At 60.3% G+C, this 114,091-nt stretch carries 97 protein-coding genes and 3 tRNA genes (1 of these 100 only partly in view); 38 read left to right on the top strand and 62 right to left on the bottom strand.

What is annotated here, in order from left to right:
- Window positions 1-1,008, top strand: partial view of an HD-GYP domain-containing protein gene (locus O9X62_RS09310; RefSeq protein WP_269532542.1) — the 3' portion only. Its footprint begins 270 nt before the window's first position; 1,008 of the gene's 1,278 nt are visible here — the last part of the coding sequence; the start codon falls outside the window, past its left edge; it ends in the stop codon at window positions 1,006-1,008.
- A gap of 325 nt (window positions 1,009-1,333) precedes the next feature.
- Here the strand turns inward: O9X62_RS09310 and O9X62_RS09320 are convergent, their stop codons facing one another.
- On the bottom strand, window positions 1,334-1,699 hold the full coding sequence (locus tag O9X62_RS09320) for a hypothetical protein (RefSeq protein WP_269532544.1): 366 nt from the start codon (window positions 1,697-1,699) through the stop codon (window positions 1,334-1,336).
- A gap of 174 nt (window positions 1,700-1,873) precedes the next feature.
- Here O9X62_RS09320 and O9X62_RS09325 point away from each other — a divergent pair, with 174 nt between their 5' ends.
- The 4 genes from O9X62_RS09325 (at window position 1,874) to O9X62_RS09340 (ending at window position 5,931) form a co-directional block, all read left to right on the top strand.
- Window positions 1,874-4,141 (top strand): Ig-like domain-containing protein, encoded by a 2,268-nt coding sequence (locus O9X62_RS09325; RefSeq protein ID WP_269532545.1) that lies wholly within the window; start codon window positions 1,874-1,876, stop codon window positions 4,139-4,141.
- Between the two features lie 160 nt (window positions 4,142-4,301).
- Window positions 4,302-5,018 carry a GTP cyclohydrolase I gene (folE, locus tag O9X62_RS09330; protein ID WP_269532546.1) on the top strand — a complete coding sequence of 239 codons (717 nt, stop codon included), beginning with the start codon at window positions 4,302-4,304 and terminating at the stop codon, window positions 5,016-5,018.
- Window positions 5,019-5,030: 12 nt separating this feature from the next.
- A complete protein-coding gene (locus O9X62_RS09335) occupies window positions 5,031-5,459 on the top strand; it encodes a BLUF domain-containing protein (protein WP_269532547.1) in 429 nt (142 codons plus the stop codon).
- Window positions 5,460-5,580: 121 nt separating this feature from the next.
- Window positions 5,581-5,931, top strand: a complete 351-nt coding sequence (locus O9X62_RS09340) for a hypothetical protein (protein WP_269532548.1) — start codon at window positions 5,581-5,583, stop codon at window positions 5,929-5,931.
- A gap of 84 nt (window positions 5,932-6,015) precedes the next feature.
- Here O9X62_RS09340 and O9X62_RS09345 read toward each other — a convergent pair whose 3' ends face one another.
- From O9X62_RS09345 to O9X62_RS09390, 10 genes are all read right to left on the bottom strand, one after another.
- Window positions 6,016-6,408, bottom strand: coding sequence for a hypothetical protein (locus O9X62_RS09345; protein WP_269532549.1), 393 nt, complete (start codon window positions 6,406-6,408; stop codon window positions 6,016-6,018).
- A 229-nt stretch (window positions 6,409-6,637) separates the two neighbouring features.
- Window positions 6,638-8,467, bottom strand: coding sequence for a peptidylprolyl isomerase (locus tag O9X62_RS09350; RefSeq protein ID WP_269532550.1), 1,830 nt, complete (start codon window positions 8,465-8,467; stop codon window positions 6,638-6,640).
- An 88-nt stretch (window positions 8,468-8,555) separates the two neighbouring features.
- Window positions 8,556-8,632: transfer RNA gene (locus O9X62_RS09355), tRNA-Asp, on the bottom strand.
- Window positions 8,633-8,685: 53 nt separating this feature from the next.
- Window positions 8,686-8,761, bottom strand: a tRNA-Val gene (locus O9X62_RS09360).
- Window positions 8,762-8,809: 48 nt separating this feature from the next.
- Complete coding sequence (locus O9X62_RS09365; protein ID WP_269532551.1) at window positions 8,810-9,082, bottom strand: HU family DNA-binding protein; 273 nt, start codon at window positions 9,080-9,082, stop codon at window positions 8,810-8,812.
- Window positions 9,083-9,238: 156 nt separating this feature from the next.
- A complete protein-coding gene (lon, locus tag O9X62_RS09370; RefSeq protein ID WP_269532552.1) occupies window positions 9,239-11,662 on the bottom strand; it encodes an endopeptidase La in 2,424 nt (807 codons plus the stop codon).
- Between the two features lie 173 nt (window positions 11,663-11,835).
- Complete coding sequence (clpX, locus tag O9X62_RS09375) at window positions 11,836-13,107, bottom strand: ATP-dependent Clp protease ATP-binding subunit ClpX (protein ID WP_269532553.1); 1,272 nt, start codon at window positions 13,105-13,107, stop codon at window positions 11,836-11,838.
- 94 nt (window positions 13,108-13,201) lie between these two features.
- Entirely contained in the window at window positions 13,202-13,849 is a 648-nt protein-coding gene (clpP, locus tag O9X62_RS09380; protein WP_269532554.1) for an ATP-dependent Clp endopeptidase proteolytic subunit ClpP, read from the bottom strand.
- Between the two features lie 145 nt (window positions 13,850-13,994).
- On the bottom strand, window positions 13,995-15,296 hold the full coding sequence (gene tig, locus O9X62_RS09385; protein ID WP_269532555.1) for a trigger factor: 1,302 nt from the start codon (window positions 15,294-15,296) through the stop codon (window positions 13,995-13,997).
- A gap of 75 nt (window positions 15,297-15,371) precedes the next feature.
- Window positions 15,372-15,456, bottom strand: a tRNA-Leu gene (locus tag O9X62_RS09390).
- A 236-nt stretch (window positions 15,457-15,692) separates the two neighbouring features.
- Between O9X62_RS09390 and gspL the strand changes: the two genes are divergently transcribed.
- The 3 genes from gspL to gspN are packed head-to-tail and all read left to right on the top strand — an operon-like array spanning window position 15,693 to window position 18,066.
- Window positions 15,693-16,850 (top strand): type II secretion system protein GspL, encoded by a 1,158-nt coding sequence (gene gspL / locus O9X62_RS09395; RefSeq protein ID WP_269532556.1) that lies wholly within the window; start codon window positions 15,693-15,695, stop codon window positions 16,848-16,850.
- Window positions 16,847-17,329 carry a type II secretion system protein GspM gene (gene gspM, locus O9X62_RS09400; protein ID WP_269532557.1) on the top strand — a complete coding sequence of 161 codons (483 nt, stop codon included), beginning with the start codon at window positions 16,847-16,849 and terminating at the stop codon, window positions 17,327-17,329. The genes gspL and gspM overlap by 4 nt, the downstream gene beginning before the upstream one ends.
- Window positions 17,326-18,066, top strand: a complete 741-nt coding sequence (gene gspN, locus O9X62_RS09405; protein ID WP_269532558.1) for a type II secretion system protein N — start codon at window positions 17,326-17,328, stop codon at window positions 18,064-18,066. The genes gspM and gspN overlap by 4 nt, the downstream gene beginning before the upstream one ends.
- On the opposite strand, the gene O9X62_RS09410 is transcribed toward gspN, so the two are convergent.
- The gene (locus O9X62_RS09410; RefSeq protein WP_269532559.1) at window positions 18,063-18,836 is read right to left on the bottom strand and encodes a glycosyltransferase; all 774 of its coding nucleotides are present in this window, start codon (window positions 18,834-18,836) and stop codon (window positions 18,063-18,065) included. The two genes, gspN and O9X62_RS09410, sit on opposite strands and share 4 nt — an antisense overlap.
- 160 nt (window positions 18,837-18,996) lie before the next feature.
- Between O9X62_RS09410 and gltX the strand changes: the two genes are divergently transcribed.
- Window positions 18,997-20,391 (top strand): glutamate--tRNA ligase, encoded by a 1,395-nt coding sequence (gene gltX, locus O9X62_RS09415; RefSeq protein ID WP_269532560.1) that lies wholly within the window; start codon window positions 18,997-18,999, stop codon window positions 20,389-20,391.
- A gap of 93 nt (window positions 20,392-20,484) precedes the next feature.
- On the opposite strand, the gene O9X62_RS09420 is transcribed toward gltX, so the two are convergent.
- From O9X62_RS09420 to O9X62_RS09430, 3 genes are all read right to left on the bottom strand, one after another.
- The gene (locus tag O9X62_RS09420) at window positions 20,485-22,218 is read right to left on the bottom strand and encodes a diguanylate cyclase (protein WP_269532561.1); all 1,734 of its coding nucleotides are present in this window, start codon (window positions 22,216-22,218) and stop codon (window positions 20,485-20,487) included.
- 47 nt (window positions 22,219-22,265) lie between these two features.
- The gene (locus O9X62_RS09425; protein ID WP_269532562.1) at window positions 22,266-23,942 is read right to left on the bottom strand and encodes a PAS domain-containing protein; all 1,677 of its coding nucleotides are present in this window, start codon (window positions 23,940-23,942) and stop codon (window positions 22,266-22,268) included.
- Between the two features lie 115 nt (window positions 23,943-24,057).
- On the bottom strand, window positions 24,058-24,855 hold the full coding sequence (locus O9X62_RS09430; protein ID WP_269532563.1) for a D-hexose-6-phosphate mutarotase: 798 nt from the start codon (window positions 24,853-24,855) through the stop codon (window positions 24,058-24,060).
- 298 nt (window positions 24,856-25,153) lie between these two features.
- Between O9X62_RS09430 and O9X62_RS09435 the strand changes: the two genes are divergently transcribed.
- Window positions 25,154-26,329, top strand: a complete 1,176-nt coding sequence (locus O9X62_RS09435; protein ID WP_269532564.1) for a hypothetical protein — start codon at window positions 25,154-25,156, stop codon at window positions 26,327-26,329.
- 117 nt (window positions 26,330-26,446) lie between these two features.
- Here O9X62_RS09435 and O9X62_RS09440 read toward each other — a convergent pair whose 3' ends face one another.
- A complete protein-coding gene (locus tag O9X62_RS09440) occupies window positions 26,447-27,331 on the bottom strand; it encodes a DMT family transporter (RefSeq protein ID WP_269532565.1) in 885 nt (294 codons plus the stop codon).
- Window positions 27,332-27,500: 169 nt separating this feature from the next.
- The gene (locus O9X62_RS09445) at window positions 27,501-28,529 is read right to left on the bottom strand and encodes an MBL fold metallo-hydrolase (protein WP_269532566.1); all 1,029 of its coding nucleotides are present in this window, start codon (window positions 28,527-28,529) and stop codon (window positions 27,501-27,503) included.
- A gap of 92 nt (window positions 28,530-28,621) precedes the next feature.
- Here O9X62_RS09445 and O9X62_RS09450 point away from each other — a divergent pair, with 92 nt between their 5' ends.
- The 15 genes from O9X62_RS09450 (at window position 28,622) to O9X62_RS09520 (ending at window position 42,638) form a co-directional block, all read left to right on the top strand.
- Window positions 28,622-29,014: a MerR family DNA-binding transcriptional regulator gene (locus O9X62_RS09450; RefSeq protein WP_269532568.1), complete on the top strand. Its 393-nt coding sequence runs from the start codon at window positions 28,622-28,624 to the stop codon at window positions 29,012-29,014.
- A gap of 168 nt (window positions 29,015-29,182) precedes the next feature.
- Window positions 29,183-30,349, top strand: coding sequence for an isovaleryl-CoA dehydrogenase (locus O9X62_RS09455; protein WP_269532569.1), 1,167 nt, complete (start codon window positions 29,183-29,185; stop codon window positions 30,347-30,349).
- Window positions 30,350-30,417: 68 nt separating this feature from the next.
- Window positions 30,418-31,188 (top strand): ABC transporter substrate-binding protein, encoded by a 771-nt coding sequence (locus O9X62_RS09460; RefSeq protein ID WP_269532570.1) that lies wholly within the window; start codon window positions 30,418-30,420, stop codon window positions 31,186-31,188.
- Between the two features lie 26 nt (window positions 31,189-31,214).
- Window positions 31,215-32,396 (top strand): acetyl-CoA C-acyltransferase, encoded by a 1,182-nt coding sequence (locus O9X62_RS09465; protein WP_269532572.1) that lies wholly within the window; start codon window positions 31,215-31,217, stop codon window positions 32,394-32,396.
- A 34-nt stretch (window positions 32,397-32,430) separates the two neighbouring features.
- Window positions 32,431-33,195, top strand: coding sequence for an ABC transporter substrate-binding protein (locus O9X62_RS09470; RefSeq protein WP_269532573.1), 765 nt, complete (start codon window positions 32,431-32,433; stop codon window positions 33,193-33,195).
- Window positions 33,192-33,653, top strand: coding sequence for a MaoC family dehydratase (locus tag O9X62_RS09475; RefSeq protein ID WP_269532574.1), 462 nt, complete (start codon window positions 33,192-33,194; stop codon window positions 33,651-33,653). The genes O9X62_RS09470 and O9X62_RS09475 overlap by 4 nt, the downstream gene beginning before the upstream one ends.
- Before the next feature lie 57 nt (window positions 33,654-33,710).
- Window positions 33,711-34,850, top strand: a complete 1,140-nt coding sequence (locus O9X62_RS09480; protein ID WP_269532575.1) for an acyl-CoA dehydrogenase family protein — start codon at window positions 33,711-33,713, stop codon at window positions 34,848-34,850.
- Between the two features lie 206 nt (window positions 34,851-35,056).
- Window positions 35,057-35,566, top strand: a complete 510-nt coding sequence (locus tag O9X62_RS09485) for a GNAT family N-acetyltransferase (protein ID WP_269532576.1) — start codon at window positions 35,057-35,059, stop codon at window positions 35,564-35,566.
- The gene (locus O9X62_RS09490; RefSeq protein ID WP_269532577.1) at window positions 35,566-35,901 is read left to right on the top strand and encodes an antibiotic biosynthesis monooxygenase; all 336 of its coding nucleotides are present in this window, start codon (window positions 35,566-35,568) and stop codon (window positions 35,899-35,901) included. The genes O9X62_RS09485 and O9X62_RS09490 overlap by 1 nt, the downstream gene beginning before the upstream one ends.
- Before the next feature lie 69 nt (window positions 35,902-35,970).
- Entirely contained in the window at window positions 35,971-36,321 is a 351-nt protein-coding gene (locus tag O9X62_RS09495; protein WP_269532578.1) for a cupin domain-containing protein, read from the top strand.
- A gap of 229 nt (window positions 36,322-36,550) precedes the next feature.
- Window positions 36,551-38,158, top strand: a complete 1,608-nt coding sequence (locus tag O9X62_RS09500) for a carboxyl transferase domain-containing protein (RefSeq protein ID WP_269532579.1) — start codon at window positions 36,551-36,553, stop codon at window positions 38,156-38,158.
- Window positions 38,159-38,166: 8 nt separating this feature from the next.
- Window positions 38,167-38,841, top strand: a complete 675-nt coding sequence (locus O9X62_RS09505; RefSeq protein WP_269532580.1) for a fused MFS/spermidine synthase — start codon at window positions 38,167-38,169, stop codon at window positions 38,839-38,841.
- Window positions 38,834-39,712, top strand: a complete 879-nt coding sequence (locus O9X62_RS09510) for a spermidine synthase (protein WP_269532581.1) — start codon at window positions 38,834-38,836, stop codon at window positions 39,710-39,712. The genes O9X62_RS09505 and O9X62_RS09510 overlap by 8 nt, the downstream gene beginning before the upstream one ends.
- A gap of 19 nt (window positions 39,713-39,731) precedes the next feature.
- Entirely contained in the window at window positions 39,732-40,520 is a 789-nt protein-coding gene (locus tag O9X62_RS09515; protein ID WP_269532582.1) for an enoyl-CoA hydratase-related protein, read from the top strand.
- A gap of 108 nt (window positions 40,521-40,628) precedes the next feature.
- Window positions 40,629-42,638 carry an acetyl/propionyl/methylcrotonyl-CoA carboxylase subunit alpha gene (locus O9X62_RS09520; protein WP_269532583.1) on the top strand — a complete coding sequence of 670 codons (2,010 nt, stop codon included), beginning with the start codon at window positions 40,629-40,631 and terminating at the stop codon, window positions 42,636-42,638.
- An 80-nt stretch (window positions 42,639-42,718) separates the two neighbouring features.
- On the opposite strand, the gene O9X62_RS09525 is transcribed toward O9X62_RS09520, so the two are convergent.
- Together O9X62_RS09525 and O9X62_RS09530 are read right to left on the bottom strand one after the other, a co-directional pair.
- A complete protein-coding gene (locus O9X62_RS09525; protein ID WP_269532584.1) occupies window positions 42,719-43,237 on the bottom strand; it encodes a DUF3015 family protein in 519 nt (172 codons plus the stop codon).
- A 154-nt stretch (window positions 43,238-43,391) separates the two neighbouring features.
- Window positions 43,392-45,197: a DUF4105 domain-containing protein gene (locus O9X62_RS09530; protein ID WP_269532585.1), complete on the bottom strand. Its 1,806-nt coding sequence runs from the start codon at window positions 45,195-45,197 to the stop codon at window positions 43,392-43,394.
- Between the two features lie 200 nt (window positions 45,198-45,397).
- Here O9X62_RS09530 and recQ point away from each other — a divergent pair, with 200 nt between their 5' ends.
- From recQ to O9X62_RS09545, 3 genes are all read left to right on the top strand, one after another.
- Window positions 45,398-47,203, top strand: coding sequence for a DNA helicase RecQ (gene recQ / locus O9X62_RS09535; RefSeq protein ID WP_269532587.1), 1,806 nt, complete (start codon window positions 45,398-45,400; stop codon window positions 47,201-47,203).
- Between the two features lie 94 nt (window positions 47,204-47,297).
- Window positions 47,298-47,720 (top strand): hypothetical protein, encoded by a 423-nt coding sequence (locus O9X62_RS09540; RefSeq protein ID WP_269532588.1) that lies wholly within the window; start codon window positions 47,298-47,300, stop codon window positions 47,718-47,720.
- Window positions 47,717-49,057: a GAF domain-containing protein gene (locus tag O9X62_RS09545; RefSeq protein ID WP_269532589.1), complete on the top strand. Its 1,341-nt coding sequence runs from the start codon at window positions 47,717-47,719 to the stop codon at window positions 49,055-49,057. The genes O9X62_RS09540 and O9X62_RS09545 overlap by 4 nt, the downstream gene beginning before the upstream one ends.
- Before the next feature lie 193 nt (window positions 49,058-49,250).
- Here the strand turns inward: O9X62_RS09545 and O9X62_RS09550 are convergent, their stop codons facing one another.
- On the bottom strand, window positions 49,251-49,958 hold the full coding sequence (locus tag O9X62_RS09550; RefSeq protein ID WP_269532590.1) for a hypothetical protein: 708 nt from the start codon (window positions 49,956-49,958) through the stop codon (window positions 49,251-49,253).
- A gap of 143 nt (window positions 49,959-50,101) precedes the next feature.
- A complete protein-coding gene (locus O9X62_RS09555; protein ID WP_269532592.1) occupies window positions 50,102-51,007 on the bottom strand; it encodes a LysR family transcriptional regulator in 906 nt (301 codons plus the stop codon).
- 143 nt (window positions 51,008-51,150) lie between these two features.
- Here O9X62_RS09555 and O9X62_RS09560 point away from each other — a divergent pair, with 143 nt between their 5' ends.
- Window positions 51,151-51,795 carry an NAD(P)-dependent oxidoreductase gene (locus tag O9X62_RS09560; RefSeq protein WP_269532594.1) on the top strand — a complete coding sequence of 215 codons (645 nt, stop codon included), beginning with the start codon at window positions 51,151-51,153 and terminating at the stop codon, window positions 51,793-51,795.
- Window positions 51,796-51,956: 161 nt separating this feature from the next.
- Complete coding sequence (locus O9X62_RS09565) at window positions 51,957-52,718, top strand: ABC transporter substrate-binding protein (protein ID WP_269532595.1); 762 nt, start codon at window positions 51,957-51,959, stop codon at window positions 52,716-52,718.
- Between the two features lie 26 nt (window positions 52,719-52,744).
- Here the strand turns inward: O9X62_RS09565 and O9X62_RS09570 are convergent, their stop codons facing one another.
- The 3 genes from O9X62_RS09570 to O9X62_RS09580 form a co-directional block, all read right to left on the bottom strand.
- Window positions 52,745-53,431 (bottom strand): hypothetical protein, encoded by a 687-nt coding sequence (locus O9X62_RS09570; protein WP_269532596.1) that lies wholly within the window; start codon window positions 53,429-53,431, stop codon window positions 52,745-52,747.
- A 160-nt stretch (window positions 53,432-53,591) separates the two neighbouring features.
- Complete coding sequence (locus O9X62_RS09575) at window positions 53,592-54,272, bottom strand: Fe2+-dependent dioxygenase (protein WP_269532597.1); 681 nt, start codon at window positions 54,270-54,272, stop codon at window positions 53,592-53,594.
- Between the two features lie 73 nt (window positions 54,273-54,345).
- A complete protein-coding gene (locus tag O9X62_RS09580; RefSeq protein WP_269532598.1) occupies window positions 54,346-56,586 on the bottom strand; it encodes a TonB-dependent siderophore receptor in 2,241 nt (746 codons plus the stop codon).
- Window positions 56,587-56,874: 288 nt separating this feature from the next.
- Here O9X62_RS09580 and O9X62_RS09585 point away from each other — a divergent pair, with 288 nt between their 5' ends.
- On the top strand, window positions 56,875-59,079 hold the full coding sequence (locus O9X62_RS09585) for a bifunctional (p)ppGpp synthetase/guanosine-3',5'-bis(diphosphate) 3'-pyrophosphohydrolase (protein WP_269532600.1): 2,205 nt from the start codon (window positions 56,875-56,877) through the stop codon (window positions 59,077-59,079).
- A gap of 86 nt (window positions 59,080-59,165) precedes the next feature.
- Here O9X62_RS09585 and O9X62_RS09590 read toward each other — a convergent pair whose 3' ends face one another.
- The 9 genes from O9X62_RS09590 to O9X62_RS09630 form a co-directional block, all read right to left on the bottom strand.
- Window positions 59,166-60,386: an EAL domain-containing protein gene (locus tag O9X62_RS09590; protein ID WP_269532601.1), complete on the bottom strand. Its 1,221-nt coding sequence runs from the start codon at window positions 60,384-60,386 to the stop codon at window positions 59,166-59,168.
- Between the two features lie 74 nt (window positions 60,387-60,460).
- On the bottom strand, window positions 60,461-61,621 hold the full coding sequence (locus tag O9X62_RS09595) for a chemotaxis response regulator protein-glutamate methylesterase (RefSeq protein WP_269532602.1): 1,161 nt from the start codon (window positions 61,619-61,621) through the stop codon (window positions 60,461-60,463).
- A 17-nt stretch (window positions 61,622-61,638) separates the two neighbouring features.
- A complete protein-coding gene (locus tag O9X62_RS09600) occupies window positions 61,639-62,151 on the bottom strand; it encodes a chemotaxis protein CheD (protein WP_269532603.1) in 513 nt (170 codons plus the stop codon).
- The gene (locus O9X62_RS09605) at window positions 62,148-62,993 is read right to left on the bottom strand and encodes a protein-glutamate O-methyltransferase CheR (protein ID WP_269532604.1); all 846 of its coding nucleotides are present in this window, start codon (window positions 62,991-62,993) and stop codon (window positions 62,148-62,150) included. Before O9X62_RS09605 ends, O9X62_RS09600 begins: the two co-directional genes overlap by 4 nt.
- On the bottom strand, window positions 62,993-63,535 hold the full coding sequence (locus tag O9X62_RS09610) for a chemotaxis protein CheW (protein ID WP_269532605.1): 543 nt from the start codon (window positions 63,533-63,535) through the stop codon (window positions 62,993-62,995). Before O9X62_RS09610 ends, O9X62_RS09605 begins: the two co-directional genes overlap by 1 nt.
- Window positions 63,536-63,553: 18 nt before the next feature.
- On the bottom strand, window positions 63,554-65,308 hold the full coding sequence (locus tag O9X62_RS09615) for a methyl-accepting chemotaxis protein (RefSeq protein WP_269532606.1): 1,755 nt from the start codon (window positions 65,306-65,308) through the stop codon (window positions 63,554-63,556).
- 5 nt (window positions 65,309-65,313) lie between these two features.
- Entirely contained in the window at window positions 65,314-67,527 is a 2,214-nt protein-coding gene (locus tag O9X62_RS09620) for a chemotaxis protein CheA (RefSeq protein WP_269532607.1), read from the bottom strand.
- A complete protein-coding gene (locus tag O9X62_RS09625) occupies window positions 67,524-67,850 on the bottom strand; it encodes a lipid asymmetry maintenance protein MlaB (protein WP_269532608.1) in 327 nt (108 codons plus the stop codon). Before O9X62_RS09625 ends, O9X62_RS09620 begins: the two co-directional genes overlap by 4 nt.
- Before the next feature lie 83 nt (window positions 67,851-67,933).
- The gene (locus O9X62_RS09630; protein ID WP_269532609.1) at window positions 67,934-68,320 is read right to left on the bottom strand and encodes a response regulator; all 387 of its coding nucleotides are present in this window, start codon (window positions 68,318-68,320) and stop codon (window positions 67,934-67,936) included.
- 154 nt (window positions 68,321-68,474) lie between these two features.
- Here O9X62_RS09630 and O9X62_RS09635 point away from each other — a divergent pair, with 154 nt between their 5' ends.
- Window positions 68,475-70,016: a thioredoxin family protein gene (locus tag O9X62_RS09635; RefSeq protein WP_269532610.1), complete on the top strand. Its 1,542-nt coding sequence runs from the start codon at window positions 68,475-68,477 to the stop codon at window positions 70,014-70,016.
- Window positions 70,017-70,100: 84 nt separating this feature from the next.
- Here the strand turns inward: O9X62_RS09635 and O9X62_RS09640 are convergent, their stop codons facing one another.
- The 12 genes from O9X62_RS09640 to O9X62_RS09695 form a co-directional block, all read right to left on the bottom strand.
- Entirely contained in the window at window positions 70,101-70,373 is a 273-nt protein-coding gene (locus tag O9X62_RS09640; RefSeq protein WP_269532612.1) for a hypothetical protein, read from the bottom strand.
- Window positions 70,358-71,191, bottom strand: coding sequence for an aminodeoxychorismate lyase (pabC, locus tag O9X62_RS09645; RefSeq protein WP_269532613.1), 834 nt, complete (start codon window positions 71,189-71,191; stop codon window positions 70,358-70,360). The genes O9X62_RS09640 and pabC overlap by 16 nt, the downstream gene beginning before the upstream one ends.
- Window positions 71,192-71,233: 42 nt before the next feature.
- On the bottom strand, window positions 71,234-73,750 hold the full coding sequence (locus O9X62_RS09650; protein WP_269532614.1) for a DUF3857 domain-containing protein: 2,517 nt from the start codon (window positions 73,748-73,750) through the stop codon (window positions 71,234-71,236).
- A 340-nt stretch (window positions 73,751-74,090) separates the two neighbouring features.
- Window positions 74,091-75,389, bottom strand: coding sequence for an aminodeoxychorismate synthase component I (locus O9X62_RS09655; RefSeq protein ID WP_269532615.1), 1,299 nt, complete (start codon window positions 75,387-75,389; stop codon window positions 74,091-74,093).
- A gap of 145 nt (window positions 75,390-75,534) precedes the next feature.
- Window positions 75,535-76,776 (bottom strand): beta-ketoacyl-ACP synthase II, encoded by a 1,242-nt coding sequence (gene fabF / locus O9X62_RS09660; protein WP_269532616.1) that lies wholly within the window; start codon window positions 76,774-76,776, stop codon window positions 75,535-75,537.
- 191 nt (window positions 76,777-76,967) lie between these two features.
- Window positions 76,968-77,207, bottom strand: coding sequence for an acyl carrier protein (gene acpP, locus O9X62_RS09665; RefSeq protein WP_269532617.1), 240 nt, complete (start codon window positions 77,205-77,207; stop codon window positions 76,968-76,970).
- Between the two features lie 92 nt (window positions 77,208-77,299).
- Entirely contained in the window at window positions 77,300-78,043 is a 744-nt protein-coding gene (gene fabG, locus O9X62_RS09670; RefSeq protein WP_269532618.1) for a 3-oxoacyl-ACP reductase FabG, read from the bottom strand.
- Window positions 78,044-78,059: 16 nt separating this feature from the next.
- Window positions 78,060-78,992, bottom strand: a complete 933-nt coding sequence (gene fabD, locus O9X62_RS09675) for an ACP S-malonyltransferase (protein WP_269532619.1) — start codon at window positions 78,990-78,992, stop codon at window positions 78,060-78,062.
- A 126-nt stretch (window positions 78,993-79,118) separates the two neighbouring features.
- Window positions 79,119-80,078, bottom strand: a complete 960-nt coding sequence (locus O9X62_RS09680) for a beta-ketoacyl-ACP synthase III (protein WP_308446459.1) — start codon at window positions 80,076-80,078, stop codon at window positions 79,119-79,121.
- A 92-nt stretch (window positions 80,079-80,170) separates the two neighbouring features.
- Complete coding sequence (plsX, locus tag O9X62_RS09685) at window positions 80,171-81,202, bottom strand: phosphate acyltransferase PlsX (protein ID WP_269532621.1); 1,032 nt, start codon at window positions 81,200-81,202, stop codon at window positions 80,171-80,173.
- A gap of 108 nt (window positions 81,203-81,310) precedes the next feature.
- The gene (gene rpmF / locus O9X62_RS09690; RefSeq protein WP_099405109.1) at window positions 81,311-81,490 is read right to left on the bottom strand and encodes a 50S ribosomal protein L32; all 180 of its coding nucleotides are present in this window, start codon (window positions 81,488-81,490) and stop codon (window positions 81,311-81,313) included.
- Window positions 81,491-81,527: 37 nt separating this feature from the next.
- A complete protein-coding gene (locus O9X62_RS09695; protein WP_269532623.1) occupies window positions 81,528-82,043 on the bottom strand; it encodes a DUF177 domain-containing protein in 516 nt (171 codons plus the stop codon).
- Window positions 82,044-82,141: 98 nt separating this feature from the next.
- On the opposite strand from O9X62_RS09695, the gene O9X62_RS09700 reads away from it, so the two are divergent.
- From O9X62_RS09700 to O9X62_RS09725, 6 genes are all read left to right on the top strand, one after another.
- Window positions 82,142-82,720 carry a nucleoside triphosphate pyrophosphatase gene (locus tag O9X62_RS09700; protein WP_269532624.1) on the top strand — a complete coding sequence of 193 codons (579 nt, stop codon included), beginning with the start codon at window positions 82,142-82,144 and terminating at the stop codon, window positions 82,718-82,720.
- Complete coding sequence (locus O9X62_RS09705) at window positions 82,717-83,433, top strand: SAM-dependent methyltransferase (RefSeq protein WP_269532625.1); 717 nt, start codon at window positions 82,717-82,719, stop codon at window positions 83,431-83,433. The genes O9X62_RS09700 and O9X62_RS09705 overlap by 4 nt, the downstream gene beginning before the upstream one ends.
- Before the next feature lie 62 nt (window positions 83,434-83,495).
- Window positions 83,496-85,109, top strand: coding sequence for an NAD+ synthase (locus O9X62_RS09710; protein ID WP_269532626.1), 1,614 nt, complete (start codon window positions 83,496-83,498; stop codon window positions 85,107-85,109).
- A gap of 9 nt (window positions 85,110-85,118) precedes the next feature.
- Window positions 85,119-85,886 (top strand): 2-keto-4-pentenoate hydratase, encoded by a 768-nt coding sequence (locus tag O9X62_RS09715; RefSeq protein ID WP_269532627.1) that lies wholly within the window; start codon window positions 85,119-85,121, stop codon window positions 85,884-85,886.
- A 148-nt stretch (window positions 85,887-86,034) separates the two neighbouring features.
- A complete protein-coding gene (locus O9X62_RS09720) occupies window positions 86,035-87,462 on the top strand; it encodes a site-specific integrase (RefSeq protein ID WP_269532628.1) in 1,428 nt (475 codons plus the stop codon).
- A 52-nt stretch (window positions 87,463-87,514) separates the two neighbouring features.
- Window positions 87,515-87,997 carry a DUF488 family protein gene (locus O9X62_RS09725; protein WP_269532629.1) on the top strand — a complete coding sequence of 161 codons (483 nt, stop codon included), beginning with the start codon at window positions 87,515-87,517 and terminating at the stop codon, window positions 87,995-87,997.
- On the opposite strand, the gene O9X62_RS09730 is transcribed toward O9X62_RS09725, so the two are convergent.
- The 17 genes from O9X62_RS09730 to O9X62_RS09810 form a co-directional block, all read right to left on the bottom strand.
- Complete coding sequence (locus tag O9X62_RS09730; protein ID WP_269532630.1) at window positions 87,954-88,673, bottom strand: hypothetical protein; 720 nt, start codon at window positions 88,671-88,673, stop codon at window positions 87,954-87,956. The two genes, O9X62_RS09725 and O9X62_RS09730, sit on opposite strands and share 44 nt — an antisense overlap.
- 405 nt (window positions 88,674-89,078) lie before the next feature.
- A complete protein-coding gene (locus O9X62_RS09735) occupies window positions 89,079-89,594 on the bottom strand; it encodes a hypothetical protein (protein WP_269532631.1) in 516 nt (171 codons plus the stop codon).
- Between the two features lie 3 nt (window positions 89,595-89,597).
- Complete coding sequence (locus tag O9X62_RS09740) at window positions 89,598-90,386, bottom strand: hypothetical protein (protein ID WP_269532632.1); 789 nt, start codon at window positions 90,384-90,386, stop codon at window positions 89,598-89,600.
- On the bottom strand, window positions 90,367-92,019 hold the full coding sequence (locus O9X62_RS09745; RefSeq protein ID WP_269532633.1) for a GspE/PulE family protein: 1,653 nt from the start codon (window positions 92,017-92,019) through the stop codon (window positions 90,367-90,369). The genes O9X62_RS09740 and O9X62_RS09745 overlap by 20 nt, the downstream gene beginning before the upstream one ends.
- An 83-nt stretch (window positions 92,020-92,102) precedes the next feature.
- Window positions 92,103-93,290, bottom strand: a complete 1,188-nt coding sequence (locus tag O9X62_RS09750) for a type II secretion system F family protein (protein WP_269532635.1) — start codon at window positions 93,288-93,290, stop codon at window positions 92,103-92,105.
- Window positions 93,291-93,501: 211 nt separating this feature from the next.
- The gene (gspG, locus tag O9X62_RS09755) at window positions 93,502-93,930 is read right to left on the bottom strand and encodes a type II secretion system major pseudopilin GspG (RefSeq protein WP_269531865.1); all 429 of its coding nucleotides are present in this window, start codon (window positions 93,928-93,930) and stop codon (window positions 93,502-93,504) included.
- A 25-nt stretch (window positions 93,931-93,955) separates the two neighbouring features.
- Complete coding sequence (locus tag O9X62_RS09760) at window positions 93,956-94,411, bottom strand: type II secretion system protein (RefSeq protein ID WP_269532636.1); 456 nt, start codon at window positions 94,409-94,411, stop codon at window positions 93,956-93,958.
- A 2-nt stretch (window positions 94,412-94,413) separates the two neighbouring features.
- The gene (locus tag O9X62_RS09765; protein ID WP_269532637.1) at window positions 94,414-94,809 is read right to left on the bottom strand and encodes a type II secretion system protein; all 396 of its coding nucleotides are present in this window, start codon (window positions 94,807-94,809) and stop codon (window positions 94,414-94,416) included.
- A 2-nt stretch (window positions 94,810-94,811) separates the two neighbouring features.
- A complete protein-coding gene (locus O9X62_RS09770) occupies window positions 94,812-95,315 on the bottom strand; it encodes a type II secretion system protein (RefSeq protein ID WP_269532638.1) in 504 nt (167 codons plus the stop codon).
- A complete protein-coding gene (locus O9X62_RS09775; RefSeq protein WP_269532639.1) occupies window positions 95,312-97,720 on the bottom strand; it encodes a cohesin domain-containing protein in 2,409 nt (802 codons plus the stop codon). The genes O9X62_RS09770 and O9X62_RS09775 overlap by 4 nt, the downstream gene beginning before the upstream one ends.
- 8 nt (window positions 97,721-97,728) lie before the next feature.
- Window positions 97,729-98,271, bottom strand: coding sequence for a hypothetical protein (locus tag O9X62_RS09780; protein ID WP_269532640.1), 543 nt, complete (start codon window positions 98,269-98,271; stop codon window positions 97,729-97,731).
- A complete protein-coding gene (locus O9X62_RS09785; protein WP_269532641.1) occupies window positions 98,264-98,797 on the bottom strand; it encodes a GspMb/PilO family protein in 534 nt (177 codons plus the stop codon). The genes O9X62_RS09780 and O9X62_RS09785 overlap by 8 nt, the downstream gene beginning before the upstream one ends.
- A 260-nt stretch (window positions 98,798-99,057) precedes the next feature.
- Window positions 99,058-99,489: a hypothetical protein gene (locus tag O9X62_RS09790; RefSeq protein WP_269532642.1), complete on the bottom strand. Its 432-nt coding sequence runs from the start codon at window positions 99,487-99,489 to the stop codon at window positions 99,058-99,060.
- Window positions 99,490-99,495: 6 nt separating this feature from the next.
- Window positions 99,496-110,670, bottom strand: coding sequence for an Ig-like domain-containing protein (locus O9X62_RS09795; protein WP_269532643.1), 11,175 nt, complete (start codon window positions 110,668-110,670; stop codon window positions 99,496-99,498).
- A 1,120-nt stretch (window positions 110,671-111,790) separates the two neighbouring features.
- The gene (locus tag O9X62_RS09800) at window positions 111,791-112,108 is read right to left on the bottom strand and encodes an H-NS histone family protein (protein ID WP_269532644.1); all 318 of its coding nucleotides are present in this window, start codon (window positions 112,106-112,108) and stop codon (window positions 111,791-111,793) included.
- Between the two features lie 388 nt (window positions 112,109-112,496).
- Window positions 112,497-113,393, bottom strand: coding sequence for a GTPase family protein (locus O9X62_RS09805; RefSeq protein ID WP_269532645.1), 897 nt, complete (start codon window positions 113,391-113,393; stop codon window positions 112,497-112,499).
- 139 nt (window positions 113,394-113,532) lie between these two features.
- Window positions 113,533-114,091, bottom strand: a 559-nt coding sequence (locus O9X62_RS09810; RefSeq protein ID WP_308446455.1) for a hypothetical protein, incomplete at its 5' end; no start/stop codon positions are given.

Here is a 114,091-nt window from a genome sequence, read left to right on the forward strand (position 1 = left end):
GTTGCCAAGCGCGTACGGATTGAGCGTCTGGCCCAGCATCGCTCGGCACTGAACGAATGCGAGCGCAAGTTCCAAGGGGCAGCCAGAGCGCTCAAGGCCATTACCCGCAATCTGTTCGCGCGACCGGGCGAATCCATGGAAGAAGCCGCTGCCCTGATCGGTGGGCTGGTCGACTCGATGCTGACCGAGCGCGACATTGCCATCCATCTGATGAACGACAAGGCCGCCAATGAGGAAATGTATTTCCACCAGCTGAACGTTGCCGTGCTGGCGCTGATGCTGGGTCGGCAACTCAATATGGACAGGGAGCAACTGACCGAGCTGGGTATGGGCGCACTGTTCCACGATATCGGCAAGGTGGAGTTGCCAAGTCAGCTGATCAACAAGACCGAGCCACTAAGCCCCAGTGAGCAGGATCTGATGATGCGGCATACCAATTTCGGACTGGATATCGGCAAGAAACTGGGATTGACTCCCGAAGCGCTGGCCATCGTGTTCCAGCACCACGAGTATGTCGATGGCAGCGGCTACCCGCATGCCTTGTCGGGGGATGGCATCCTGCCGCTGTCCAAACTCGTCAGCATCGTCAATGAGTACGACAACCTCTGCAACCGGCCCAATCCCAGGGATTCGCTCACCCCTTACGAGGCGCTGGCTACCATGTTCGGGCAGCAACGCAAGCGGTTTGATCCGCAGGCACTGGGCATTTTCATTCGCTGCATGGGCGTTTATCCACCCGGGACACTCGTGCAGCTTTCCAATAACGCCTTGGGGCTGGTGATGTCGGTGAACGCGAGCAAACCGCTCAAGCCCACCGTGCTGATCTACGATCCCTCCGTCCCCAAGCACGAGGCCATCATTCTGGATTTGGAAACCGAACCAGACCTCACCATCATCAAAAGCATCCGCCCTGGCCTGCTGCCTGCTCCCGTTTTCGCCTATCTGAATCCACGCAAGCGGATGACTTACTACTGCGATGCCCTGCCGGGCAATCCGCCCCCGAACTGATCATCCACCTCCGCATCCGAATCGCACCCAGAGCCAGCGGCAATGCCCCGGGCCAGCCAGCGGCGTGCAACTGGCGCCAGGGCCGCAGGCAGCCAGCGCAAATAATGCTGAGGATGCTGCAGCAGGCCGCAGCGATAGACTTCCCCGGCGGTCTGCCACTCAAGCGCGGGACACGATCCGGTGCGCGCACCGAGCCATGTATGCGCGGCCGGGCATGGCTCAGCCAGACAACACACACCACATCCGTTGCAGACCGCACCGTAAGCCGGCTTGGCCGGGGCATCGGGGTGAATATGAATGATCTGCAGGTTCATGCCATACGTGCTCAATACCGCCAATGACACAAAAAAAGGTAAGCGACGGTGATCTGCACCATCACCACCATCGCGCCGCTCGCGAACATGCCGGTCGCACCGGCCAGCAAGCGAGATGCGGCCGGAAGCATGATGCCCGCCTGCTCCAGCGCCTCAAACATCATGATGCCCCCCAGCAACAGGGCAAAGATCAAGGTCCATCGCAACAGGTAACCCGGCAGATAGACGCGACGCTCGCGATTGTGGCGATAAGCCGCAGCCTGCTCCAACAGATTGCCGCGATTCACATCCTTGAACATCCAGAACGGCCAGATATAGAGATAAAGCAGGCTGGCGAGTGATGCCTCGCCGTCTGGCTCGAGCGTGCGCGTCATCATGGAAGTCACTCCTTGCGCCGGTCTCGGCGGCGCTTTACTCCAACATGGTCCAAGCGCGGCAAATTTGCATAACCGTCTGGCGGAAAGACCTTTTTTGCCTTCAGATATGCCAATGTCACCCCGGTTGCTGATACCATGCGCGGCTTTGAAAAACTACTCAGACCGCGCTGCATCATGCCCGCTCGCACACCGCTGCAAACTGCTTCCCTGCTCCTGATCACCCTGCTTGCGCCGACGCTGGTCCAGGCTGCCGACAAACCCGCCGAGAACGAGGGCAGCCTCCAGTTCACCGGGGATACCGCGCGTGCCTCCATCGGCATTCGCAAGGGTGGCGACTTTCAGGGTGAACTACTGGGCGTGCTGAGTGAAGATGCCCGCTCGGCCTGGCTGGGCCAGATCTGGTTAGGTGGCTCGGCCGGCGGGGTGCAGCTGGACTACCACGTGCTGGGCGACGGCGCCGTCGAGAAGTATTTTGTTGCCCTCGACCAGAATCGCCAGCGCGACCACAAGCTCAGCGCCGGCTATGGCCGGGAATATGCGAACTGGTTCGGCAATGCCTACTTGAGCCATGGACTCACGGGCAAGCGGCTGGTCGGCGAGCAGACCACGCAGGTGCAGACGCAGACCAGCGGTAATGACGCCGGCCGCCCGTTTGTCGATACCCTGACCGTGAGCACGTTATCGCGCACCTTTGAAAAGGCTTACGACTTGGGCGTGGGCTTGCGCCTTGGGCGCTATTTCGATGAAACGTCCGTGCGCCTGACGGGCGGCTTGGATCATGAGTGGGGCAAGGCCGGTGCCCGGCAAACCAGCGTATCTGCACTGCTGGAAAAATTCTTCGTCGGCACACCTCATAGTCTCGCGCTGGATCTCGAACACTATCGCAAGCAAGGCTCAGCCGAGGTGCGCCGTAACGACAGCCGCTTTGTCCTGAGCTACCGCTATAACTTCGGCAAGCCGAACAGCCAGCACGAGCGTAGCTATCGCATCACGGCAGAGCAAAGCGCGGGAACACCGCCAACCGTGATTCCCGAGCGCACCGAGCGCAAGCTGGTGAAGACCACAGCGAGCATGAATGCCGATGCGTTCTTCGATTTCAGCAGCAGCAAGCTGACGCCACTGGCGCGTACCGAGCTGGACCGCATCAGTGATGTGCTCAAGCAGAATCCGCGGGAAGGCAATATCCGTATCGTTGGCCACACCTGCGATATCGGTGGCCACGCCATCAATGACAAGCTATCGCTCAAGCGCGCTCAGGCGGTGCTGGACTACCTGATCAGCAAGGGTGGCTTGAGCGCTGATGCCGCCGTCGTGGAAGGCAAAGGCAAGCGCGAGCCGCGTTTCGGCGCCACGGAAGAAGGTCGTGCCAAGAACCGCCGCGTGGAACTCGAATTCATCACCGTGACCGAGAAGGAAGAGCTGGTCACGATTGCTGCACAAACCACACCGGGCACCCCGGCCACGGTGAGCTATCGCCGCGAACTGATCGAGCAAGAGCCTGCATGGATGCGTGCAGCGCTGAGGAATCCCAGCACGCACAAGCGCGCTGTGGATGTTTACCGCACGGTCGAACAGACGCAATCGACTTCCACCACGCGCCAGTGGCTGAACCGTGCGCCCAGCGCGGGTAACGACAGCTTCCAGGCAGTCGCCGGCGTCGCCACCCTGCTGGCGCTGACCAGCAACGATAACGATCCCGATACGGACGATGGCATTACCCTGCTGTCGGTCGGCGCTGCCAACCATGGGCAGCTCACCATCGTCGGTAATCAGGTCCGTTATCTGGCCCCGGCTGATTTCACCGGCGAGGACAGCTTCAGCTACCAGATCCAGGACAAACAGGGTGCCAAGGCAGAGGCCCGTGTCACGGTAACCGTCAGCCGCCCCAATGTGGCCCCCGTTGCCGCAGATGATACTTACACGGTCGCAGCAGGTAGCAGCAGCTTGCTGGCCGTCACCAGCAATGACACTGATGCCGATGCCGGCGATGTGATCTCGATTGCTTCGCTTGGCACGCCGGCGCATGGCCAGGTCACCATCGAGGGTAACCAGATTCGCTATGTTGCGCCGGTCGGTTATGCCGGCGCAGACAGCTTTAGCTACAAGATCAAGGATGCCCAAGGAGCCATCTCCGAAGCGCAGGTCAGCATCGCGGTGATTTCACCTAATCGCGCACCTACTGCCGTGGATGATCGCTTCTGGGTCAGTGGCTCCGTACCCAGCACGGTGGATGTGTTGCGCAATGACAGTGATCCGGATGGCGACACCCTTACCATCATCAGTGTCACCCAGCCGCAGAACGGCAATGGTACGGTCAGCATCGAAGGGAACAAGGTGGTGTTCAAGCCATTCAATCTGTTTCTTTATGATTACTTCACCTACACCGTCAGCGATGGCCGCGGTGGTGTCGCCACCGCGAACGTAACGCTGATCGACCCCTGACATACCATGCGGCGATAGCTGCACGGCCGGTCAACACAGGCCGTGCAGCCCTTGATGCCTCTCTTCTTGCCCGCACCCGGACAAAACAGGGGTATGCAACGGTATCGGGGCGCTCGGGTACAATCGATGCATTACCCTAATGCCCGTTCAGGATATCGCCGTGAGCAAATCACCCAACCGGGACACGACAACGGCCGACCAGCCCGTCTCCTTCCGGATTCGCAGCCGTATTCAGCAAGCACAGCGGCGTTTTCACGCCAATGACAACATCGCAGAGTTCATCGAGCCCGGTGAGCTGGACGAATTGCTGAATGAAGTCGAAGGCAAGCTCAAGGGCGTGCTGGACAGTCTGGTGATCGATACGGAAAGCGATCACAACACCCAGGACACAGCGCGCCGTGTAGCCAAGATGTATATCAAGGAGGTTTTCCAGGGTCGCTACGTGCCTGAACCGGCCGTCACCGAATTCCCCAATGTCGAGCACCTCAATGAACTGATGATCGTTGGGCCGATCACGGTACGCAGCGCCTGCTCACACCATTTTTGCCCCATCATCGGCAAGCTGTGGATCGGCATCATGCCGAACCAGCACTCGAACCTGATCGGCCTCTCCAAATACGCTCGGCTGGCCGAGTGGATCATGACCCGCCCCCAGATCCAGGAAGAAGCTGTGATCCAGGTGGCGGATCTTCTGCAAGACAAGATGAATCCCGACGGTCTTGCCCTGGTAATGGAAGCCGATCACTTCTGCATGAACTGGCGCGGCGTGAAAGACATGAACGCCCGCATGATCAACAGCGTGATGCGCGGCGTGTTCCTCAAGGATGCCAGCCTGCGCCGCGAATTCCTGTCCCTGCTCGATAACAAGCGCTCCTGAGGAACTCCTGCCATGCTCGTTCGCCTGCTTTATGCCAGCCGCGCCGCCCAGCCTCTCAGCAGCGAGGTGGTAGATACCATCCTCTCCCAGTCACGCAAACACAATACCGATCACGGCGTCACGGGCATTCTCTGCTACAGCGGCGATATCTTCATGCAGGTACTGGAGGGTGGGCGCAAGGAAGTCTCCTCGCTCTACAACACCATCGTGCGCGATGGTCGCCATCGCAATGTGGAGCTGCTGCACTTTGAAGAGATCACCGAGCGCCGCTTCTCAGGCTGGACCATGGGTCAGGTCAACCTCGCCAAGGTCAACCCTTCCACCTTGCTAAAATACTCGGCACGTCCCGTGCTTGATCCATTCCTCGTCAGTGGTGCTGCCTCCATGGCCCTGCTTGATGAGCTGATTGCCACGGCTGCCATTGTTGGTCGCCCTCTCTGATAAGTCCTGACAACGGCTGACCGACACGGCCAGCCGAGCGGCCCCTCAAGTTTCACGTCGCCGTACCGATAAGTACTTCATCTAGGCAGGCATTTCTGCCCAGCAAGGTGCGAGTACGGCAATGTGGTCGGGCAATAAACTCATCGATAGCGGTGTTTCCATGCAGGAGCGTGTGCGACGTCACTACGCCCCGCTGGAAGTCGCCCCGGTGCAGCCCCTGCATAGTTTGCCGGCCGGAACCACACCGCAAGCAGAAACCACGGCCGCAGCTGGTTGGCAGGCCGTTTGGTCAGACGCCCTTGCTCGTACCGGCGTGCTGGCCGAAGCCGAAGCGGCAATCTACCGTCGCGAGGCAGCACTGGCACAGCGTGAGCTGGCCCTTCGGCAACGCGAGCGTGCCTTGCAGGACAAGGCGCGGGAACAGGCCGAGTCACTGCTGTGGCAACCAACCATCCGGGCGCTGAGCCGCTGACCCAGCCTCACCCCCACAAAAGCAACGCCGGACTCAAAGTCCGGCGTTCTTCATTGGATGGCCGCCGCCTCCTGCCTGCGCATCCTAAAGCTTGCGCACCAGCCAGAACAATACCGCCACAGCCAACAGCACGGGCAGCCAGATCGGGGTAAGCGCCAGGAAGACCACCCCCAGCACGCCCACCACAATCATGACCACCAGCAGCGATGCCCCGATCAGCACGAGCACAAATGCGAGCAGTGCGAACACGACGGCGACCACCGCAAAAACCGCCCCCACCACCGAACCGATCAGGTCGCCATCCCAATCTATTGCCGGCTGCGCACCATTGGACAGGCCGACTAGCAAGAGAATGGCCGTCAACACCAGCAGGAAGAACACCGTCCAGCGCCACGACGGCACCTTGCTGGCACGGCTGCTGCCGGTTTGAGGATGGATGCTGTCGATGTCGTAACGCGCGTCGAGCTGGCCTTGCATGATGATCTCCCTGAATGTCTGTCACCCCGACCAGAGCCATCGCCCTGATCCATGAGTGCAGATTAACGGGTGAGACATGCCGTCTCGACAAGCCGCCGACAGATCACCGCAAGCTCGGGATGAGATGCAGATTCTCGGTGTGGCACGCAGCCGGACCATGCCGTTACCCCGCGTCATGGCATGAAAAAAGCCACCCTGGCGGGTGGCTTTGGGAGGATACGTCAGTGAATCAGGGCTGAGGGGCGGCCTGGGTACGCACTTCCACCTTCTGCTGTTTACGCAAGGAAGCCATATACGCGGCAAAGTCCTGCTGACCGGACAGCTCGCCAAGACGACTGGCCAGATTGGCTTGCTCTGCTGCCGCCAGCGGCTGGGCCTGTGCCGCAGCGACCTTGAGCACGGTGTAGGTCTCGCCTTCCACAAACCCTGCAAAACCAGGTAGTTTGGTCTTGGGCACCGAGAACATCGCCTCAACAGCCGCCTTGCCAAAGCCTTGGGAATCCAGGCGGCTGGACTGACGCTCCGGAGACCAAGCCAATGCCGGCTGTTGGCCTGCCTGCAGGCTAGCCAGCGTCTTCTTGCCCTCCGCTTGTGCCAACTTGACGGCCTTCTCACGCTTGAGCTTCTCGGCAATCGCGGCACTGACCTCACCAATCGCCTGCATGCGGCCAGGCTCATGGGCAGTAATCCGCGCAGAAATCCAGCGACCGGGCGCGACCTCTACGGCCTCGCTATTGTGCTTCTTGTTCAGCACATCATCCGCGAATACGGCTTCGCGCAGCTTGGGATGATTCAGCAGCGGGTCGGCGCTCGCCTCACGGGTCATCCAGTCACTCTCGCGCAGGCTGATCTTGAATGCGGCAGCCGCTGGCTGGAGGCTGTCTGCCTGCTGGTAAACCAGATCGGTAAACTTGTCGACCTCTGCCTGGAAGCGCTTCTGGACCGTTTCCTGTCGTAACCGTTGTTCAATGACTGGTTTGAGTTCTTCGAGCGACTTGGTACGGCTATCGACCATCTGGAGGATATGGAAGCCAAAATCCGTCTCGACCAGGTCGCTCAGCTCATCCTTGGCGAGCTTGAAGGCCACCTCATCAAACGCCTTCACCATCACACCACGACCAAAGTAGCCCAGATCCCCGCCTTGGGCCGCAGAACCCGTATCATCCGAATGCTGCTTGGCCAGATCTGCAAAGCTCGCAGGGCTCTGCTTGATCTTGGCAAGCAATTGCGCGGCCTTCTGCTTGGCGGCGGCTTTCTCCGCTGCCGGAGCCTTGGCATCTGCCTTGATCAGGATGTGGCGCACATTACGCTCTTCAGGCGCAAGCTCAGCGCGCTTGGCATCGTAATACGCCTTGATTTCCTCAGCCGTGACGGTCACGTTCTGGGCCAGATCGTCTTGCGACAGCAGGGCGTAGCTGAGCTTGACGCGCTCAGCCAGGCGATAGTCAGCCTGATGACCATCGTAGTATTGCTTGATCTCAGCCTCGCTGACGCTGACCTTGGGCAGATACTGATCGGGCGAGAACACGAACGACTGCACGGTACGCGGCTCAGCCAGTGCCTGAATCAGACGATCATTGACCTGGCGCGACCCAAAGCTGGTATTGGCGAGTACGAAAGCAAGCTGACGCAGACGCAAGGTCTCGGCAACGCGCGCCTCGAACTGAGCCACGCTTTGCTGCTGGGCAGCGAGTGCAGTTTCATAACGTGCATGATCAAACTGGCCTTTGTCGTCCTTGAACGCAGCAATGCCCAGAATGTAATCGCGCAGCAGTGCATCACTGGCACGGACAGCCTGGCGATCACTTTCGTTGAGCAGCACCTGACGCTGGATCAGTTGCTCAACGGCTTGCGGCTTCATGGCATCGGCAACAGGACGGCCACCATTAGCCTCGGCCAGCTCACGCTCACCTAGCTTGACGCCATCGACCTTGGCCAGGAAATCATCGCCACCGGAAGCGCTATAGCCTGCCATGCCGCCACCGATCATCAGACCCAGCGCAACCAGGCCAAGGGCAACAGCAACCACACCGCGATTGTTGTGTACGAAATCAAACATCGAGACTCGACTCCCGGCCCATCGGGCAGAAGGTTGAAGGCATAGACAACAAAAAAGGGCGAACGCCTGAGCGTTCACCCTTTTGACTTGGCGGAGCGGACGGGACTCGAACCCGCGACCCCCGGCGTGACAGGCCGGTATTCTAACCAACTGAACTACCGCTCCATTCCCGCTTGGCTGGCCACCTTGTGAACAGGATAACCAACAACGGGTTTGACTGGTGGGTGGTGACGGGATCGAACCGCCGACATTCTGCGTGTAAGGCAGACGCTCTACCAACTGAGCTAACCACCCCTACCCACCCGAGCATCGTTTCCTGAAAGGGCGGGTCAGGAAAGTCGACTATTGTACGGCATCTTTCAGCGACTTGCCAGCACGGAACTTGGGTTGCTTGGCAGATTTGATCTTGATAGTGGCGCCGGTACGCGGATTGCGACCGTTGCGGGCACTGCGTTCACCTACGTAAAACGTGCCAAAGCCAACCAGGGTCACCATCTCGCCGCCTTTGAGCGCGGTCGTTACGGCAGCGATGGTTGCATCGAGGGCTTTACCGGCGGCGGCCTTGGAAATCTGGGCTTCGGCGGCGATGGCATCAATCAGTTCCGACTTATTCACTTATGTCCCCTTTCGGTTGATGGGATAGGCAATGAAGGTCAAGCACAAGGATGATCAAACGCACGGACGTTATAGCAAGGCGTTTTTTTGCGTGTCAAGCGCAAAGCCGCGCCATTGCTGGATTTCAAGGCACCCAGACCATTAGCGACACAAACTTCAGTGTTTGGTGGGTGTGGTAGTGCCAGCCGGGGCTGGTGCCGCGCCTGCTGCTGCCGTATCCGCCGCCTCGGCCTCCGGCGCACGCGGCACCGGCTGACGCTCCAGCGACAGGGTCAACACCTGGTCAATCCACTTGACTGGATGAATCTCCAGCTTCTGTTTGATGTTGTCGGGAATCTCGACCAGATCCTTGGTGTTGCCCTCGGGAATCAGCACATGCTTGATGCCGCCACGGTGGGCTGCCAGCAGTTTTTCCTTGAGGCCACCAATCGGCAGGACCTCACCACGCAGGGTGATTTCGCCCGTCATGGCGACATCGGCCCGCACCGGAATACCGGTGAGGATGGACACCATGGCCGTGGTAATGGCGATACCGGCCGAGGGGCCATCCTTGGGCGTAGCTCCCTCGGGCAAGTGAATATGGATATCGTGCTTCTGGTAGAAGTCCGGATCAATCCCGAGACTGTCGGCGCGTGAACGCACCACCGATAGCGCTGCCTGGATCGACTCCTGCATCACCTCGCCCAGCGTGCCGGTGGTAATCATCTTGCCCTTGCCGGCCAGCGACACAGCCTCGATGGTCAGCAACTCGCCGCCCACCTCGGTCCAGGCCAAGCCAGTGACTTGACCAATCTGGTTGTTCTCTTCAGCCAGACCATAGGTGAACTTACGCACGCCCAGATACTTTTCCAGATTCTTGGCGTTGACGATCACCTTCTTGTCCGAAGGCTTGAGCAGCAAGGCCTTGACGACCTTGCGGCAGATGCGCGCGACTTCGCGATCCAGGCTACGCACACCGGCTTCACGCGTGTAGTAACGGACGATGTCGCGCAGGGCCGACTCATGCACCACCAGCTCGTTTTCCTTGAGTCCGTTGGCAGTCATCTGCTTAGGCACCAGATACTTCTCGGCGATATTGACCTTCTCGTCCTCGGTGTAGCCGGCAAGGCGGATGATTTCCATCCGGTCCAGCAGCGGTGCCGGAATATTCAGCGAGTTTGCCGTGGCCACGAACATCACGTCCGAGAGGTCGTAATCGACCTCCAGATAATGGTCGTTGAACGCATGGTTCTGCGCCGGATCCAGCACCTCCAGCAGCGCCGACGATGGATCGCCACGGAAGTCCGCACCCATCTTGTCGACTTCGTCGAGCAAGAACAGCGGGTTCTTCACGCCAGCCTTGTTCATGGACTGGAGAATCTTGCCCGGCATTGAGCCGATATAGGTACGACGGTGACCGCGAATCTCGGCTTCATCACGGACGCCGCCAAGGGCCATGCGCACGAACTTGCGGTTGGTCGCGCGGGCAATGCTCTCGCCGAGGCTGGTCTTACCCACGCCGGGCGGGCCGACCAGACACAGGATCGGGGCCTTGAGCTTGTCCACACGCTGCTGCACGGCGAGATACTCGACGATGCGTTCTTTGACCTTGTCGAGGCCGTAATGGTCGCTATCGAGCACCTTGTCGGCAGCGGCCAGATCCTTGCTGATCTTGGTTTTTTTCTTCCAGGGCAGGCCGATCAGCGTGTCGATATAGTTGCGCACCACGGTGGCCTCGGCCGACATGGGCGACATCATCTTCAGCTTCTTCAGCTCGGCATCGGCCTTGGCCTTGGCATCCTTGGGCAGGCCGGCAGCCTTGATCCGCTTCTCCAGCTCATCGAGCTCCGCACCCTCTTCGACTTCGCCAAGCTCTTTCTGGATCGCCTTGACCTGCTCGTTGAGATAGTACTCGCGCTGGCTCTTCTCCATCTGCCGCTTCACACGGCCACGGATGCGCTTTTCGACCTGGAGGATGTCGATCTCGGCCTCAAGCTGCTTGAGCAGGTGCTCAAGACGCTCGTTGACCTTGAACATTTCGAGGATTTCCTGCTTTTGTTCAAGCTTGAGGGGCAGATGGGCAGCGACGGTATCGGCAAGACGACCGGCACGCTCGATGCCAGACAGCGAGGTCAGCACCTCGGGCGGAATCTTCTTGTTAAGTTTGACGAACTGATCGAACTGGGCCAGCAGCGCACGGCGCATGGCTTCGATCTCGTTGTCGTCGGTGGCATCCATGGGCACGGGGCGGGCGGTAACGGTGAAGTAACCCTCCTCCTCGCTGATGTCCTGCACCAGCGCGCGCTGGCTGCCTTCCACCAGCACCTTGACCGTGCCATCGGGCAGTTTGAGCATCTGCAGGATGGTCGCCACTGTGCCGATATCGTACATATCGGTAGCGACAGGCTCATCCTTGGCGGCATTTTTCTGGGCAAGCAGCAGAATCTGCTTGCCGGCTTCCATGGCGGCTTCAAGCGCGCGGATCGACTTGGGTCGCCCCACGAACAGCGGGATCACCATAAAGGGAAACACCACCACGTCGCGCAGCGGCAGCAGGGGCATCTCGATGGGTTTGGCGGGCAGTTCGGTATGCTGGGACATGATGGTATCCAGTACGGAGTCGATGGCTGGAAGATGGGATACAAAGCCGCTAATTCAAGGCTTGCAAGCCCATCATGACCGAATAAACCAGCGCTTCGCAACCGGCACACCAAAAAAACAAGCCACCGCTGGGGGTGGCTTGTTTTCAATCAAGGAGATACGGCTAGCGCAACTCAAGCAGCCTGTGCGCGATCCGCATCAGCGTGCACCAAGACCGGTTGGCTGGCGCTCTCGATCACCTTGTCATCAATCACCACCTTGACCACATCGCGATGGGAAGGCAGGTCGTACATGGTATCGAGCAGCGCACCTTCCAGAATAGACCGCAGGCCGCGCGCGCCGGTCTTGCGGGCCAATGCCTTGCGGGCAATCGCCGTCAGCGCCTCGGGGCGGACTTCCAGCTCAGCGCCCTCCATCTCGAACAGCTTCTGGTACTGCTTGATCAGCGCATTCTTGGGTTCGGTCAGGATAGTGATCATCGCAGCCTCATCCAGCTCATCCAGCGTCGCTACGACTGGCAGACGGCCAACGAACTCGGGAATCAGGCCGAACTTGATCAAGTCTTCCGGCTCGGTCTCGCGCAGGGTCTTGCCCACATCCTTGCCGTCGTCCTTGGAATGCACGCTGGCACCAAAGCCGATACCGCCCTTCTGCGAGCGCTGGCGGATGATGGTGGCGAGGCCATCGAATGCGCCGCCGCAAATGAACAGGATATTGGTCGTATCGACCTGGAGGAATTCCTGGTTTGGATGCTTGCGGCCACCGGCCGGCGGAATCGAGGCCACCGTGCCTTCGACCAGCTTGAGCAGCGCCTGCTGCACACCTTCGCCCGATACATCGCGGGTGATCGACGGGTTATCGGATTTACGCGAGATCTTGTCGATCTCGTCGATATAGACGATACCGCGCTGGGCCTTCTCGATATCCCAATCACACTTCTGCAGCAGCTTGGCGATGATGTTCTCCACATCCTCGCCCACATAACCGGCTTCAGTCAGGGTAGTGGCATCGGCAATCACGAAAGGCACATCGAGCAGGCGAGCCAGCGTCTGTGCCAGCAGCGTCTTGCCCGAGCCTGTCGGGCCGATCAGCAGGATATTGGACTTGGCCAGCTCAACCTCGCCCTTGGCGGCGGGATTGTTGAGACGCTTGTAATGGTTGTATACCGCGACAGCCAGCGATTTCTTGGCCTTGTCCTGGCCGATCACATAGTTGTCTAGCGAACCCCGGATTTCGGCGGGCGATGGCAGCTTGCCTGCCGAACCGGCCTTGCCGCCCGCCAGCGCCGTCGCACCGCCACTTTGCAGCTCTTCGCGGATGATGTCGTTGCACAGCTCAATACATTCGTCGCAGATGAAAACCTGCGGCCCGGCGATCAGCTTGCGAACCTCATGCTGACTCTTTCCGCAGAAAGAACAGTAGAGGAGTTTTTCCTTGTCGGTCATGGCTACCTCGCCATTGAAGACAGCACGGCCAGACCAACCGTGTGCCACAGAAAATCAGTGGGCCGACATCAGGCCGGCCCGTATTACCCAGCGATCAGCCCAGCGCAGCGCGCGAGGTGATGACCTGGTCCACGAGGCCGTAGGCTTGCGCCTCGGTGGCCGTCATGAAATTGTCGCGGTCGCTATCGCGGGAAATCTCTTCCAGCGAGCGACCAGTGTGCTGAGCCATCAGCGTATTGAGCCGCTCGCGCAGGCTCAGAATGTACTTGGCGTGGATTTCGATATCGGTGGCCTGCCCCTGGAAACCACCCAGCGGCTGGTGAATCATCACCGTGGAATTCGGTAGCGCAAAGCGCTTGCCCTTGGCACCGGCCTGGAGCAGGAAGGCACCCATGCTGGCAGCCATGCCCACGCACAGGGTCGAGACGTCGGGCTTGATGAACTGCATGGTGTCGTAGATCGACATGCCCGCCGAGATCGAACCACCGGGGCTGTTGATGTAGAGGAAGATATCCTTTTCAGGGTTCTCCGACTCCAGGAACAACATCTGCGCAACGACCAGATTGGCGGTGGCATCATTGACCGGGCCGACGAGGAAAATCACCCGCTCCTTGAGCAGGCGCGAGTAGATGTCGTAAGCGCGCTCGCCGCGACCACTCTGCTCGATCACCATGGGCACATAGCCCAGTGCCTGCGGTTCGGTTTGGGTATTGCGCCAGTCGGCGGGATTCCAGTTGCTCATGATGTCCTTTGGCTGAGATGTCAGCAGCGGCTAGTCATTGGGGCGGGCCACGAAGGCCTGCCTGAACGGGACCGGGAATGAAAAAGGCCCGGCCGACCCATACCTGTACAAGGTGAGGCGGACGGGCCCGATTTCAAGCCGGGACTCAGGCGCGCTGGCCCATCAGCTCATCAAAATTCAGTTCCTTGTCCACCGTCTTGGCCTTGGCATAGACAAACTCGACGACATTGTCTTCCAGTGCCAGCGACTCAGGGCCTTCGAGGCGGTCAGGGCTGGAATAGTACCACTTGACCACTTCTTCGGGATGCTCGTAGCTCTCGGCGAACTCGTCAACAATGGTCTTGATCTGTTCGGGCTTGGCTTGCAGATTATTGGCACGTACGACTTCGGCCAAAATCAGGCCGAGTGCCACACGCTGCTTGGCCTGCGCTTCGAACAGCTCGGCCGGGAAAGGCATTTCCTTGGGGTCGAAACCGCGCTGTTGCATTTCCTGGCGCGCGTTTTCGATCAGGCGGCCGATTTCCTGACCGACCAGAGACTTCGGCAGCTCCAGCGGCGTGGCGGCGATCAGTGCCTGCATCACGCTTTCCTTGGCGCGTGCGGCCAGACGGCGCTTCACTTCACGCTCGACGTTCTTGCGCACTTCAGCGCGCAGGGCGTCCACGTCGCCGCTTTCCACACCCAGCAGCTTGGCGAATTCGGCGTCCAGTGCCGGCAGTTGGGCGCCAGCCACATTCTTGACGCTGACTTCAAACTGGGCGGTCTTGCCAGCCACGTCAGCACCCTGATAATCCGCCGGGAAAGCCAGATCAAAGGTCTTGCTCTCGCCTTCCTTCATGCCCAGCACGGCATTGTCGAACTCGGGCAGCATCTGGCCTTCACCGACCAGGAAAGCATAGTTGTCGGCAGAACCGCCGGCAAAGGCTACGCCATCAATCGTGCCTTTGAAATCGACGATCACGCGGTCACCCTTTTCGGCGGCGCGCTCAACGCGGTCAAAGCGGGTGCGCTGCTTGCGCAGGATCTCCAGCGTCTTGTCGACTTCTGCATCGGTCACGGTCAATACAGGGCGCTCGACTTCAACGCCGCTGAGGTCACCCACCACGACTTCGGGGTACACCTCGAAGGTGGCGCTGAACTCAAAGGCGTCACCTTGGGCAGGTTTGCCTTCGAAGCGCGGATAACCTGCCACGCGCAGCTTGTTGTCTTCTACGGCGCGGGAGAATGCCGTCTGCACTTGTTCGTTGAGGGCCTCTTCACGCGCTTGCATGCCATAGTTGGCAGCCACGATCTTCATCGGCGCCTTGCCGGGGCGGAAGCCCTGGATGCGGGCGGTACGAGCCACGCGCTTGAGGCGTGCATCGACAGCAAGCTCGATATCAGCCGACGGGATCGAGAAGTCGAGGCGGCGCTCCAGTTGGCCCAGCGTTTCCAGTTGTGCTTGCATGGTCAATCTATCCTGTATTGCAACGAAGCTTGAACGCCGGCCACGGCCAGCGCGATCACGTTAATTTTAAAATTCTGGTGCGAGCGAAGAGACTCGAACTCTTACACCTTGCGGCGCTGGAACCTAAATCCAGTGCGTCTACCAATTCCGCCACGCTCGCCTTGCCCTACCCGCTCCGACCCACAAGGTGACATGAGACGCGTAAAGAATCGCCGATTATAGGCGAGAGCCTTCCAAAAAAACAAACCCATCCAGCAACTTGGATCAAGCACCGTCGTGACCCGTCCACAGCCCGGCTCACGGGGGCGCTGTGTATCCCGCACAGAGACTGGCACGGGCCGGATCGCACTGTCATACTGGCGCCCGTTTACCAAGACCGAGTGTGCCCCAGTCACCGTGACCGTCCTGCGCCTGCTGTTCACCGAAGCCGACCTGCCCGCCACCACCGAGACGGTGGTCAGCTGGTTCCAGTTCAATGGCAGTCGCTGGCAACGCGGCCGCAGCACGATTGCCGCGCTGCCCGCCGGCGATCGCCTGGAGGTGTTGCTGCCTCCCGCGCGCGTCCTGCGCACCGAGGTGACGTTGCCCAAGGGCGCGGCCCGGCAGGTGCGCAAGCTCCTGCCGCATGCCTTGGACCAGATGCTGCTCAGTGATGCCGATACCCTGCACCTGGCGCACCAGACCGAAGGGGAATCTTGCCGCGTAGCTGCCGTGGATAAAACACTGCTGGCCGAATTGCTCGGCACGCTCGCTAGCGTAGGCCGCCGCCCCCAGCATGTCTGGGCCGCCGACGCCCTCATCGGTAACGATGGCAGCACCCTGCTCTGGCTCGGCAATGGCTGGGCACGCCGTCGCGGCGCGCTGGCCGAATGGTTCGATGCCGATACGCCCGCATCCCCCCCGGCGCTACTGGCCAGCACCCCCAGCGATGATCCACTCACCCTGTATCTCGACCCCGACAGTCCGAGCCGCCCTGCAGCCGAGTTCTGGACCACACAGCTTGGTCGCCCGGTCGAAATCGCCAATGCCGATCCCATGATCGCTCCCGCAGCACCCGATGCGATCGATCTGCTGCAAGGCGAGTTGGCCGCCGGCCCGCAACTCGATCTGGACTGGTCGCGTTTGCGACCCACCGGACTGCTGATTGTCGCCGCACTCGCGCTGCTGCTACTGAGCTGGGGTAGCGAGTGGTGGCGTGGACGCAGCGAGGAGCGTGCCTTGCAAGCCCAGATGCGCGATGCCTTCACCCGGGCCTTCCCCGGCACTCCCTTGATCGACCCGCAGTTACAACTCGAATCGATGCGCAAGTCGCCTACACCGTCCAATGCGGCGAATGGCACGCTGGGCCCCTTGCTGGAATTGGCCGCCCTGCTGCGCAGTGCGCCTTATCCGCTGGAAAGCCTGGATTACCGGGGAAATACGCTAGAAGCGGTATTCCGCGCCAAGCCTGAGCAACTGAGCGAACTGGCACAGCAGCTTGCCAGCCGTGGCCAACCCGGCCTGCGCCCTGAGGGCGCAGACCGCACCGTGATTACCGTGACGCTCAAACCATGATCTCGTCCCTGCCCCAACCACTGGCCGATCTCCATGCACGCTGCCTGCAGTTCTGGCGCGCGCGCAACGGTCGCGAACGCCTTGTGCTGAGCGTGGGCGGTGCCTTGCTGGCATTGCTCATGCTTGACCTCGCCGTGATCGAACCTCTGGTGCGCGAGCGGGCACGCCTCGAGCGCAGCTTGCCCGCCTTGCGCATGGATGCCGCCAACTTCGCACGCGACATTGCCGCCATAAAGGGACAAACCGGCGGCGGCACCGCCGACCTCGCGCAAATCGCTGGGTCGATGGGCTTGAACGCGCCAGCGGTAAAGATTGACAGTACACCCAGACAAGCTCGCCTGCAGGCCGGCAATGTGGCGTGGGTCACGCTGACCGAACTGATCGCCCAAGCCCAGGCGCAAGGTTGGCAGCTGCAGCGTCTCTCCGCCAAGCTGGCCGACGACAACAAGGTCAACGCCGAGCTGGAGTGGACGCGATGAGACGTCTGAGCTGGCGCTGGTGGCTGGGTTTGGCTTTCTTGCTGGTGGGCTTCGCGCTGGTACGCCTGCCTGCGGGCATGCTCGCCATGGTGGTCAGCAGTCAGACCGAGGGGCAACTCACTCTGGTCAATGCGGCTGGGTCCCTCTGGCACGGCAGCGCCCAGCCTGTCATCAAAGGACAGGCGCTGGCTGACCGCCTCAGCTGGTCCTGGCAACCCAAGGCCTTGTTACGCGGGCAGCTGGTCTACCTGGTGCGTCTGGGGACAGGCCAGGGCATGCTGACACTGGGCTGGCGACGGCTTGCACTCCAGGATGCCCATCTTGGCATTGCCGCCTCCCCCGTGTTCCAGCTGGACCAACGCTTGGCAGGGTTTGGTCTGGGCGGACAGCTCTGGCTCAACACCACAGCATTTGAATGGCAGGCCGGCCAGCCCAATGGCAGCCTGCAGATCGAGTGGCGTGACGCCGCATCCAGTCTCACGCCCAACTTGCAAGCACTGGGCAGCTATCAACTGGCCCTGGTCCCGGCCGGCAAGGCTTGGCAATTGAGTCTGGGCACTACCGCCGGCAGGCTGCTGCTGAATGGTCAGGGAAGCTGGCAACCTGCAGAAGGACTGACAGCCGAAGTGGGATTGCGCGCGGCGCCAGGCGCAGAGGCGGCATTAGCGCCATTTCTGTCCCAAGTCGGCCAAGGCGAACCGGGAACCGAACGGCGCCTGCGTTTCAACTTTCGCTAGCTCGCATCGGCGGCTTCAAATGACTGGCGCAAGGCATTGATATCGATAGCCCGCGCACCCGGATCCAGCATCTGGTAATTCTGCCCGGTCAGCCATTTGCGGCCAAAGTAAACGTAGTCCGTCGACTTGATCAGTTCAAACGCCTCGTTTTCCTTGCCCGATACGCCACCACGCTCATGCAGGCAAATGGCCTGCGGTACCATGTAAAGCTGCCAGCCGCGGGTACGTGCGGTAAAGCAGATATCCGCATCCGAAAACAGCAAGCGCATATTGGCGTCCATCACACCCGTATCGATCAGCGTCTCCCGACGGATCAGCATGGCCGCGCCGTTTACCCACGGGGTCGCGGTGGGCACTAGCCCGCCTGTATAGGTGCCACCAATGTGACGCCCTGCCGGGAACGCCTCCAGCGAACCTGCCCAACGGATACGCGCGGGGTCATCTGCGTCCAGCTGGAGCGGGCCGACGATGCCCGCATGGGGATTGGCCTCCATAAACAGCAACATCTGCTCGATGGCGTCCGGGTTCAGATAGCAATCCTGATTCAGCGGCAAAAAGAAGCGGAACGGCTGCCCAATGCCAAGTCCATGGCGCAAACCCTGATTAATGGCCGCGGTGTAATAGATATTGTCTTCGGAGTTGTCCTTGATGAAGACGGCGAGACGGTGCGCCACCGTCTGCTGCTTCAGGCATTCGATGCAACGATCCAGTTGTCGCTGGTTGCGGAAGGCCGGGATGATGACGAGTACGTCTTGAATCGGGTTGGTCATGGTGTCGCGCGAGGCTGCAAGAGGATTGGGGGAATGGTCGCAGCATCATAGCGTCAGGCCCTAGCAGCCTGCCATGCCAAGCCCACCCGCATGATGCGCTGGGTGTCCAAGACATAGGCAGGTAAAATGCCTGTTTTGGCTCACTGGCTCCCCGCTCACCATGACCGTTCGCACCCGCTTCGCCCCCTCCCCCACCGGCCTGCTGCATATCGGTGGCGTCCGTACCGCCCTGTTCTCCTGGGCTTTTGCCCGCAAGCGTCAGGGCGTTTTCGTGCTGCGGATCGAGGACACGGATCTGGAGCGCTCAACCCCGGAGTCGGTCAAAGCCATTCTGGACGGCATGCAGTGGGTAGGTCTGGCACATGATGAAGGCCCGTTCTATCAAATGCAGCGCATGGATCGTTACAAGGTCGTGGTGCAGCAACTGCTGGATGAAGGCAAGGCCTACCACTGCTATTGCAGCCGCGAAGAACTGGACCAGATGCGTGCCGAGGCCGAGGCGCGCGGTGAGAAGCCCCGTTACGACCGCCGCTGGCGACCGGAGCGCGGCAAGACCCTGCCGGATATCCCGGCCGGGGTACAGCCAGTGGTACGTTTCCGCAATCCGCTGGATGGCGTGGTTGCCTGGGATGATGCCGTCAAGGGTCGCATCGAGATCAGTAACGAGGAGCTCGACGATCTGATCATTGCCCGTCCGGACGGCACGCCCACCTACAACTTCTGTGTCGTGGTCGACGACAGTGATATGGCCATCACCCATGTGATCCGTGGCGATGATCACGTCAACAACACGCCAAGGCAGATCAACATCCTCAAGGCACTGGGTGCCACCCTGCCGGTTTACGCGCATTTGCCGATGATCCTCAACGCCGATGGCCAGAAGATGAGCAAGCGCCGCGATGCCGTCAGCGTCGTCGATTACAGCGAGCAGGGCATCCTGCCTGAGGCGCTGCTGAACTACCTGGCGCGACTCGGCTGGGGGCATGGCGATGCCGAATTCTTTACCCTGGACCAGTTTGTTGCCTGGTTTGAACTGGAAAATGTCAGCCCCAGCCCCTCGAGGTTTGATCGCGACAAAATGTTGTGGATCAACCAGCAGCACATGAAGCTGGCCGACAATGCACGGCTGGCCACGCTCACACGTCCTTTCCTTGAAAAGCTCGGTTGCGATCTGAACCAAGGCCCGGCGCTGGTTGATGTGATCGCACTCCTCAAGGAGCGCGTCACCAATCTGGTGGATCTGGCCGCTCAGGGCACCTATTTCTATCGCCACGATCCCGCACCAGCCGACATGGCCGCCCAGCATCTGGGCGATGAGAGCCGTGCACGGCTGGCGCGCTTTGCTGCCGTCCTGGAAAGCTCCGAATGGACCACTGAAGCCATCGGCGCGGCGATCAAGGCCTTTGTGGTCAGCGAAGGGGTGAAGATGCCGATGGTGGGCATGCCGGTACGCGCCGCGGTTTGCGGCACCACCCAGACCCCCTCGGTGGACCAGGTGCTGGCCTTGCTGGGTAAGGCCGAAGTGCTCAAGCGACTGGCTGCGGCCACTCTCTGACACTCGTGATCCTGCCGGTGGGACAGCCTCGGCAGTCAAACAACCAAAAAGCCACGCTGACAGCGTGGCCTTTTGGTTGGCAAAAACAATGGCCTAGGTCTTGGCCTGCCAAGCCTCCACGCGGTTTCTGCCACCATGCTTGGCCCGATACAGCGCCTCATCTGCCCGCGCAATCAGCTGGGTCACATCCAGCCCGGCCTCCCATTCAGCGACCCCGAAACTGGCGGTCAACATGAACTCGACACTCGGCGTAACCACCGTGAGGCTGGCGATACGGGTGCGTACTCGTTCGGCAACGGTCAGGGCCTCGGCTTCGCCTGCACCGGGCAGCAGGGCTACGAACTCCTCGCCGCCGAATCGGGCAAGCGTGTCGATTTCACGTAGCTCCTCAGACACCGCCTTGGCTACCACCCGGAGTGCTTCATCGCCGGCTTCGTGACCATATTCGTCATTGACGCGCTTGAAGTGATCAATGTCGATGATCAGCACGGACAGGTGGCGCAGATCGCGGGATAAGCGTTGCCACTCCACCGCAGCTCGCTCATGGAATGCACGCCGGTTGTAGAGCCGGGTCAAGCTGTCGCGGGCAGCCAGTTCTTCCAGCTGTTCAACCAGTTTCTGCCGCTCCTCCAGCACCAGCAACATATGCCGGTTGGCCGCATCCAGCGACTCGGTCCGGTCGCTGACCTGCTGCTCCAGCGAGGCATTCAGGCTGGCCAGCTTGGCTTCCTCGGCCTTGAGGGCACCAACCAGATGCTGTAACGAACTCGACAGCCCCAGCACCTCACGGAATCCCGAGCTCACGGGGATCAGTGCCTCGACGCCACCAGCGCGCAAGCGATCAGCCGCCACACTCAGATCGGTGATGGGGCGGGTAATGCGTTTGGCAAGCCAGCGTCCGAACAGGGCAAACACGGCGGCGAGGCCGACACCGATCATCAACACCAGCCATTGCAGTGCGCGCACCGGGGAATAAGCAGCCTCCACCGACTGACGCACCAGCACGCTCCAGCCCAATGCACCGTACTCGGATTCACCGCGCATGCGAATCAATGCGGTCAGGTATCGCTTGCCATCCGCCCACTGCATCACTTCGCCTATCGGCACGTCGGCTTTCCCGAGCTGCGCGGGCAAGCCCGCTTCTTGCATGCCTTGGGGCGCGAGCAGGACACCGTGATCACGATTGAGCAAGAAGGCCTCTACACCCATTTCCCGGCTTGCCGTGGAGAACACCAGCTGCTCCACGGAACGGGCCCACTCCCAAGAGAGATGCACACCGAGCACCCCACGACGCTGGCCATCCAGGCCATAGACAGGTGTGGCCAGATCCACGAATCGCAGCGGCTCACCACTGGACGGCGCAGGCAGCAGCTTGGCCAGCAGCTTGGCTTCATGCACATCGCCCACGAAGCTGCCGCGCAAGCCTTCCGCAAACCAGGGGCGCGCCTTGACATTCACGCCCTCGAGCAAGCCATCAGCGGCGAACAGCACCTTGCCATCGGTATCGGCCACGCCGATCCAGGCGATCTCGGGATCGCTGTCACGCAGCTTTTCGAGTAACTCGCGGTTGTCGGCTTGCGGCGTTGCGGGGTCGCTGATCTGACGCAAGGCACTCAGCAACTCCACGGTGCGCAGGCGCTGTGCCAGGCCCGAATTGAGCTGGTTAGCCATCTGCATGGCCTGATCACCCAGTATCAGGCCGGCGTTCTGGCGTGCCAGATCCGTTGCCAGCGTACCCAGCACCAGCGACAGCAGCGCCGCCATCAGTACGGATACCGCAGAAAACGCGAGGGTCAGGCCAGTGCGCAGTGACAGGTTTATTGCCAATGGGGGCCTCTCATGAAGAATGAACGAAACCGAGCGGCCGGCCAGGCTCAATGGCCATCCGCATCGACCAACGCCATCATCTCACTAGCAGGTGGTAACCAGAATATAAACGCTACGCCGCGATCTGCACGGGACTCGACCGCAATCCCGCCGTGATGACGGTGCATGACCCGCTGCGCCATAGCCAGGCCCGCTCCCTTGGCGGGCGGGTCGATGCCGCTCTGGCCATTGTCTGCCGGCGAGAACCATTGGGTCAGTGCGGCGGTATCCACCTCCAGACCCAGGCCCAACAACACGATCTCCCTGCGACCTGCTTGCTGACGCTCGAACAGTTCAATGCGCAACGGCACACCGGGCACGGCCATCCGCCAGATCGCCCGGAGCAAGGCATCGATCAGGATGCGCATCAACCCGGCATCGGCATGAATGATCAGGTGCGGCGTGATCTCGGTCTGCAGCGCGGGCCGGGGAGCCTCTTCGTTGAGTTCGCGGATGGCCTCGCTGGCCAGATGGTCCAGGTCGACCTTGCCGACATTCAGCGGCCGCAAGGAAATACGTGACAAGCTGACCAGATCATCCAGCAGTCTTCCCATGCGCTCGGCTGCCAGCAAGGTGCGCTCAAGGTAATCCTGCCCTGTCGGGTCCAGTCGCTCTGCGTAGTCTTCGCGCAGTATCTGGCCAAAACCCTGAACTGCCCGCAAGGGCGCGTTGAGATCGTGCGATACGGCAAAATTGAAGGCCTCCAGCTCACGCATCGTCCGTTTCACGTACTCGGTGCGTGCGGCAACGCGGGCTTCGAGTTCGGCGTTGAGACGAGCCAGTTCAGCTTCATGGTGCAGTCTGTCCATCTCGGCTCCCACCCTGCCGGAAAACAAGGCCAGCATGCGCTCAAGCAGGACAGTATCTTCAGGCGACTTGTCGTCGAGTACGGCGAGTAGCCCCAGCAAGACACCATCAGCCCCGCGCAAGGGTGTGAGGTGGTGGTAACGGACATCCAGACCCGGAATGGGCGACGACGCAATCGTCGTATCGGGGGATCCGGGTTTGCGCTGCGTTGGCGGCAAGATGTGCTCAAACACAGTCCCGGCCAGCGCGGTGGCCACCGGCTCGGCCGCCTGGCCATCCAGACTGATGGCAAGCGTCCGCGCGTGGGTGGGCCTTGCCGGCGGGAACACCTCGGCCACCATGACGCAGCGAGCAGGCAAGGCGCGGCACAGACTCTCCGCCAGCGCCTGGAGATAAGCGAGACCCACCACACTGGCGGTGTCCGTCTGGACCTCCTCAACCAGCAGATTGAAGCGGTAGCGCTCGCTGATATCCTGATTGATCCCCGCCATGCGCAGGGGTTTGCCACGGGCATCACGCTCCACCCAGGCCGCCCCATGCACATAGCGCCAGCCACCTTGGCGGCGGCGTACCCGGAAGACGGTATCGTAAGGACGCACGCCGGTAATGGCTGCCGTGACCTCTTCTGCGACCTTGCCGAGATCATCGGGATGCAGCATGGCCAACCAGTCGCTGGCGCGCAGTGCGGTGCCGGGTTCCAGATCGTGGAGCAGGAATTCGGCGTCGTTCCAGATCAGCCGGTTGGTATCCAGCTCCCAGACAAACACGCCGATTTCCGCCGAGGCCACGGCTTGCAGCAGGGCATCGACAAGCTGACCGGGGTGATCAAGCTGCTCCGCATGGCGTATCTGGAGCTGATAGAAGTCGGGCTGGCTCATGGCAGATCGGCAAGTAAGCAACACAGGCAGGCCGGATAGCCTGCCCTTGGATTCCTCCCACCAGTCTAGAGCGTGTTACCCGGCTTGGCACGATGACATCGCCAATCGGCGCAGATCAGGTCTGCCGGAGCGGCTCGACCGACAGCCACATCTCGCCGCGATACCAGGCACCAGGTGCCAATGTCACCGCCGCGCTGCCCACATTGCCGCGCTCGACACACAGATAGCCAGGCCAGCTGGTGCCAATATCGGGAATCTGTTCGCCGCCCTTGCCGGGGTTCCAGATCACGGCACTGGGCATATTGCGGGTCTCGATCAGGATGGTGTGCGTCGGCGTCTTCAGGCTGAGTCGCGGTTCGGCCTGGTCGAACAACGCATCGATGGGTCGATCGGTCCTCACCGCACCCGACTGCACCTGGTCGGCATGACCGACTTCGCGGCGCAGGTGGCCATCCAGCCCCGTCACCTCGCATGCCCGGCAATCCCCCACCGGAAAATAGGTATGCAGGGCATGGGTGAAGGTAAGCGGATGATCATCGCGGTTACCTACCTCGAACACAAACCGCAGGGCCTGATCCAGTTCGATGCGCAGCCTTGCCAAAAAGGCATGGGGCCACAGCGCTCTGCCCGCCTCATCGTCTTGCAGCGTGAATACCGCATGGCTGGCAGACTGTTCGATCAGATCCCAGTGCCGATTGCGCGCAAAGCCGTGTGAGGGCAAGCCATCGGGATGCTTGCCGAACCAGGGAAAACACAGCGGCACCCCACCCCGTATCACCTGGTCCGTTTCGGGCCGCGCAAATGGCGACAACCAGAGCAACGGCACGCCGTCGATCACGGCATCCAGCGCCTGGGCGCCATGACGGGTGAGGGTGGCGTGGCCGTGCGGCGAGGTCAGGCGGACAGAATCCATGAGCGGGCCACTTCGGATTGGATGAAATGAACCCGATTCTCGCATGCTTGCCGGCCGTAATCCCGCGCCCGGGATTACAAGCCAGATAGAGACCAGTTGGCCCGCCTTGACGACACCAGGCAACGACTTGCGTTTCCTGTGACGCCATCAGAGACTGGCGTCGCCCATCCATCGCCGCCCTTAGCGACTGCCCGACTGAGGCCCTTGACACCCCGGCGGCTACGCACCGCAAACGGTGCCTTCCTCATGGCATCCATAACTGCCTTTGATGCTTGTACAAGCCCTAGTGAAACCCACCATGAATACGCGCTCGCTCTACATCTACCCTTGGGATATTGCCGGTCGGGACCTCAGTGCCCTCACTAGCGAAGTAAACGCACTGGGCATCAACACCCTGACACTCGCCACGGCCTACCATGCTGGCAAGTTCATCCGCCCGCCACGCGCAGGCCAGGTGGGTGGCCGCGTCGTGTTCCCCGAAGATGGTGCGCTGTATTTCGAGCCTCAGACCAGACGGTATGGCGCCATCGCCGCACACCCGCACAGCGACCCGGCGCTGCGCCGTGTGGCGTACGAACTGGCAGAGCGCGGCGAGCTGGGCCTTTCCGCCTGGACAGTGATGTTCCACAACAGCCGCCTGGGTACTGAGCACCCCGAGTTCGTGACCCGCAATGCTTGGGGCGATGGCTATGTCTATGCGCTTTGCCCGATGCACCCGGCCGTGTACGACTACGGCCTGACCCTCGCGACCGATATCGCCAGTGCCCTGCCCTGGCAAAGCCTCTCGCTCGAAAGCCCCGGCTGGGCGCCGTTCGGTCACGGCTATCACCACGAAGTCGCGCAGGTTCGCAGCAATGTGTGGATGGATACGATGCTGGGCCTATGCTTTTGCAGCGCCTGCCAGAGCGCTGCCAAGACGCAGGGCATCGATGCCCGGGCACTGGCAGCGCGCGTACGCCAGCGGGTCGATGGCTATCTCTCGGCCCATGTGGATGCCGCGCCCGATCAGGCCGGTGCCTGGCTCGCGGCCGATTTGTACGAGGATGCCGATCTGGCCGCCTATCTGCGCATGAGGCAGGCGCACGTAACCCGGCTCGTCGCCACCATCCGCGCCAACGTGGCCAGCAATATCAAGTTGTATGTAATCCCCACGACCCAGCGGCCCACGGCACAGACATGGCTAGAAGGCAGTGATCTGGCTGCCTTGGCGCAGGTGTGCGATGGCGTGGAAGTACCGTTCTATGAACCCAATGCCGAGCGCGTGATCGCCGACGGTGTGGACACGATCCGCCGCGTTGGTGACGTGAAGAAGGTACGCGCGATCCTGCGCCCCGGCGTGCCCGATCTGGGGGATGGTAGCCAGATCGGCGCCGCGCAAGCCGGCTTGCAGCGGCTGGGCGTGCAGGATTTTGGCTATTACAACTACGGCATGCTGCGGCCCACGGCACTGGCGGCGATCAAGTCACTGGCCTGAGCGTAGACAGGTAGGGTGCAATAAGGCCAAAGGCCGAATTGCACCAATACCGGAGATCGTGGTGGCGCAATGCGCTGCGCTTATTGCACCCTACGCTTTCTCTCGCGGGCGGGTGCGTCAACTACGGTTGGTCAGCCAAACCCCGCCCACCACCATCACCCCACCCAGCAAGGCTGGCAAGGTCAGCGACTCGCCCAGCAGCACCACGCTGGCAATCACCGCAAACACCGGCACCAGATTGGTGAACACAATCGTCTTGGCGGCCCCGATGGCCTTGATGCCATCGTTGTACCAGATGAAACCCGCGGCAGTCGCCAAGACCCCCAGGTACAGGACGCCAAGCCACTGAGTCAGATCCAGCGCCAAGGGTGAATTCAGCTCGCCACGCATCAACGCCACGGCACCGAGCATGGCGCAGCCGATCAGCGAGGCCCACGCCGTGGCGGCCAAGCTGCTCAGATGCTGCATGGCCCGCCGACCAAACAGGGTGTAGGCCACCCAGCTGACGCAGCACCCCAGAATCAGCAGCTCGCCATGACCCACACCATGGCGGGCGACGGCCGCGAAATCGCCTTGCGTGATCACGGTGATAGCCCCTACCAGCGATAACCCCACCCCCAGCCAGCGCCGCGGTCCCAGTACCTGTCGCAAAATCAGGGAGGACACGATAGCCACCAGTATCGGGTTCAGTGCCACCAGCAGCGCTGCACGGCTGGCCGTGATTTCGGCCAGACCGGCAAAGAAGAAGATGTTGTAAGCAAACACACCCGTGAGTGCGAGCGCACTGGCCCAGAGCCACTGATGCCGATTCGGCCAGGCAAATTCGTTGCGCTGCCAGAGCAAGACAAACAGGCAGATCGAGGCTGCCACAAAGCGCCAGAACGCCACCGACAAGGGTGGCATGGCCTGCGCCAGCACACGGCCGACAATGAAAGTGCCGCCCCAGATCGCCATGGTGGCGACGAGCTTAAAATAGAAAGTGGCGCTGGTATTCGTAGACATTATTCAGTGCAGATAACGAGCCTAAGCGAGGCTCCCTCGCGGCGGCGAGGGCGGGGGGGAGTGGGATCAAACAGCTAAGCCGTTGCTGGAAACCCAGCGACTGTAGAGCGCCCGGGTTTCCCGGGCGTACCTGCAATGGTTGGGTAGCCTACCATCTCAACACCGGCTACTAGGCTTTGCAGAATCGGTAAACACCCAGCGCATCGCGCTCGCGTACCAGCTCGCCGCGATGCCACAGGTAGTTGAGGTGGGCGATGCACTCGGCCATGGCGAACATGGTCTGGTACAGATCGAACATACGGCCGAACAGCACCGGCATCAGCTCGAAAGCCGACTGCGGCGTGCTGGCCGCGGTCAGCAAGGCATCCAACCGCTCGGTGTGATGCGCCTTGAGCATTTCCACACGCGGATGGATGCCGCGAAAAGGACGACCATGCGAGGGCAGCACCAGCGTGTAGGCTGGCAGTGGCAAGAAGCGGTCCAGCGAGGCCAGAAAATGTCCCAGCGGATCACCATCGGGATCGGCCGCCCAGGCACCCACGTTGGTTGAGATTTTCGGCAACAACATATCACCCGAAATCAGCACGCCCCGCTCCTCGCAGTACAAAGCCATGTGCTCGGGCGAATGGCCGTAACCGGGAATGCAACGCCAGCGCGCACCACCCAGCGTGATCTGATCATCCGCGATCAGGCGATGAAAGCCTGGTGGCAGCTGCTTCACACCCCAGTGATAGGTATTGCCACGCTGGGTGAACTGATCGAGCTTGTCCTGTGGCAGACCATGGCGCGCAAAGTGGGCATTGAACGAGGGCACATCAAAACCCGGCAGGTCATGCCATACCGATTTCGCCAGCAGGTATTCACCCAAGCTGATATGGAACGGCGCCTCGAACTGCTTGCACAGCCAAGCGGCCAGTCCAATATGGTCGGGGTGATAGTGCGTGGCCACATGGCGCAGGATAGGTTTACCTGCCATCGGCCCGGCAAACACCTGCTGCCAGGCGGCACGGGTGTCGTCGCTATCGTAACCCGCATCCACCACCGTCCAGCCGCCATCTTCCTTGATCAGCCACAAATTGATGTGATTGAGCGCGAATGGCAGTGGCATCTTCAGCCAGAAAATACCGTCAGCCACCGGCAAGGCCTCGCCCACGGCAGGCGTTTGCTCAAGCAGCGGATAAGCAAGGCGATGCGGCATGACAACTCCGGATGAACTGAGGGTGTGATTATGACAGTGTGCCTACCCTCTGCTATCTTCCGCGGGCAGATATAAAACCGGTGCCGCTCACGATGACTGACGACCAGACCTACACAATCACCGATCTCGCCCGCGAGTTCGACCTTACCCCGCGTGCGATCCGCCACTACGAGCACGAAGGCCTGCTGGCCCCGGGCCGGCAAGGCCGCAACCGCGTGTTTACGCGTGCCGACCGCACCCGGCTGATGCTGGTCTTGCGCGGCAAGCGTCTGGGCTTTTCGCTGCAGGAGACACGCGAGCTGTTCGAGTTGTATGACGCGGCCCACGACGAGCGCGCCCAGCTGGTCAAGCTGATGGAGTTTCTGCGTCCCAAGCGCGAGGCCATCGAGCAGCAGCGCCGGGATATCGATGCCGTACTCAGCGAAATGGACAAGCTGGAACAAGACTGTGCCAGCATTCTGGCAGAGGCCGGCGCAACATCCTGAATTCTTGGTTGCGGGTTCGATTGACGTTAACGTCAACGTAACTTACAGTATCGAGCAATTGCTCGGCCGTTTGTCGCGCCTGTCGTAACCGTCGTGCCGGGGCACTAAAACACAGAGAGCGCGTCGGCTCATCCGGCTTTCCGCCTTGTCACTTTCAGGAGTTTCGCCATGCACATCCCCTCCCTCAACTTTGGTCTGGGTGAAGACATCGACATGCTGCGCGAGGCAGTGCAAGGCTTCGTGGCTGCCGAGCTGGCACCGATCGCCGCCAAGGTCGATGAGGACAATCTGTTCCCGGCAGACATGTGGCGCAAGTTTGGCGATATGGGCCTGCTGGGCCTGACGGTCGAGGAGGAATACGGCGGCAGCAATATGGGTTACCTGGCCCATATCGTGGCCATGGAAGAAATCTCCCGCGCCTCGGCATCGGTGGGCCTGAGCTACGGCGCGCACTCGAACCTGTGCGTGAATCAGATCCGCAAAAACGGTACCGAAGACCAGAAGCGCCGCTTCCTGCCCAAGCTGATCTCGGGCGAGCATGTGGGCGCGCTGGCCATGAGCGAGCCGAATGCCGGTTCCGATGTGGTGAGCATGAAGCTGCGCGCCGACAAAAAGGGCGACAAGTACATCCTCAACGGCAGCAAGATGTGGATCACCAACGGCGGCGATGCCGATGTGCTGGTTGTCTATGCCAAGACCGATGTCAATGCCGGCAGCAAGGGCATGACCGCCTTCATCATCGAGCCCAAGCTGTCCAAGGGCTTCAGCGCCGGGAGCAAGCTCGACAAGCTGGGCATGCGTGGCTCCAACACCTTCCCGCTGTTCTTTGATGATGTGGAAGTCCCGGCAGAAAACATCCTTGGCGCAGAAGGCCGTGGCGTCAACGTGCTGATGAGCGGTCTCGACTACGAGCGTGCCGTGCTCGCTGGTGGCCCTCTGGGCATCATGGCCGCGGCCATGGACGCCGTGGTGCCCTATGTGCACGAGCGCAAGCAATTCGGCCAGGCCATTGGCGAGTTCCAGCTCATGCAGGGCAAGGTAGCCGACATGTACGCCACCTGGAGCGCCACCCGCGCCTATGTGTATGCCGTAGGCCGCGCACTGGATCGTGGCGAAACCACGCGCAAGGATGCCGCCGGCGCGATTCTGTACGCCGCAGAAAAAGCCACCTGGATGGCTGGCGAAGCGATCCAGACGCTGGGCGGCAATGGCTATATCCGCGAATACCCGGTCGAGCGCCTGTGGCGTGATGCCAAGCTGTATGAGATTGGCGCTGGCACCAGCGAAATCCGCCGCATGCTGATTGGCCGCGAGCTGTTCAACGAAACCCGCTGATCGGCTGCCCCGGTTCGCACACGACCGCCTACACTGCTACAGGCCATATCGCACCGGAGCCCGCCTGCATGCTGACGCGTCGCCAACTCATGTATCGCCTGCCTGCCGTGGGGCTGGGTGCCAGCCTGCTACCAGCACAGGCTGCCATCCTGTTCCGGCTGGCGTACTTCGAGACTTACAGCCCGATCAGTTTTCGGGATGGGAGTCAGATGAGCGGCATCCTGGTCGATATTTTCGACGCTGTGCTCAAGCGCCGGCTGGGCATGACACTGGATCACGAGGGCTACCCTTGGGCTCGCGCACAGACCCTGGTGCAATCCGGCGAGGCCGATGCGATGTGTACCGTGGCCACACAAGCACGGTTGGACTACGCACAAGCCTCCCGCGAATCGGTACTGACCATGCCGATCCGCCTGTTCGCGCCGGTGGACAGCCCCTTGCTCCCCAAGCTGGCGACCATTCGCAGCATGGAGGAATTACGCCAGCTCAACCCCAGCGTGTTGTCCTATATCGGCAATGGCTGGGCCAAGGAAAAGCTCGCCGGCATGCGGGTGGACTGGGGCGGTACCTTTGCCGAATCCGTACGCAAGCTGATTGCCGGCAGAGGGGATGTGATGGTCGAGAACGTCGTATCGATGCAGTACACGCTGCGCAGCATGGACGGCCAGCAGCGCGTCCGCATGCTGAGCCATACGCTGGAAAGCAGTGATTTTCATCTGCTGATCAACCGCGCCTCTCCGCATGTGTCGGCCCTGCCCGCCATCGACGAGGCCCTGCGCAAGTTCAAGCGGGAACCCGCTTACAACAAGATTTTCGAGCGCTACGGCATCAAGCTGTAGCGTGATCTCCACACAGGAAAACCATCATGTCCGACGCCATCGTCATCGTCTCCGCCGCCCGCACCCCCATGGGGGGATTGCAAGGTGATTTCGCCAGCCTCAAGGCCGGCCAGCTCGGCGCCGTCGCCATCAAGGCCGCGCTCGAACGCGCCAGCGTGGCGCCGGATCAGGTCGACGAAGTCATCATGGGCGTGGTGCTGCCTGCCGGCCAAGGCCAGGCACCGGCGCGTCAGGCCTCGATCGGTGCAGGGATTCCGATGTCGGTCGGTTGCACCACCATCAACAAGATGTGCGGCTCCGGCATGAAGGCCATCATGTTCGCGCACGACATGCTCAAGGCCGGCAACAACACGGTGATGGTGGCTGGCGGCATGGAAAGCATGACCAACGCCCCTTACTTGCTGACCAAGGCACGAGGCGGCTACCGCCTTGGCCATGGCGAGATCAAGGACCATATGTTCCTGGATGGCCTTGAAGATGCATACGAAAACGGCAGCCTGATGGGCGTGTTCGCCGAGCGCTGCGCCGAGAAGTACACGTTCACCCGCGAAGCCCAGGACGAATTCGCCCTGCGCTCGCTTACCCGCGCGCAAACCGCCATCAAGGAAGGCTGGTTCCGCGACGAAATCACTCCGGTCACCGTGGCAGGTCGCAAGGGCGATGTGCTGATCGAGATCGATGAGCAGCCCGGCAAAGCCATGCCGGAAAAGATCCCCACGCTCAAGCCCGCCTTCAAGAAAGACGGCTCCGTCACCGCCGCCAACTCCAGTTCGATTTCCGATGGCGCCGCTGCCGTGGTGATGATGCGCGAAGCCGACGCTGCCAAGCGCGGCCTCAAGCCACTGGCCCGCATTGTCGGCCATGCCAGCTTTGCCCAGGAGCCGGGCGGGTTCACCACCGCGCCCGTCGGCGCCATGAAGTCGCTGTTCGAGAAGACCGGCTGGAGCGCCGACTCGGTCGATCTCTACGAAATCAACGAGGCCTTTGCCGTGGTCACCATGGCCGCCATGGTTGAACTGAACCTGCCGGCCGACAAGGTCAACATCCACGGCGGCGCCTGTGCGCTGGGCCACCCGGTGGGGGCGTCTGGCGCACGCATCGTGGCTACCCTGATCCACGCGCTCAAGCGCATCGGCAAGACCCGCGGCGTGGCCAGCCTGTGTATTGGCGGCGGTGAAGCCACGGCCATTGCCATTGAGCTTTGCTGATACCACCCGCACCCGAACCCACCAGGAATCGCCCATGCACAATGCGCTCCGCCTAAGCCTGCTAGGCTGCCTGACCGCTGCCACGGTAGCGGCAGAGGTGCGTATTGTCCTGTGTGAGTGCGATTCCCCCCCCTTGATGGAGTTTGCGGCCCGGCATGAACCCAGCGGCGGGTTGATCAAGGAAATATCGGACCTGATCGTTCATCAGATGCACGACACGCCGCAGTACGAAGTGCTCTCGCGCAAGCGTATTGATCTGGCACTGGCCAAGGGCGAGGCTGACATGGTCTGCTTCTCCAATCCCGCGTGGACCAGTCTGAGCGCCAGATTGCAATGGAGCACCGAGATCATGCCGCAGGTTGAAAAAGTCCTGCTGGATGCACAACGGGCAGCCCAGACGCAATCGGTGAACGACCTGCGCGGCATGCGGATCGGCCTGATCCATGGCTTCCACTATCCCGCGCTGGATCCGTTGATCCAGTCTGGCCAGATCAAGCCGGTCTACGAGCGCGATCCCCAGTCCAACTTCCGACTGCTGGAACATGGACTGGTGGATGGCGTCGTCAGCTCCGATCTGCAGCACAGTCATTACTTGCGGACGCGCACGGGCGGCCGGGCACTCGGCTTGTCCACACTGACGGTCAGCACCACGCCCACGCATTGCGCTGTGCCCAAAGCCAGCGCCCTGCCCATGGACAAAGTCAACACCGCCATCCAGCAACTCAAACAGCAGGGCGCTTTCGACAAGCTGCTGCAGCGCTATCGGGCCCTGCCTACCCCAACCTCAGGCAAGCCATGACCCTGTATTTTGAAGACCTGACCCCCGGCCGCGTATTCAAGGCCGGCCCGGTGTCCGTTGATGCCACCGAAGTCCATGACTTTGCCTTGCGTTACGACCCGCAACCCTTCCACCTGGATGCCGCAGCAGGTGAAGCCAGCGTATTCGGTGGTCTGGTCGCCAGTGGCTGGCAAACCGCCGCCTACAGCATGCGCATGCTGGCGGCGAGCGAGCTGAACACCATTGCGAATGGCTTGGTCGGCTTGCAGATCGACAAAATGATGTGGCATCAACCGGTCAAACCGGGCGACATCCTGACCGCCGAATTCGACGTGATGGGCCGCAAACACTCACGCTCCAAGCCCGGCTTTGGCGTGGTGCAGCTCGCGTGGCGTACCTTCAACCAGCGTGGCGATCTGGTCATGAGCCTGGAAAACGCCATCTGGGTAGCCACGCGCGATAGCGCTGCCGCTGCCTAGCCTGCACACCGATACCTACCAGTCCGTGCCCCAGCACACCCGAACGAGATTCAATCCATGATCCTCAGCGACGAACACCAGATGATCCTCGACAGCGTGCGTGCCTTCGCACGCGAGCGCCTCTGGCCTACCGCCGGCCTGCGCGACGAAACCTACGCGTTTCCGCACGACGAGCTGGCCGAGGCCGCCGAACTGGGCTTGCTGGGCCTGACTGTACCTGCCGACTACAACGGCGCGGGGCTCGATTACCTGGCCGCCGCGATTGCCATTGAGGAACTCGCCGCTGGCGATGGCGCGTTCTCGACCATCGTGTCCGTCCACAACTCCGTCGGCTGCGGGCCAATTCTCGCCTTCGGTACCGATGCGCAGAAGGATCGCTACCTCAAGCAGCTCGCCTCCGGCGCCTGGTTGGGCAGTTTTTGCCTCACCGAACCGCATGTCGGTTCAGATGCCAGCGCCATAAAGACCCGCGCGGTACGCGATGGCGATCACTGGGTACTCAACGGCGCAAAGCAATTCATCACCAACGGCAAGAACAGCCAGCTATCCATCGTGATTGCCGTCACCGATCCGGCCGCTGGCAAGAAAGGCCTCAGCGCCTTCATCGTACCCACCGAGACACCGGGCTACACCGTCGCGCATGTCGAAAAGAAACTGGGGCAGGCCGCATCGGATACCTGCGCCATCGTGTTCGACAACTGCCGAATTCCCGCTGCCGACCTGCTGGGGGCTGAAGGCGAAGGCTACAAGGTCGCGCTATCGAGCCTCGAATCCGGTCGCATCGGCATTGCCGCGCAGGCACTGGGCATGGCACGTTCGGCCTACGAGTGCGCGCTGCGTTACAGCAAGGACCGCATCAGCTTCGGCAAGCCGATTTTCGAGCATCAGGCAGTGAACTTTCGCCTCGCCGACATGGCCACACAGCTGGAGGCCGCCCGCCAATTGATCTGGCACGCCGCCAGCCTCAAGGACGCGGGCAAGCCCTGCCTCAAGGAGGCGAGCATGGCCAAGCTGTTCGCCAGCGAGATGGCCGAACGCGTGTGTTCGGATGCGATCCAGATTCACGGCGGCTATGGTTACCTTACCGACTTCCCGGTCGAGCGCATCTACCGCGATGTGCGCGTCTGCCAGATCTACGAAGGCACCAGCGACATCCAGCGCATCGTGATCGGCCGGGCGATTGGCAGCGAAATGTGAGAGCGCGTGTCGTATCGCGTAGGGCGCAATAAGGCATAGCCGCATTGCACCGGCAGCAGTGGTTCAATGGCAATGACACGGTGCAATGCGCTGCGCTTATTTCACCCTCCTGGGTGCTTGAGCCGCCACAGCACCCAAGCACCCGGCTCGGCCGGGTGAAGCGATACCAGCTGATCAATATCAGCGGGAAGAAAGAGAACAGATCAATGCAAGAGCAAATCCAGCGGATCAAGTCAGACCAGGCCGATGTACTGCGCGGCCTGCGACTTTCCGGTCTGCAAGATGCACCCGATGCCTTCGGTCGCCGCCTGGCCCAGGTCAGCGAACGCCCCATGACCTACTGGGAAGACCATGTCCGCCGCTATGCCGAAAGCGAGCACTCGGCCACCTTTGTGCTCTACCGCGCGGGCAAGCCTGTCGGCATGGCCGGGGCCTATCTGGAAGGCGGCCGACGCGATCACGCCTATATCTGCAATATGTGGGTCGACCCCGCCTTCCGGCGTGGTGGCGCCGGCGCACGGCTGGTAGATACGGCCAACCGCTGGCTCGCCGAGCAAGGTGTGGAACGCATCAACGCCTGGGTCGTGGAAACCAATGAACCCGCCCAGCGTTTCTACGAGAATCTGGGTTTCATCGCCCTCGATCACCGTCGCCTGATGCCGGGCAATCCCGATATCGAGGAAATCCTCATGGTCTTCGATACGGCCCTGCTCTGATGTTCGCAACAACGCCACCTGCGCCCTATTACGCCGTGATCTTTACTTCGCTGCGTACCGATAACAACGATGGTTACGGTGATGCGGCAACGCGCATGGTGGAACTGGCCGCAGGCCAACCGGGCTTTCTGGGCGTGGAATCGGCGCGAGGTGTAGACGGCCTGGGTATTACCGTGTCGTACTGGGCCAGCGAGGAAGCCATTGCCCACTGGAAGCGCGATGCCGAACACACCTTGGCACGCGAGCGTGGGCGCAAGGACTGGTACGCGGCTTATGAAACCCGCGTCGCCAAGGTGGAGCGGGCTTACAGTTTCCGCAAAGCCGATGCCGCATAAGCGCGACTTCCATCGCGCTCTACACAGATCAACGATAACGCAGCACACAAGAACACCCGGAGACACACGATGCAGATTTTCCAGCTCGACAGCCTGAAGCAAGATCGCCAGACCATCGGCTCCCCCTACCGTGAATTCCTGCGCGTGGCCGATATGAGCGCCGGGCTGTATCACCTCGAACCCGGCAATCCCGACCCCCAAGGTGCGCATGCCGAAGACGTGCTGTTCTACGTGATGGCCGGTGCCGCCACCTTGCAGGTGGGCGATGACACGGTCGAAGTCAGCGCCGGCAGCGTGGTCCATATCCCTAAGCGCGTTGCACCACGCTTTACGGCCGTGCATGCCGCGATTGATGTGCTGGTGGTGTTCTCGCCGGCAGAATCGGCCCCCACTTTGCCTGAGCATATGACAGCGGGTTGAGGCATTACTCCCTCTCCCACTGGCGGAGTCCACGTTGGACGGTGCGTGGGGAGAGGGCCGGGGTGAGGGAGCGGTGGTGGCATCAATCGCTAACGCCCTGAACAGGCGACGCTCCCTCATCGGTGCTGTCCCACGGGTCCCGGCAGGCAAAGCCTGCCACCGGTCGGGCACCCCAACCCCTCTCCCACAAGGGGAGGGGCTACTTACTAATTAAGCGTCGATATCAGCGATGAACATCCTCCCAAACACGATCAACCCCAAGTCCGAGCAATTCCAGATCAACCAGGCCGCCATGCAGGCGCTGGTTGATGATCTGCGCACCCAGGCCGCCAAGGTCGAGGCTGGCGGCGGTGAAGTCGCCCGCCAACGCCACACCGCGCGCGGCAAGCTGCTGCCGCGTGATCGCGTCGCACAGTTGCTCGATGTGGGCTCGCCCTTCCTCGAAATCGGCCAGCTCGCCGCCATTGGTCAGTACGACGATCAAGTACCCAGTGCAGGGCTGATTGCCGGCATCGGCCGCGTGTCGGGCGTGGAATGCATGATCATCGCCAACGATGCCACCGTAAAAGGCGGCACCTACTACCCGATCACGGTAAAGAAGCACCTGCGCGCGCAGGAAATCGCCATGAAGAACGGCCTGCCCTGCATTGCGCTGGTCGATAGCGGTGGCGCCAACCTGCCCAATCAGGACGAAGTCTTCCCCGATCGCGATCACTTCGGCCGCATTTTCTACAACCAGGCCAACCTCAGCGCCCAGGGCGTGCCGCAGATTGCCGCGGTGCTCGGTTCGTGCACGGCCGGTGGTGCCTATGTGCCGGCGATGAGCGATTACTCGGTCATCGTCAAAGGCCAGGGCACGATCTTCCTGGCCGGCCCCCCGCTGGTGAAGGCCGCGACCGGTGAGGTAGTGACCGCCGAAGAGCTGGGCGGTGCCGATGTGCACGCCAAGATCAGCGGCGTGGCCGATTACTACGCCCACAACGATGCCCACGCGCTCGACACGGTTCGCCGCATTGTCGCCAACCTCAACTGGCGCAAAGCAATGACGATCCAGACCAAACCGGTCGTCGCACCGCGTTATGACGCCAGCGAGCTGTACGGCATCGTCGGCGCTGATCTGAAAAAGCCCTTCGACATCCGCCAGGTCATTGCCCGCATCGTCGACGATTCGGCCTTCGATGAGTTCAAGGAAACCTACGGCGCCACGCTGGTCACCGGCTTTGCGCATATCTACGGCTACCCGGTCGGCATCATTGCCAACAACGGCGTGCTGTTCAGCGAATCGGCACAGAAGGGTGCGCACTTCATCGAACTGTGCAGCCAGCGCGGCATTCCGCTGATCTTCCTGCAGAACATCACCGGCTTCATGGTCGGCCGCAAGTACGAGGCCGAAGGCATTGCCAAGCACGGCGCCAAGATGGTCACCGCCGTGGCCACCAGCAAGGTGCCCAAGTTCACCGTGGTGGTCGGCGGCAGCTACGGCGCCGGTAACTACGGCATGTGCGGCCGTGCCTACGATCCGAACTTCATGTTCATGTGGCCCAACGCACGCATTGCCGTGATGGGTGGCGAGCAGGCCGCCGGTGTGCTGGCCCAGGTGCGCGAGGAAGCCCTGGCCAAAAAAGGCCAGCAACTGAGCGACGAAGAGCGCGAAGCGATCAAGAAGCCGCTGCGCGACCAGTTCGAAGCGCAGAGCCATCCTTACTACGCCACCAGCCGCCTCTGGGACGACGGTATCATCGACCCGCGCGACACCCGTCGCGTGTTGGGCCTGGCACTGTCGGCCAGCCTCAACCAACCCATCGCCGAAACCAAGTTCGGCGTATTCCGGATGTAATTTGACCCATGCACGCTGAATCGGAGTTCATGCGCCTTGCCCAGGCGCATCCCCTCAAGCATCCCAAGCTACGCCAGGCGCTGGTGTTCCTGCTGGCCGGCTGGTCGGGCTTTTACGTGATGGCCGTCGAGCTGCTGTCCGGCCGACTCATTGCGCCCACATTCGGCAACAGCATCTATGTGTGGGGCGGCATCATCACCGTGTTCATGCTGGCGCTGTCGCTGGGCTATCTGCTCGGCGGCCAGTTCAGCCTGCAACGTCCCAGTCTGCGCCGGTTGGGCGTCATCCTCATCGTCGCCGGCCTCTCCACGCTGCCGGTGGTGGCATTGGGCGACCCTATCCTCAACTGGCTGTTCGACCATATCGCCGACCCGCGCTACGGCACGCTGGCCGCATCGACCGCGCTGTTCTTCGTGCCCACCGTCATCTCGGGCATGGTGTCGCCCTATGCGATCCGCTTGTTGGTGCGCCAGCTGGCTCAGAGCGGCAAGTCGGCCGGGCGGCTGTATTTCGTGTCCACCTTCGGCAGTGCGGCCGGCACGCTGATGACCTCGTTCTACCTGGTGCTGTGGTTCGAGCTCACGCAGATCTATCTGGGCCTGATTGCGGTATCGGTATTGCTGGGCATTGCCGCCCTGCCCTTCGGTGAGGTGGTGCACGACAAGGAGGCGGGTCATGCTTGAACGCCTTATCCTGCTGGCGGGACTGACCTTGCTGACGCTGCCAGCCCAAGCCTCTCAGAAGGTGCTGCACACCGAGAAATCGCTGTATCGCAACATCATCGTTTATGAAGAAAACGGTACGCGCTGCATGCGCTTTGGCCGCGCCAACGGTAGCCGTCAGACCTGCTATGTGCTCAGACGCCCAGAGGAACTGGTGTTCGAATACACCCGCATGATGATGAGCGCGCTGTACCTGCAGCCCGCGCCCAAGAACATCCTCATCGTCGGCCTCGGTGGTGGCACGCTGCCGATGACGCTGCGCAAGCTACTGCCCGATGCCAGGATCGACGCCGTGGAAATCGACCCGGCAGTCAGCAAGATCGCCGTCCGCTTCTTCGGCCTGACGCCAGATGCCAAGCTGCAGGTCTTCGAGGAAGATGGCCGCGTCTTTGTCAAACGGCAGGCGCGAGCAGGGCGGAAGTACGATCTGGTGATGCTGGATGCGTTTGATCACGACTACATCCCCGAACACATGCTGACCCGCGAATTCCTGCAGGAAGTGAAGTCGCTGATGGCGCCGGGTGCCGTGCTGGCATCCAATACCTTCTCCAGCAGCAAGCTCTACAAATACGAATCCGCCACTTACGCCGCCGTGTTTGGCGAGTTCTACAACATCAAGAATGCCAGCCGGGTCGTACTCACTCGCTTGGGTGGCCTGCCCAAGCGATCAGAAATCGAGCGCAACGCGCGCCAGTTTGAAGATGCCTTCTGGCGCATGAAGATTGATTCGGACTGGCTGCTGGAACGCTTCCAGACCCAACGGGACTGGCCTGCAGATACCCGCGTCCTGACCGACCAGTACTCCCCGTCCAACCTGCTGAACGTGTCTTGACCCCACCCGGAGACAGATCATGAGCACACTACTGCACACAGAAACCAGCACCACGGGCATCGCCACACTTACCCTGGCCAATGCCGAACGACATAACGCTTTCGACGACACCCTGATTGTCGACCTGACGCGTGAACTCGAACGCCTCGATGCGGACCCGGCAGTGCGCGTAGTCGTGCTGGCGGCCGCTGGCAAGAGCTTCTCGGCCGGTGCCGACCTGGGCTGGATGAAGCGCATGGCCAGTTACTCCGAAGCCGAGAACCTGGCCGATGCCCAGAAGCTCGCCAAGCTGATGCATACACTCGACACCCTGAGCAAACCCACGGTCGCTGCCGTGCAAGGCCCGGCCTATGGTGGCGGCGTGGGCCTGGTTGCCTGCTGCGACATGGTGTTTGCCGCCCCCGAAGCCTTGTTCGCACTCACCGAGGTCAAACTCGGTCTGATTCCTGCCGTGATCTCGCCCTATGTGGTGCGCAAGATTGGCGCCAGCCATGCGCGCCGCTACTTTGTCTCGGCCGAGCGCTTTGATGTGCAGACCGCTCAGCGCATCGGCTTGGTCCACGACATCGCCCCACGCGACGAGGTGCTACCGCTGGCCCGAAGCTGGGCAGCCCAGTTGCTGATCAACGGTCCCGAATCCATGCGTGAGGCCAAGCGACTGGTCTTCGAGGTAGCCGATCGTCCCATCTGCAGCGAGCTGAACCAGCACTGCGCCGAGCGCATTGCCCGTCAGCGGGTCAGCCGGGAGGGCCAGGAAGGCCTGACCGCCTTCCTGGAAAAGCGCCCGCCCAACTGGGTCCGGCACTGATCCGTGCACTGCTTGTGACGCGTGGTGCCTGGACCTATCAGTCCGTCACTACCTTTTCAGCCCCTTATCCAGGGGTACTTCATCAGCCCAGAACCTGAGCCAGACCACATGTTCAACAAGATCCTCGTCGCCAACCGCGGTGAAATCGCCTGCCGCGTCATCGCCACCGCCCGCAAGCTCGGCATCAAGACCGTTGCTGTCTATTCCGACGCCGATGCCAACGCACGGCACGTGAAGCTGGCCGACGAAGCCATCCGTCTTGGCCCGCCCGCTCCACGCGAGTCGTACCTGAAGGCCGACCTGATTCTGGATATTGCCCGCCGCACCGGTGCGCAGGCCGTACACCCTGGCTACGGATTTCTCAGCGAGAACGAAGCCTTTGCCGACGCCTGCGTCGCAGCCGGCATCGCCTTCATCGGCCCGCCGTCCAGCGCGATTGCCGCCATGGGTTCCAAATCGGCCGCCAAGACGCTGATGGAAAGCGCCGGCGTGCCGCTGGTGCCCGGTTACCACGGCGACAATCAGGATGCCGACTTCCTCAAAGCCCAGGCCGATGCCATGGGCTACCCGGTGCTGATCAAAGCCAGCGCAGGTGGTGGCGGCAAGGGCATGAAGATCGTCGAATCCTCCAGCGACTTCGCCAGCCAGCTGGCTTCGGCCAAGCGTGAAGCCGCCGCCAGCTTTGGCGACGACAAGGTACTGGTCGAAAAGTACCTGACCAAGCCGCGCCATATTGAAATCCAGGTATTTGCCGATCAGATGGGCGAAACCGTCTACCTGTTCGAGCGCGATTGCTCGGTGCAACGCCGCCATCAAAAGGTGCTCGAAGAAGCCCCTGCACCGGGGCTGGACGAGGCAACGCGCAAGCAGATCGGCGAGGCCGCCGTGCGCGCCGCCAAGGCCGTGGGCTATGTGGGTGCCGGCACCGTCGAGTTCATCTTCGATGTGCTCACTGGCGCGTTCTACTTCATGGAAATGAACACGCGCCTGCAAGTGGAACACCCGGTGACCGAGATGATTACCGGCCTCGATCTGGTCGAATGGCAGTTGCGCGTCGCCAGTGGCGAGCCCTTGCCGCTCAAGCAGCACGAACTGCGCATCCACGGCCATGCGTTTGAAGCGCGTGTGTACGCCGAGGACCCGGCACGCGATTTCCTGCCGCAGATCGGCTCGCTGATCCATTTGCAGCAACCCGCCGAATCGCGCCATGTGCGTGTGGATACCGGCGTGGAAGCCGGCGACGAGATTTCGCCCTGGTACGACCCGATGATCGCCAAGCTGATCGTCTGGGATGAAAACCGCGACCGCGCGCTCGACCGTCTGGCCCAGGCACTGACGGAATACGAAGTCGTCGGCCTCAATACCAACCTCGACTTCCTCGGCGAACTCGCGCGCCACCCGGCCTTCCGCGCACAAGAACTCGATACCGGCTTCATCGGCCGCCACCGCGATGCACTGATTCCTGCGGCCAGCGCCGTCGATACCGAAACGCTAGCCCTTGCCGCACTGGCCGAACTGGCCTACGCCGAGCAACAAAGCACGCTGCAACGCCAGCGCTCCAACGACGCCGACTCGCCATGGTGGAGCAGCGATGGCTGGCGCCTGAACCAGGACAACCGTCACGCGCTGCATTTCCGGATTGGCGACACTGAACACGCCGTCATGGCGCACTACCGAGAGGGTGGATATTCGCTCGAAATCACCGATGCAAGCGGCACCCTGCAAACCTTGGACGCCAGCGGCCAGATCAGCCATCACCGCATCAACGCCACGATTGCCGGGCACCGTCTCAGCGCCAGCGTGGTACGCCACGCCGACCAACTCACGCTGATCCGCGACGGCCGCAATACCACGCTGACCCCGTTCAACCCGCTGCTCGCCGGCCTTGAAGCCGCCGACCAAGGTGGTGGCCTGACAGCACCGATGCCGGGCACCGTGGTGGCCGTGCATGTCGCCACCGGCGATGTCGTGGAAAAGGGCACGCCGCTGATGATTCTGGAAGCCATGAAGATGGAACACACCATCCTTGCACCGCACGCTGGCAAGGTTGCCGAGGTGTTCTTCAAGCAGGGTGAACAGGTACGGGAAGGCGCGGCACTGCTGGAAATCACAGCCTGAATGGATTGATGGGCCAGCCCATACCAGAAATGAGAAGGCCCGCACTCGCGGGCCTTCTCATTTCATTGCATCGACGCTACTTAGCCGACATTGGCGTTGCAGCTTGAGGCAAGGTCACCCTCAACGCGGTTCTGAACCGCGTTATAGAGGCCTTCAGCCTGTTGAGCACGAGTCTGGTTGCTGTATTCCGGGGCTGCAACACGGGTTGCCAGATCAGCACGTACACCCTTGATCAGATCTGCGCGAACGCTTTCCTGGCAGCCGGACAGTGCAACCAGTGCATTCAGATGGGCGCCCTGACCTTGGGCCAGATCCTTCTCAAGTTCGGCGTACGACTGCAGGATGAAAGCGGCAGTCTTTTCCTTCTTGCCGCCCTTGCAGCTCTCTGCAGTGCTCAGTTCCGAAGAAATGGCCGTAGTACCCCAGTCCCAAGTGATATTGGTGATGACTGCGGCCCAAGCTGTGTTGGGCGCCATCAGACCACCAAGACCGCAATCGGTATAGATTGCGCCGAAATCACGACCAGCGGCCTGTGCAGGTGCGGCAACCGCAAAAACAGCACCGGCGAACAACGAAGCAACCAAAGTATTGGTTTTCATTTTTTCCTCTCCTGAGAACTTTTATAAGAGTCATCGGACTCCTGCCTGTCCCCTGACGGGCGCACGGAATATATCCGAACTCGGTAATTTCAGGAATGTAGAAAGACTGAAACAATGCGTCGATATGCCGTGCCCCGCAGGCTTTGCATGCTTGTCAGTGATGGAAAAGCACACTGAGAAGCGCTGACTCATGAACATGTTTCTCTAGCTCGAACCGTACCTCCCAGTCACGCGAGATCCGTCTGGAGAAGCGAACCGCCCATTCGGCATGACTGGTTTCGGTATCTGAGCCTACGCGCCGGCCGGCTTCCAACCCCAGTTTGAATCGTGGATCCTGAATGACGATACCCAGCGCAGGGTGCAGGGCGATCGGCGCCCGACCTGAACTGACAGATGCCTCAGTCAGCGCGTAGGCATAACTGTTTCGCCACATTCGCCAAGAGAGTCCTGCGCCGCCTCTCAATTGCCAAGCGCCATTCCCGGCAAAAGCCGTATCCCGATCCCGGTAGCCAAGTGCTACGCGCCATGACCAAGGGCTGGTGTCCGTAAGCACATCGCGGTCCAGCACTGTTTTTCGTACGCGAAACACATCCACGGCAGAGATCGCAGCTCTTTGCTTCCCGCCGATCTTAATGGCTGTGTCCAGCAACACCATCTCATCAGGCTCAATGCCGTTGAAGCCTATATGGTCATAAGCAAAGGGAGACCAGCGGATCACCGTGGTAGCTGGATCACGATGCCGGGTTTGTACGGCCAACCCTAGTTGCATAGGTGGGCTGGCGTCGGCTGGAGAGGAACGCGGCGGCGGCATGGCAGGCAAAGAGGTGCGCGGCGGCAACTGCAGACGCTTCAGCAGAACCCTGTCTTTGGCCACACGTACGGCCGCGTCCAGCACACCGCCGGCTGCGGCTGTCCGGTAGCTGTAGTAAGCGGTCAGGACATCGAGAATCTGCTCGGCGCTATCAGGCGGAATGTCTTCCAAACCGGCTTCCGGCTCAGGCTGCGCCAGAATCTTCCTTACCGTAGTTTTCGCTTCTGACGACAGCACCGAAAATTGCGCGTTCAGCACTTTCTCATTGGACGGCAGATACCGGACATTACGAACCATGCCTGCAGCGCTCGCCTGCTCATGTCGCTGCAGATCGATGAACAACTCAACGGGCACGTACCAACCGTCGGGCTCCGGCGAAATCTCGCTGTCGGTTGCCACTTCCAGCAATTCGGCCAGCCGTAGGGCGCAGTTTCGGGTCAAAAAGTAATAGGTGAACTCACGGCCCATGAGTTCCCATGCGTGCAAGACCAGCCTGTCTTGTTGCTCGGCAGGCAAGACCAACTCGTATTCCCACATGTCCCGGAATTCATTGTGGCCATAGACCAGGTCATAAGCGTAGTAGTCCTTATCGGCAAAACCAGCACGATAGCCCCCGGTCAGCCCCTTGAACACATAGGGCAACATGCCCTCACCTTCGGGGACTACGGCACCGAAATTCAGACTGGTATCCAGCAGACCTGCACTGCCCTCATACGGCGAAGCGTTAAACCTTAGCAAGGCATGACCAAAGGTCGAGGCCGGATTGCCAAAATAGCCACTTACCAGCAACAAACTCACAGAGCGAATCTGGTCCAGCCGACTCCACTGATTGAGGCGCGTACATCGGGGTTCGATACGCTGGTAATCCGGCAATGCAATGTGGCGGGCAAGCCATTGATATCGGGCCGGAAATCGACAGCGCGGGTGGAGGTTGGGATTATCCGGCCATGGCTGCTGGTACGCCTCAAGTGTTGCGCGTAACTCGGCCTCCGCATTCGCGCGGCCCAGAGGAGAAAGAAAGTAGTCCGGGGACAGAATGTCGCTCTCTCCATGAGAGAGTGGCATGTGCAGGAGTCGCCGCCATTGGCTGCTTTGCGCAAGCTTGCCGAGATCAAGCGTATCGGCGCTGGCCGCGATGGCTTGTGTCATCAAGCAGAGCAACAGTAAACATCCACGAAGGGTGCTGCACATAAGTGCTTCTCGACCAGAAAGTATTAAAAGGTCCGCGAGCTTAATCCAAACGGTGATCGTAACGAAGCCGCGTACTGCTCAATCTGACTGGTGATCCGGGCCTGCCAGCACCGAGGGTATAATGTTTGCCGACCGCTTCTTGGTAAAGATGTAACCCGGTGCCCCCACCCAACGCTCTCCAGCTTCTCCAATCCATCTTCGGCTACGAACAATTCCGTGGTCGCCAAGCCGACATCGTCAGCCACGTTGCCAATGGTGGTGATGCGCTGGTGCTGATGCCCACAGGGGGCGGCAAGTCGCTGTGTTACCAGATCCCCGCCCTGATGCGTGACGGCTGCGCTGTCGTTGTGTCACCGCTGATCGCGCTGATGCAGGATCAGGTCGAGGGCTTGCACCAACTCGGCATTGATGCCGCCTTCCTCAACTCCACCCAGACCCTCGACGAGACGCGCGACGTAGAGCGTCGATTCATGTCCGGTTCGCTCAAGCTGCTGTATGTAGCCCCCGAGCGACTACTTACACCGCGCTTCATGGGTTTGATGGAAAGCGGCCCGGTGTCGCTGTTTGCGATTGATGAGGCGCACTGCGTGAGCCAGTGGGGGCATGATTTCCGGCCTGAATACATAGGCTTGTCCGTCCTGCATGAGCGCTTCCCGACGGTGCCGCGCATCGCACTGACGGCCACTGCCGATGCGCTGACGCGCGCCGAGATCGTCAAGCGCTTGGCGCTCGAAAATGCGGCCGAGTTCGTTTCCAGTTTTGACCGGCCGAACATTCGCTACCGGATTGTCGAGAAAGACAACGCACGCAAGCAGCTGCTCGACTTCATTGAGCGCGAGCACGATGGCGATGTGGGTATCGTTTACTGCCTGAGCCGCAAGCGCGTTGAAGATACCGCCCAGTTCCTCTGCGACAACGGCATCACCGCCCTGCCCTATCACGCTGGCCTGAGCAGCGACGTACGGGCACGTAATCAGACCCGTTTTTTGCGCGAAGACGGCATCGTGATGGTGGCCACCATTGCCTTCGGCATGGGTATCGACAAACCCGATGTCCGCTTTGTGGCGCATATCGATCTGCCCAAAAGTCTGGAAGGCTACTACCAGGAAACCGGCCGCGCGGGCCGCGATGGCCTGCCGTCCAATGCCTGGCTGGCTTATGGTCTGAACGACGTAATGCAGCTCAAGGAGATGATCGAGAACGGTCAGGCCCCCGAGGCGCAAAAGCAGGTGGAACGACAGAAGCTCAGTGCCATGCTGGGGCTGGCCGAAACCGTGGCCTGCCGGCGACAGACGATACTGGCCTACTTTGGCGAGACCTCGGCACCCTGCGGTAATTGCGATAACTGCCTGAGCCCACCCAAAACCTGGGATGCCACCGAAGCCGCACGCAAAGCGCTGAGCTGCGTGTTCCGTACCGGTCAGCGATTTGGTGCGGGCCACATCATTGACGTGCTGCTGGGCAAGCGCACCGACAAGGTGGAAATGCATCTGCACGATCAGGTCAGCACCTTCGGAATCGGCAAGGACATGCCCGAAGCCGCCTGGCGCTCCGTACTACGCCAACTGCTGGCGGGCGGCTATCTGCAGACTGAACCCGAATTCGGCGGCCTGCAGCTCACGGATCTGGCACGACCACTGCTCCGCGGTGAACTCAGCGTGCAACTGCGTGGCTTGCCCGAGAAGAAGCGTGAGCGCGCGGAACGAGGGCAGAAACGCTCAGCGGCCAGCCTCGATATTGCACCCGCGGACGACGCGCTGTGGCAGGCCCTGCGCAGCAAGCGGCGCGCGCTGGCCGATGCGCAGGCCGTACCGGCTTATCTGATTTTCAGTGATGCCACACTCAAGGCCATGCTTGATGCCAAGCCGGCCACGCTGGCGGAGATGGCCCATATCTCCGGCGTGGGTGCGCAAAAGCTAGAACGCTACGGCCTCGAATTCCTGGACGTCCTGCACGCGAGCTAGCCCCTGTGCCGGCAAGTCGACACTCAGCATCATGACCACACCCGTCCGTGCTTGAATCTGCAAGCACCGCGCTTACTTCCGTTATCCTTGCCGGATGGAAGACGCCGCCCTGATCGACGATACCGTGCTGGCCGCCCTGCATGAGGCGACGCTCATTGCCGTTGCCTCCCGCAGCGCGGCGCGTCAGCCCTCGATCGGCCCGGCCCTGGCATGCCGGGTATCGGCAGATCGGCGTACGGTGCAGCTATGGTTGCCGCGCGATGCCGTGGGTCTGCTCCTCACGCATATCCTCATCTGCGGACGTATCGCCGTGGCGGTGCCCACGGCCGACAGCCTGTTACAGCTCAAAGGCAGCGATGCGCGTGTTACCGAGCCAGCCGACGATGATCTGGTCTGGCTGGCTGCACGATCCAGCAAGCTGCAGACCGCGGGGGATCTGGTGGCTGTCTGCTTCACCCCGGACGATATCGTCTGGCAAGCCGGGCGAACCGGTTCGATCAGCGGTACGCCGGCATGAAGCTGCACGCCCTGCGCGATCAGCTCGACAGCGCCGAGCAACGCTATCTCGCCAGTTGCGCAGAGGATGGCACACCGCATATTTCATCCGTTTCCGTCACCCAGTATGCCGGCCCTGATCGCCTCGCTCTCAGTTGCGAGGCGTTTGATACCACCTACCGTAATCTGCGGCGCAATCCGCACGCCGCATTGATGCTGCAGGAGACAAGCGAGCACCGCAGCTGCCAGATCAGCCTGCGCTTGCATCATGTGGAAACGGAGGGGCCGCTGTTCGAGCATCTGCGTGCGCGGCTGGACCCCGCTATACAGCCGGCGGCGATAAACGATCAGCCTGCGCTGATCTGTGCCGACATCCATGAGGTGCTCAGCATCGATACGCACACCGCGAGCGATCTGCCAGCGGCCACAGCCCGGCAGGAGCACTTGCTTGCCCTGCGCAATATCAGTCTTGCGCTCGCCAATGCCGAGGAGCTCTCGCAGGCGCTGGACCACGTGCTGGATGGGTTGGCAGCGCAGCTGGAAATCACCAATAGCCTGATCCTGTGCATGGACGAGTCAGGTCAATGGCTCTATACGGTGGCGAGTCGGGGCTATACGAGTTCGGGTGTAGGTTCGGAGGTGGCGCTGGGCGAGGGGCTGATCGGCCTGGCTGCACAGTACCGCACGCCCATGCGTCGGCATCAACAGGCTGCGGCACTACGGCCGGCGGGGCGCCCCGCTGCCACAGAGGACGCATTGGCGGCTTACCCGGCAGATCCGGCGATTCCGCTGCCAACGCTGGCCCACTCCCGTTGCCAGATTGCCGTGCCGATTCTGGCGGGCAACTGGCTCGGTGGCGTGCTGTATGCCGAAAGCGTACACACGCCGCGTTTCAGTGTGGATGACGAAGATGCGTTGACTGCCATCGCGAGCCAGCTCGCCATGGCCATGCGTCTGTTGCTGCGCCAGCCCGAACCGGGCATGGGAACCGATACGGCCAGACCTGTATCGCTGGATACTTCGACCGATGCCGTGTCGGTGCGCTATTACGCGGCCAATCAGAGCCTCTTCTTTGGCGACGACTATCTGATCAAGGGGGTTGCCGGTGCGATCCTGTGGCTGATGCTGGGCGATTATCAGCGCGATGGCCGGCAGGATTTCAGCAACCGCGAGCTGCGCATGGATGCGCGCTTGCGGCTACCTGAGCTCGATGACAATCTGGAAACCCGCTTGTTGCTTTTGCAGCGCCGGCTGGCTGAGCGGTGTGACTGGTTGCGTATAGACCGGCCAGCACGCGGACGCCTGCGGCTGGTGGTAGCGCGGCCCATGCTGCTGCAGCAAGTAGATGCCGCTCACTGATCCCCAGCGCACGACCTGACCGGACGGCGCAGCGACCCCGGGCCGGCGGACCGGTACAGACGGGTCACCGCGATGCAGACACCCTGGTACAGCAACTCCCCCGCGTGTGGGGAAGGCGCAATGCCCTCCCGCGTAATTTGCCAAACCAGCACACCGGGCAGGCTGCCCACCTGCTGCATGATGGTCCGGGCACTCATGCTGCCAGCTCCGCGACCGGGTGGTGCAAAAACCCTCCCAAGGCAAAGACCAGCCGCGTCCAGTCGCGGGTGGTCAGCACGCTACGGGTGAGGTTCATCAATGCCTGTACCGCATCGGCCGGAGCATCACGGCGGATGGTGCGGACCAGATCGAGGCGCTCGTCCGGATTCAGATTGGGGATCATCCAGCGAAGCAGGAACATTTGCCGCTCCGGGCTCATGCTGGCAACGATCTCTGCCTCGATACAGCGCAGCTCGCTATCGCTGAAGTGATGCCACAGGACCTTGTTGTGTTCACGCTCGATCATGCCCATGTGGACAATGAACTCGGCAACAAACATCGCTAGGCGGCCATACAGTGCAACGCCCGCTGTCTCGCGCTCGGGAGGGGAGGCATCGTCCAGCGCCTGAACCAGATCGCTCAGATCGTCCATGGTCGATTCCAGTTGCAGGTGGCACACGCCGGCACGGGCCGCAACACCGGGTTCCAGTGCTTCCAGGCGGGGATGAATGAACTCCCCCTCTTGATCGAGCCGGGTCTGGCAGGCGGCCAGCAGCTGGCGGATATCGGCGAGGCAAGTGTCTCTTTCCTCGCGATCGTCCCAGTCGGCACGGCCACATGCCAGCATGGTCTGGCTCAGATGAGCGCGAAGGGCCTTGTGGATGTGCGCGTGGATATCGTGGCGATGATGAACGAACGGCATGTTTGGCTCCCGAGCGGGCTATGGGCCCGTGCTGTTTTTGAATGACCTCAAGCCTAAGGAGCGCGTGGGATGGCCGTTGCTAAATCTGGGTTAAGGATTTCCTAAATTCTTCCTAACGTGAATATGCCCGGTCTTCCGCCGCCTTAAACATCGACCCTGGATGGCAGATGAAGGCGCAGGTAGTCGATCAGCGCCCTCACCTTGGCAGGCAGGTAGCGTGCGGCGGGATACACCGCGTAGATACCGGCCGCCGGCAGCTGCCAGTCCGGCAGCAAATGGATCAAGCGGCCAGTGGCCAGATCCTCATGCAGCATGTAATCCGGCAGCACCCCGCAACCGACATCCGCGCGGACGCATTCGCGCACCAGGGATGCACTGTTCATACGCATCACGGCGCGCCCCCGAACGGTTTCCGCAGCACCACCTTCGCCATGCCGGAACCCCCAGGTCAAGGGCGAGGGCAGCACGCTCAGTGCCACCCAGGGTTGTCCATTGAGTGCGGCGGGTGTACGCGGGCAGCCCATCTGTGCAAACAGTCCCGGCGTGGCGACCGCCACTTGGGCAAAGTCACCCAGTTTGACGGCATGCAGACTGGAATCGCGCAGGATGCCGGCTCGGATCGCCAGATCCATCCCTTCCGCGACCAGATCCAATGGCGTATCGCTGGCCACCAGCTCCAGTTCCAGTGCGGGGTGCAAACGCGCGAACTGCACCAGCAAGCCACCCAACACGCCTTCGCTGTAGGCCGACCCGGCCGTAATACGTAGCCGCCCTGACAGCGTGCCTTCCTGCCCCAGACGGGAAACCGCCTCATGCAAACCCGCCAGCAAAGGTGCGCAATCGGTGTGGAGGCGTTCTCCGGCTTCGGTCACGCCGACGCGACGCGTGGTGCGGGTCAGCAGCGCCACGCCCAGCTCGGCCTCCAGTCGGGCCACCTGCTGGCTGAGCTGCGACTTGGCCATGCCCAGCTTGTCGGCAGCAGCAGTAAAGCCCCCGGCCTCAACTACGGCTGCAAACAGGGCGAGTCGGTTCAGATCAGGCTGGCGCATATTTTGTTATCAAATCAAGAACGATGATTTCAACTTTACGAGATTTATCAAAACAATGTCGGAGTGCAACATGGCGTCACTGTCCACCCCGGCACTCGGGTTACGGGGCAGACAACTCCTTAACCCCGACAGGAATCACCATCATGAAGATTGCTTTGATTGGCGCCACCGGCTTTGTAGGCAGCGCTCTGCTCGATGAGGCCCTGCAACGCGGCGTCGCGGTCACCGCGCTGGTTCGCGCCCCCGCAAGACTGGTACCGCGACAGGGCCTGACCGTGGTTCAGGCCGATGTGTATCAACGGGATGCGGTAACGGCTGCCGTGGGCGGCGCCGAGGTGGTGATCAGCGCCTTCAATCCCGGCTGGGACAAAATGGACATCCATGATCTGTTTCTCCGGGGCCATGACGCCATCGTGGCCGGAGTCAAGGCCGCGGGCGTGCCCCGCTTCATCACGGTGGGCGGCGCGGGCAGTCTCTATGTGGCACCGGGTTTGCAGCTTGTGGATACCCCGACCTTTCCGGCCGAGTACAAGCAAGGTGCACTTGCCGCACGCGAAGCACTGCAACGCATGCGCAATGAAACCACGCTTGATTGGGTATTTGTCTCACCCCCTGCGCTGCTGGCGCCCGGCGCACGTACCGGCGACTACCGGCTGGGCGCCGATGACTTGCTGATGGCGGGTGAGCAACCCGCCGGCATCAGCACGGCAGACCTTGCGGTCGCCATTCTGGATGAGGCCACTACGCCGCGCCATCACCGCCAGCGCATCACGGTGGCCAGCCGCTGATACGCACGCCGTACGCCCAGGCCGGGATGCGCAACACCGGTGCCGCCGGATCGTCATCGCCGTCCGGCGCATCGTCAGAACACGACCCTGCCGGACGCGCCAGCAGGGTCTATCTTGGAAATGGGAAAACGCCGATACCCGGTTACAGCCGGAAGTACGCCTTGATCAAATCACTGTTCATGCTCTTGCTGGCACTCGCCGCCGGGCTGGCCCATGCCGCTGATCGGGTCCGGCTGGCCAGCGGCGAGTGGCCGCCTTATGCAGGTGCCACCCTGCCGCAGCAAGGGATTGCCGCTCAGATCATCCGCAGCGCCCTGGCCGATGATGAGACTCAGGTCGAGTTCGTGCACCTGTCCTGGAAACGCGGGCTGGAGCTGGCACGGCGGGGGCATCTGGATGGGGCGATCCTCTGGCAACCGTCGCGTCTCAATAGTGACTTTCTGGCAACCGAGCCCCTGCTGTACAGCGAGGTCGTGCTTGCCTACCGCGCGGATCTGCTGTTGGGCGAGGAGCCGCTGACGGTGCCACCCGGCACCCGTATCGGCTTGCCCAATGGTTACAAGTACGAGCAGATACCTGTCATTCAGGCCCTGTTGACCCAGTCCGGGCAAGACGCCGTGATGATTCTGGATGATGCGCAAGGCATCAAAGCCCTGCAGGTGGGCAGGATCGATGTTTTCCCCATTGATCGGGGCGTGGCACGCTGGTTGTTGCGGCACACGCCCAATGGCGCCTCCGGGGTAAAGCTTCGTAGCCAACCCGTTCAGATTGAGGCTTTATCGGTGCTGCTGCATCGTCACACCCCCAAGGCCGAACGCTTGCTGGCCCGGATCAATGCCGGTTTGGCACGCCTGCGCAGTTCGGGGCAACTGGGCAGCCTGTTGCAACTCTATGGGGCGCAAGCCGACACGCCAGTCCCCTGATGCGCCGATGCTTTGCACGGCCAAGCTCAGAAGGGCATCAACTCGGTACGCCGTTCGATGATCCAGCCCATCAGCGCGGCCTTTTCATGACCGTGCACATGCTGTACGCATGACAAGCGCTGCATGGCGGCATGGAACTCGCCATATTCACGCAGGATTTCCGCCGCCATCAGTTGATGAAACTCGTCATGTGGCGACAGGATGGCCAATAGCCGCTCGGTATTGGCATGAAATCGCGGCGCCAGCCGCTCCCAGGGTTCACCGTGGCCATGACGCCGTACGTCATTGTGATGACGCAGGCACTGCAAGCGCAGATCGATCTCGGCATCGGCGCGGGCTGCCGGCAGCGCGGCTTCCACGGCTTCGAGGCTCAGCAAGGTGAGCACCGGTGCAGACAGATAGCGCTCCAGCAATGCCAGCTCGCGGCTCTTGCCAAAGCGCGGCAGCAGATGCCAGCCATCATCTTCAATCCGGAAATCCAGCTCATCGATACTCGATGGCAGCACCCCTGCCCGCTCCGCCTGTGAGCGCAGGAAAGGCTGGTGACAATTGGTGCAGGCCACCATGTCTGCCGGCGTATGCCAGAAGGTGTCGACGACCCTCAGGTCCGACCAGACCTCGGCATCAAAGCGGTTATGCAGATCGATCGCCTGGCAGCGCAACCACTGCCGGCAGTGCGGGCATACCAGAACGTTGGCTGCGCCAGGCCGCATGATTTCCTCAGTACGTTTTTATTGTTTGCCGGATCGGGGGCGTATTGCCCCGGCTGGGTGCATTGTAGCCAAGCCAGCGACACCGTCACTCCTTCTTTGGGATGAATCTGCCGCCAATCAACCGATAAGATCGGCATCTGACGCGCCGGTCAAAAGCGCGCTAAAGCTCGACCCACTGGCGCAGCAGGTTGTGATAGATCCCGGTGATCCGGATGATCTCGTCGGTATCGCCGTGCTTGGCTCGCAGCACCTGGATGGACTGATCCAGATCGAACAGCATGGCCCGGCGCTCTGCGGAGCGCACCATGCTCTGGATCCAGAAAAACGATGCCAGCCGGGCACCGCGGGTGACCGGTTCAACCCGATGCAGGCTGGTGGAGGGGTAAAGGATCATGTCGCCGGCTGCCAGCTTCACGCTGTGCAAGCCATAGGTATCCTCGATCATCAGTTCACCGCCGTCGTATTCGTCCGGCTCGCTGAAGAACAGGGTGGCGGAAAGGTCGGTACGCACCCGGATATCGGTGCCGGGTACACCGCGTACGGCGTTATCGATATGGTTGCCGAAGTCCTGCCCGCCCTCATAACGATTGAACAGCGGGCGGATGATCTCCTTGGGCAAGGCCGCCGAGAAAAACAGCGCATGACCCTGCAGGGCCTGACGAATGATCTGGCCGATATGCGCCGTGGCCGGGTCCTCGGGGGGCAACTGCTGATTACGCTTGACCTGGCTCGACTGATTGCCTGCCGTGAGCTTGCCATCTGCCCAGCCGGCGGCATCCAGACGCTGCCGGCAGTGACGAACGGTGGCGGCATCCAGCACCGCAGGGATATGCAACAACATGATGAGTTCCTGATCTGTCAAAACAAGCCCATCCGCCATGCATGGCGGATGGGCTTGTGGCAATGCGCCGGTCTTACCAGTACTTGTAGCTGACCGTTAGGCGCGCGCTACGGTTGATACCCGGCGTGGCAAAACCCGGATACATGCCTTCAAAGTAGGGTTTGTCGGCCAGGTTGTACAGATTGAGCTGGGCGCTGAGATTACGGTGCGTGTACTCGACCGAAGCATCCCAGCGGGTAAACGCGGGCAGATGCGTGGTGTTGTTCAGGGCCGAACCATTGCTGTACCGATCCGCGAAGCGCAGACCCAGATAGTTGGCACCCAAGCCGACCTTCCAGTCACTGCCGATCTTGTAGGTTGTCCACAGATTGCCCGTGTGGCTCGGGGCATTCGGTGGGCGCTTGCCGATATTGCCCTGCGTGGTGGGACCGGATTTATCGATACGCGGGTTCATGTAGGCGTAGCCGGCAAATACCGCCCAGGCGTCGGTGATCTGCCCCGCCAGCTCCAGTTCGATACCCTTGGTAGAGCGCTGGCCCGAGAGCAGGTAATCCACGGTAGGGGTTGTATCCGTCACATCAGTCTGGCGCTCGTTGGTCTTGATCGTGTCAAAGATGGCCGTGCGCACCGCCAGTTGCTTGTCGAACAGATCCCACTTGGCACCAATTTCGTAGTTCTTGTTCTTCTCGGGCGGGGTATTGCTGCCCGCCACATCCAGCGCATAAGCCTCGGCAGAGGGGTTGAACGAATTGCCGAAGGAGGCGTAGTAACTCTGCATGCTGTCGGGCTGCCAGATCAAGCCGGTACGCAGGCTCCAGATATGCTCGGTGCGGTTACGCACATCAATCACCTTGCCGGCATTCACGCCCACCTGCGGCCGCGTCTCCACCCCCGTCTTGAAGCGGTCGTAACGTGCACCCACCAAGAGCTTGATCTGCGGCGTCAGCGACATGACATCCTGCATGAACAGGGCGCCCGTCTCCGCGCTGACATCCCCCACACTGGTAACCACCAGCGGCGCGCAAACCACCGGTGCGTTCACATTGGGATTGCCTACCGTGCCCGCTGGCGTCGCGCAGGGTTGGGCCTGACCAGCAGCATTTACGCCATGCGCCCGGCTGAGGATCTCCACCGTCTCGCGGGTCAGTTCCAGTCCGGCCACCACCTCGTGGCGGATACCGGCAGTGTCCAGGCGGAACGTCATGTCCGTCAGGTTGGAAAGGATTTCCTGATCCCGTTTGCGCAGTGGGCGGCCGCGGGTAATCACGCTCGCATCCGTGAGCTGGCCACCCGTTACCGTCGTGTTGAGCCTAGGGGCCGAGGCGCGCAGATCCGTATCGTAGTTGCCGGCGCGGGTCACGCTGCGCAGCACCACACCCGGCGCAAAGCGATGCTGGATATCGAAGGTCAGCACGTCGACCTTGTTGTCTTCGCTATCGATAGCGGTCAGACCGAAGAACTTGTCCGTTGTCGGCATGGGCTGACCCTTGAAATACGGGACGCCGTAGTCAGGGACATTGTCTTCTTCGTAGTGCAGATAGCTCAGTGTCACTTCGGTAGGCGTACCGATACCGAACTTGATCGCCGGGGCAATACCCATGCGATTCTGCTCGACGCCTTCGCGGAAACTACCGGCTTCCTGCTTCATCACATTCACGCGCAGGCCCGATGTATCCGACAAGCCCTTGTTGAAATCCCCTTCGACCCGACGGAAGTCGTCGCTACCCACCGTCGCCGATACCGTGTGCAGATCGCTCTGGAACGGGGTCTTGCTGACCTGGTTGATCACGCCACCGGTTGAACCCTTGCCATACAGCATGGATGCGGGACCACGCAGCACCTCCACCCGGTCCACAAAGAAGGTGTCGCGGTTGTACTGGGCACCATCGCGGAAGTTATCGAGGAAAATGTCGTTGCTGGCCGAGAAGCCACGCATCACGATCCCGTCGCCAGAGTTCCCGCCCTCCGAGGCATTGAAGGTAATGCCAGGGGCGTTATAGAGCGCTTCCTTGATCGTGTTGGCATCACGTTCCTGCAGCACCCGGTTGGTGATGCTGGTCGTGGCTTGCGGTACGTCGCGAATCGCCGAAGGTACACGGCCCACCGTGGTGAAATCGGCATTGTAGGTATCTGCCGTGCCATTGGGATCACGCGCGCGATCCGCTTCCACCTTGACTGCAGCCAGTGCCTTCTCCTCACCGGTCGGCACTGTCTCGGCGGCAAAAGCAGTGCTGACCGCACCCGCCACCAGCATGGCTGCTGGCAGCTTGGCAAAGTGACGCACCGCGCTGGTTTTCTTTTCGATCTCGCGCATGAACTGAATTTCCTCAACTATCCGTGACAGGCAGCGGCCAAGAGCCTCTGCCAGAAAAAAGACCAGCCCCATGAGGGGCTGGAAGTCCGTACTGGGTATGACAGCAACAGCGGCATCGGCCCTGTTGGCGCCGCATGCATGGCAGTTTGGCTTCCCGGTCAAACTGCCATGCACTGGGCACGAACCAAATACTATCGATAACATTTCTCATTTGCAAATAGTAATGTTTCTCGTTTGATATAAAGGCCGGGCTGCGGTCTGCCGAAAAGCCCGTGGCATAATCCCCGCATGGTTGCTCCTACCCGCCCTCTTGCTGTCTCTGTTGCCGAAGCCGCCGACCCGCAGGGCTGGCTGGCGCGACTGGCTGATCGCTATGACGCCGACGACATGACGCGGCTTGCCGATGCCATGACCTGGGCGCAGGACCTTTATGCCGGCAAGCGCTATGCGCCGATCAATGCGCCCATCTTTCCCCATGCCGTCGCCGCCGCCAGCATCGTGGCGGACTTGCGCCTGAATGCAGATACCGTCATTGCTACCCTGCTGTTCTGCGCTGCGGATCACTTGCCCGATGCGGCCGCGCAAATCCGTGCCCGCTTCGGCGACACGGTAGCGCAGCTGGTCGACGGAATCGGCAAGGTACGCAAGATGGCCGCACTGAGTCAGCTGCCGGCGGGTCGCCAGCACGATGCGCAGCAACAGATTGAAACCGTGCGCAAGATGCTGCTGGCCATGGTCGAAGACATCCGGGTCGTGCTCGTGAAGCTGGCTTGGCGTACCCAGACCATGCACTACCTGGCCCATTGCCCTGAGTCAGTCCGGCTCGCCATTGCGCGGGAAACCCTCGACATCTTTGCCCCGCTGGCCAACCGGCTCGGGGTATGGCAAATCAAGTGGGAGCTGGAGGACTTGGGCTTCCGCTTCCTGGAGCCCGTGCTTTACAAAAAGATCGCCGGCTTGCTGGATGAAAAGCGGGCTGATCGCGAGCATTTCATTAGCGATGCGATTGCCAGCCTGCGTGAGGCGCTGTTGCGCCAAGGCGTCAAAGCGGATCTGATGGGGCGACCCAAGCACATCTACAGCATCTACAAGAAGATGCAGCAGAAGCGCCTCGACTTCAGCGAGGTCTACGATATCCGCGCCATCCGCGTGCTCGTCGACAGCGTGGCCGACTGCTATGCCGCGCTCGGCGTGGTGCATCACATCTGGCAGCCCATACCCGGCGAGTTCGACGACTACATCAGCCACCCCAAGGGCAACTTCTACCGCAGCCTGCATACGGTGGTGGTCGGCCCCCAGGACAAGGCGCTCGAAGTGCAGATCCGCACGGTAGAGATGCACGAGCACGCCGAATATGGGGTGGCGGCACACTGGCGCTACAAGGAAGGCGGTCACGGCGACACGCGCTACGAAGAGAAGATCGCCTGGCTACGCCAGTTACTCGACTGGCGCGACGAGATGAGCCAGCAAACGCCGCTGGCCGAGGCCTTCCAGGCCGAACAGTTCGACGACACCGTGTATGCGCTCACGCCGGCAGGCCGCGTCATTGCCCTGCCACAGGGCAGCACACCGCTCGATTTTGCCTACCACCTGCATTCCGATCTCGGCCACCGCTGCCGCGGCGCGAAGGTGGATGGCCATATTGTGCCCCTGAGCACCCCCTTGCAGACCGGTCAGCGGGTCGAGATTCTGGCCGCCAAGGAGGGGGGGCCCAGTATCGACTGGCTACACGAAGGCTATTTGAAGAGTCATCGGGCCATCCAGAAGGTTCGCCACTGGCTGCGGCAGCAGAATCTGGATATTGCCATCGAGACGGGTCGGGGCATTCTGGAGCGCGAGATCGCCCGCAGCGGCCAACATCCGAACCTGGAGGATCTGGCCACCCGTATGGGCTACAAGCAACTCAACGAGTTGCTCGCCGCGGTGGGGCAGAACGAAGTCACGTCCCGCGATCTCGCCATGGCGCTGGTGCCCGCACCGGTGCCGGCGCCCCTGGAAACCAGTGATATCGTCAAGCGTGCCCGCGCCGACCATCAGGGCGAAGGCATCCTGATCGAGGGCGTGGACAAGCTGATGACCATGCTCTCCAAATGCTGCAAACCCGTGCCACCCGACCCGGTCGTCGGTTTTGTCACCAAAGGTCGAGGCATCAGCATTCATCGCAGTGACTGCGCCACGCTCAAGCGCTTGTCAGCACAGGCACCCGAGCGGCTGATCACGGCGGATTGGGGTGACAAGCTGACTCGCGGGCAGAACGGACAGGTATTCGCGGCCGACATCGAGATCGAGGCGCATGATCGTCCCAGCCTCTTGCGCGACATTTCCGATCTGTTTTCGCGCGACAAGATCAATGTTACGGCAGCGCAAACCTTGACCCGCCATCAGGTGGCCAATATGCGCTTTACCCTGGAAATCCGTGATGGCGAGGCGCTGCAGCGCATCACCGCGCAAGTGCAGCAGGTGCCTGGCGTCATACGGGTGTCCCGGCGCTGAACCCGGCGCCAGCTCGCCTAGTCAGCCACGCCCACAAAAAAGCCACCGGCACCGGTGGCTTTTTTGTAGGCGATCGCAAAGGGGCATCAACTCATGCCCGGCCGGGGTGGGCGCAAATGCTGCGTACCCTGCTTGAGCCAGCCAGCCAGCGCATCGCCCGGTATCGGTTTGGAGACATGGAAACCCTGCGCCACATCGCAACCCAGCAGGCGAATCAACTGCCAGTCCGCTGGGTTCTCCACCCCTTCGGCTACGGTGGTCAGATGCAGCTTCTTGCCCATCTCGATCGTACTTTGCAGCATCACATGCAGATGCGGTTTCTCCGATGCGCCGTGCACCAGTGATCGATCGATCTTGAGCTCGGTAAACGGAATGCGTGAAAGCTGCTGCATGGAGGAAAAACCGGTGCCGAAGTCATCGATGCCCAAGCCGAAACCCTTGAGCCGGAGGCGCGCCAAGGTACCCAGCGACAAGGCGAGATCAGACATGACAGCCGTCTCGGTGATTTCCAGCACCAGATACTTGGGCTCGATACCGATCTTGCTGGTCACGGCGGCGATACGGTCTGCCAGGTCGGTCAAAGCCAGCGACTTGGCCGAGAGATTCACGGCCACGCTGATGGTAAGCCCACGCGCATGCCAATCACGCAGTTGTTTGAGTGCCGTTTCAAGTGCCCAGTCGGTAAGGTCATCAATCGCCCCGCCCTCTTCGGCAATCGGGATGAAGTAGGCAGGCGGAACAAGACCGTGCTGCGGGTGCTGCCAGCGCACCAATGCTTCCACGCCACGCATCACACCCGAGTGCGTGGTGACCTTGGGTTGGTAATGCAAGACCAGTTCACGGTTGGCAATGGCGCGGCGTACATCCTCAATGCTGAAGTTGTACTCGGCAGCACGTTGCTTCTCGGAGACCTCACCGGGCCGGAAACGTCCGACCAGATTAGCCAGATTATCGAAAGAAAGGGGTTTTTGAACGATGCCAAGCACGATCAGGCCGTGCTCCTGCGCCATGGTTTCCACGGTGGACAACAGGGTGGTTTCGCGGCCGGATACGACGATCAGTGCGTTGACGAGATGCCGTTCGGCGATATGGCGGATCAACTCCACGCCATCCATATCGGGCATTTCCAGATCGGTGATCAGGATGTCGGGCTTATTGTTGGCGGCAAGGACATCCAGCGCGTGGCGGCCGTTCTCGGCCTCAAGCAATTGTTTGATACCCATACTGGTGAGCAGGTCGAGTGCGTGCAATCGCTGCACGGCGCTGTCCTCTACCACCATGACACTCAGATCGGTGTTGATCGTCATGCTTTGAGCCCTTGTTCCGTCATCAGGCATATTATCGAAAACTGATCCGCAATACCTGTCTGCATGCATTCAGATTAGACCGTGCGCAACAGACTGCGGCTAATCACACCCGGAATTTCCGTCAGGCTTGCCACCTGCTCGGTTGCGCCGATCCGTAGCGCCTCCTTGGGCATCCCGAACACAATACAGCTGGCCTCATCCTGCGCGTAAGTTGTTGCGCCCATATCACGCATTTCCTTCAGACCCTTGGCACCATCATCGCCCATCCCGGTCATGATGATGCCCAGCGCATTCTTGCCGGCACACTTGGCCACCGAACGGAACAGCACATCCACGGATGGTCGATGGCGGCTGACCAAGGGGCCGTCCACCACTTCCACGTAGTAATGCGATGGCCCACGTTTGACCAGCAGGTGCTTGCCGCCCGGCGCAATCAGCGCACGGCCGCGCATCATGCGATCGTTGTTCTCGGCTTCCTTGACTTCGATCTTGCAAAGACCGTTGAGGCGTTGCGCAAAGGTGGCGGTAAATTTTTCGGGCATGTGCTGGACGATAGCCAAGCCAGGACAATCGACACTCAAGGCCGGCAGCACCTGTTCCAATGCCTGAACCCCGCCTGTAGAGACACCCAGCGCCACAATCCGTTCGGTCACGCTATGCATCGGCACCCCGTTAGGGGCATCCAGAATGGCATCGGCACTCAGCTTGGGGGTCTGGATTTTCTCCGACACAAACGACATGGGCGCCCCAACCGCGCGCGGAGGCGGCGTGTCTTGCGGAGCGGGCCTTGATGCAGGCGCGGGCGTATTCAGTGGTCGCAGCATGCGCAGGCGACCGCTCGCTGCGTGAGCGGCGCGGATGGCATGAATCAGATCAGCCGAGCTGTCCTGCAGAAAGTCACGCACACCGATGGAGGGCTTGGTAATGATGCCCAAGGCACCGGAAGACAGCGCTTCCAGCGTCACCGCCGCCCCCTTCTCCGTGAGGCTGGAGCAAATCACGACCGGCGTGGGGCGCTCGGCCATCAGCTTTTTCAGGAAGGTAATGCCGTCCATGCGCGGCATCTCGATATCCAGCACGATGACATCGGGCCACTGAAGCTTCATTCGCTCCATGGCAAACAGCGGGTCCGCCGCTGCGCCGATCACCTTGATATCGGACTCGCGGGCGAGTTCGTCACTGATCACCTGACGCACGACAGCCGAATCATCGACGATCAGCACGTTGATAGGCATGTGTATCCCCCGCTCGCTTACGTTGACTTACCCGGCGTAGGCTGGAACCGGACCCAGACATCGCCGGTCGCGATATCGAATACGATGTGACGATGTCCCTCGCCGGCAAGGTGCTCCCTGCTCAGCCGGAAACCGTGACTGGCCAGCCACTGCTTGCCGAATTCGATATTGCGATCGCCCACTGCTGGTAGTTTGCTGCTGCCGTTATTGAGCATGTGACCGCCACCGAACATTTTCACCACATAGTCCGCCGGCAGCGTTCCGGTCGATTGAATATAGCGCATGACCAATTGAAACGCTTCCTCAGCATAGCGACCATCGAGCTGCGCCGGCAGGCCGGCTTTTGCTGTGCCGGAAGGCTGTGTATTGGGCCGTTGCGGCAGCAGGTAATGACACATCCCCCCGATACGGCGCTGTGGGTGCCACCAGGTGATCGACACACAGGAGCCCAGCAAGGTGCGTATCCGGGTTTCTGCATCGCCGAAATACACCTCTCCCGGTTGCAGGAAAATATCGATCTGGAAGCTCATTTACGCTTCCTGTAGATCGTGGGCATGAAAGATTCGAGCAGACCCGGCAAGCCGATCAGTGATTCGGAGTGGCCCACCACCAGCCAGCCGCCGGGCTTGAGTAACTCGGCTACGGCCTGAACCACTCGCCGCTTGGTGTCACCATCGAAATAGATGATCACATTACGCAGAAAAATCACGTCGAAGCGCCCGATCTCGGGCAAGGATTCGATCAGGTTCACCGCCTCGAAACGCACTTTCTGCCGCAAAGCGCGATCAATCAGCATCTGCCCCATGTACTCGCCTGTGCCACGCAGGCAGTACTGCTTGAGGTAGTCCGGCGGAATATTGTGGGCACGCTCCATGGGATACAGACCGCGCCTTGCCTGCGCGAGTACCCGGCTGGAAATGTCCGACCCGATCACCTCCCATGGCCCTTGTATACCCAAGGTGGAAGCCAGCTCCATTGCTAGGCTGTAAGCCTCCTCACCGGAGGCGCTGGCAGCACTCCAGATTCGCACTGGCTGGCCCTTGAGCAGGGGCAGCAACTGCTCCCGAAGCGCGTCGAAGTGGCGTGGCTCGCGGAAGAAATAGGTTTCGTTGGTGGTGATCAGGTCAATGGCGATCTGCCGCTCGGCATCGTCACCAGACTGCGCGATCAGCTGGAAGTAGTCGCCAAAAGTGGGTACGGCCCGGTCACGCAGGCGCTTGGCCAGCCGGCCAGCAAGCATGGCCTTCTTGACCGGCGCGAGGTGGATACCCGTCAGCTTTTCGATCCATGGCTGGTAATGGGCAAACTCCGCATCGGTCATCTCGACCATGCCGAAGGGAAGCACCGGGTTGAGCCCTGCGGGAGCAATCATCAGGGACCTGCGCTGCCCGCACCCTCGGTGCCTGCCGCGAGTTCGGCCATCTCACCGATGGAGAGCACATGGTTGAGCGACAGCAGGATCACGAACCGATCATCCAGCTTACCCATGCCCTGAATGAACTCGGCGCGCAGCTTCGCGCCGAATGCCGGCGCGGGTTCGATGGCCTCCGGTGGCAGATCCAGCACCTCGTCAACAGCATCGACGATGATGCCCAGATCCAGCCAGTCCTCCTCATGCTGGACCTCGACAATCACGATACAGCTGCGCTTGCCGATTTCGGTCGCGGGGCGACCGAAGCGTGCGGCCAGATCAATCACCGGCACGACCGCGCCCCGCAGGTTGATTACTCCCCGCAGAAAGCGGGGCATCATCGGGACCTCGGTCAAGCCACCGTACTCGATGATCTCCTTGATATGCAGGATTTCCAGCGCGTAAACCTCGCCACCCAGGCGAAAGGTCAGGTACTGGGGCTGCTCCACGGGCTCGGCAACAGCCGTGCTGCTGCGCCGGAAAGGTTTGAGGGCCTGGTTCATGATGGCTCCATGCGCTCGCTAGAATCGGACAAACTGGGTTTCATCGACCGGCTTGGCCGGATGCTGGATAGGCGCGATATTGCCACTGGGCCGAGGCAACTCGGCAACCTGCGCCACAAACTTGGGTATCACCGGGACCGGCGGAGACGCTGGGGCACTGGCTTTACTGGGCGTACGTGGCGGCTCGGCAACCTCGGGCAGGATGATCGGCGCAGGCTCATCCAGCTCGAACACCTGCAGTTGCCGGGCAAGCTGTTCGGCATGGCGCAGCATTTCCTCTGCTGTCGCGGCCAGCTCTTCCGACGCGGCAGCATTGGACTGCGTGGATACACCCAGCGTACTGATGGCCTGATTGATCTGCATCAGCCCGGTTGCCTGCTCGCGGCCCGACGCCGTGATCTCCGCAACCAGATCCGCGGTATGACGTATCTCGGGTAGCGAACTGTCGAGCAGGTTACCCGCGCTGACAGCCAGCTTGTCCGACTCCCCCGCCAGGTTGCCGATCTCACGGGCGGCAGCCTGACTGCGCTCGGCCAGCTTGCGAACCTCCTGCGCCACAACGGCAAAACCCTTGCCATGCTGACCAGCCCGAGCCGCCTCAATGGCGGCATTGAGTGCGAGCAGGTTGGTCTGGTAGGCAATGTCGTCAACAACCCCGATCTTGCTGGCAATCTGACGCATGGCGCCCAAGGAAGCACCGACAGCTCGCCCGCCCTCTGTGGCCATCTCCGCAGCGCGCCCCGCCAGACGATCGGTCTCGGCGGCATGCTGTGCGGTCTGCGCCACGGAAGCGCTGATTTGTTCGATGGCCGCACTGGACTCCTCGATATTGCTGGCCTGTTCGCCCGCCGTACGCGACAGGGCAATCGCAGCAGCCTGCACCTGCGTGGAATTACGCAAGGTGGTGGCTGCCGTGGCGCGCAGCTCACGCATGCTGGCTTGCAGATTGCGCTGCATGCTGGCCAAGGCGGCCATCAAGCTGCGGGTATCGCCGTGGCGCAGTGGAATCGGCGTGCGCAAATTGCCCGCAGCGATATGGTTCGCGATCCGGCTCGCGGCCTCCGGCTCACCACCGAGCAGGCCAAGCAGGTAACGCACCATCACGATACCCAGGACCAGCATGGCCAACAGTCCGACCAGGCTGAGCCAGCCACCCAGTTGCCGCTGTTCGGCGAGCTGCTGGGTGTTGCGCTTGACGGCTTCGGCGATGCGCTGGCCATCCAGGTCCGTCGCGCGATCCAGTGCCTGGGCCAATGCCGCAAAACTGGCATCCAGTTCTCGGAAAATGGCGGGCGATACCGGCGCCGCTACTGCGGTGTCCGTTACGGCGAGGTCTGTTACTGCGGGCACAGCCGCGGCGGCTGGGAGGGTCATGGCGCGCTCTGCCACGGCCTGATGACTGAGCCAGAGACGATCGATCTCGGCCATGACCGCCTTCTCGTCCCGGTCTCGGGTCGTAGATCGATACCGGTCCATCATGCTGAGGTAGCGGCTCCCGGCCTGCTGGCGTGCAGCCAGCAGTCTGGACCGGTCCGGTGTGTCCGGCATAAGGATCAGGGTCTGGGTGAGCTGGTGGTACTGCAGCGCTGCGACATGCGCGGCAGAGAGATCGCGCACGGCCAGCACATGTTGCTCGTGGACGCGGCGTAGTCGGGTATCGGCATCGTCCAGCGCCATCATGGCAAGCAGGCCCATGCCTAGCACCAGCAGGGCAGCCATCCCGAAGACCAGGTAAAAACGGTGAAACAGGGTGAGATGCATCGGCCAGGCCATGGCGCTCATCCTTCACGGCCCGGGCGGGGCAGTTCTACAAGGCTGTTGCGGGGTTCATAGGTACGTTGCTCGGAGCTGGCAGCGCGGCTGATCAGATCGGGAACATCCAGCACCAGCGCCACCGCACCACTGCCCAGAATGGTGGAACCTGCCAGACCACGTACACCGCGGAACAACTGGCCCAGCGGTTTGATCACGGCCTGAAGCTCGCCCTCAAGCCTGTCCACCACCAGGCCGGCACGCAGATTACCGTACTGCACCACAACTACCGCCTGCCGGGCGCTTGCAGCCGCCTCTACCTCAAACAGATCCCGCAGCAGCAGATAGGGCAACACTTCGCCACGGAGGTTCAGGTAATGGCGCGCATCGCTGACCTCGCTGAGGGGCAGGTCCAGGCACTCCAGCACCATATCCAGCGGAATCACGAAGCTGGCAGCGCCAACGCCGACGCGGAAACCATCGATGATGGCCAGGGTAAGGGGCATGCGCAGACGGACGATGGTGCCCTCTCCGGCGCTGGAATCCACTTCGATACTGCCTTTGAGCGCCTCGATATTACGTTTGACCACGTCCATGCCCACACCGCGGCCTGACAGGCTGGTCACGGTCTCCGCCGTGGAAAAGCCTGGCTCGAACACGAGTTGCCAGGTCTCACGCTCCGACATCACCACGTCGGCGTCGATCAGACCCCGCTCGATTGCACGGGCGCGGATACGCTGGGTGTCCAGGCCACCGCCGTCATCCCCCACCTCGATGACCACCGATCCCGATTCGTGGAACGCATTGAGCCAGACCGTACCAACCTCGGCCTTGCCCCGCAGCTGGCGAACGTCGGCGGATTCAATACCGTGGTCTATCGCATTGCGCACCAGATGAACCAGGGGATCACCCAGGCGCTCAACCATGGACTTATCGAGCTCGGTGTCCTCGCCGGAAATATCGAGACGTATCTGTTTGCCAAGCTCGTGTGCCGCATCCCTTACCACCCGCGGGAAACGGTTGAATATGTCACCCACAGGCACCATCCGCAGGGACAGGGCCTCATCGCGAATCTGTTCCACCAGGCCGACCAGCGAGGCGACAGACTCGATCAAGCCGTTGTTGCCGGTTTTGCTGGCCGAGAGTTGTGCAGCGGCGCCGGCAATCACCAGCTCACCAACCAGATCAATCAGGGAATCGAGCCGGGATGCATCCATCCGCACGGTACGATGTTCGCGGGTCTTCTGCGCCTGATGCTCACGCTGCTTGTCGAGTGCCGCCGCCACTGCCTGCGGCGGTGCCAGTTGCTGCTCGACCAGAATGGCGCCCAGCGGGCGATGGTCACCGCTTTCCGCTGCTTCACGCTGAATGCCGAGCACTTCATCGAGCTCAGACGGCGTCAGCGCGCCACCACGTACCAAGATATCGCCCAGCCGGGTGGCGCCCTCTGGGATTTCACGGATCAGGCGGATGTATTCCGAAATATGTGAATGCGGCGGCAGGATGCGGATCTGGCTGTCGTCGCGCACAAACTCGAACACGTTTTCAATGGCGAGCTTGTCCACATGCGGCGCGGCATCGAACTCGATCTCGAATCCCAGATAGCAGGACTCGGGGTCCATGGGCAGCAGTTCGGGCAGGCTGTCGTAAAGCGTCGTCAGGTAGACGATCCGCCCCAGCGAAGCGAGGTAACGGATGAACGAAATCGGGTCCATGCCGTTCCGCAACACATCGGGGCCGAACCGCAGCGAGATATGCCAGTGCTCGCTGGAAACGACATGGTCGCCGTCGGTCTCCACCTCCACCGTCGGCCCTGCCACCCGGGTCATCGGCGCAGCCGCTGGTTCCCTTTCTGCATCGGGTTGCAGACAGGCATGCAGCTGGGCTTCCAGGGTCAGATCGTGCGGCACGCTCCTGCCTTGGCGGACGGCTTCCACCATGGCCCCAATATGGTCGCGCGTCGCAAACAGCAACTGGATCAGGCTTACCGTGAGCGGCAGCGCCTCGTCGCGCACGCGGTCCAGCACGCTCTCGCCCAGATGGGTAAATGCCACCACATCATCGAGGCCGAACAGGCCTGCCGATCCCTTGATGGTATGCACCGCGCGGAACATGGCATTGAGATACTCGCGGCGCAGATCCCCTGTCGAGGTTTCCACTGCCAGCAGCGCATCCTCCATGGCCGCCAGCAACTCGAACGACTCCTCAAAGAAAACCTGCTTGGCGGATTCGAGATTCATGCCGTACGCCCGCGAGAAATGATGACCGGGTCACCAAACACCCCGGCCATGTTGTAGAGATCCATCACGGCAAGTACTGCCTTGCTGTGGCCATGGAAACTCAGGTTCTTTTGCTGGCGGTTGGCTTCGATCTTGAGTGCGAGCAACAATTGCACACCCGCGGTATCAAACTCGGCGATACCGGCAAGATCCACCTCAAGGTGCTCGGCGATATTGAGCTCATCGAGCATGCGCTGCTTGGCCGCACTGGCGTCGTAGATGGTGAGCGTGCCATCGATACGCAGAATGCAGCGATCCTGGTCATAAACCGAAGAAATGGCCATACGCCGGCTCCCGGTAGGCTTGCTGCCGCATGGCGGAATGGAAACTGTGCACAAGCATCATCGCAGACAACCGCTACTTGGCTTCAGGGAAGTATCAGCTTGGCAACGGCCCGTAGCACCTGCTCAGGCTGGAAAGGCTTGACGACCCAAGCCTTGGCGCCCGCCATCTGGCCCTCGATCTTCTTGTCTTCGTGCGCCTCGGTAGTCAGCATGATGATGGGGGTAAAGCGATACTCCGGCAGTTGCTTGACGGCCTTCACGAAGGAAATCCCGTCCATATTGGGCATGTTCACATCGGAAATGATCAAGTGGATACGACGACCATCAAGGCGCGCGAGGCCCTCATTGCCATCCGCGGCCTCGACCACTTCGTAACCGGCATTGGCCAAGGCAATATGAACAACCTGCCGCAAGCTGGCAGAATCATCCACGATCAGAACGGTTTTCTTGCTGTCGTTTGCGACCATCATTGCAGGCAGGGTAAGGGAGTCTGACCTTCATACTAGTTCAGGTGTGCAAGGAAACAATACTGCCGCACACAGCCGCTGCAGCATGCAAGCAACGCTGGCCGCGATTTCACCCTAGAATCAGCGCCATCCTGATGCACAAGCCCAAGAGGTTGCCATGCGTTTCGCCCTGATTCTCACAGCCCTGCTGACGGCCAGTGCCGTGCAGCCCGCCATTGCCAAGTCCGTCAGCCATGCGCTGCCACCCGGCATTGCCTGGGAGCAGGGCGATGTGACTGCCGCCTTTGCACGCGCCAAAGCCACCCAGAAGCCGCTGTTTCTTTACTGGGGCGCGGTGTGGTGCCCACCTTGCAACCAGGTCAAGGCCACCATCTTCAAACAGCAGGCCTTCATTGAACGTACTCGCCAGTTCATTCCTGTCTATCTGGATGGCGATAGCCCCGGCGCACAAAAGCTCGCCAGTCAGTACAAGGTTCGCGGTTACCCGACCATGATCCTGTTCAAGCCGGACGGCAGCGAGATCACACGTCTCCCCGGCGAGGTGGACCTGGAACGCTATCTGCAAACGCTGGAGCTGGGCCTCAGCAATGCCCGTCCGGTGCGCCAGCTGCTTGCCAGCGCCAATCAAGGGGAGGCGCTCAGCCATAGCGAGTGGCAACTGCTGGCGGACTATGCCTGGGAAACGGATCGAGCCCAGCTGGTGCCGGAAGACCGTCTGCCCGGTACTTTGGCCAATCTGGTCGCACGCATGCCCGCCAACCTGGGCCCGGTTGCATTGCGCTTGAAACTCAAGGCACTCGCCGTCAGCACCAGCGCCGGCAGCATCACACCCGAGCAGGCAGCGCAGGGACGCAGCCTGCTGCACTCACTCTTCGCCACGACTGGCCAGACCCGACGCAACTTCGATGTATTGGTCAATTACACCAGCAGCATGGGCAAGGTGCTGACCGCTGCGGCCCCCGCAGAGCGGGAGACCTTGCTTAAGGCCTGGCATGCCGCCTTACGCACCCTTGCCGACGACACCACGGTGTCCACTACCGACAGACTGGCCGCTGCCGTGGCCGGTCTCTCGCTGGCACGCATCAGCGCGCCCGAAGCGCCGTTGCCCACGGCTCTGGTGGCAGATATACGCCAACGTGTCAGTCAAGCAGACCAGACCACCACCGATGGCTACGAACGCCAGTCGGTCATCAGCCTCGGGGCCGATGCGCTCACCGAAGCCGGGCTCGATCAGGAATCCGATCGCCTGCTGCTGGCGGAGCTCAAGCGCTCACACTCGCCTTATTATTTCATGCTGGGTCTGGCTGCGAACGCCAAGGCACGTGGCGACAAGGCCGCCGCGCTGAACTGGATGGAGCAGGCCTATCAACGCGCAGAAGGTCCGGCCACACGACTGCAATGGGGAGTCAGCTACATCAGCGGCCTTATCGAACTGAGCCCGCAAGATGCCAAGCGCATCGACAAGGCCACCCTGCAGGTACTCAAGGAACTCGAAGCCAGCAAGCATGTTTTCTACGAGCGCAATCAGCGCGCGCTGGAAAAGTTGCTGAGCAAGCTCACGGCCTGGAACAAGGACAAGGCGCATCAAGCCAGTCTCAGACAGGTACACAGCCAGCTGGACAAGCTGTGCCGCCCGATTGCCAAGACCGATCCGCAAAAGCCGGTCTGTGAAGGCCTGGTCAAGCAGGCGCGAGGCTGATCGGCACCGTGCGGCCCGCGTACCATGCAGAAAGCCGGCTACAAAGCCGGCTTTCTGATTCACCCCGGTTCGCCCGCCTGGCCCCTACTGCGGCTTCCAGCGCAGGCAAAACTTGTCGTAATCTTTCTCGATCTTGTCGCGCTTGGCGGCCATACGCTCCAGTTCCCAAGGTTGCGCACCCAGGCGTTTGCGGGTCTCCATCACCTTGAGCTCCTTCACGTACTTGTCGCAACGATCCTTTTCCTTGCCCTTGAGATGCTCGTAGAAAATGGGGGTGTATTTGTCCGGCAGCGTGACCGGATCAGCCGCCAGCGCAGGCAGGCTCACCAGAACCAGCGTCATCAGGATGCTGCGCATGCCACACTCTCCTCCAATGCCATTGCATCAACACGTTCAGCCAAGGTCCGCGCAAAACCATCGTCCCGCCAGCGCCGCTCGCCACAAGCCCCTATCGGCACCACGCCAGCCAGACTGTTGCATAAGATCGCCGCATCGGCATCCAGAAATGCATCGATGTCGAACGCCTGCATCGCCACCGCCACACCCAGCGACTGCGCCGCAGCGATGACCATATCGCGCGTCACACCCGCCACGCCACAATCCTGCAGGGGATGGGTGTAAAGGGTGTTGCCGCGCAGGATGAACAGATTGCTCATCACCCCTTCCACTACTTCCCCACGCGCATTGCGCATCAATCCATCAAAGACACCAACATCCGACCACTCCCTACGCGCCATCACCTGATCCAGACGGTTCAGATGCTTGACCCCAGCAAGACCCGGATTGATCGGCAGCAACCAGTCACACAAGCGCACCTCAACCGGCGCGATTGGCCGTTGCAGCGCATAGGCAGGCAATGCCCCCATCTGTACGACACGCGTTGGCGCAGCAACTGGATCACTCGCATAGCCGCGGGTACTGATACCTCGTGTGAGCGTAAGCTTGATCGTCGCATCCGATGGTGCAAGTTGGGCAATGTCGGCCAGCCAAGTGGCTTCGTTCGGGCAAACGATACCCAGTCGGGCCGCATCATCCCGCAAACGCGCGTAGTGACGTGACCATGACTGCAGGCGACCAGCACGGCAAGGCAAGGTACGGAACACGCCATCGCCATAAGCGAGACCGCGATCGCTCGAAGATACCTGGGCCTTGGGCTCACCATTGATCCGTATCATGCCCGCTCCTCACCTTTGTCAGCACACATACCCGCCTGGCTCTCAAACCTTTTCCAGAGACGGCGCATTGGTCGCCCCATCGGTTTGCTCAGCCTGAACCGGTGATACAGCAAGGGCCTCTTGCGCAGCTTTGGCAGATGGTGCAGGTGGGGTCATGGGCGGCTCAACATTGACTGGCTTGACCCGGTGATAGTCGTGAACAAACGTTTCCGCCACACGGACAGAGATAGCAAAGTAAGGTGCCCAAACTAGGAGACCGAACGCGCTGCGTGCCAAACCCTTCATCGTGGCCGAATCAAGCGCCTCGCGGCCTTGCACAACATAGGCCGCCGAAACATCCAGCACCATCAGCACCAGCCCGGCTGACATCAGGCCGATATAAAGCATTGGGACCGTGCGTCGCTTCTGGTAAGTCAGCACGACCAGCAAGATGCTGAATACCATCAGCCCGAGATTCGCCACCAGCGTCACCAGCATGGCGGGTTCCCACATCGGGTGGTAGGCCTCGCTGCTGGCCTGCGTCAGGCTCGCCCAAGTGTCCGGGGCATAAGCCGGCAAGGTTTCCGACATTTCGGCCAGCAGCCTGAAGGGGGTTACGGTAATGCCGAGCAGTGGCAGGAGCAGCCAGCCGCCAAAGCGCCGGGCAACCTGCTTGGGAAGTGGATTACGGTTTGCTGGCAAATCATGGCGGTAGAACTTGTGTGCCAGCCAAACCCACAGACAGGTAAACATTGCCCCGATCAGCACGATGGTCCAGTTGATACCCGAGCCTCCGCTACGGGCCGTCTCCGTCTCCGGGTCATTTAAGTAGAGCTCGTAATCCGTGCTGGCACGTGCCTGACCCAGCTTCTCTGCGTAGGCAGCTACGGCATCGGCAGCGACATGATCCGACTTGGTCTGATACTTGTCCGTGATGGTCAGTACAGGGCCCCTTTGCAGGGTAGTGCGCGAGTACGTAAACGCTGCGTGCTCAATCGAGTCGCTATCGCTGCGATCTGGCCAGGCTTCCGGCAGGGTCACCGTGGTGATGTGCGTAATGCTGGCGGGATACCGCACAGCCAAGGGCGACTGGCGATTCAGGCTTTCTGGTTTACGCAGGTACTCAAGGACATCCGGTGCGTAGATGGATGCCTCCTTGCGCTGCTTGTCCTCATTACGCACCCACAAGGCGGGTACCGTGTAGCGCTCAGTAATGGTGACCAGATTGGCCGACTCATCCTCCTCTACAACAAACGGTTCTCGAACCGCTATATCGGGATAGAACCGTGCGTAATAGTTCAGGTATTGCTTCTGCAACTCCTCACGATTCTGGGATGCCAGCGTATGCCGCATCGCATCCGCACCAGCACCCTCCGTAACCGTTACCACGGTGTAATGTGCGGGCTTGTCAAAGCCGGCGCTCGCATCCAGCTCGGCCTTGATCTGGCGACTCATATTTCCGCCTGCACCTCGCATGGGTACCAGATCAGCACTATCTATATCGATCAGCAAGGCGCGACCGAAGTCGGGTTGGTACACGCGGGCGAGATTGCCAAGCTGCGTATTGCGCGTAGGGTCCAGCCAGTAATGACTGCCATCTGCAGCCTTGATGGCAACGAGCACATGATTGAACGCCGAAGGCATGGGCGGCCACTTTTCAATACCGCGCGTAAGCTGGGTATTGACCAGCGCCGGCGTCGCCTCTACGCCCAACGCCTTGAGCATCGTGATCATCAGCAGGGTTTTATCCTTGCAATCACCGAAGCGTCTTTTGAAGGTGACGTCAGGGTGGCTCGGTGCATGCGAGCCCGGCCCAACCTCCACGCCCAGATAACGAATCTGTGACTGCACGAATCGGAGGGTGGCAACAATACGCCCAGCCGTGTCTGGATGTGCATCGGCGATTCGGCGAATTTCCTGCTGCAGAAGCGGACTCACACGATCTGGCGCGCGATACAAGGGCGCCGCCCACCTGACCACGTCCGACCAACGCTGGAATTCAGTCCAGTAAACGGCGGGGTAAGGGTCGTACCAAGCAGGTGCGTCGTTCTCAACAACAAGCGGCGCAACCTTTTCACGCGTCCAGCGATACTCCCGGTAAGCGCCCGACTCGGTGACTTGGGCTTGCATATCCGTGTTCAGCGATGTTACCTGGATCGTTCGACCGACCGGTACCAGCAAGCGCGCTCGGAGATGCTGCACCGGCACACTCCACTGCAGGTCAAGGCGTCCGAATGTCTGATTGGCAAAAACCGGATTACTACCAGTAAGCGTGTACGCATACTCAATGATGTCGCCAACCCGGATGTCGTCGAGAAACAGACTTGCTGTCTTGGTACCGTCATAGATGAGGTACTCCAGCTCTCGCTCGCGTTGCAACAACTTCACGGATTTGGGTACCAGCTTGTCCATGACGGCCTCACCGCGACGGATGCGAACCCAATGCATGGTCAGGGTCTGGTAGGACGGGTCAAAATCGATGCTGATATTGGCGGCTTTTTCCACCCCGACGCTATTGAGCGTCTTCATCGACAGGTAACGATAGATAGAGCGACTATTCGATTCGACTCTTACCTGCATGTCCGTCTGCAAGTAGGCAAGACCTTGGCTAGTCTCGTTCGAATGAGTTACGTAGGCCCGTTGAGGCGTGGACAGAACCCAGTGCGCTGGACTACCGAACAACAACTGCCGGGCCTGGGTCTCGGCATGTAAAGGTACCAACCCTATCACCAAGACCAGCAACCAACATCTGCGCACACACCCGGCGAGCATGCCGGCAAAGATCAACTTCATACTTCCCCCTGATTTCTACGTTTTTTTAGTTCTGCCAGATTAAATCGAGCAGCTATTCATTATGCGACGTCTTGCAAGAAGCCATGCTCACTGCGGGATGCTTTATCCGGTTGGACAGAACCTAATCTTATTGATTTTGCCCCAGCGCCCGCAGCAGGCCGCGCGCCTTCGCGCGGGTTTCGTTGAGTTCGCGCTCGGGATCGCTGTCCGCCACAATTCCTGCGCCCGCGCGGAAGTACAGTGTGTCGCCGGTCTGCACAAAAGTGCGGATCAGGATGTTGAGGTCCAGCGAGCCATCGCGGTTGATGTAGCCCAGGCTGCCCGTGTAGGCCCGGCGCGGTCGGTCTTCGAGCTCGCGGATGATCTGCATGCAGCGCACCTTGGGGCAGCCGGTGATGGTGCCGCCCGGGAACAGCGCGCGCAGTACACTGGCGACGGTTTCACCATCACGCAACTGGCAGCTCACGGTTGATTCGATGTGGTGCACATAGGTGTAGCTGGTCACTTCCATCAACGCATCGACCTTGACCGTGCCGGGCACAGCGATACGGCCCAGATCATTGCGTTCCAGGTCGATCAGCATGATGTGCTCGGCGCGCTCCTTGGTGGAGGCGATCAGGCGCGACTTCTGGGCGGCGTCCTCGACCGGATCGGGCGAGCGTGGATGCGTGCCGGCAATCGGCCGTGTTTCGACGCGGCCGTAGCCATCGATACGCACGAGGCGCTCAGGGGAGGAACTGACGATGGCGTTACCATCGCCCAGATCCACATAGGCCGAGAACGGCGCCGGGTTAGCCTGGCGCAGCTGCGCATACAGATCCAGCGGGCCGACATCGGCCGCGAGCCGGGCATCCCAGCCACGCGAGAGGTTGACCTGGAATACGTCGCCATCGCGGATGTAATCCTTGCTACGCCGCACGCCGGCCAGAAAGGCGTCGGGCGCGTCCTCGGTCAGTGTTTCCAGCACCACCGGATGCGGCGCAAACCCCGGCGCGACGGCAATCAATTGCTGCAAGCGCGCCAGCTGGCTGTCGGTTTCGGCCACCAGCAACGCACGGCCATTATCGCGCGACACCAACACCGCAGCGGGCACACGCGCAAGCAGGCCCAGAGGGAACGCATCACCCTCACGCGATGCCACCGTGGCTTCGAGCGTTTGTAGCCACTCATAGCCCAGATAGGTGAACCAGCCACCGCGGAACGGCAACGCCTCGTCGCGCACTTGCGGCGTAATGGGCAAGCCGGCGAGATCGTCAAACAACGCCCTGCCCTCATCGGCCGCGTAGACACGCACGGATTCGGGCAGCGCAAACAGGATGTCCCAGCCCTGCGCGCCGGCAGACTGGAGCAAATAAGGGAAGTCGGCCGGGTAGGCCGCTGCCAGCGCCAGCAGATCAGGCGCGGACGGGAGCGACAGGTTTGGCATCGCAGTGCTAGATGGGGAAACGCGCGCAGTCTCCCGCTTGGCATCCACCTTGGCAAGGCTTTGCGGCGATGAAATTTCTGCATGCGCGACCGGCACGGCAAAGCAAACGGCCGCCCGGAGGCGGCCGTTCAGGCTTGCCAACCCATCAGACGCGCTTGAACACCAGCGTGCCGTTGGTACCACCAAAACCAAACGAGTTGGAGATGGCCACATCAATCCGCATATCGCGCGCGGTATTGGCCACGTAGTCCAGATCGCACCCCCCTTCGATATCCTGCTCGAAGAGGTTGATGGTGGGCGGACTCTTCTGGTGATGCACGGCCAGCACCGAGTACACGGCCTCGACACCGCCCGCGCCACCCAGCAGGTGGCCCGTCATCGACTTGGTCGAGTTGATCGCCAGCTTCTTGGCGTGGTCGCCAAATGCGAGCTTGAGTGCATTGGTTTCGTTGGCATCACCTAGCGGCGTGGACGTGCCATGCGCGTTCACATACTGCACCTGATCCGGATTCAGACCCGCATCGCGCAGGGCATTGCTGACGCCACGCGCAGGGCCTTCTGCGCTCGGTGCCGTGATGTGGTGGGCATCCGAGCTCATGCCAAAACCAGCCAGCTCGGCATAAATACGTGCGCCGCGCTTCTTGGCGGCCTCGTATTCCTCGAGCACCAGAATGCCGGCGCCCTCGCCCATCACGAAGCCGTCGCGGCCTTTGTCCCATGGGCGGGACGAGGTGGCCGGGTCGTCATTGCGAGTGGACAGCGCCTTCATCGCGGCAAAGCCACCGATGCCCAGGCCGCTAATCGCGCACTCGGCACCACCGGCAATCATCACATCGGCATCGCCATACTGGATCATGCGGGCAGCATCACCGATGCAATGCGCACCGGTCGTACAGGCCGAGACGATGCCATAGGACGGCCCCTGATAGCCCTTCATGATGGTGACATGGCCCGCGATCAGGTTGATCAGCGAACCGGGGATGAAGAAGGGGCCGATCTTGCGCGGGCCACCTTCGAGCAGATCGCGGCCGGTTTCCTCGATCAGGGGCAGGCCGCCAATACCGGAACCGATATTGACGCCAACGCGGGTTTTATCGAGGTCGGCAATCTCGTCCAGGCCCGCATCCTTGATGGCATCGAGCGCTGCCGCAATGCCATAGTGGATGAAGGTATCCATCCGCCGTGCTTCCTTGGGCGAGATGTACTGGGTCACGTCAAAATCACGCACTTCACCGGCAATCTGGCAGGCCATGGCGCTGGCATCAAAACGGGTGATGCGGCCGATGCCGCTCTTGCCGGCCAGCAGATTGGCCCAGCCGGTTTCAACGTTGTTGCCCACCGGCGAAATATGACCGAGACCGGTCACAACGACTCTGCGTTTGGACATGGAAATTCCTGTGCTGCGGGATGATGATTGGGAGCGAGCTTAGCAGCCGCTTGCGACAAACCGCTTACGCCCAGACTCAAACAAGCAACCGATCAAATTGCGGGGTCAATGCGACAAGACCCCGCACGAACGGATCGTCACGGGGTCTTGCAGAGCAGATGCCGCCGTCAACCTGACGACCTGCTGCCGGCTTACTTGTTCAGGTGGCCCTTGATGTAATCAACCGCCAGCTGAACCGTGGTGATCTTTTCGGCTTCTTCGTCCGGAATCTCGCACTCGAATTCCTCTTCGAGCGCCATCACGAGCTCAACGGTGTCGAGGGAGTCGGCGCCAAGGTCTTCAACGAAGGACGAATCCTGCTTGATGTCTGCTTCGTTGACGCCAAGTTGTTCGGCGACGATCTTCTTCACGCGTTGTTCGATGTTTTCCATTCTTGAACCCAAGCCTTTCGTGTTGGATGGTCAAAAAGCGCCCGCATTCTAGCAAAAAAAGGCAGGCGCGAGTTAAGGCTATAAAAAGCCTTTTAATTCATGTACATGCCGCCGTTCACATGCAGTGTCGTGCCGGTTACATAGCCGGCACGGTCACTGGCGAGAAAGCCGACGGCATCGGCAATCTCCTGCGGCTGACCCAGACGTTCCAGCGGAATCTGGCTCAGCAGCTTCTGTTTGTAGTCATCCGGGAGCACGGCGGTCATATCGGTATCGATGAAGCCGGGCGCCACACAATTGACCGTGATGTTACGACTGCCCACTTCACGCGCCAAGGAACGGCTGAACCCCATCATGCCAGCCTTGGCCGCCGAATAGTTGGTCTGGCCAGCGGAACCCAGGCTACCCACTACCGAAGCGATACTGATGATGCGACCCCAACGGGCCTTCATCATGCCACGGAGCACCGCCTTGGACAGGCGATAGACCGAGCGCAGATTGGTATCGACGACGGCATCCCATTCGTCTTCCTTCATACGCATCAGCAACTGATCGCGGGTAATGCCGGCATTGTTGACCAGCACGGCCACCGGGCCGAATTGCTTATCGATGGCCTCCAGCGCGGCATCAATGGCCGCACCGTCGTTCACGTCCAGCGCGAGGCCGGTGCCGTTGAAGCCGGCCTCTTTCAGATAAGCCGAGATGGCGTCTGCACCCGAAGCACTGGTGGCGGTGCCAACCACGATGGCACCTTCGCGGGCCAGGGTTTCTGCGATGGCACGGCCAATGCCGCGGGATGCGCCGGTAACGAGGGCGACTTTGCCTTGCAGGGACATGGGGTTCTCCGTGATGTCAGGCGCTCAGTTGCGCACTCAGTGCGTCGAACTGGGCGGGGTCGGTCAGGGCAACGGCATTAAGGCCATCGACGATGCGCTTGTTCAAGCCGGCAAGCACCTTGCCGGGGCCGCATTCGGCCACCAGCGTGACGCCGTTGGCGCCGAAATACTGCACGGTCTCCACCCAGCGCACCGGACTGAACAGCTGGCGTGCCAGCGCATCGCGAATTTGCGCAGCATCGGTGTAGGCAGCCACGTCGGCGTTATGGATAACCGGGATGGCCGGCGCCTTGATCTCGATTCCGGCCAGCGCGGTGGCCAGCTTTTCGGCCGCGGGCTTCATCAGCGCGCAGTGTGAGGGCACCGATACCGGCAGCGGCAGCGCACGCTTGGCGCCACGCGCCTTGCAGGCTTCGCAGGCACGGTCGACCGCAGTCTTGGCGCCGGCAATCACGACCTGGCCGGGGGAGTTGAAATTCACAGCCTCTACCACCTCGCCTTGCGCGGCTTCGGCGCAGGCAGCACGGATCGCATCGTCGTCCAGGCCCAGAATGGCGGCCATCGCACCCTCGCCGGCCGGCACGGCCGACTGCATGGCCTCAGCGCGCAGGCGGACCAGCTTCACCGCATCGGCAAAGCTGATCGAACCCGCAGCGACCAGCGCGCTGTACTCGCCCAAGCTATGACCGGCCAGCACATCGGGCACCCGGCCGCCCTGGGCCAGCCAGGCACGGTAAGTGGCCACGCCGGCAACCAGCATGGCGGGTTGCGTGTTCACCGTGGCGTCGAGCGCTTCCTTGGGGCCGTCGGCAATCAGTGCGGCCACGTCCTGACCCAGCGCCTCACTGGCTTCAGCCAGCGTGGCGACCACCTCGGGCAGATGGGCAAAGGCGTTCAGCATGCCCACGGCCTGCGAGCCCTGGCCCGGGAAAACAAATGCGAGTTTCATAGAGTGACACTCCGGATTCTGTGGCGAATTGCGGGAAAACTGCGCCGAAATTCTTCGATCGGCCGCGATACTACCCACGCAAGATGACAAATTCCAGCAAGCGGGCGCTTGTTTGAACCTGGCAGGCTACCAGCGCAGCAGCGCCGAGCCCCAGGCAAAGCCACCACCGATGCCTTCAAGCATCAGCAACTCGCCCTTCTTGAACTTGCCGGCACGCGCCGCCTCATCCAGCGCCAGCGGAATCGACGCCGCCGAGGTATTGCCGTGACGATCCACGGTCACCACCACGCGATCCATGCTCAGACCCAAGTGCTTGGCGGTCGATTCGATGATGCGGATATTGGCCTGATGCGGCACCAGCCAGTTCAGGTCCGCCTTGGTGAGACCCGCGTCGCGCAGCGTCTCTTCGGCCAGTTCGGCCAGCGCCTTGACGGCAAACTTGAATACCGCCTGACCATCCATGAACAAGTAGGGCGTACCGGTGATCTTGCCGTTGGCGATCGAACCCGCCGTCGTCAGGATGTCGCAATAGCGGCCATCGGCCTTGAGCTTGGTCGCCAGAATGCCGGGCTCCTCACTGGCCGACAGCACGACCGCGCCAGCGCCGTCGCCAAACAGCACACAGGTCGTGCGGTCTTCCCAATTGAGGATGCGCGAGAACACTTCAGCCCCCACCACCAGCGCATGCTTGGCACCACCGCCACGAATGAAGTGATCGGCCGTCGAAAGAGCGTAGGCAAAACCCGCACACACCGCCTGCACATCGAACGCGGCCGAGCCATGCGCCCCAAGCTTTTTCTGCAAGATGCAGGCGGTACTGGGGAAGACGACATCGGGCGTGGTCGTGGCCACGATGATCAGATCGATATCGGCAGGCGTGAGGCCAGCGGCATCGAGCGCCGCCTGACTGGCCTTGAGCGCGAGATCGCTGGTCAGCTCGTCGGGCGCGGCAATACGGCGCTCACGAATGCCGGTGCGGCTGACTATCCAGTCATCGGTGGTCTCGACTCGCGCGGCGAGCTCAGCGTTGGTCAGCACAGTGACCGGCAGATAACTGCCGGTGCCGGAAATGCGGGAATACAGCACCTTGTGGTCTCCATCCGCCATCAGGTTTGATGGCGCTACGCGGGGTTACGCCACCCCGGAACATGGCCGGGGCAGTCCATTTCCAGATTGAATCAGTCCACCGAGACGGCGGCCGGCACGACGTGGTCGGCCATGATGTCAGTAATCTTGTGCAGTACGCCGGAACGTGCCTCTTCCAGCGCCTGTTCCAGCGCGCAGTAGAACGCGTAGCTGTCGGCGCTGCCGTGGCTCTTGACCACGATGCCGCGCAGCCCCACCAGACTGGCACCGTTGAAACGGCGTGGGTCCACGCGCTTGCGGAAGCTCAGCAGCACAGGCATGGCCACCACGGCGATCAGCTTGCGCCACCAGCTCTTGGAAAATTCCTCCTTGAGGAACTGGGCCATCATCTTGGCAATACCCTCCGATGCCTTCAGCGCCACATTGCCGGTAAAGCCATCGCAGACGATCACATCGACCGTGCCCTTGTAGATATCGTTGCCTTCGACATTGCCGTGAAAATTGAGCTTGGATGCGCGCAGCAGCTCGGCCGCCGCCTTCACGGACTCATTACCCTTGATGTCCTCGGAACCGATATTGAGCAGGCCAACACTAGGGCGCTCACTATGGTTCAGCGCACCGAAGAGCGTGGAACCCATTACTGCAAACTGATACAGCTGCTCAGGCGTGCAGTCGATATTCGCACCCAGATCCAGCACGCAGCTCACTCCGCGCATATTGGGGAGCAGCTTGGCGATGGCGGGACGATCAATGCCCGGCAGGGTTTTGAGCACAAAACGGGCGGTGGCCATCAGTGCGCCGGTGTTGCCGGCCGACACGCAGGCATGCGCCTCGCCCGACTTGACCAGGTTGATGGCAACCCGCATCGATGAGTCTTTTTTGTTCTTGAGTGCGGATTGTGGCGCCTCGTCCATGGCCACCACCTCGGTCGCCGCATGAACACGCAGTCGCGGGCCGGTGCGCGCATGGCGCGCCTTGAGTTCAGCCTCGATGGCGTCCTGCACACCCACCAGTACCACATTCACATCCGGATGCGCTTTCATGAAGCGCAGCGCCGCGGGTACGGTCACGTGGACACCGTGATCGCCACCCATGGCATCGATTGAAACGGTAATTTCTTCCATCAGCTTCTATCGTCCGCAGGGCGGCAAACCGCCCCAAGCGCTAGCTCGAAAAGAAAAAGGCGCACTCCGGGAGTGCGCCTTTCGGGTCTTACCAAGCACAAGGAGCAATCACTCGCCCTTGGCCTTGACCACGCGACGGCCACGGTAGAAACCGTTCGGGCTGATGTGGTGACGCAGGTGAGCCTCACCGGTGCTCGGCTCAACAGCCAGCGCAGGTGCGGTCAGAAAGTCGTGGGCGCGATGCATGCCGCGCTTCGACGGGGACTTTTTGTTCTGTTGAACGGCCATGGTCTTACTCCTGAATCAAACTCGTAATGTCAAAAACTTACTGCTCACCGCGCTTCAACTTGCCTTTGAGCTCCGCCAGCACGGCAAACGGGTTCGGCCTTTGTGATGGCGCTTCTTCCACCACATCCATCGCTGCTTCGGCGGCACAGGCATCGTGCAAGGCCACATAAGGCAACGACAGCAAAATCTCGTCCTCGATCAGGTTCTGCAGATCGAAATCCCGATCAAACATCAACCCTTCCAGCTCATCCTCTTCGGCTTCGGCCGTTTCGAGCTTGGCCTCATCACCAAACAGCGTGAAACGCGCCGTCACATCCAGCTCGAAATCCATCGGCTTGAGACAGCGATGGCAGCGCAGCTGCAATTCACCCCCCAGCGCCAGATCCAGCACGGGCCGCTTGTAGTGATCCATGCTGCCTGCCAGCGCGTAATGCACCGCAGAACCGCTGATCACATCGGCCTGCACACGCTCAAGCTTGCTCAGCGGTAACTCACCGCGTCGCGACTTGCCTTGGCGGGCAAACTCACCGTTATCGAAGATAAGGTCGGACATAAACGGCGGATGATATACTCCAAGCCGCTGCAACGTCAAAGAGATTATGGCTTTTCAATGCGTTGCAAACGCCTGATTGTACAGACTTCCTCCTGCCCATGACCCAGTTGATCCTCGGTTCCACCTCCCGCTATCGCCGCGAGCTACTTGCCCGCCTTGGCGTGCCCTTTGATGTTGCCGCGCCTGACTGCGACGAAACACCGCTCGCCGGCGAGAGCGCTGCCGACACCGCCACACGCTTGGCTCGACTCAAGGCTCAGTCGCTAGCGGCGCGTTATCCAGATGCACTGATCATCGGCTCCGATCAGGTCGCCCTGCTCAATGGCCAGCAACTCGGCAAGCCCGGTAATTTCGAGCGCGCGTTTGCGCAGCTCAGTGCCATGCGTGGCCAGACCATCGTCTTCCACACCGCGCTGGCCCTGCACAACGCCCGCACCGGCAACACCCGAGAGGCCATCGTGCCTTGGGAAGTCACCATGCGCGACTATAGCGATGCGGAGATCCGTGCTTATCTAGAACGCGAACAGCCTTATGACTGCGCCGGCAGCGCCAAGACCGAAGGCTTGGGCGTAGCCATGATTGCCGACATGCGCGGCAGCGACCCAGCCGCCATCATCGGCCTGCCACTGATTGCGCTATGCCGACTGCTGCGTGAAGAAGGCTTCCCGCTGCTATGAGTATTGGCACGCTCTATCTTGTTCCCGCGCCGCTGGGCGAAGGCTCGCTCGATAGCGTGCTGCCTGCCGATGTGCGCGCCATCGCCAATCGCATCGACCATTGGGTCGTGGAGAATGCCAAAACGGCACGCCGCTTCCTCAAGCTCTACGGCCCCGAGCGCACCATCGCCAGCCTGACGATGGCCACGCTGAACGAACACACCGAGGCACGCGAAGTCAACGCCTTGCTGGCCCCGCTACTGGCCGGCCACGATGTAGGCGTGCTGTCCGAGGCCGGCTGCCCCGGCATTGCCGACCCCGGCGCGGACCTGGTGCGGCTTGCTCACGCCAAGGGCATCCGCGTGGTGCCGCTGGTGGGTCCATCGTCGATTCTGCTGGCCTTGATGGCGGCAGGGGCCAGCGGCCAGCGTTTCCGCTTTCATGGCTATCTGCCGGTTGATGCCGGCCCGCGCACCGAGCGGCTGCGTGAACTGGAGCGCGATTCCGCCAAGCTGGATGAAGCCCAGCTCTTCATCGAAACGCCCTATCGCAACGATGCGCTGATCGACGCGATTGCCCAGACCTGCCGCCCGCAAACCATGCTTACCGTGGCGCGCGACGTCACCACGGCCGACGAACTGATCGCTTCCAAGCCACTATCACGCTGGAAAAACGAACCCCGGCCCGAGCTGCACAAGCGCCCGGCCATGTTTGTGCTGTACGCAGGTAAATAGCCGCAAGCCCGCCACCCCGCGTGGCGACTAGAATGCACTGATTCCCGAGTCTGAAGTCCACCATGAAAATTGCGGTCGCCCAGTTCAACGCCACCGTCGGCGATCTCGCCGGCAATACCGATCAGATCATTGCGCTGATCACCGATGCACGCGCCAACGGCGCCGATGTCCTGCTCGTGCCCGAGCTGTCGATCACCGGCTACCCGCCCGAAGACCTGCTGCTGCGCCCCAGCTTCTACGCCGCCTGCAACGAACAGCTTGACCGGCTGCTGGATGTAGCCGACGACGTGACGCTGATCGTCGGCCACCCGCTGATGCTGGGTGCCGAGCGCTTTAACGCCATCACCGTAATGCGCGATGGTCACATCCTCGGCCGCGGTCAGAAGCTGGTCTTGCCCAATAACGAAGTCTTCGACGAATGCCGCTACTTCACGCCCGGCGTCACGCCCTGCGTGTACACCCAGCGCAATCACGATGGCAGCGAGGTGCAGGTAGGCGTGCTGATTTGTGAGGACATCTGGCATGTGGAGCCCGCATCCGAAGCCGCCGACATGGGCGCGGAAATCCTCCTGGTGCCCAATGCCTCGCCATATCACGTGGGCAAGGAAGGCGTGCGCCAGCAGATCGTGCGGCAGCGGGTCGAAGAAACCGGCTTGCCCATCGTGTATGGCAACTGGGTAGGCGGCCAGGATGAGCTGGTATTCGACGGCGCGAGCTTTGCACTCAACAAAGCCGGCGAACTCGTCGCCCAGCTGCCCGCGTTTGAAACCGCCACCGCCTATCTCGACTACCTCGATGGCGATCTGCAAGCTGGCGAGATCGCCGTGCAACCCGATACCGAAGCCGCCGTTTACAAGGCACTGGTTGTGGCCACGCGCGATTACATCGTCAAGAACGGCTTTCCCGGTGCGATCATCGGTCTCTCGGGCGGTATTGATTCGGCGTTGACGCTGGCGATTGCGGTCGATGCCTTGGGCGCCGACAAAGTCCGCGCGGTGATGATGCCCTCTCGTTACACCGCACAGATCAGCCTCGACGATTCGCGCGAGATGATCCGCTGCCTGGGCGTGCAATACGACGAACTCAGCATCGAGCCGATGTACGAAGCCTTCAGCGCCACGCTGGCCCCGCAGTTTGCTGGCCTGCCGGTGGATGCGACTGAGGAGAACCTGCAATCGCGCATCCGCGGCGTGATCCTGATGGCGCTGTCCAACAAAACCGGCCGACTGGTGCTGACCACGGGCAACAAATCCGAGATGACTACCGGTTACGCCACGCTCTATGGCGATATGGCCGGCGGTTATGCGGTGCTCAAGGACATTGCCAAAACCTTGGTCTACCGGCTCTCGCACTACCGCAATACGGTGTCAGATGTGATTCCCGAGCGCATCATCACGCGCCCGCCCTCGGCCGAGCTGCGCGAGGATCAGGTCGACCAGGACAGCTTGCCGCCCTACGATGTTCTCGATGCGATCATGGAACGCTACGTCGAGCGCAATGAATCGATGGCCGACATCATCCGCGCCGGCTTCGATGAAAAAGACGTGCTGCGCGTGGTGAAGCTGCTCAAGATCAACGAATACAAGCGCCGCCAGGCGGCAGTCGGCGCGCGCATCACACCACGCGGTTTCGGCCGCGACTGGCGCTACCCCATCACCAACAAATTCCTGCGCTGAAAGCCCCGCATGCCCCTGTCGCCTGCCGCCGTACTCGAAGCCGCCCAATTGCTGACGGCGCGCCACCAGACAGGTGAGCAAGGCCCGCTGCTACCCGACCATTGCCGCCCCACCGACATCGCCGACGCACTGGCGATCCAGCGTGCGGTGGCCGATGTACTGGGTGACACCATCGGCGGCTACAAATGCGGCATGCCGGCGGCCGACAAGCTGATCATCGCGCCCATCTACACCCGCACCATACACCGCCAATCGCCCTGCCCCGTCTGGGCGCGTAAGGGCAGCCTGCGTATCGAACCTGAGCTCGCTTTCGTGCTGGGCGCCGATCTGCCACCACGCAATGCGCCCTACACCGCGACGGATGTGGATGCCGCCATCGCCAGCACACATCTGGCGCTGGAGCTGATCGACAACCGCTACGACGATACCGCCATCGTGGATTACCTCGATAAGCTGGCCGATGGGCTCGTCAACCAGGGTTTGCTGCTGGGCCCGAAGATCGACAACCGCATCGGTCAATCACTGGAGCAGGTCGCCGTTACCCTGCAAAGCGGTCATGCCGCACAGGCCTTTGCAGGCCAGCACCCCGCCGGGTTGCCACGTGCGCCGCTTTACTGGCTGGCGGAGCATTTGCGCAGCGCCGGTATCGGCCTCAAGGCGGGCCAGGCCGTCATCACCGGGTCTTATGCGGGTGCGCCCACGGTATGCGCCACGGCGTCCTTGCGGGTGCAGTTTGGTGACATTGGCGAGATCAGCGTCCACTTCGCGCAGCGCTGACAGCTCGCAGCCACGCCAAAAACAAAAAAAGCCCTGAATCGATTCAGGGCTTTTTTGTTGGGGATCCTGGCGGAAGCGGTGACAGCTTAAAGACACTTTAAAGTTCAACAAACTTAAATTATTTATCCTTAACTATCAACAACATAAGTTGGTTTTCCGTACAAAGTACAGCAATGTTCCACAGCATCAGTTAAGAGCAAATGGCATACTGGATGGCATACTGAACCACTCGATTCATGCCTATTCCATGGCCACTCTTACTGACACCAAAGCAAGAAGCATCAAGCCGGAGGACAAACCCATCGCGCATGGCGGCGTCACTGGACTTGCGCTCCATCCCGCCCCCACCAAGGGGCGTGGGAAATGGGTTCTGCGCTTTGTCAGCCCCGTCACTGGAAAGCGCAGAAATGCCGGATTGGGCACATACCCTGAGGTCAGCATTGCCGAGGCCACTCGCCAGGGTCAGCAAATGCAGGACCAAGTTAGTCGTGGCCTTGATCCGCTGGAGGAGCGCGCCAAGGTTAGCAATGCACCCAAGAAGCCCACCTTTAAGGTTGCTGCGGAGACCCTGCATCGAGAGTTGTTGCCCGGTTGGAAGAACGCCAAGCATGGTCAACAGTGGATCAACACACTGAATACCTATGCATTCAAAACGCTAGGGAACCTGGCGCTGGACCAGATTCAGCCATCGCATATCGCCGACGTCCTGCGGCCCATCTGGATTGAGAAAGCGGAAACTGCGAGTCGGCTCAAGCAACGCATTCATGCTGTGATGGCTTGGGGTTGGGCACATGGACACAGCCAAGCCAACCCAGTTGATGTCGTAGACCACTTGTTGGCGCAGCAACCCGGCAAGTCGGTCCGCACACAGCATCAACCAGCAATGCCTTGGCGGGATATTCCTGACTTTTACAAATCGAATCTCACACTTGATGCTGACCGCTCAGTTACCAAGGCCATACTCGCTTTTGTCATCCTGACAGCTTGCCGTTCTGGCGAAGCGCGCGGCGTGACTTGGGGCGAGGTGAACCTTGAGGAAGGCATCTGGACGATCCCCGCCACACGGATGAAAGCCAAGCTGAGTCATCGCGTACCGCTGAGCTCGCAGGCGAAGGCAATACTGGCACATCAGCATGCGTTCGAATCACAGTTCAAATCGTTGTCTGCCGACGATTTGGTGTTCCCCTCGCCGCGTAAAGGGATCGAGCTATCAGACATGGTACTCACTAGCTACTTGCGGCGCATGGAGGCTAAAAGCGATGTACCCGGCAGAGTCGCCACAGCTCACGGCTTCCGGTCCTCGTTCCGTGACTGGTGTAGTGAACAAGGCTATGCACGAGACTTGGCTGAGCGCGCGCTGGCGCATGTGGTGCAGAACAAGGTGGAAGCCGCGTATCACCGCACTGACTTGCTTGAGCAGCGTCGTCCAATGATGCAGGCATGGGCTGACCACGTTACTCCAGTTATTCCAGCGAGTAGTCGAAATGCCGACCAACAAACCGAAATTCTGAACGGCAACCTAGATAACTCGGTTGCCGTTCAGAATCGGGGAGGAAGTTCGGCACAAAACAAATAAAGCGCCAGTACACCATCCTCCAGTAAAATATTCGCCTTGAAGGGATGCAAGAATGACCATTTACACCATAGGCTACGAAGGATTAGACATCGACTCGTTCGTGTCGCTGCTCGTGGAGCACAACATCGAAACCGTTGTTGATATCCGCGAGTTGCCTCTGTCACGCAAGCCCGGGTTTTCGAAGAAGGCGCTGTCCAGCATTCTAAATCTTTCCGGCCTTGAGTATGTCCATATGGTCGACTTGGGCTGCCCAAAGCTGGTGCGCGACCGCTACCGTGAAAACGGCAACTGGAAGCACTACACGGAAGGCTTTCTGAAGCACCTCAAGACTCAAGAGTCTGCCATCGCCGAACTTTCAGAGCTGTCGGAATCGTCGAGCTGCGCACTGCTGTGCTACGAGGCCGACTTCAACCTCTGCCACCGCTCTATGGTTGCCAATGCCGTGCGCGCGTACAGAGGTGCGGACGTCGAGCACATCAAAGCTACAGGCGCTAGAACAGCGAGACCTGCCTTACCTCGACTGGCTTTCGCTTAGGCGGGTAAATCAGACTGATGATCAGCCACTGGTCTTGGAATCGGTGCTGGTTGCCCATCAGAAACATCAAGTCCTTTCCTCCTAGCTGTTCCTCCAGCTTGGCGCGGAATGGCACCTCCCAATCGACACCGTGGCTGCGGCGGCAATTCCAGTACAGCGCTCCAGCCTCCCAGTCGACGATCTTGTGCTTGTGCTCCTTCTCACCCTCCGGCGTGTCGCACACATACCGGTAGTAGAAGTCGAACGGCACCTTGCGCAAATCCCTTACCTGTCGCGTTGCCTCCGCCTCGGAGAAGAGATTACCCTGCATCTGCTCGCGCATTAGCTTCTCCTTTTCTTCCTCCGTCCAATCCTGGTTTCTGGCCTTGTTAATTTCGAGAGCAATCAGCCTCTTTGGTCGCAGCAATGCAATCGACAATCCATCGCTGAGCCGACATGATTCGATGGCATCAAAGCCGTCGAACGCCTGAATCTTATCCAGCCACTCCCATCGACTCGCCCACCCCTTCTTTGTGTCGAGCACATCCCCGCAGGCGATCGTGTCGACGTAGAGTTTGTGGCTCTCTGGTCGGTGATCCTTATTGGCCTTCTCGATTCGGACATCAATCCACTGCCACTTCTTGAACTGCTGACCCTCCTCGATCATTCGAAAAGGAACTGGGTACAGGCGACGCATCGAGCCATCTTGGCTAATGCCAGCCACGCAAGACGTCTCGACATACTGGGCACTAGGCGAAGGATACGTCTTCGCCAAGATCAAAATGCGCTCCATTCGTTCCAAAACCATAGCTACCCCCTCTCTTGTACTTCTGTTGCTTTGGGCAGACCATGCGGACGCATGGCAAGAGTCTGTGCTTCGGACAAAGTCGCCACCTATCTATCCGGAAGAATCATCGAATACAGAGTTCACTGTTCCTCACCTCAATTATTCTTGATTTACGACTACGTCATAGTTGAATGGGCTGCACAGCAGAGCAGCTTTAACGCCCTTACCAGCTTAGGAATCTAGCAACCCTGCATGAGTCTTGGCTTCACCCATATGGGTGAAACCTCGAACGAAATTCGCAATGCTTTCGCACTGTTACTCAGTCCGTACAGTCGCCCTTACTTCAAACTCCACCGTCTCCAAGCGCTCGCGCATCACCACCTGCTCCCGCACCAGATAGGCCTGCACCAGGCCCTGTTGTGCCGCGAGCAACGCAACGTAGTCCAGCAGCGCCTTACGATCCCGCGCCTCACCCCGCAACACGATCTTGCCGTTGCGTTTATCCGGCACGAACTCCAGCAACTCCACATCCGCCTTGGCCGCCCCTTCAATCGCCCCAAACACGGTTTGCCACGCAAAGCCGCGCTCAGCCGCCAAGGCCTGCCACTGCTGCTGCGTGGCCAGACTGGCGTTACTGGGTTTGGTCACAGTGGGCTTTAACTGCTTGGCGCGATGCGCTTGGACTTGGATTTCCAGTGCGAGCACAGCTTGGTGATTGTCATAAAGGCGGGTGGCGAGCCAGATGCTCACCCCCATCAGCAGCACGATAGCGCCGATTAGGTACACCGGTACCGGACGACGGGGTCGCAGCAAGCGTTCGAGTTCTTGCATCGCTTAGCTCCACACCGTTTGGGTGAGTACCGAGGCCGTTACCTCACCCAGGGTGACCTTGATGGCCTCCGGCAGCTTGAGCTGCTCAGCCGGCTTGGTCGACCAGTACTGCACATGGGTGATCTCCGAGGAGGTGGCAGCAAGCCGCGTCAGCAAGCGGCGGAGTGCTTGCTCCGCATTACCGGTGACGGGTTCCGCTTCACGCTTGATCAGCCCACGTCGATCCACCACCAAGGCGCACAGCCGATCGGCTTGTTCCAGTAACACGACGGTCTGCTTGCTCTGTCGCACCGTGCGATGACGGTAGTAAGCTGCCGCCGATACCGGCAGCACCTCCGAGAGCTTCAGCCCCTTGGCGGTGATCAGCTCATTCAGTTGGGCCAGCCAGGTCGCAGGCAAGGCATACGCCAATCCCAAACGCTCCGGTGCGGCGAACTCGGCATGCATCAGGTAGCCGTCCAATGCGATCCCTGCTGCCTCAAACCGCGCCTGCGCATAGGTTTGCCACTCTGCAGGCTTGGTCAGATCAGGTTGCCAAGGCAAGGTGATGATGCGTGCTGTCGCATCGCTCACCAGCACTGAGACACGGCCTTTACGCAAACCGCCGTTGGCGACCTGCTCATCCAGCACGGAAGCCAGCGCAGTTAAGTCTGGTGCGGTGCTTTGCGATGTCGTTGCAGGGGTTGCGGGGCTTGATGGGTTCGGCAGCGCGATGACCTGCTTGCCACGCGCCAGCCAGCCATGCGACTCGAACAACCCGACTGACAGGGACTCAGGCCACAAACGTGACACGGTTTACCTCCTGCAGGGTCGTCTGGCCATTACGCACCAGCTCCAGCGCGATATCACGCAGGAAGCGGGTGCCTTCCTTGCGTGCCTGCTCTTTCAGCGCCCGAATCGAGGCACGGTTCACGATCATTTCTCGAATCTCGTCGGTGAGGCGTAGCACCTCCGCCACCGCACGCCGGCCTTTGTAGCCCGTACCCCGGCAGTGACTACACCCCTGCCCTGCCCGGAATCGATAGGTCTGCGGATCAGTGATGCCCGACTCGGTGAGCAGTTCGGCATCGGGCGTCACATCCACCGTGCATTGTGGGCAGTTCTGGCGAACCAGACGCTGTGCCACCACACCGGTCAGCGAGGACACGAAGTTGTACGGGTCCACTCCCATGTGCATGAAGCGGCCAATCACATCGAAGGTGTTGTTGGCGTGGACCGAGGTGAACACCAAGTGACCCGTGAGCGCAGACTGCACGGCGATCTGCGCGGTATCGGGGTCGCGGATTTCGCCGACGAGGATTTTGTCGGGATCGTGGCGGAGGATGGAGCGCAGGCCTACCGAGAAGGTGAGGCCCTTTTTTTCATTCACGGGGATCTGGAGCACGCCGGGGAGCTGGTACTCGACCGGGTCTTCAATCGTGATGACCTTGTCTTCGCCGTTGTTGATCTCAGTGAGTGCCGCGTACAGCGTGGTCGTCTTGCCACTCCCCGTCGGGCCGGTCACCAGCAACATGCCGTAAGGCTCGGACGCCAATCGGCGCAGTAGCCGGATTGTCTCGCTATCGAACCCCAGTGAATCCAGCGTCAGACGTTGCAACTGATCAATGAGCGCCTGTTTGTCCAGAATCCGCAGTACCGCATCTTCGCCATGGATGCTGGGCATGATCGAGACGCGGATATCAATATCTCGCCCTTTAGACGCCACGCGGAAGCGGCCATCCTGTGGCACGCGCTTCTCGGCGATATCGAGTTCTGCCAATACCTTGATCCGCGCAATCGTCTGCTCGGCCAGCAAGGGGTTGTTGACCATGGCAATGCGGTTGAGCACGCCATCAATCCGGAACTTGATCACCAAGCCTTGCGGGACCGACTCCAGGTGGATATCGCTGGCTTCGTAGCGCAGCGCATCGAACACGGTGGAATTGACCAGCCGCACAGCCGGGCTGGCCTCACCCTGAATCGCGGTCAGCGTCAGGTCACCCGTACCATCACGGGCCAGCTCAATGACTTCTTCCACCCCCACGGCTTCAGCGACGGCGCTGAAGCTGGCCTCATGCCGCTCCAGCTCCTGTCTGAGTGCACGCGGATCAACCAGGTAAACCTCAGCGAGCGTTTGGCCCAGCTCGGCCAACCAGGTACCCAGCTCACTATCGAGTGGCTGCGCCGTCAGCGCGACCGGTTGGCCTTGGGCATCCATACCCACCAGCACCGTGTGCTGGACCATGTCGGCATAGGACGCGTGACTGAAGTCGGGCGTGATGGCCCAATCGTCGGCGCCGCTCAGCACCGGGTAGCCGGTCAGCTGGCCGGCTTGGTTCAGCAGTTCAGCCCGCAGATGACCAGTGCGCTCGACGAGGACGTCAAGCCAGTCATGTACCGGGGTCGCGGCCAAGGTGGCGGCGTGAAGTTGGGGAAGCGTCAGCACAGTGTTTCGCGTCGTGTTCGGGGGCGTAGGCGTTGTTGTTCGGTGGTGGGTATCGGGTGTTGCGTGACGGGCCGTGCTGTTCACTAGATGGCGTTGGCCAGATCAAAGATCGGCGTGTACAGCATCATCACGATGCCGCCGATGATGAGCCCGATGACAACCATCAAAACGGGTTCAATCAAGCGACCCGCGACATCAATCCAGGTGGCGACCTCCTGGTCGTAGAAGTCGGCAATGCGTTCCATCATGTCGTCGAGGTTGCCGGAGGACTCTCCCGCCAGCAGCAAACGCTGGGCGACCTCGGTACTCAGGCGGTGCTCGGGGAAGACCATCGACAGCGGCATGCCCTGCGATACCTGAATCGCGGCGGCTTGCAGATCACCCCGCATCGCTGGCGACAACGACGCCTCCGTCATGCGCATGGCGGACAGCACGCTCACCCCGCTCTTGAGTAGCATGCTCAGCGTGCGATACAGCCGCGCCAGTTGCAGGATCCATAGGCGCTCGCCCACCCAAGGCATGTTCAGCAATCGTCGCGACACCCAGGCACGCGGCACAGGATGAACCAGCAAGGTGACGATGCCGGCCACGATCAGGAAGAAGGTCGACCAGGCAAACACGCCGTGTTCGCGCACAAAGGTGCCCCAGAGCTGCACGAGGCCGGCGACTTGGTTGTTGCGGGCGCTCACATCGTCGAACACCGCACTGAAGCGCGGCACCACGTAAAGCATCAGGAATGCCACCACCAGAAAGCCCACGCCAATCAGAATCGCCGGGTAGATCGCCGCCGAGATCAGCTTGCCGCGAATCTCGTCGATCTGCTTCTGGTAGTGCATGAAGCGGCGGATTGCGGCGCGCACCGTACCGGTGGTCTCACTGGCTCGTACCATCGCCACATACAGCGGCGGAAACACCGAGGGCAGATTGGCCATGGCTTCCGAGAGCTGTTTGCCCTGCTGCAGGCTGGTCAGCAAGCTCGCGTACACCGACTGATGCCGCCCTGCTCTATCGTTCCGGCCCAGAATCTCGATCGTGTCCACAATCGGCTGGCCTGCCTCCAGCAGCGAATGCAGCTGCTGGTTGAACACGGTCAGATTGAATGGGCTGGCGCGAAATCCGGTCGGCATGCCGCTACCCACGGCATCGAGCGTGAGCACGCGGCCACCCGCCGCCACGATCACATGGCGTGCTTCGTCCTCGGTGGCGGCTTCCACCTCATGCCGTGCCACCTCACCGGTATTGGCGAGGGCCTTGATCCGGAACCGGGCCATAGAATCCTTTAGCTCCCACTCCAAGCAACGAACATAGACAAGTCAGATGACGAGCGCAGCGAGGTTCCCCCGCGGCGGCGGGGGCGGAGGGGGATGGACTCAATCAGGGGAGCGCCACGATTTACGCCCGCACTACCGGTGAGCGCTCGGGTTTCCCGAGCGCCTGTCCTGCACGTACCCACTCGCAGCTGGTCGAGACTCATACAGGCGCTCAGTTCCAGCTCACCACATCGGCATCGTCATCAGTCCCGCCGGCCTTACCATCCTTGCCGTAGGAGATGATGTCAAAGTCACGGCCATCCTGGCCGGGCGAAGTGTACTTGTAGGCGTTGTTCCACGGATCAGCCGGGATGGCCTTCTTGAGGTAAGGACCGCGCCACTTGCCCTCGCCGGCAGGGGCGGCAAACAGCGCAGCCAAGCCTTGATCGGTGGTCGGGTAACGGCCCACATCGACACGGTACTGATCCAGCGCCTTATCAAAGGCATCGATCTGGGCCTTGGCCACCTTCTGTTCCGAGCGACCGATCTGCCCGAAGTACTTGGGGCCCACGAAGCCGGCCAAGAGGCCGATGATCAGCAGGACCACCAGCAGTTCCAGCAGCGTGAAGCCGCGCTGTTGGGTCTTGTTTGCTTGATACATAGTGCTTTCCTTGTTGTTAAGCATCTCAACTGGGTTGATACACAAACTGCCAATCCACATACCGCTTGGCGCCGGTAAAGCTCACCAGCACCTCAGGGAAATCCGCCACCTTGATCGGGGCGCGGGTCGAGAGCGAATACACGCCCATCACCCCACCATCGGGCGCGGGCACCAGCCCCCAATCAGGCGTCCCCGTGATCGGGTCACGATACAGTCGACGTAACGGTCGGCGTGTTGTCGTCGCTCGCTCGTCCAGCAACAGAGCTTTCAGATCGGGTGGGTAACGCTTCACCGTGCCCGGCGTTTGCACGTAGTACTGCTGAATCGCGTTGCGATAGGCCTGCCCCACATACAGCAACTCGGCTTCACGCTCACGCCACTCGGCGGTCTTGGCGTTCTCCACGGCCCGTAAACTCAGGGTCGTGAGAATCGCCACGGCAAACAGTGCCACGGCATAGCTGTAGCCACGCTCGCGCTGCATGCTTACCAATCCTTGTACCAGGTGCCGTTGCGCGCCTTGTTCGGGGCACTGCTTTTGACGTCCTGCACCACGCCCAAGCTGGCATCCTCGGACGTGACGACCACCCAGCTCTTGTTACTCTCGGTAAACGGGTCGACCGGGATAGCCCGCAGGTACTTCTGTTCCACCAGATCGTCGAGCTTTTCTGGGTACTTGCCTTTGTCGGCGTAGAACTTGTCCAGCGCATCGCGCAGGATGTACAGATCCTCCCGCAAGACGTCTTCCTTGGCCTTGTCGAGATTGGCGAAGTACTTGGGTGCGGCAATCGACAGCAGCATGGCGATGATCGCCATCGCGACCAGCAATTCGATCATCGTGTAGCCGCGGATCAGGGAATGGGTGCACAAACGTTTACGCATGCTCACCACTCCTTGTACGCCAAGCCGTTAAGGCCCAGTTGCGTCGAGGTCGAGTACACGTCAAACACATCGTCACCAGTGCGCGGGTTATCCGGTGGGGAGTCAAAGCTGCGCACACCCCAGCTCTCTGCGGCGGGTACGGTCGCATCCGCAAAGAACGGATCGCGCGGCAGGCGCCGCAGGAAGTACAGCTTCTTGCCGGGCACCTTGGCGTTCTCTACACCGGCCGTCAGGTCGGTCAGGCTGGGCGGATAGCCGCTCTGACCGGGCAGAACGGCAATGAAGCCATCAGTCGAGGCACGCTTGTACGCATCAATCGCCATGCGTACATCGCGCAAAGCCCGGCGCAGCTCCATTTCCTTGCTGCGCTTCACCGTGGTCTGCGCCAGGGGAATCGCAATCGAGGCCAGCAAGGCGACGATGGCGAGCGTAGCCAGCAGCTCGACAAAGCTGAAGCCGGTCTCGCGCCGCGATGCCCTACCCCTTGAAACTGCCCACCCGATCATGGTGCGACGCTGACCTTGTGCACGATGGGGGTCACCGGGCGAACAATCGCCTGGCTGCTCCCCACCGGGGAAATGCGCAGCAGACTGATTTCGGCTTCAGCCGGCGCCAAGGCTTTGAGTTCCACGGTCATCAAACGGCCATCCCCCTTCACGCCCGTCGCTTCGCTGCTCGACAGCCCAACCGAAATCCGGCCGCTTTGCTTGTCCACGATCTGGCTGAAGTTGCCCTTCCCGTCCTTGCTGAAATACGTGCCTTCCTTCACCGACACGACTTCAAACTGGGCCGGGTTATAGGCCAGTTGCAGGGGGGCGGCGCGCAGCAGTTCGCTGCTGTCGAGCGCCAGATTCAGTGTGAGGGCCTCGCCGACCTTGCTGCGGTTCGGGCCGTCCCAACGCAGGCGCAAGGGGCTGGTGTTGGCCAGCATTTCGGCGGCTTGTGGGGGAAGCGCGTTGTCGGTTCCGGCTTGTGCAGCAGCCTGGGCGGGGGCGCTAGCAGGTGTGGGACTCGCGTTGCTGGCAGCGCTCGGGTTCGCGGGTGCTGCCGGGTTCGATGCCGGCTGAGTCGTCGGTGCGGCAGCGGAAGTATTCGGGTTCGAGAGGGTGCGCAGCTGCAAAGGCTTGGTGCGCAGGATCGATTCCGAACCAGACCAGAACGCTTCGGCTGCTGGTTCCTTACGATCCGCATTGCGGATCAGGCGCGGCGTGATCGACAGGACGATTTCAGTCTTGCGACGGTCATCCTTCTGGCTGGAGAACAAGCGGCCCAGCAGCGGCAAGTCACCCAATAGCGGAATCCGGTTCGCGGCCGAGCGGTCTTCGTCGCTGATGAGCCCGGCCAATACCTGGGTCTCGCCATCCTTGAGGCGCAGCACGCTGCTCGCGTTGCGGGTACCGATCTGGTACGCCTGCGAACCGCTGCTGGTTTTGACGGTGTTGACCACCGAGCTGACTTCGAGCGAGACCTTGAGGCCAATCTCGTCGCGCAGATGCACATCGGGTTCGACCTCAAGTTTCAGGCCCACATCGAGGTACTGGATGTTCTCGGACAGGAAGCCATTCGGTGTCGTGGTCGTGGTCACCACGGGGACCTTGTCGCCGATGAGGATCTTGGCTTTCTCGCGATCTTTGACACGGATGCGCGGGTTGGCGAGCAGGTTGGCGTCGCCGTCTTCCTTGCGCAGGCTGAGCGTGGCCGTGGGCAGCGTCACGCCCAGCTTGTCGGAATTCAGGTTCTTTAGGTCGCTGAGCTTGAACGTCGGCAGCGTCGACGTCGTGCTGCCGCCGGTGCCGGAACTGGTGCTGCTGGTCAGCGGGGCGACAGTGAACTGGTCGGTCAGCTTGATGCCCAGGTCCAGCAGGCGCGAGCGGTTGATTTCCAGCACTTCGACTTCGAGCATCACTTCGGGCTCGTCGAGGTCGTGCAAGGCGACGAGTTTTTCGGCGAGGACGATGGTTTCGGGCGGTTCACGCAGTACCAACAGGTTCAGCTTGTCGTCCACGAACACGTCTTTGATTCGGAGTACCGTCTTCAGCAACTGGGCGGTCTGCTTGGCCTCCGCCGTGGCCAGGTAGAACGCACGGACGACCAGTTCCTGGTACTCCTTGGCCTTGGCTGGCGTGTTTGGGTAGATGAGGACGCTGGTGTCGTTGAGGATTTTCTTGTCGAGCTGATTCGTCGTGAGGATCACGTCGATCGCATCTTCAAGCGCGGTCTGGCGGAGGAACACCGTGGTGCGCTGATCGGCCTTCACTTCGCGGTCGAAGATGAAGTTGATGCCGGTAGTGCGCGACAGCGCCTCGAACACCGTTTTCACGCTCGCATCACGGAATTCGAGATTGATGGGCTTTTTGTAGAGATTGCTCAGCGAGGGCGTCGTGAGCAGCTCTTTGGATTGCAGCGCTTCAATCTCGCGGCGGACGGCCTTGGCTTCGAGTTGATCCGGCACGGCTTCGAGAGCGCGGCTGGCGAGCTTGAGGGCCAGGGTCGGATCGTTCCGCTTGAGGGCGTCACGAGCTTGGGCAGCATCCTCGTTGGCTTGGCGCAGGCGGGCAAGCTTATCGAGGCCGGATCGTGCGCGTTCGTTGTCGGGGTCGAAGCTGAGGATGGATTGGTACTGCTGTTGGGCTTCCGTCTCTTTACCAGAATGCAAATTGGCATCGGCTTGGGCCAGCAGGCGGCTGACGGCTTTGTCGCGGTTCTGCAGCCAGTCGGTTTTGTAGCGAACGTCCTGGGGGGAGAGTTCGGCGGCCTTTTGCAAGTGCGGGACGGCTTCGGCGTAATTGCCGCGGGCCATTTCGTCCATGCCGGTGCCGTGGTGGTAGACCGAGGCACAGCCACTCAGGGCCAGAGCAACAGACAGCAACGTGGCGCGCACGGTCAGGCGGGGGAAGTCAGAGAAATGCATGGCGGGCTTTAACTATCGGACGTGCTGAGGGCCAGCGATTGGTGTTCGCCCGTGGGAAGGTGTTCGAATTCGATCTGGCTGGCGGTCAGCGCGATGACCTTGTAACTGGCATCGAGGGCCTCGCCGGCTTTGGCGATGAGCATCTGCTCGCCACGACTCAGGTAGACCACGTCCTGGCCGCCGTCGTTGAAGCGACCAAGGAATTTGAACGGGAGCGGTGGCGGGCCGACGGGTATCGGGGCACTCACGACGGGTGCGGGTGCTGCAACGGGTACCGGGGCCGGCGGGGGTGCCGTCCAGCCTTTGTTGGCGAACGGGTCGGGGATGGTGTCGGGTAGCTCAGTCGCAGCAGTCACCGTGGGCGCGGGCGAAGCAACCGGCGCAGACTGCTTAGGCGCAGCGGGAACCAAGGCTAGCGCTGCTTCCCGCACAGCAGACTCGGTAACTTCCAGCGTGGCATCGGGCTGTTCAACGGGATAAAGCATTGCGATGACGGTTGCTGCCAACACACTACCCAGTATCAGCCAGCGTCGTTGGCTGGCTTTATCCATGGGCGCCTCGTTGGTAGACCGCGGACAGGGTCAGATCGCACGAGAGGGGCTTGTCGCCGATGTCTTCGCGGTTGCAGTGGATGCCGTCGAGGGAGAGGTTCGGGACGGCAACTTGCAAAGCAGCAACGTAGCGACGGATATTGGGGTAACTGGCGTCGAGCGTCAGCGTGACGCGATAGCGCAGGTACGGCAGGCCCGAGGTTTCGTCGAGCGTGTAATTGACCTCGGACAGGTCGAGTTTGAGTTTGCTGGCTTGGTCACCGAGGGTCTTGGCGAGTTGGGCGCTGTTGAATGCGGGTAGTGCGGATTGCGTTGGCTGATATGCCGATGAAGCAATCGGCACACTAGTAGCAGTTGGCGATGTCAATTCCATCGACAGGTTCGCCAGCGCTTGTTTTTGCTGGGCGTACGACACACTCAACATTACCGCGATCACCACCATCACACCGCCGAACACCGACCAAGCCAGATGCTTACGGGTGGTTTGACACAGGGAAAAGACGGCGAATGAGAACTGAGGAAGCACGGGTGTGGCCTTCGCTATAACGAATAGTAGACAGGGACAGTAGGCGACTGAGTCCGCCAAAACGGCGCGCAAATCAGTGCAGATCCTTGCGTTTTACGCCCCGGTAACGAAGTTAAACTCGAGAGGACCCAGAAACCGCTTCGTTTGGGTAGGGAATTTTGTGGGTCAGCGACTTGAGTCAAGTCATGCCGCGCACGCCCCTCGAAGTCAATTCTCATGAATGTAAAAATAAGGACCCTACTCCAATTCCGTGCGGGAATTTACTGAGCCGCTTCAAGCGCCGAAACTAGTGCTCTCCCCAAAGCCATCGGATCTGATTCCCTCCCAAGGCATACATCCCGCCCAATTCGATCAAATCCACCATTGGCCCCAAGGTTACGCATTGGGATTAACCAAATACCATCTTCATCAAGCTCGACTTCCACACACTTAGCCGACTTCACGAAGGTACTCCACGACTTAACCCCGGCCAACTGCAAAACCGGATCAAACAATCCTTTCCATGAAGTCGGATGAGGCACATCGGATTTAGATACTTCTAATGCCTGGCCGATGAGCGCACCAAGCTTATCAATATGACTAATTTCGGTAGAGCGGGGGGGTGCCCCCATAATCCAAACACCTGCCGTGGTCTGCGACTGAGCGAAGACAATAACTTGTGTTTTCCTTAGATAAGCAACGACTCTTTTCATAATTCCTCACGGATAAACAACCACCTTAACTGCGACCCCTTTGGAGGCACCATACTGTACAGCCGCGCTCATAGCAGCTTGCTGTGCCGTGTTGCCCGTATGTGGTACCGCGATTACTAGTTCACGTGCTGTCACCCCCGTTACGGTAACGTTTGCCCAAGTCCTCGAAGTAAAGGCCGCGACAGAATCTACGTAGCTACTCACTGTACGGCTTAACGCTGAAACAGACTGATATGACTTCGCACCGAGGTCCAAACTCTTGATACTAGTCGCCACGCCTTTTTCGAATTTATCGATGACAGGGAAGTTAGCGGGCAGGTTCTGCCCCAAGGCTTTCTCAATCGCAACACCCCGTTCAAAAGGATGCAGAGCCCAAACACTCCTTGCTGCGACGTTCGCCTCGCCTAGTACAAACTTAGCAAACAAGTTGCGCGATACATTAGCTACCGAGCCAGCCCTGCCCAACGTGGCAATGTTCATAGCCCCATAGGCTACTCCCGCAAACAAATTCCCAGCAGCAGCGCCGTATTCTCCACTCTTGTACGCTTCCGTCATGCGGCGTCCATAGCCACCGGTAATTGCTGTCTCGGTACCATTGAGCAGACTCTGCCCAACTTCATTGCTTGGGGAACGGGTTTCGCCCCACTGCTCCACCATGGCCTGACTAGGATGACAATGTGGGTTCTGCAGACACTCTGTCAGGGGATTGGAAGTATCCCTCTGGTTTTGGGAAGAAGTCGTTCTTATTTGGTCTCCCGCAACAGATCCAGACGAGGTTTCACTAGTAGCCTCGCCTTCCTCTAGATCAGACTGTCCTCCTTCTGCATCAGTTTGCGCAACTGTGGCCTCTGGTTCATCAACAGTACCCTGCGCACCCGGCAAGCGCCTAGCCGCAAAACCTGTTGGATCGGTTAGATTCGTTGGGTTGTTCCATACATAGGTATAGCGGTTATAGCTCTGGCTATGCTCCGGCTCCTGAATCAACGGATCTGCAGACATAAACCGGGCAACTAGCGGGTCGTAAACACGACCGTTCATGTGCACGAGGTCCAACGCATCCAGCATCTCATGGCCGGTGTAGCCCTTGTTGTCGGTCTGACCGTCTAGGCTGTCCGGCGTGCCGTTGCCGTTCAGGTTGCGGCGCTTGCCCCAGGCATCGAAGCCCAGCTGCTCAACAAAGTTGCCGGCCTCGTCGCTGATACCTACTACCGAACCCAAGCGGTCCACATGCGTCCAGCGTAGTTGGGTGTTGCCGCCCTCTTCGATCTCCACCCCCAAGCCTTGCGGCCAGTAGGTCTTGATGCGCTTCACGGCACTGCTGCTGTCCAGCTCTACTTCCATGGCGCCCGCATAGACAATACTGCCGTCCTGCTTGAGCTGCTTGAGACGCTGGTGCTCCGGTCCGTAGACGAACTGGCTCCAAGTCGTCGCACCGCTAGCGCAGCTGCCATCACCTTGGATGCTGCCTTTCGTCATGCACAGCGGCATGTCGAAGCTGGTCCAGCTGATGTTTCGACCCGCACCACTCGTCATATTGCCGTTGGCGTCGTAGCTGAAGCTACCTACGCCATCGATGCTGTCCACGGCATGAGGTCGGATGGCGGTGGCGCCTTGGGTCGGATAGCGGTAGCTACCCGGCAGACCCGTGCCTACCCCAGTCTTGCGGGTCAGGTTACCGATCGCGTTGTACTCGAAGTACTGCGTAGGCTGCCCCGTCACCGTAGCTGTAGCAAGGCGGTTCAGGCCATCGTAGCTAAAGCCTTCGATGGTCGAGTTGGTACCGCTCCAAGTGTGGGTACGCTGATCCACATTGCCAAGAACATCGTAGCTGTAGCTCTCCCTCATCTTCGATTGCTGGGCGGCATTGGTGTATTCGCCCTCGTTCAGTAGGCCGGTGTGCTCGTTGTACTCGCGCGTCTGGATCAGGCCATTACCCAGCTGCGCGGTTTCAACACGGTTCGCAGCATCCTGCTTGATGGCTTCCCACAATTTCAGACCATTACGCTCGATGTGCTTCAGGTAGCCGTAACCGTTGTATCGATTCTCGACCTTGCGAGTCTTGGTGACATCGGTGCCACGGCGTTCCGAACGGCTGATCGGACGACCCCAGCTGTCGTAGCTCTGCGTGCTGACGTAAACCGTATCGAGCTGGGTTGTGGTCGTGTCCGGACGGCCGAGGCTGTCGTAGGTATGAATGCGGCTGTAAGTCTTATTGGTGCTGGTGCCAGTGTACGCTTCTACCAGCTGACCACAGCTCTTGGTGGCGGCGCAGTTGGACGGATTGGTGGCGTGGTCGTAAACCCAGTGGCTTTCCAGGTTGGGTTCGTACCGTGCCGTCATCCGGTTCAGGTCGTCGTACTCGGTACGGGTGTATTCCTTTTCCTTGTCGGCCTGCAGCGTCTTCAATGCCGCGGCTGCACGGGCCTTGGGACTGATCTGGCGATAGACGCGGCCTAGCGGGTCGACGCTGTATTCAATCCGGCCCAGATCCGGGTCCTTCAGTTCTATCTTGCGGCCCAACAGGTCATAGACTACTTCGATCACGTTCCCTGCCGGGTCGGTGGTCTTGGTGAGGTTGCCCCAAGCGTCGCGACCAAACAGAGTCTCCCCGTTGAGGGCATCCTTCGTTCTCACCAATTGGCCCACGACATTACGGGTATCCGTCTTTGTCTGGGTCTTCGGGTTGGTCGTGGTCGTGTCCAGGCCGTTGTAGGCCGTAGTGGTTGCCACCAGCGCGCCCGTATCCGACGGCGTTTCCACCTTCGTGACCCGGTTCAGGTTGTCGTAGGTCATACGACTCGCCAGCTTGGCGGTCGTACCGTCAAAGGTAGGCTGATACACCTCCCACACTCGACCACGGCTGTCGTAGCGGGTGTCGACCACTATGGCGCGGCCATCAAAGCCGTAGGTTTGCTTCCGCAGTTCGTGACCGGCGCTATCGCGGTACACCAGGCTTGGTACAGACGTGCGCTGTGTGCCCTTGAAGGTATCCACGATGGCGACAGTGGTTGCACCGATTGGACAGCTGGTGTCGCACTGCTTCAGGTACTGGCGCACCTCGGTGTACTTGGTCGAATCGGTATCGTCGTGACGGATTTCCTTCTTCACCTGCCCAAAGGCATCGACCACCCATCGAGTCTCGATACCATTGGGGCCAACCAGACGTGTCTGCTTGCCCGTTGCAGCGTCGTAGCCTCGGGTTTCGGCTTGGCCGAGTGCATTCTTGACCGTTTGCGGGAAGCGGCCCTTGGGCTCGTAGATCACCTCTTCGGCAACACGCGACTTGGTCGTACCCGTGACCGGGTCCGTCCAGGTCTGGGTCTTCTTGCCGACCAGGCCGAATGCGTTGTTGCTGCGGTCGAGCTCGGTCGTGACTTTGAGCGCAGGTTGATTCGGCTCGATGATCTCTGTCTTCACTGAGCCTACATCATCGTAATCCAACTCAATTTCTCGTTTGATCGTCGATCCCGAGCTTTGTTTAATAACAGTTTTAAATTCAGGCAAGCCCAACAGCCAAGTGCTCTCGGCATTCCGATAGCTCTGAGTCGTTGTGGTATTGAAAGTAGTCCCACCACCAACTGCATTGTGCGATTGCTGGGTCAAGTTGCCGTAATCATCACCGTAGGTGTTAATTACAGTCGTGGTGGAAATAGGGGTGCCATCCAACTCCCAGCGGGCCTCAGTTGTCTGCTCAAGGTAAGCAAAATGGGTGCTAAGACCACTAGCAAGCGTTAACGAACGTTGCTGGTAAACATTGTCGGTTTGAGTAATCCGTGAACCATCAACATCAAGTGTTTTGGCCTGCTTGACCAGTCCGACAAAGGGCCAATCCTGACGGTACTCAGTATGTTGTTGCATTCCGGTATCCAGATCAGTCACCTTGGTACGGGCAAAACCCAAACTACCGCGACCTAATTGATCGAACGCAGCACCCGCGTATTGGTATCCCTTGCGTACCCATCCACCTTGACCATTGCTCGTGCGCAACTCTTTGACAAGAGCACGTATCTCCAGACCAGGCCTGACCGGGTGTTCACGTGGGAATTCACCTAAGGCATTGTCGTAAACAGCCGTGTCAATGCCTCGGCTATAACTGACCTCTGCACGATGGCCCAAGCCATTCACCACCGCAACCAACTTGTCATCCAAGCCTGTCGTATTCAGCTGGAATAAGGTAGCGGTTCCGTCTTTATCGAGAATATAAGCGATCGCAAGCTTGCCATTACCCAAGAAGTCGCCGGAAACCATAACGCCTTCATCATGCTGATTTGTTTGCCCCAAGCTGTCCGGCCCAGCGGACACGATCTTCCGAGAAAACCCAATGGGAGCTTGAATGGGCAAGCAATGCCAATCCCCAGCACGGTAGCGACATGCGTGCCCTGCAGATTCCGCAATGAATTCCGACCCAGAAACACCAGCAAAATTTCCAAAAGCGGCGTATCGGAAGGGCAAAGCTTTGCAAAGCTTAGAATCCGCCTTGGTTAAACAGTAGCCTACTGCATTATTTGCGAATATCAGGTCACTGTAGCCATCTTCATTAATATCGGCAGACTGACTTGGCAGGTTGATAGAGCCACTCCATCTGATTAGATATGGCAATCCGGAAAATAGCGAGTCATGTTGAACAGTCTGCGCATTGTAGAGATGCTCAAAGGAAGTAGCTGACTGTGGACAGGCAAATCGTCCATCGGCTCCGTAACAGTTCACCTGCAAAGCTTGTGTAGTCGATTCAAATCGAATGAAATTAAAGTCAGTACGACCATCCTGATTAAAATCACCAACCACCGATACGTGAGGCCCCGGAGGTCCACCACCAAACCAAACTTGATTCAATGCGGTAATAGATAGCGGGGAGAGTTCGGTAGGCACCGTATTGTTGCCCAATTGAACACAGCCGCCACCCTCGCCATCACAATACCAATTCGGGCCAGCATCCCCAAGATAGTCAACTGGATAGTTGAACTCATTATCATTGGCAAATATGGTATCCATCACCCGGGAGCGAATCAACATTAATCCGTAACGCCCCTTACCACTCAAATCAACGGCGGCATATTGACCAGGTGTGAAGTAATCACCCTCATCCGTATCTTCACTATGATTCATGGTCGAGCACGCAAAGTTGCCAGCCTGACGTACGTAACGACATTTGATCGGCGGAAAGTAATTCTCCCTGCCGTACGCAGAGCCTGCCAACTGACTTGCATTTCGCAACCCAGGCAAAATCAACAATTCGGTGGAACCATCTCCCTCAAAATCCATGGCCAGCATCTTGGAGCCATTGTTATACCCGGAAATATTGTCCGTAAATGGCCCGATATATTCCGCAATATTAATTTCGCGATTATCAAATCCAGAACCCGTAGAAAGCCCAATCAAGATGCGCCGCGTTTTGGTATATCTAGCGTAGTCAGTGCGACCGTCCCCATTGAAGTCGCCAGTTGCAGTTGAAACGATATCCTCATATTGTCCGGATTGGCCACGATCCACTACTGGCAGGCTCCAATCACCCACCTTGACCCACTGCAAACCAGCCGCAGGAACTGTAACCTTGCTCCACTCAAGTGATGTAGCTGGCAGGCAATGCCCACCGTTATCACAGGCCTGGATCGTAGAAAGCAGGCTGCGCCCACTGTATGGACTGGTCTCGTAAGCAAATTGGTAACGATTGGCCAAGGTGCCTCCCGTCCCGGCATCGCTGACCTCGGCATAGGTCTCAACATGCTTGAGTCGCTGTGTGTTGCTGGTCAATGAACCAACCACATAACCTGAACTAGTATCTGGTCTATTCTCATAAACCAACTGGACACGCGCCACAGCCTTGCTCACTCCTGCACTCAGGCTGCCATAAACAATACTGTCCAGATGCCATTCGCCCGTGGCATTCGACTCTATATAGCGGTAGTCGGTATAACCACCCTTACGCTGTTCCTTGCGTGAGAGTGCCCAGCTAAGTACTTCGGTAGAACCTTGTGCTTCAATTCGTGAGTCATCGGTCGCACCAAAGTAGTCGATCAATCCGTCACGACGCATTACCTTAAAGCCATTGCCGTCACGCTTAATCAAATCAAAGCGCTCGCGCTCAGTGCGATAGGTAGCATCACTGGACCAATAATCATTGCCGCTAGCCAGCACAAGGCGCTCACCGTTCAGGCATAGCCTATCGTCCTGATTTAGGCTCAAAGGCTTGCTGTCTTGATCTTGCGCCCAATTCTGGCGACAGCGCGTAATTTGCTGCGTACCACTTAAGCTCCAGCCCATGCCCAGCAAACCATTACCGGCCTGGCTGCTGTAGTTCAGACTGAGATTAGGTTGCATGCCATTGGTACCCGGCGGTACCGCAATCGGGATACTGTAGGTTGCTGCGCCACTCGCGTTCACACCGAGCTCGCCAGGCAAGGTGCCGGCATCCGCGTTAGAAAGATGCGGCGGAGTGATGTCGACCGCGATAGGTGTCGCGTCGCTTGGACCAGTTGCCGTTGTTACCAAGAAGGTGGTTTCGATCGTAGTCGTAACAACCGCACCCTGAGCGTTCAGTGCCCTCGCCTTCACCGCGTGATTGCCCGCCAGCAGGCCGTACCAGTTCGCACTCCACGTATTCCCGTTCTGAGTACCCGTGGTCACTACCTGGCCTTGGCTGTTCAGGAATTCCACCTTGGTGACGGCAGCCGTATCACCGCCCACTGTCGCACTCAGATTAACGATTGCGGGTGCGATAAAGCTACCCGTAGGTGTCGCCAAATTCAGCGTTGTGGTCGCACTAGCATCCACATAGAACGCGTTCTCCAGCGAGTACAACGTGGTATTGCCCTGCCGTACCCGTGCCTTCACCCAATACGGCGCAGCCCGCGCACTCAGGTTTGGCTTACTGATGTACCAGGTGTTGGCTTCGGTATCCGGCTGTGCCGTCTGCCACTGGTCGTCTACCGCAATGGCCACTTCATCCACCCCAGCGCCCACATTGGTAAGCTTGGCCTTGGCGAACAGATTCGCTGGGGCGGTGGCGCGGTCGTTGTTGGCCGGGTTGGTCAGCGCAATGCGCAGGCTGGCCGGCATCGTGCAGGTGTTATCGGCGCACGGCAGGATGATCTTGGCGCTGCTGGTGACAGCAGTACCAGTGACGTAAATTGGTGCCCCAGCGTACTGGCTGGTATAAGCACTCAGGTCGATCTTGAAGCGATGGCCTGTGCCAGGCGTCTTGCAGGCGGACTGAACAGCGGCGCTGTCCGAACCTTCAATCAGGTTGGCGGTACCCGTCGTGATCGGTGTCCCACCGAGGATGCCCGGTGCATTGACGTGCACCTGCACATTGACCGCACCCGTTTGGCTCTCTTGGCATACCCAGCCAATCAGTTCTGGCTTTTCTTCGGCGTTGATGCGGACACCATCCACCGTGCCCAGCAAGGGACTGTCGGTGATATTGAGGATATGGCTCTGCGATTCTGCTGTCTGACCCACATTGTTGGTGGCGCGCAGCTTGATGCGGTAAGCGTTCGCGCCGAGAGGAATCAGCTCATTGAGCGAGACATTGGCGGCATCGGTAGTCTGAGTAAAGAAAGCCGTCGATTCATACCCACTGCCCGTGTCACGGAACAGCTCCAGCTTCGTGATCTTGCCCGTGCCCACACTGGCGCTACCCGTGAAGCGGATCGAGGCCTGGGCACCAACTGCCACGCGCACATTGGACGGATTGGGGGCATCAAGGCTCGCCACAGGCGTCGAGACCACCGGAACGGTGTAGTTGCCGGAACCCGGAATATCCAGATGGCTGCCGCCGTTGAGCGACAGACCCTGCACATAGATCGACTTGCCACCGTGGGCGGCGCGGTAGGGTTCAAGATCAAACGAGAAACGGAACGCACTATTGCTGGTACCGCAAGTGGTGGCCAGTGCGGCCTCGCCCGGCAGATTCGCTGTCTGGTTCAGCAGGAAGGTGCCGCTACTCGATGGCCCACCCACAAACAGCTTCACGCCAATGGCTCGTTCATCGTACTGGTCGCAGGCCCAGCCCTGGAGACTGGCTTTGCCCTGACCATCAATCACGACGCCTTCGACATTACCCTTGACCGGACCACGTTCAGTAACCGTGACGGTGATCTCCGCACTATTACCTGAGAGACCCTTGGCATCCGTGGCACGAACCCGGAGCAAGTAAGTGCCCTTGGCCAGCGTGACGGATTGATTGGACGCACTGCTGCCATTCAGTGTCCACAGCGGTGTCGCATTGGCACCGTTGAACAGTTCGAGCTTGGTGACATTGTTTTCAGCATCGGTACTGCCGGCATTGAAGCCCAGCGATACGGTGCCCCCAACGGGAACGTAGAACTGGGTCGGGGCTGCGGTCAGGCTGAACGTGGCTGTCGGTGCCGTATTGGGGATGACCGGAATGGTGAACGTACCGGAATTACCCAAAAGCGGATTGGCGCCGCCATTGAGCGAGAGGCCGTGGACATACAGAGCGCTGCCACCGTGGTCAGTGCGGAATGGCGCCAAGTTGAAATTCCAGCGGAAGGCGCTGTTACTCGTGCCGCAGGAGGTCGCAATGGCGGTCTCCCCGGTCAGATTCGCCGTCACCCGATTGAGCATCGCACCTGCAGGCCAGCCTTCACCAGCGTACAAATCGACCTCAATCGCACGCTCGTCCTTCTTGTCACAAGCCCAACCGAAAAGGATGGGTTCACCTTGGGCATTGTTGAAAATGCCATCAACGCTGCCAATGACCGGACCACGCTCACTCACCTGCACCATGACGGCTGGCGAGTTGGTGTAGTACACATCTGAGCCGCTACCATAAGTCACCCAGTCCGGAATGAACTCCCCCTGAGCCGCGACATACCAGTAAGTGCCCGCACCCACAGAATCATTGAAGACCAGGCTCTGTGTATCCTCCCGCACCAGTCGGCTAAACCCACTGCTCGGGCCAGTCGAGGAACGATAGATCTCCAAGAACGTTGCAGTCGGTACGCCTACTGCCGCAGTCAATTGAATCGCAGCATGACCACCGGGCGATACGATGGCTTGTGTCTGATTAGTGCTCAGGGAGGCGGCATCGTCAGGTGTTACGGAAATCGAGGCGGTAGCACTGGTCGTTGAGCTACCGCTGTTATCAAATGCTTTGGCCGTGAACGTATACGTTCCCGGCGCGTTTGCTGCCCAACTCTGACTATACGGAGCACTGGTGTCCTCCCCGAGCTTGGTTGAACCTTGCCAAAACTCCACCTTGGTAATGGTGCCATCGCTATCGGATGCGGTAGCGGACAACGTGACGGTTTGCCCAACAACCGTGCCGGCGGGCGCACTAACGCTGACTGCAGGGGGGGCATTGTTGGCAACGCTCACCGTTACGGCTGAGGAGGTCGTCACGCCACCCTGATTGTCCGTCGCACGCAATGAAAGATTGTGGGTACCCAAACCCAGTGTCACGTTGCGATTGCCGCCCGTGGTCGCCGCGTTAACCGTGTCAATGACGGTACTGCCATTGAGCAGTTCGAGTTTGACCACTTGGCCGTTGGCATCCGTAGCGCTCGCGCTATAACTCAGCGAAGTGGTGGAGGTGCCAGCGGGGAGCACAAATGACGTGCCAGAAACATTAAAGCTACCGATGCTCGGCAGATTAGGATTGCTGACGTGAACATTGGCAATGCCCGAAGTACTGGTTAGTCCAGTGTTGTCCGTTGCTTTGGCATACGCGTAGTAAGTACCGGGTGTCGTGGTGGTAAGCGGAACATCCAGCACGTAGTTGCCACCGCTCAGCGAGCCATTACCCAGTGAGAAATCACTACCGCCAAAGGAGTATCGGAACTCCACCTGACTGATACTGCCGCCCGTATCACTTGCCGTTGCCCGCAGGCTCAGGGTGTAGGGCAAAGTCGTCACGTAGACGTTGCTACCAGGCGCCGGATTCACCAAGGCGACAGAAGGTGGTGTATTGGGCGGCACTACCGATACATTGATGCTGCGCGTCGTCGACAGACCTTGGGAGTCATAAGCCACGACAGACACGCTGTAGTTGCCGACACCGACGTTTGACCACGTGTATTCATAGGGCGCACTTGAGTCCGTAGCGAGCAGCGTGCCGCCGTTGTAGAACTCGACGCGGGTGACATAGGTTTGTGCATCACTGGCGCTGGCTTGGAAGTAGATGTTCGCCGGTGAAGTGAACGTTGCGCCGTTTGAGGGCGCATTTAATGTCAGCGAGGGTGCGGAATTAGGCACGGTTACGGTCACGCTGCTGCCACTACTCAACGTCGAGGTACCTTCGTTGTCATAGGCACGTGCTGTAAAAGTATGGGTGGCAGCGCTCATACCACTGACGGTATGGGTATAAGGGGCGCTGCTATCTGTCGCAATCAGGCTGCCATTTTGATAAAACTCGACGTGATTGATCGAACCATTGCTATCACTGGCGCTCGCGCTGAGCGAGATCGTACTGCTCGTCGTACAGGGGGATGCTGAGCAGCTCGCACCGACACTGACGGTCGGTGCAGGGTTAATGGTCTGCAATGGATCGCTCACTGATTTACTGCCGCCAGGGCCTGTAGCTGTCCAAGTGCAGGCGGAGGGATAGCCTACCCATGCGGGGTCACCCGTACCATTCACACTTCCATTCGGACCGAGGGTACCGCTCCCCACAAAACCCGTGCCGCTGGCGGAACAGGTGTAGTAGACCGACGTCGCGTTCGTTGTACTCCAGGTTACCGTGTAGGGCTTACCCGAAATCATCGGATTGGGGTTGCGCACAACGGAAATCGTAGGTGCGGACGCAGCACTGGTAACCGTTACCGTGTAGGTGTATGAGTCCCCAACGAAGCCGAACTCTGAGGTCAGCGCGCGCAAATACAGCACGTGTGTACCAACACCGAGATTAGCGCTGAGCGTGCCATTGCGTTGAGTATTTACGGCCCGCTCACCGCCACTGGTGTAGTTAACTACATACTCGACTGCATTCAGCATTGAGCTGCCTGAGTACAGCTCTACGCGATAGACCGCATCGTAGGGATGGGACGATTTCAAACTGAAACTTATACCCGCACTCAGAGTACCGCCTGCAGATACCGCACCACCGGTGGTAGTCGCTGACGTGCTAAGGAAATCGATGCCATCAACAACATATGCCCACCCCGGGGCACTCGCCATGACCATCGTGAACCACACCAGCAACTTGGCAATCTGAACGCGCATAAGACCAGCGACGCACGCCTTGCGCGTGCGCCTCCCTCAATAGATTTTGGTTGGCATCAGCCTCTGCGAGCTGACCCACTTTTAAGCAGCGGCGGAATCTATCAGAGGAGATAAGGACTTGGCTTCACCCATTTGGGTGAGAAATCCCGTCATTTACAAGGCGCGTCGGCCAAGTGAGTCGGCATGGATTCACGCATCGGCCACCAAGCTGTACCACATTGCTCGAAGGGGATGATTGGCCGGTAAGGGAGGTCCCAGCAGCCCCTTTTGAGTAACCACACCCTCTCGGGGATCTTGTTGGACGGGGTTAGCTTAGACCAATTACAAAACTGTCAACGGCACCGCATTGAGTACTTCGGGCGCCAGAGAAATTTTGGTCAGACTGTTGCATCTTCGTCATGACGCGTCATTGGAAACCAGTGAACCCCCTTCGAATGCGGCGCTTTACTTCACCAGAACCATCAATTTGAAGCCGCCGACGACGATCAGACTCCAGAATCTCGATAGTAATTTATTGAGTTTCAACCATTTGGGTGAAGACAACGGCGAGGATCAGGGCCTAGCCTGGACCCTGGTCGATTGAGTGTCGTCAATCGGAGAAGCAACTCGCAATGAGGAGGAACAAAGATGGCCGCACACGGTTCGTTTGTCGGGACACCTAAAACAGAGTGGTTGACTGCCCCCTCGGGTGCCGATCGAGACATGAAGCTGCTGGAAGAGTTCATGTACATCGACCTGGATGGCCTGACATGGAGAGCACCTAGGCCGCCCCGATCATCTGCGGAACAGACCCACCGTCAGCAGCAACAATGTAGTACATCGAAACCGAGCTATAGGCACGAATTTCTTTATTACAACACCGTGATTTGAATAACAGCTCGCCACTTATTTTATTTTCCGCCAGGCGATCCATAACGTGATCCAAGCCTCCCAAGTCACCCTTGCAGTAAGGACAAACATGCATAACAAAAAGCTCGCGAAATAAAGATGTCTGCTGACCTTAGTCCAACTGAAATGACTAGTCTTCACCCAAATGGGTGAAATTTCATGAAATTCATCCATCAAAGAAAACGCCTCGAGGGTCACTCAGGGCGTCCAGGTTGGGGCTTCGGTTCTCAGCCTATGCAGCCAAGTCGTCGAGTTTTCCGCCCGCCGCCAGATGCGCCACCACCCACAGAGGCTTACGCCCCCTACCCGACCAGGTCTGCCCATCCTTGGCGCGATACTTCACTGCCACCGGACCGCGAGTCGTCTTGCTAGCCTTACCTGAGACACCAAGCAGCTCATCGATGCTGAACCCGCGATCCGCGGCCAGCTGCTTCAAGTCGTTCAGCGCTTGCAGCTTGTCTGCCTGCTGACGACATGGAATGGCTGCTTCAACTTCCTTCTTGAGCTGGTGCAGTTGCGGCAAGGATAGCGGGGTGAGATCAATGGTCATGGTGTCGGGCTTCGTCAGGTGACAGAGAAGGCCTCCAATATAGCGGCCTTTTGCCGCATTGCGAGCGCAGTCATCCGCTCATCCTCCCCAAGTTTTCTGGGCTGCTAAGCTGGCTGGGGTACCTCGTACATCCACCAAGCCGTCACCCCGGGAGTACAGCTAGTACTTGCCTCCGAGGCCTATCCGCCGTGGGCATAGTTTCCAGTCAGCTCAGTCTCTCTAGGAACAGTGCTGACCTGAGCAGCGAGACGACCCTCTGGGGATTTTATTCCCAAGAATTCCCGGTAATATTGAAGTTGGATGCAGGGACTGCATCGCACGCTTCTCCTCGGGCACCAAAAAATAAGTAGCAGTAGTTCGGGCCACCTTTTGAGGTGGCCCGAATCATTTACACCTTATCCCGAATGCGGCCAAACCAAGGCCCCAGATGGCGCACGATGAATGCCCAGCCGTCGTGAACCGCTTCCCTCACCAAATCCCGCACCGACTCCCACAAGGCCTTGCTCGCCTCCTGAACCGACTGCGGAGACTGGCAGGCTTTTTCGGTCTCACGGTGCACCGCCCAGCGCTTCTCGCGAGGAAGTTGATACAAAACCTGCTCCACCAGACTGCACAAGCCATACCCCTGCTCGACCGCCACGATGCAAACCTCGCGGAGCGGCACGCGAAACTGGCGGCAGACCACATCCTGCTTCAAGGCGATATTGCGCGCCTGTTCCGGGCCGGGGTAGCTCTTCTTCCAGTCCCATTCACGACAGGGTTCGATCTTGTCGACCTGGTTAATGACGAAAGTCACAGGCACACCGTGCTCGCGCGCCAAAGGCAAGACCTGATCACGATACACCTGCTCATCGAGACTCAAGGCCCGGTCATCACCCTTGATCACCCACAGGATCAAGTCAAGCTTGGGGATCAGGCTGCGGTAGAGCTTAAGGTGATCCATATCCCGTGCTTCACTCTCGCCAATACCGGGCACATCAATCAGCGTGATACCGCGACCATGCTTGAGTGCGAGTTGGATTTCCTGAGGTTCGCGGGTACACGATTCAATGGCACTCACCGGAGCAACATCACGCCCGAAGAGCACATTGCACAGACTGGACTTGCCCACGCCGGTCTTACCAAAGACGCCAATAGTGGCGTGATAGTTGATCAGTTGATCAATCCCTTCTCGCAAAGTCCTCAGTTGATCTTTGCTCAGGCTATCGCTTCGTAGCCGGCACAGCTGCTCAACGGCATCCAGCAGTTCGCCTGGTTCGTCCTGATGGGTTGTCACTTCTTGCATAGCGGACTCCTTTCCTCATCACATCCTCAAGCGACCCACATTTGAGATGGGCCTGACGGCGTGAGGGCATCATTCAAAGCAAACAGCCCCATGGCGAATGCCATGGGGCTGTTTGGAGGTGGGTGTTACGACGTGCTTGTCAGGGCTGTTTGCCCACCCGGCACCAATCTTCCCATTCGGTCATCTGGTCAGCTGAAATCGGTGCGTCTTCCCCGACCTGCTTCCTGTGGGCGACGATCCACTTGTCGGTGCAGGAGGTTGTTGCCTCGGCCACACCACCTGATCCGGGCACTTCCTGACCATTAATAAAAGTGGCCGACTGAATGATCCGTCCAGAAGCAGGATCAAACTCTTGCTGAAGCCCCTCTTTGACGTCGAAGTGGTAATTGTTCAGCGCAATTTTCTTACCCTCGGCATTGAACCGGAGGACGGTCCCGGACAATTTGTTGTACTCGTAACTACCTGACTCAACCACCTGTCCGGTTTGCGGGTCATAGCGTTCAAATGGGCCATTCCGCTCGCCGTTGGCCATGGTGTACCGAGCCGTTTTCTTGCCAGCTGAATTGAACTCATGAAATGGACCGGACAGTACGTTGTTCACGAATTGGCCGGATGCAATCACTGTCCCCGTGTTTTCATCGTGGCTCTCGTACTTCCCTTCACGCAAACCATTCTCATACTGAAAGACCGAACGCTTC

It is taken from the genome of Chitinimonas sp. BJYL2, assembly GCF_027257935.1.
Taxonomy (GTDB): Bacteria; Pseudomonadota; Gammaproteobacteria; order Burkholderiales; family Chitinimonadaceae; genus Chitinimonas.

Excerpts from the sequence above, each read along its gene's own strand:
- O9X62_RS09320 (WP_269532544.1), bottom strand. The coding sequence starts at position 1,699 with ATGATGACGCGCACGCTCGAGCCAGACGGCGAGGCATCACTCGCCAGC.
- O9X62_RS09325 (WP_269532545.1), top strand. The coding sequence starts at position 1,874 with ATGCCCGCTCGCACACCGCTGCAAACTGCTTCCCTGCTCCTGATCACC.
- O9X62_RS09335 (WP_269532547.1), top strand. The coding sequence starts at position 5,031 with ATGCTCGTTCGCCTGCTTTATGCCAGCCGCGCCGCCCAGCCTCTCAGC.
- O9X62_RS09340 (WP_269532548.1), top strand. The coding sequence starts at position 5,581 with ATGTGGTCGGGCAATAAACTCATCGATAGCGGTGTTTCCATGCAGGAG.
- O9X62_RS09345 (WP_269532549.1), bottom strand. The coding sequence starts at position 6,408 with ATGCAAGGCCAGCTCGACGCGCGTTACGACATCGACAGCATCCATCCT.
- O9X62_RS09350 (WP_269532550.1), bottom strand. The coding sequence starts at position 8,467 with ATGTTTGATTTCGTACACAACAATCGCGGTGTGGTTGCTGTTGCCCTT.
- lon (WP_269532552.1), bottom strand. The coding sequence starts at position 11,662 with ATGTCCCAGCATACCGAACTGCCCGCCAAACCCATCGAGATGCCCCTG.
- clpX (WP_269532553.1), bottom strand. The coding sequence starts at position 13,107 with ATGACCGACAAGGAAAAACTCCTCTACTGTTCTTTCTGCGGAAAGAGT.
- clpP (WP_269532554.1), bottom strand. The coding sequence starts at position 13,849 with ATGAGCAACTGGAATCCCGCCGACTGGCGCAATACCCAAACCGAACCG.
- tig (WP_269532555.1), bottom strand. The coding sequence starts at position 15,296 with ATGCAAGCACAACTGGAAACGCTGGGCCAACTGGAGCGCCGCCTCGAC.
- gspM (WP_269532557.1), top strand. The coding sequence starts at position 16,847 with ATGATCTCGTCCCTGCCCCAACCACTGGCCGATCTCCATGCACGCTGC.
- gspN (WP_269532558.1), top strand. The coding sequence starts at position 17,326 with ATGAGACGTCTGAGCTGGCGCTGGTGGCTGGGTTTGGCTTTCTTGCTG.
- O9X62_RS09410 (WP_269532559.1), bottom strand. The coding sequence starts at position 18,836 with ATGACCAACCCGATTCAAGACGTACTCGTCATCATCCCGGCCTTCCGC.
- gltX (WP_269532560.1), top strand. The coding sequence starts at position 18,997 with ATGACCGTTCGCACCCGCTTCGCCCCCTCCCCCACCGGCCTGCTGCAT.
- O9X62_RS09425 (WP_269532562.1), bottom strand. The coding sequence starts at position 23,942 with ATGAGCCAGCCCGACTTCTATCAGCTCCAGATACGCCATGCGGAGCAG.
- O9X62_RS09430 (WP_269532563.1), bottom strand. The coding sequence starts at position 24,855 with ATGGATTCTGTCCGCCTGACCTCGCCGCACGGCCACGCCACCCTCACC.
- O9X62_RS09435 (WP_269532564.1), top strand. The coding sequence starts at position 25,154 with ATGAATACGCGCTCGCTCTACATCTACCCTTGGGATATTGCCGGTCGG.
- O9X62_RS09440 (WP_269532565.1), bottom strand. The coding sequence starts at position 27,331 with ATGTCTACGAATACCAGCGCCACTTTCTATTTTAAGCTCGTCGCCACC.
- O9X62_RS09445 (WP_269532566.1), bottom strand. The coding sequence starts at position 28,529 with ATGCCGCATCGCCTTGCTTATCCGCTGCTTGAGCAAACGCCTGCCGTG.
- O9X62_RS09450 (WP_269532568.1), top strand. The coding sequence starts at position 28,622 with ATGACTGACGACCAGACCTACACAATCACCGATCTCGCCCGCGAGTTC.
- O9X62_RS09455 (WP_269532569.1), top strand. The coding sequence starts at position 29,183 with ATGCACATCCCCTCCCTCAACTTTGGTCTGGGTGAAGACATCGACATG.
- O9X62_RS09460 (WP_269532570.1), top strand. The coding sequence starts at position 30,418 with ATGCTGACGCGTCGCCAACTCATGTATCGCCTGCCTGCCGTGGGGCTG.
- O9X62_RS09465 (WP_269532572.1), top strand. The coding sequence starts at position 31,215 with ATGTCCGACGCCATCGTCATCGTCTCCGCCGCCCGCACCCCCATGGGG.
- O9X62_RS09470 (WP_269532573.1), top strand. The coding sequence starts at position 32,431 with ATGCACAATGCGCTCCGCCTAAGCCTGCTAGGCTGCCTGACCGCTGCC.
- O9X62_RS09475 (WP_269532574.1), top strand. The coding sequence starts at position 33,192 with ATGACCCTGTATTTTGAAGACCTGACCCCCGGCCGCGTATTCAAGGCC.
- O9X62_RS09480 (WP_269532575.1), top strand. The coding sequence starts at position 33,711 with ATGATCCTCAGCGACGAACACCAGATGATCCTCGACAGCGTGCGTGCC.
- O9X62_RS09485 (WP_269532576.1), top strand. The coding sequence starts at position 35,057 with ATGCAAGAGCAAATCCAGCGGATCAAGTCAGACCAGGCCGATGTACTG.
- O9X62_RS09490 (WP_269532577.1), top strand. The coding sequence starts at position 35,566 with ATGTTCGCAACAACGCCACCTGCGCCCTATTACGCCGTGATCTTTACT.
- O9X62_RS09495 (WP_269532578.1), top strand. The coding sequence starts at position 35,971 with ATGCAGATTTTCCAGCTCGACAGCCTGAAGCAAGATCGCCAGACCATC.
- O9X62_RS09500 (WP_269532579.1), top strand. The coding sequence starts at position 36,551 with ATGAACATCCTCCCAAACACGATCAACCCCAAGTCCGAGCAATTCCAG.
- O9X62_RS09505 (WP_269532580.1), top strand. The coding sequence starts at position 38,167 with ATGCACGCTGAATCGGAGTTCATGCGCCTTGCCCAGGCGCATCCCCTC.
- O9X62_RS09510 (WP_269532581.1), top strand. The coding sequence starts at position 38,834 with ATGCTTGAACGCCTTATCCTGCTGGCGGGACTGACCTTGCTGACGCTG.
- O9X62_RS09515 (WP_269532582.1), top strand. The coding sequence starts at position 39,732 with ATGAGCACACTACTGCACACAGAAACCAGCACCACGGGCATCGCCACA.
- O9X62_RS09520 (WP_269532583.1), top strand. The coding sequence starts at position 40,629 with ATGTTCAACAAGATCCTCGTCGCCAACCGCGGTGAAATCGCCTGCCGC.
- O9X62_RS09525 (WP_269532584.1), bottom strand. The coding sequence starts at position 43,237 with ATGAAAACCAATACTTTGGTTGCTTCGTTGTTCGCCGGTGCTGTTTTT.
- O9X62_RS09530 (WP_269532585.1), bottom strand. The coding sequence starts at position 45,197 with ATGACACAAGCCATCGCGGCCAGCGCCGATACGCTTGATCTCGGCAAG.
- O9X62_RS09540 (WP_269532588.1), top strand. The coding sequence starts at position 47,298 with ATGGAAGACGCCGCCCTGATCGACGATACCGTGCTGGCCGCCCTGCAT.
- O9X62_RS09545 (WP_269532589.1), top strand. The coding sequence starts at position 47,717 with ATGAAGCTGCACGCCCTGCGCGATCAGCTCGACAGCGCCGAGCAACGC.
- O9X62_RS09550 (WP_269532590.1), bottom strand. The coding sequence starts at position 49,958 with ATGCCGTTCGTTCATCATCGCCACGATATCCACGCGCACATCCACAAG.
- O9X62_RS09555 (WP_269532592.1), bottom strand. The coding sequence starts at position 51,007 with ATGCGCCAGCCTGATCTGAACCGACTCGCCCTGTTTGCAGCCGTAGTT.
- O9X62_RS09560 (WP_269532594.1), top strand. The coding sequence starts at position 51,151 with ATGAAGATTGCTTTGATTGGCGCCACCGGCTTTGTAGGCAGCGCTCTG.
- O9X62_RS09570 (WP_269532596.1), bottom strand. The coding sequence starts at position 53,431 with ATGCGGCCTGGCGCAGCCAACGTTCTGGTATGCCCGCACTGCCGGCAG.
- O9X62_RS09575 (WP_269532597.1), bottom strand. The coding sequence starts at position 54,272 with ATGTTGTTGCATATCCCTGCGGTGCTGGATGCCGCCACCGTTCGTCAC.
- O9X62_RS09580 (WP_269532598.1), bottom strand. The coding sequence starts at position 56,586 with ATGCGCGAGATCGAAAAGAAAACCAGCGCGGTGCGTCACTTTGCCAAG.
- O9X62_RS09585 (WP_269532600.1), top strand. The coding sequence starts at position 56,875 with ATGGTTGCTCCTACCCGCCCTCTTGCTGTCTCTGTTGCCGAAGCCGCC.
- O9X62_RS09590 (WP_269532601.1), bottom strand. The coding sequence starts at position 60,386 with ATGACGATCAACACCGATCTGAGTGTCATGGTGGTAGAGGACAGCGCC.
- O9X62_RS09595 (WP_269532602.1), bottom strand. The coding sequence starts at position 61,621 with ATGCCTATCAACGTGCTGATCGTCGATGATTCGGCTGTCGTGCGTCAG.
- O9X62_RS09600 (WP_269532603.1), bottom strand. The coding sequence starts at position 62,151 with ATGAGCTTCCAGATCGATATTTTCCTGCAACCGGGAGAGGTGTATTTC.
- O9X62_RS09605 (WP_269532604.1), bottom strand. The coding sequence starts at position 62,993 with ATGATTGCTCCCGCAGGGCTCAACCCGGTGCTTCCCTTCGGCATGGTC.
- O9X62_RS09610 (WP_269532605.1), bottom strand. The coding sequence starts at position 63,535 with ATGAACCAGGCCCTCAAACCTTTCCGGCGCAGCAGCACGGCTGTTGCC.
- O9X62_RS09615 (WP_269532606.1), bottom strand. The coding sequence starts at position 65,308 with ATGGCCTGGCCGATGCATCTCACCCTGTTTCACCGTTTTTACCTGGTC.
- O9X62_RS09620 (WP_269532607.1), bottom strand. The coding sequence starts at position 67,527 with ATGAATCTCGAATCCGCCAAGCAGGTTTTCTTTGAGGAGTCGTTCGAG.
- O9X62_RS09625 (WP_269532608.1), bottom strand. The coding sequence starts at position 67,850 with ATGGCCATTTCTTCGGTTTATGACCAGGATCGCTGCATTCTGCGTATC.
- O9X62_RS09630 (WP_269532609.1), bottom strand. The coding sequence starts at position 68,320 with ATGATGGTCGCAAACGACAGCAAGAAAACCGTTCTGATCGTGGATGAT.
- O9X62_RS09635 (WP_269532610.1), top strand. The coding sequence starts at position 68,475 with ATGCGTTTCGCCCTGATTCTCACAGCCCTGCTGACGGCCAGTGCCGTG.
- O9X62_RS09640 (WP_269532612.1), bottom strand. The coding sequence starts at position 70,373 with ATGCGCAGCATCCTGATGACGCTGGTTCTGGTGAGCCTGCCTGCGCTG.
- pabC (WP_269532613.1), bottom strand. The coding sequence starts at position 71,191 with ATGATACGGATCAATGGTGAGCCCAAGGCCCAGGTATCTTCGAGCGAT.
- O9X62_RS09650 (WP_269532614.1), bottom strand. The coding sequence starts at position 73,750 with ATGCAGGTAAGAGTCGAATCGAATAGTCGCTCTATCTATCGTTACCTG.
- O9X62_RS09655 (WP_269532615.1), bottom strand. The coding sequence starts at position 75,389 with ATGCCAAACCTGTCGCTCCCGTCCGCGCCTGATCTGCTGGCGCTGGCA.
- fabF (WP_269532616.1), bottom strand. The coding sequence starts at position 76,776 with ATGTCCAAACGCAGAGTCGTTGTGACCGGTCTCGGTCATATTTCGCCG.
- acpP (WP_269532617.1), bottom strand. The coding sequence starts at position 77,207 with ATGGAAAACATCGAACAACGCGTGAAGAAGATCGTCGCCGAACAACTT.
- fabG (WP_269532618.1), bottom strand. The coding sequence starts at position 78,043 with ATGTCCCTGCAAGGCAAAGTCGCCCTCGTTACCGGCGCATCCCGCGGC.
- fabD (WP_269532619.1), bottom strand. The coding sequence starts at position 78,992 with ATGAAACTCGCATTTGTTTTCCCGGGCCAGGGCTCGCAGGCCGTGGGC.
- plsX (WP_269532621.1), bottom strand. The coding sequence starts at position 81,202 with ATGGAAGAAATTACCGTTTCAATCGATGCCATGGGTGGCGATCACGGT.
- rpmF (WP_099405109.1), bottom strand. The coding sequence starts at position 81,490 with ATGGCCGTTCAACAGAACAAAAAGTCCCCGTCGAAGCGCGGCATGCAT.
- O9X62_RS09695 (WP_269532623.1), bottom strand. The coding sequence starts at position 82,043 with ATGTCCGACCTTATCTTCGATAACGGTGAGTTTGCCCGCCAAGGCAAG.
- O9X62_RS09700 (WP_269532624.1), top strand. The coding sequence starts at position 82,142 with ATGACCCAGTTGATCCTCGGTTCCACCTCCCGCTATCGCCGCGAGCTA.
- O9X62_RS09705 (WP_269532625.1), top strand. The coding sequence starts at position 82,717 with ATGAGTATTGGCACGCTCTATCTTGTTCCCGCGCCGCTGGGCGAAGGC.
- O9X62_RS09710 (WP_269532626.1), top strand. The coding sequence starts at position 83,496 with ATGAAAATTGCGGTCGCCCAGTTCAACGCCACCGTCGGCGATCTCGCC.
- O9X62_RS09715 (WP_269532627.1), top strand. The coding sequence starts at position 85,119 with ATGCCCCTGTCGCCTGCCGCCGTACTCGAAGCCGCCCAATTGCTGACG.
- O9X62_RS09725 (WP_269532629.1), top strand. The coding sequence starts at position 87,515 with ATGACCATTTACACCATAGGCTACGAAGGATTAGACATCGACTCGTTC.
- O9X62_RS09730 (WP_269532630.1), bottom strand. The coding sequence starts at position 88,673 with ATGCGTCGCCTGTACCCAGTTCCTTTTCGAATGATCGAGGAGGGTCAG.
- O9X62_RS09735 (WP_269532631.1), bottom strand. The coding sequence starts at position 89,594 with ATGCAAGAACTCGAACGCTTGCTGCGACCCCGTCGTCCGGTACCGGTG.
- O9X62_RS09750 (WP_269532635.1), bottom strand. The coding sequence starts at position 93,290 with ATGGCCCGGTTCCGGATCAAGGCCCTCGCCAATACCGGTGAGGTGGCA.
- gspG (WP_269531865.1), bottom strand. The coding sequence starts at position 93,930 with ATGTATCAAGCAAACAAGACCCAACAGCGCGGCTTCACGCTGCTGGAA.
- O9X62_RS09760 (WP_269532636.1), bottom strand. The coding sequence starts at position 94,411 with ATGCAGCGCGAGCGTGGCTACAGCTATGCCGTGGCACTGTTTGCCGTG.
- O9X62_RS09765 (WP_269532637.1), bottom strand. The coding sequence starts at position 94,809 with ATGCGTAAACGTTTGTGCACCCATTCCCTGATCCGCGGCTACACGATG.
- O9X62_RS09770 (WP_269532638.1), bottom strand. The coding sequence starts at position 95,315 with ATGATCGGGTGGGCAGTTTCAAGGGGTAGGGCATCGCGGCGCGAGACC.
- O9X62_RS09775 (WP_269532639.1), bottom strand. The coding sequence starts at position 97,720 with ATGCATTTCTCTGACTTCCCCCGCCTGACCGTGCGCGCCACGTTGCTG.
- O9X62_RS09780 (WP_269532640.1), bottom strand. The coding sequence starts at position 98,271 with ATGGATAAAGCCAGCCAACGACGCTGGCTGATACTGGGTAGTGTGTTG.
- O9X62_RS09790 (WP_269532642.1), bottom strand. The coding sequence starts at position 99,489 with ATGAAAAGAGTCGTTGCTTATCTAAGGAAAACACAAGTTATTGTCTTC.
- O9X62_RS09795 (WP_269532643.1), bottom strand. The coding sequence starts at position 110,670 with ATGCGCGTTCAGATTGCCAAGTTGCTGGTGTGGTTCACGATGGTCATG.
- O9X62_RS09800 (WP_269532644.1), bottom strand. The coding sequence starts at position 112,108 with ATGACCATTGATCTCACCCCGCTATCCTTGCCGCAACTGCACCAGCTC.
- O9X62_RS09805 (WP_269532645.1), bottom strand. The coding sequence starts at position 113,393 with ATGCAAGAAGTGACAACCCATCAGGACGAACCAGGCGAACTGCTGGAT.